Origin of the sequence: Microbacterium sp. NPDC089190 (assembly GCF_040701795.1) — a bacterium.
GTDB classification, from domain to species: domain Bacteria; phylum Actinomycetota; class Actinomycetes; order Actinomycetales; family Microbacteriaceae; genus Microbacterium; species Microbacterium galbum.
In genome coordinates, this window is the sequence record NZ_JBFBHF010000002.1 from 450502 (window position 1) to 562390 (window position 111889).

At 71.0% G+C, this 111889-nt stretch carries 106 protein-coding genes, 1 tRNA gene and 1 pseudogene (1 of these 108 cut by a window edge); 43 read left to right on the plus strand and 65 right to left on the minus strand.

Annotation, left to right across the window (positions count from 1 at the left end; genetic code table 11):
• Positions 1-43 precede the first annotated feature (43 nt).
• From AB0230_RS08075 to AB0230_RS08090, 4 genes and pseudogenes are all read right to left on the minus strand, one after another.
• Positions 44-820, minus strand: a pseudogene (locus tag AB0230_RS08075) (class C sortase); the annotation flags it as partial.
• Between the two features lie 11 nt (positions 821-831).
• Positions 832-2247: a SpaH/EbpB family LPXTG-anchored major pilin gene (locus AB0230_RS08080; RefSeq protein WP_366375051.1), complete on the minus strand. Its 1416-nt coding sequence runs from the start codon at positions 2245-2247 to the stop codon at positions 832-834.
• A complete protein-coding gene (locus AB0230_RS08085; protein WP_366375053.1) occupies positions 2244-4688 on the minus strand; it encodes a SpaA isopeptide-forming pilin-related protein in 2445 nt (814 codons plus the stop codon). The genes AB0230_RS08080 and AB0230_RS08085 overlap by 4 nt, the downstream gene beginning before the upstream one ends.
• A gap of 280 nt (positions 4689-4968) precedes the next feature.
• Positions 4969-5331, minus strand: a complete 363-nt coding sequence (locus AB0230_RS08090) for a hypothetical protein (protein ID WP_315994974.1) — start codon at positions 5329-5331, stop codon at positions 4969-4971.
• A 230-nt stretch (positions 5332-5561) separates the two neighbouring features.
• Between AB0230_RS08090 and AB0230_RS08095 the strand changes: the two genes are divergently transcribed.
• Complete coding sequence (locus AB0230_RS08095; RefSeq protein WP_055956168.1) at positions 5562-5843, plus strand: metal-sensitive transcriptional regulator; 282 nt, start codon at positions 5562-5564, stop codon at positions 5841-5843.
• 10 nt (positions 5844-5853) lie between these two features.
• The gene (locus AB0230_RS08100) at positions 5854-6183 is read left to right on the plus strand and encodes a heavy-metal-associated domain-containing protein (protein WP_366375055.1); all 330 of its coding nucleotides are present in this window, start codon (positions 5854-5856) and stop codon (positions 6181-6183) included.
• Positions 6184-6211: 28 nt separating this feature from the next.
• On the opposite strand, the gene AB0230_RS08105 is transcribed toward AB0230_RS08100, so the two are convergent.
• Positions 6212-6502 (minus strand): hypothetical protein, encoded by a 291-nt coding sequence (locus tag AB0230_RS08105; protein ID WP_363578384.1) that lies wholly within the window; start codon positions 6500-6502, stop codon positions 6212-6214.
• A 100-nt stretch (positions 6503-6602) separates the two neighbouring features.
• Positions 6603-7154, minus strand: coding sequence for a helix-turn-helix transcriptional regulator (locus AB0230_RS08110; protein ID WP_366375057.1), 552 nt, complete (start codon positions 7152-7154; stop codon positions 6603-6605).
• Positions 7155-7311: 157 nt separating this feature from the next.
• Between AB0230_RS08110 and AB0230_RS08115 the strand changes: the two genes are divergently transcribed.
• Genes AB0230_RS08115 through cydC form a run of 4 tightly spaced genes read left to right on the plus strand, consistent with a single transcriptional unit; the run spans position 7312 to position 13201 of the window.
• The gene (locus AB0230_RS08115; RefSeq protein ID WP_366375059.1) at positions 7312-8751 is read left to right on the plus strand and encodes a cytochrome ubiquinol oxidase subunit I; all 1440 of its coding nucleotides are present in this window, start codon (positions 7312-7314) and stop codon (positions 8749-8751) included.
• Between the two features lie 17 nt (positions 8752-8768).
• Positions 8769-9794 carry a cytochrome d ubiquinol oxidase subunit II gene (gene cydB / locus AB0230_RS08120; RefSeq protein ID WP_366375061.1) on the plus strand — a complete coding sequence of 342 codons (1026 nt, stop codon included), beginning with the start codon at positions 8769-8771 and terminating at the stop codon, positions 9792-9794.
• Positions 9795-9809: 15 nt separating this feature from the next.
• Positions 9810-11519 carry a thiol reductant ABC exporter subunit CydD gene (gene cydD, locus AB0230_RS08125; RefSeq protein WP_315994980.1) on the plus strand — a complete coding sequence of 570 codons (1710 nt, stop codon included), beginning with the start codon at positions 9810-9812 and terminating at the stop codon, positions 11517-11519.
• Positions 11516-13201, plus strand: a complete 1686-nt coding sequence (gene cydC / locus AB0230_RS08130) for a thiol reductant ABC exporter subunit CydC (protein WP_366375063.1) — start codon at positions 11516-11518, stop codon at positions 13199-13201. The genes cydD and cydC overlap by 4 nt, the downstream gene beginning before the upstream one ends.
• A gap of 113 nt (positions 13202-13314) precedes the next feature.
• Here cydC and AB0230_RS08135 read toward each other — a convergent pair whose 3' ends face one another.
• From AB0230_RS08135 to modA, 3 genes are read right to left on the minus strand one after another with little or no spacing between them, the layout of a single operon-like run.
• Positions 13315-14478, minus strand: a complete 1164-nt coding sequence (locus AB0230_RS08135; RefSeq protein ID WP_363390233.1) for an ATP-binding cassette domain-containing protein — start codon at positions 14476-14478, stop codon at positions 13315-13317.
• Positions 14475-15251, minus strand: coding sequence for a molybdate ABC transporter permease subunit (gene modB / locus AB0230_RS08140; protein WP_315994983.1), 777 nt, complete (start codon positions 15249-15251; stop codon positions 14475-14477). Before modB ends, AB0230_RS08135 begins: the two co-directional genes overlap by 4 nt.
• Entirely contained in the window at positions 15248-16006 is a 759-nt protein-coding gene (gene modA, locus AB0230_RS08145; protein WP_315994984.1) for a molybdate ABC transporter substrate-binding protein, read from the minus strand. Before modA ends, modB begins: the two co-directional genes overlap by 4 nt.
• Positions 16007-16168: 162 nt before the next feature.
• Here modA and AB0230_RS08150 point away from each other — a divergent pair, with 162 nt between their 5' ends.
• Both AB0230_RS08150 and AB0230_RS08155 read left to right on the plus strand, forming a co-directional pair.
• Positions 16169-17008, plus strand: a complete 840-nt coding sequence (locus tag AB0230_RS08150) for a helix-turn-helix transcriptional regulator (RefSeq protein ID WP_363390240.1) — start codon at positions 16169-16171, stop codon at positions 17006-17008.
• A gap of 173 nt (positions 17009-17181) precedes the next feature.
• Positions 17182-18096, plus strand: a complete 915-nt coding sequence (locus tag AB0230_RS08155; RefSeq protein ID WP_366375067.1) for an SDR family oxidoreductase — start codon at positions 17182-17184, stop codon at positions 18094-18096.
• 18 nt (positions 18097-18114) lie between these two features.
• Here AB0230_RS08155 and AB0230_RS08160 read toward each other — a convergent pair whose 3' ends face one another.
• Positions 18115-18510: a TOBE domain-containing protein gene (locus AB0230_RS08160; RefSeq protein WP_315994987.1), complete on the minus strand. Its 396-nt coding sequence runs from the start codon at positions 18508-18510 to the stop codon at positions 18115-18117.
• Positions 18511-18785: 275 nt separating this feature from the next.
• On the opposite strand from AB0230_RS08160, the gene moaA reads away from it, so the two are divergent.
• The 5 genes from moaA to AB0230_RS08185 are packed head-to-tail and all read left to right on the plus strand — an operon-like array spanning position 18786 to position 22747.
• On the plus strand, positions 18786-20006 hold the full coding sequence (moaA, locus tag AB0230_RS08165; RefSeq protein ID WP_315994988.1) for a GTP 3',8-cyclase MoaA: 1221 nt from the start codon (positions 18786-18788) through the stop codon (positions 20004-20006).
• The gene (locus AB0230_RS08170) at positions 20003-20785 is read left to right on the plus strand and encodes a HesA/MoeB/ThiF family protein (RefSeq protein ID WP_366375069.1); all 783 of its coding nucleotides are present in this window, start codon (positions 20003-20005) and stop codon (positions 20783-20785) included. The genes moaA and AB0230_RS08170 overlap by 4 nt, the downstream gene beginning before the upstream one ends.
• A 14-nt stretch (positions 20786-20799) precedes the next feature.
• Complete coding sequence (glp, locus tag AB0230_RS08175; protein ID WP_366375071.1) at positions 20800-22023, plus strand: gephyrin-like molybdotransferase Glp; 1224 nt, start codon at positions 20800-20802, stop codon at positions 22021-22023.
• A complete protein-coding gene (gene moaC / locus AB0230_RS08180; RefSeq protein WP_366375073.1) occupies positions 22020-22514 on the plus strand; it encodes a cyclic pyranopterin monophosphate synthase MoaC in 495 nt (164 codons plus the stop codon). Before glp ends, moaC begins: the two co-directional genes overlap by 4 nt.
• The gene (locus AB0230_RS08185; RefSeq protein ID WP_315994992.1) at positions 22511-22747 is read left to right on the plus strand and encodes a MoaD/ThiS family protein; all 237 of its coding nucleotides are present in this window, start codon (positions 22511-22513) and stop codon (positions 22745-22747) included. The genes moaC and AB0230_RS08185 overlap by 4 nt, the downstream gene beginning before the upstream one ends.
• 58 nt (positions 22748-22805) lie before the next feature.
• Here the strand turns inward: AB0230_RS08185 and AB0230_RS08190 are convergent, their stop codons facing one another.
• The 3 genes from AB0230_RS08190 to AB0230_RS08200 all read right to left on the minus strand — a co-directional run bounded on the left by AB0230_RS08190 (position 22806) and on the right by AB0230_RS08200 (position 25440).
• Positions 22806-23234, minus strand: coding sequence for a molybdenum cofactor biosynthesis protein MoaE (locus AB0230_RS08190; RefSeq protein WP_315994993.1), 429 nt, complete (start codon positions 23232-23234; stop codon positions 22806-22808).
• Positions 23231-23713, minus strand: coding sequence for a MogA/MoaB family molybdenum cofactor biosynthesis protein (locus tag AB0230_RS08195; protein WP_366375076.1), 483 nt, complete (start codon positions 23711-23713; stop codon positions 23231-23233). The genes AB0230_RS08190 and AB0230_RS08195 overlap by 4 nt, the downstream gene beginning before the upstream one ends.
• A gap of 113 nt (positions 23714-23826) precedes the next feature.
• Positions 23827-25440, minus strand: coding sequence for an SDR family oxidoreductase (locus AB0230_RS08200; protein WP_315994995.1), 1614 nt, complete (start codon positions 25438-25440; stop codon positions 23827-23829).
• 143 nt (positions 25441-25583) lie between these two features.
• Between AB0230_RS08200 and AB0230_RS08205 the strand changes: the two genes are divergently transcribed.
• Positions 25584-27053 (plus strand): MFS transporter, encoded by a 1470-nt coding sequence (locus AB0230_RS08205; RefSeq protein ID WP_315994996.1) that lies wholly within the window; start codon positions 25584-25586, stop codon positions 27051-27053.
• A 221-nt stretch (positions 27054-27274) separates the two neighbouring features.
• Here the strand turns inward: AB0230_RS08205 and AB0230_RS08210 are convergent, their stop codons facing one another.
• From AB0230_RS08210 to AB0230_RS08220, 3 genes are all read right to left on the minus strand, one after another.
• Positions 27275-29185 (minus strand): helicase HerA-like domain-containing protein, encoded by a 1911-nt coding sequence (locus AB0230_RS08210; protein ID WP_366375078.1) that lies wholly within the window; start codon positions 29183-29185, stop codon positions 27275-27277.
• Between the two features lie 10 nt (positions 29186-29195).
• Complete coding sequence (locus tag AB0230_RS08215) at positions 29196-29894, minus strand: phosphatase PAP2 family protein (RefSeq protein WP_315994998.1); 699 nt, start codon at positions 29892-29894, stop codon at positions 29196-29198.
• An 88-nt stretch (positions 29895-29982) separates the two neighbouring features.
• The gene (locus AB0230_RS08220) at positions 29983-31320 is read right to left on the minus strand and encodes a multidrug effflux MFS transporter (protein WP_366375081.1); all 1338 of its coding nucleotides are present in this window, start codon (positions 31318-31320) and stop codon (positions 29983-29985) included.
• Positions 31321-31552: 232 nt separating this feature from the next.
• Between AB0230_RS08220 and AB0230_RS08225 the strand changes: the two genes are divergently transcribed.
• Both AB0230_RS08225 and AB0230_RS08230 read left to right on the plus strand, forming a co-directional pair.
• On the plus strand, positions 31553-32260 hold the full coding sequence (locus AB0230_RS08225; RefSeq protein ID WP_363390267.1) for a DUF3105 domain-containing protein: 708 nt from the start codon (positions 31553-31555) through the stop codon (positions 32258-32260).
• A gap of 2 nt (positions 32261-32262) precedes the next feature.
• Positions 32263-32934 (plus strand): DUF305 domain-containing protein, encoded by a 672-nt coding sequence (locus AB0230_RS08230; RefSeq protein WP_363578374.1) that lies wholly within the window; start codon positions 32263-32265, stop codon positions 32932-32934.
• A gap of 419 nt (positions 32935-33353) precedes the next feature.
• Here AB0230_RS08230 and AB0230_RS08235 read toward each other — a convergent pair whose 3' ends face one another.
• The 3 genes from AB0230_RS08235 to AB0230_RS08245 all read right to left on the minus strand — a co-directional run bounded on the left by AB0230_RS08235 (position 33354) and on the right by AB0230_RS08245 (position 37139).
• Positions 33354-34331 carry a carbohydrate ABC transporter permease gene (locus AB0230_RS08235; protein ID WP_298873750.1) on the minus strand — a complete coding sequence of 326 codons (978 nt, stop codon included), beginning with the start codon at positions 34329-34331 and terminating at the stop codon, positions 33354-33356.
• Positions 34328-35524, minus strand: a complete 1197-nt coding sequence (locus AB0230_RS08240) for a sugar ABC transporter permease (RefSeq protein WP_366375485.1) — start codon at positions 35522-35524, stop codon at positions 34328-34330. The genes AB0230_RS08235 and AB0230_RS08240 overlap by 4 nt, the downstream gene beginning before the upstream one ends.
• Before the next feature lie 283 nt (positions 35525-35807).
• Positions 35808-37139, minus strand: coding sequence for an extracellular solute-binding protein (locus AB0230_RS08245; protein ID WP_315995002.1), 1332 nt, complete (start codon positions 37137-37139; stop codon positions 35808-35810).
• A 240-nt stretch (positions 37140-37379) separates the two neighbouring features.
• Between AB0230_RS08245 and AB0230_RS08250 the strand changes: the two genes are divergently transcribed.
• Positions 37380-38390 (plus strand): LacI family DNA-binding transcriptional regulator, encoded by a 1011-nt coding sequence (locus AB0230_RS08250; protein WP_315995003.1) that lies wholly within the window; start codon positions 37380-37382, stop codon positions 38388-38390.
• 58 nt (positions 38391-38448) lie between these two features.
• Here the strand turns inward: AB0230_RS08250 and AB0230_RS08255 are convergent, their stop codons facing one another.
• The 5 genes from AB0230_RS08255 to AB0230_RS08275 all read right to left on the minus strand — a co-directional run bounded on the left by AB0230_RS08255 (position 38449) and on the right by AB0230_RS08275 (position 46405).
• Positions 38449-43071, minus strand: coding sequence for an ExeM/NucH family extracellular endonuclease (locus AB0230_RS08255; protein ID WP_366375085.1), 4623 nt, complete (start codon positions 43069-43071; stop codon positions 38449-38451).
• A gap of 310 nt (positions 43072-43381) precedes the next feature.
• Entirely contained in the window at positions 43382-43768 is a 387-nt protein-coding gene (gene rplL / locus AB0230_RS08260; RefSeq protein WP_055956082.1) for a 50S ribosomal protein L7/L12, read from the minus strand.
• A 38-nt stretch (positions 43769-43806) separates the two neighbouring features.
• Positions 43807-44322 carry a 50S ribosomal protein L10 gene (gene rplJ / locus AB0230_RS08265; protein WP_058232707.1) on the minus strand — a complete coding sequence of 172 codons (516 nt, stop codon included), beginning with the start codon at positions 44320-44322 and terminating at the stop codon, positions 43807-43809.
• Positions 44323-44768: 446 nt separating this feature from the next.
• The gene (locus AB0230_RS08270; protein ID WP_366375087.1) at positions 44769-45548 is read right to left on the minus strand and encodes a hypothetical protein; all 780 of its coding nucleotides are present in this window, start codon (positions 45546-45548) and stop codon (positions 44769-44771) included.
• Between the two features lie 455 nt (positions 45549-46003).
• Entirely contained in the window at positions 46004-46405 is a 402-nt protein-coding gene (locus AB0230_RS08275) for a hypothetical protein (RefSeq protein WP_366375089.1), read from the minus strand.
• Between the two features lie 101 nt (positions 46406-46506).
• Here AB0230_RS08275 and AB0230_RS08280 point away from each other — a divergent pair, with 101 nt between their 5' ends.
• The 4 genes from AB0230_RS08280 (at position 46507) to AB0230_RS08295 (ending at position 50622) form a co-directional block, all read left to right on the plus strand.
• Complete coding sequence (locus AB0230_RS08280; RefSeq protein ID WP_315995007.1) at positions 46507-47187, plus strand: YqaJ viral recombinase family protein; 681 nt, start codon at positions 46507-46509, stop codon at positions 47185-47187.
• A gap of 99 nt (positions 47188-47286) precedes the next feature.
• Entirely contained in the window at positions 47287-48981 is a 1695-nt protein-coding gene (locus AB0230_RS08285) for an MDR family MFS transporter (RefSeq protein ID WP_363390284.1), read from the plus strand.
• Between the two features lie 4 nt (positions 48982-48985).
• Positions 48986-49447: a MarR family transcriptional regulator gene (locus AB0230_RS08290; protein WP_315995009.1), complete on the plus strand. Its 462-nt coding sequence runs from the start codon at positions 48986-48988 to the stop codon at positions 49445-49447.
• Positions 49448-49602: 155 nt separating this feature from the next.
• On the plus strand, positions 49603-50622 hold the full coding sequence (locus tag AB0230_RS08295; protein ID WP_363390289.1) for an NADP-dependent oxidoreductase: 1020 nt from the start codon (positions 49603-49605) through the stop codon (positions 50620-50622).
• 1 nt (position 50623) lies between these two features.
• Here the strand turns inward: AB0230_RS08295 and AB0230_RS08300 are convergent, their stop codons facing one another.
• Positions 50624-51511, minus strand: a complete 888-nt coding sequence (locus tag AB0230_RS08300; protein WP_315995010.1) for a LysR family transcriptional regulator ArgP — start codon at positions 51509-51511, stop codon at positions 50624-50626.
• A gap of 69 nt (positions 51512-51580) precedes the next feature.
• Between AB0230_RS08300 and AB0230_RS08305 the strand changes: the two genes are divergently transcribed.
• Both AB0230_RS08305 and AB0230_RS08310 read left to right on the plus strand, forming a co-directional pair.
• Positions 51581-52231, plus strand: a complete 651-nt coding sequence (locus tag AB0230_RS08305; protein WP_366375093.1) for a LysE/ArgO family amino acid transporter — start codon at positions 51581-51583, stop codon at positions 52229-52231.
• A gap of 170 nt (positions 52232-52401) precedes the next feature.
• Positions 52402-52683 (plus strand): acylphosphatase, encoded by a 282-nt coding sequence (locus AB0230_RS08310; protein WP_366375095.1) that lies wholly within the window; start codon positions 52402-52404, stop codon positions 52681-52683.
• Between the two features lie 52 nt (positions 52684-52735).
• On the opposite strand, the gene AB0230_RS08315 is transcribed toward AB0230_RS08310, so the two are convergent.
• From AB0230_RS08315 to rplK, 6 genes are all read right to left on the minus strand, one after another.
• On the minus strand, positions 52736-53779 hold the full coding sequence (locus AB0230_RS08315) for a nitronate monooxygenase (RefSeq protein ID WP_366375097.1): 1044 nt from the start codon (positions 53777-53779) through the stop codon (positions 52736-52738).
• 53 nt (positions 53780-53832) lie between these two features.
• Positions 53833-54618 (minus strand): amino acid ABC transporter ATP-binding protein, encoded by a 786-nt coding sequence (locus tag AB0230_RS08320; RefSeq protein ID WP_315995014.1) that lies wholly within the window; start codon positions 54616-54618, stop codon positions 53833-53835.
• On the minus strand, positions 54605-55270 hold the full coding sequence (locus tag AB0230_RS08325; protein ID WP_363578366.1) for an amino acid ABC transporter permease: 666 nt from the start codon (positions 55268-55270) through the stop codon (positions 54605-54607). The genes AB0230_RS08320 and AB0230_RS08325 overlap by 14 nt, the downstream gene beginning before the upstream one ends.
• Positions 55271-55388: 118 nt before the next feature.
• Entirely contained in the window at positions 55389-56195 is an 807-nt protein-coding gene (locus AB0230_RS08330; RefSeq protein WP_315995016.1) for an amino acid ABC transporter substrate-binding protein, read from the minus strand.
• A 190-nt stretch (positions 56196-56385) separates the two neighbouring features.
• Positions 56386-57078, minus strand: a complete 693-nt coding sequence (gene rplA, locus AB0230_RS08335) for a 50S ribosomal protein L1 (RefSeq protein WP_315995017.1) — start codon at positions 57076-57078, stop codon at positions 56386-56388.
• An 11-nt stretch (positions 57079-57089) separates the two neighbouring features.
• A complete protein-coding gene (gene rplK / locus AB0230_RS08340) occupies positions 57090-57521 on the minus strand; it encodes a 50S ribosomal protein L11 (RefSeq protein ID WP_013585556.1) in 432 nt (143 codons plus the stop codon).
• Between the two features lie 295 nt (positions 57522-57816).
• Between rplK and AB0230_RS08345 the strand changes: the two genes are divergently transcribed.
• The gene (locus tag AB0230_RS08345) at positions 57817-58776 is read left to right on the plus strand and encodes a hypothetical protein (RefSeq protein WP_366375101.1); all 960 of its coding nucleotides are present in this window, start codon (positions 57817-57819) and stop codon (positions 58774-58776) included.
• 326 nt (positions 58777-59102) lie between these two features.
• Here AB0230_RS08345 and nusG read toward each other — a convergent pair whose 3' ends face one another.
• From nusG to gabT, 8 genes are all read right to left on the minus strand, one after another.
• On the minus strand, positions 59103-60233 hold the full coding sequence (gene nusG / locus AB0230_RS08350; RefSeq protein ID WP_315995019.1) for a transcription termination/antitermination protein NusG: 1131 nt from the start codon (positions 60231-60233) through the stop codon (positions 59103-59105).
• Positions 60234-60293: 60 nt separating this feature from the next.
• Positions 60294-60569 carry a preprotein translocase subunit SecE gene (secE, locus tag AB0230_RS08355; protein WP_076677209.1) on the minus strand — a complete coding sequence of 92 codons (276 nt, stop codon included), beginning with the start codon at positions 60567-60569 and terminating at the stop codon, positions 60294-60296.
• Positions 60570-60611: 42 nt separating this feature from the next.
• Positions 60612-60684, minus strand: a tRNA-Trp gene (locus AB0230_RS08360).
• Between the two features lie 307 nt (positions 60685-60991).
• Complete coding sequence (locus AB0230_RS08365; RefSeq protein ID WP_366375103.1) at positions 60992-62353, minus strand: NAD-dependent succinate-semialdehyde dehydrogenase; 1362 nt, start codon at positions 62351-62353, stop codon at positions 60992-60994.
• 51 nt (positions 62354-62404) lie between these two features.
• Positions 62405-63964, minus strand: coding sequence for an APC family permease (locus AB0230_RS08370; protein WP_315995021.1), 1560 nt, complete (start codon positions 63962-63964; stop codon positions 62405-62407).
• Positions 63964-64842, minus strand: a complete 879-nt coding sequence (locus AB0230_RS08375; RefSeq protein ID WP_315995022.1) for a universal stress protein — start codon at positions 64840-64842, stop codon at positions 63964-63966. Before AB0230_RS08375 ends, AB0230_RS08370 begins: the two co-directional genes overlap by 1 nt.
• Positions 64839-66299, minus strand: coding sequence for an NAD(P)/FAD-dependent oxidoreductase (locus AB0230_RS08380; RefSeq protein WP_366375105.1), 1461 nt, complete (start codon positions 66297-66299; stop codon positions 64839-64841). The genes AB0230_RS08375 and AB0230_RS08380 overlap by 4 nt, the downstream gene beginning before the upstream one ends.
• A 90-nt stretch (positions 66300-66389) precedes the next feature.
• A complete protein-coding gene (gene gabT / locus AB0230_RS08385; protein WP_366375107.1) occupies positions 66390-67739 on the minus strand; it encodes a 4-aminobutyrate--2-oxoglutarate transaminase in 1350 nt (449 codons plus the stop codon).
• Between the two features lie 92 nt (positions 67740-67831).
• On the opposite strand from gabT, the gene AB0230_RS08390 reads away from it, so the two are divergent.
• On the plus strand, positions 67832-69364 hold the full coding sequence (locus AB0230_RS08390; protein ID WP_366375109.1) for a PucR family transcriptional regulator: 1533 nt from the start codon (positions 67832-67834) through the stop codon (positions 69362-69364).
• Between the two features lie 88 nt (positions 69365-69452).
• Here AB0230_RS08390 and AB0230_RS08395 read toward each other — a convergent pair whose 3' ends face one another.
• Positions 69453-70931 (minus strand): helix-turn-helix domain-containing protein, encoded by a 1479-nt coding sequence (locus tag AB0230_RS08395; protein WP_366375111.1) that lies wholly within the window; start codon positions 70929-70931, stop codon positions 69453-69455.
• 129 nt (positions 70932-71060) lie between these two features.
• Between AB0230_RS08395 and aceA the strand changes: the two genes are divergently transcribed.
• Positions 71061-72377 carry an isocitrate lyase gene (gene aceA / locus AB0230_RS08400; RefSeq protein WP_366375113.1) on the plus strand — a complete coding sequence of 439 codons (1317 nt, stop codon included), beginning with the start codon at positions 71061-71063 and terminating at the stop codon, positions 72375-72377.
• Positions 72378-72600: 223 nt separating this feature from the next.
• Complete coding sequence (gene aceB, locus AB0230_RS08405; RefSeq protein WP_366375115.1) at positions 72601-74304, plus strand: malate synthase A; 1704 nt, start codon at positions 72601-72603, stop codon at positions 74302-74304.
• Between the two features lie 79 nt (positions 74305-74383).
• Here aceB and AB0230_RS08410 read toward each other — a convergent pair whose 3' ends face one another.
• Positions 74384-75679, minus strand: a complete 1296-nt coding sequence (locus AB0230_RS08410; RefSeq protein WP_366375117.1) for a chloride channel protein — start codon at positions 75677-75679, stop codon at positions 74384-74386.
• A gap of 55 nt (positions 75680-75734) precedes the next feature.
• On the opposite strand from AB0230_RS08410, the gene AB0230_RS08415 reads away from it, so the two are divergent.
• Positions 75735-76058: a hypothetical protein gene (locus tag AB0230_RS08415; protein WP_363390365.1), complete on the plus strand. Its 324-nt coding sequence runs from the start codon at positions 75735-75737 to the stop codon at positions 76056-76058.
• A 39-nt stretch (positions 76059-76097) separates the two neighbouring features.
• Positions 76098-77297, plus strand: a complete 1200-nt coding sequence (locus AB0230_RS08420; protein WP_315995031.1) for a pyridoxal phosphate-dependent aminotransferase — start codon at positions 76098-76100, stop codon at positions 77295-77297.
• A gap of 94 nt (positions 77298-77391) precedes the next feature.
• Here the strand turns inward: AB0230_RS08420 and AB0230_RS08425 are convergent, their stop codons facing one another.
• The 4 genes from AB0230_RS08425 to AB0230_RS08440 all read right to left on the minus strand — a co-directional run bounded on the left by AB0230_RS08425 (position 77392) and on the right by AB0230_RS08440 (position 80279).
• Positions 77392-78528 (minus strand): UDP-N-acetylmuramate dehydrogenase, encoded by a 1137-nt coding sequence (locus AB0230_RS08425; protein WP_315995032.1) that lies wholly within the window; start codon positions 78526-78528, stop codon positions 77392-77394.
• On the minus strand, positions 78528-78932 hold the full coding sequence (locus tag AB0230_RS08430; RefSeq protein WP_366375120.1) for a MaoC/PaaZ C-terminal domain-containing protein: 405 nt from the start codon (positions 78930-78932) through the stop codon (positions 78528-78530). The genes AB0230_RS08425 and AB0230_RS08430 overlap by 1 nt, the downstream gene beginning before the upstream one ends.
• Positions 78929-79378, minus strand: a complete 450-nt coding sequence (locus AB0230_RS08435) for a MaoC family dehydratase N-terminal domain-containing protein (protein ID WP_363390377.1) — start codon at positions 79376-79378, stop codon at positions 78929-78931. Before AB0230_RS08435 ends, AB0230_RS08430 begins: the two co-directional genes overlap by 4 nt.
• Positions 79379-79481: 103 nt before the next feature.
• Positions 79482-80279, minus strand: a complete 798-nt coding sequence (locus AB0230_RS08440; RefSeq protein WP_366375122.1) for a sulfite exporter TauE/SafE family protein — start codon at positions 80277-80279, stop codon at positions 79482-79484.
• Positions 80280-80646: 367 nt separating this feature from the next.
• Between AB0230_RS08440 and AB0230_RS08445 the strand changes: the two genes are divergently transcribed.
• Positions 80647-81282, plus strand: coding sequence for an NAD(P)-binding domain-containing protein (locus AB0230_RS08445; protein WP_366375124.1), 636 nt, complete (start codon positions 80647-80649; stop codon positions 81280-81282).
• A 137-nt stretch (positions 81283-81419) separates the two neighbouring features.
• Here the strand turns inward: AB0230_RS08445 and AB0230_RS08450 are convergent, their stop codons facing one another.
• The 6 genes from AB0230_RS08450 to AB0230_RS08475 all read right to left on the minus strand — a co-directional run bounded on the left by AB0230_RS08450 (position 81420) and on the right by AB0230_RS08475 (position 86150).
• A complete protein-coding gene (locus AB0230_RS08450; protein ID WP_366375126.1) occupies positions 81420-82580 on the minus strand; it encodes a cystathionine gamma-synthase in 1161 nt (386 codons plus the stop codon).
• Positions 82577-83581 carry a pyridoxal-phosphate dependent enzyme gene (locus tag AB0230_RS08455; protein WP_315995038.1) on the minus strand — a complete coding sequence of 335 codons (1005 nt, stop codon included), beginning with the start codon at positions 83579-83581 and terminating at the stop codon, positions 82577-82579. The genes AB0230_RS08450 and AB0230_RS08455 overlap by 4 nt, the downstream gene beginning before the upstream one ends.
• A gap of 180 nt (positions 83582-83761) precedes the next feature.
• Positions 83762-84610, minus strand: a complete 849-nt coding sequence (locus tag AB0230_RS08460) for an SDR family oxidoreductase (RefSeq protein WP_363390389.1) — start codon at positions 84608-84610, stop codon at positions 83762-83764.
• 102 nt (positions 84611-84712) lie between these two features.
• Positions 84713-85033, minus strand: a complete 321-nt coding sequence (locus AB0230_RS08465; RefSeq protein WP_315995040.1) for a hypothetical protein — start codon at positions 85031-85033, stop codon at positions 84713-84715.
• Positions 85030-85602, minus strand: a complete 573-nt coding sequence (locus AB0230_RS08470; protein WP_315995041.1) for a hypothetical protein — start codon at positions 85600-85602, stop codon at positions 85030-85032. Before AB0230_RS08470 ends, AB0230_RS08465 begins: the two co-directional genes overlap by 4 nt.
• 5 nt (positions 85603-85607) lie before the next feature.
• Entirely contained in the window at positions 85608-86150 is a 543-nt protein-coding gene (locus tag AB0230_RS08475) for a sigma-70 family RNA polymerase sigma factor (RefSeq protein ID WP_136586844.1), read from the minus strand.
• A 121-nt stretch (positions 86151-86271) separates the two neighbouring features.
• On the opposite strand from AB0230_RS08475, the gene AB0230_RS08480 reads away from it, so the two are divergent.
• The 5 genes from AB0230_RS08480 to AB0230_RS08500 all read left to right on the plus strand — a co-directional run bounded on the left by AB0230_RS08480 (position 86272) and on the right by AB0230_RS08500 (position 90171).
• Positions 86272-86685, plus strand: coding sequence for an Asp23/Gls24 family envelope stress response protein (locus tag AB0230_RS08480; RefSeq protein WP_315995042.1), 414 nt, complete (start codon positions 86272-86274; stop codon positions 86683-86685).
• A gap of 150 nt (positions 86686-86835) precedes the next feature.
• Positions 86836-87675 (plus strand): NAD(P)-dependent oxidoreductase, encoded by an 840-nt coding sequence (locus AB0230_RS08485; protein ID WP_366375129.1) that lies wholly within the window; start codon positions 86836-86838, stop codon positions 87673-87675.
• A 34-nt stretch (positions 87676-87709) separates the two neighbouring features.
• Entirely contained in the window at positions 87710-88012 is a 303-nt protein-coding gene (locus AB0230_RS08490; protein ID WP_315995044.1) for a hypothetical protein, read from the plus strand.
• A gap of 74 nt (positions 88013-88086) precedes the next feature.
• On the plus strand, positions 88087-89535 hold the full coding sequence (locus AB0230_RS08495; RefSeq protein WP_363390400.1) for an NAD(P)/FAD-dependent oxidoreductase: 1449 nt from the start codon (positions 88087-88089) through the stop codon (positions 89533-89535).
• 12 nt (positions 89536-89547) lie between these two features.
• On the plus strand, positions 89548-90171 hold the full coding sequence (locus AB0230_RS08500; protein ID WP_366375131.1) for a TetR/AcrR family transcriptional regulator: 624 nt from the start codon (positions 89548-89550) through the stop codon (positions 90169-90171).
• Between the two features lie 87 nt (positions 90172-90258).
• Here the strand turns inward: AB0230_RS08500 and AB0230_RS08505 are convergent, their stop codons facing one another.
• Entirely contained in the window at positions 90259-91581 is a 1323-nt protein-coding gene (locus AB0230_RS08505) for an MFS transporter (protein WP_315995047.1), read from the minus strand.
• Between the two features lie 115 nt (positions 91582-91696).
• Here AB0230_RS08505 and AB0230_RS08510 point away from each other — a divergent pair, with 115 nt between their 5' ends.
• The 4 genes from AB0230_RS08510 to AB0230_RS08525 all read left to right on the plus strand — a co-directional run bounded on the left by AB0230_RS08510 (position 91697) and on the right by AB0230_RS08525 (position 94388).
• The gene (locus AB0230_RS08510) at positions 91697-92089 is read left to right on the plus strand and encodes a PaaI family thioesterase (protein WP_366375133.1); all 393 of its coding nucleotides are present in this window, start codon (positions 91697-91699) and stop codon (positions 92087-92089) included.
• A gap of 406 nt (positions 92090-92495) precedes the next feature.
• Entirely contained in the window at positions 92496-93011 is a 516-nt protein-coding gene (locus AB0230_RS08515) for a sigma-70 family RNA polymerase sigma factor (RefSeq protein WP_363390407.1), read from the plus strand.
• Positions 92998-93996 carry a hypothetical protein gene (locus AB0230_RS08520; RefSeq protein ID WP_366375136.1) on the plus strand — a complete coding sequence of 333 codons (999 nt, stop codon included), beginning with the start codon at positions 92998-93000 and terminating at the stop codon, positions 93994-93996. The genes AB0230_RS08515 and AB0230_RS08520 overlap by 14 nt, the downstream gene beginning before the upstream one ends.
• Positions 93993-94388: a peptidase inhibitor family I36 protein gene (locus tag AB0230_RS08525; protein ID WP_315995051.1), complete on the plus strand. Its 396-nt coding sequence runs from the start codon at positions 93993-93995 to the stop codon at positions 94386-94388. Before AB0230_RS08520 ends, AB0230_RS08525 begins: the two co-directional genes overlap by 4 nt.
• 10 nt (positions 94389-94398) lie before the next feature.
• Here the strand turns inward: AB0230_RS08525 and AB0230_RS08530 are convergent, their stop codons facing one another.
• Entirely contained in the window at positions 94399-95328 is a 930-nt protein-coding gene (locus tag AB0230_RS08530) for an aldo/keto reductase (protein WP_366375138.1), read from the minus strand.
• Between the two features lie 110 nt (positions 95329-95438).
• Between AB0230_RS08530 and AB0230_RS08535 the strand changes: the two genes are divergently transcribed.
• Complete coding sequence (locus AB0230_RS08535) at positions 95439-95642, plus strand: hypothetical protein (protein WP_366375140.1); 204 nt, start codon at positions 95439-95441, stop codon at positions 95640-95642.
• Between the two features lie 3 nt (positions 95643-95645).
• Here the strand turns inward: AB0230_RS08535 and AB0230_RS08540 are convergent, their stop codons facing one another.
• The 6 genes from AB0230_RS08540 to AB0230_RS08565 form a co-directional block, all read right to left on the minus strand.
• Positions 95646-97106 (minus strand): MFS transporter, encoded by a 1461-nt coding sequence (locus AB0230_RS08540; protein WP_363578342.1) that lies wholly within the window; start codon positions 97104-97106, stop codon positions 95646-95648.
• Positions 97107-97327: 221 nt separating this feature from the next.
• The gene (locus tag AB0230_RS08545) at positions 97328-98464 is read right to left on the minus strand and encodes a hypothetical protein (protein ID WP_366375142.1); all 1137 of its coding nucleotides are present in this window, start codon (positions 98462-98464) and stop codon (positions 97328-97330) included.
• A 109-nt stretch (positions 98465-98573) separates the two neighbouring features.
• Complete coding sequence (locus tag AB0230_RS08550; protein WP_363390423.1) at positions 98574-99644, minus strand: extracellular solute-binding protein; 1071 nt, start codon at positions 99642-99644, stop codon at positions 98574-98576.
• Between the two features lie 93 nt (positions 99645-99737).
• Entirely contained in the window at positions 99738-100730 is a 993-nt protein-coding gene (locus tag AB0230_RS08555) for an ABC transporter ATP-binding protein (RefSeq protein ID WP_315995057.1), read from the minus strand.
• On the minus strand, positions 100727-101524 hold the full coding sequence (locus AB0230_RS08560; protein WP_315995058.1) for an ABC transporter permease: 798 nt from the start codon (positions 101522-101524) through the stop codon (positions 100727-100729). Before AB0230_RS08560 ends, AB0230_RS08555 begins: the two co-directional genes overlap by 4 nt.
• Positions 101521-102342 (minus strand): ABC transporter permease, encoded by an 822-nt coding sequence (locus AB0230_RS08565; RefSeq protein WP_315995059.1) that lies wholly within the window; start codon positions 102340-102342, stop codon positions 101521-101523. The genes AB0230_RS08560 and AB0230_RS08565 overlap by 4 nt, the downstream gene beginning before the upstream one ends.
• A gap of 187 nt (positions 102343-102529) precedes the next feature.
• On the opposite strand from AB0230_RS08565, the gene AB0230_RS08570 reads away from it, so the two are divergent.
• Complete coding sequence (locus AB0230_RS08570; RefSeq protein ID WP_366375145.1) at positions 102530-103483, plus strand: LacI family DNA-binding transcriptional regulator; 954 nt, start codon at positions 102530-102532, stop codon at positions 103481-103483.
• Positions 103484-103550: 67 nt separating this feature from the next.
• Here the strand turns inward: AB0230_RS08570 and AB0230_RS08575 are convergent, their stop codons facing one another.
• Positions 103551-104657 (minus strand): acyl-CoA desaturase, encoded by a 1107-nt coding sequence (locus tag AB0230_RS08575; RefSeq protein WP_363390431.1) that lies wholly within the window; start codon positions 104655-104657, stop codon positions 103551-103553.
• 195 nt (positions 104658-104852) lie between these two features.
• A complete protein-coding gene (locus AB0230_RS08580; RefSeq protein ID WP_366375148.1) occupies positions 104853-106013 on the minus strand; it encodes a serine/threonine-protein kinase in 1161 nt (386 codons plus the stop codon).
• Positions 106014-106208: 195 nt separating this feature from the next.
• Here AB0230_RS08580 and AB0230_RS08585 point away from each other — a divergent pair, with 195 nt between their 5' ends.
• Positions 106209-106871: an ArsR family transcriptional regulator gene (locus AB0230_RS08585; RefSeq protein ID WP_315995063.1), complete on the plus strand. Its 663-nt coding sequence runs from the start codon at positions 106209-106211 to the stop codon at positions 106869-106871.
• Between the two features lie 234 nt (positions 106872-107105).
• Positions 107106-108488: an aminotransferase class V-fold PLP-dependent enzyme gene (locus AB0230_RS08590; RefSeq protein WP_363390440.1), complete on the plus strand. Its 1383-nt coding sequence runs from the start codon at positions 107106-107108 to the stop codon at positions 108486-108488.
• Between the two features lie 624 nt (positions 108489-109112).
• On the opposite strand, the gene AB0230_RS08595 is transcribed toward AB0230_RS08590, so the two are convergent.
• The 4 genes in view from AB0230_RS08595 to AB0230_RS08610 are tightly spaced (at most 56 nt apart) and all read right to left on the minus strand, a layout consistent with a single transcriptional unit that may run on beyond the window.
• Positions 109113-109871, minus strand: coding sequence for an ABC transporter permease (locus AB0230_RS08595; RefSeq protein WP_366375151.1), 759 nt, complete (start codon positions 109869-109871; stop codon positions 109113-109115).
• A 56-nt stretch (positions 109872-109927) separates the two neighbouring features.
• Positions 109928-110752 carry a ZIP family metal transporter gene (locus AB0230_RS08600; protein ID WP_366375153.1) on the minus strand — a complete coding sequence of 275 codons (825 nt, stop codon included), beginning with the start codon at positions 110750-110752 and terminating at the stop codon, positions 109928-109930.
• Positions 110753-110773: 21 nt separating this feature from the next.
• Positions 110774-111622 (minus strand): undecaprenyl-diphosphate phosphatase, encoded by an 849-nt coding sequence (locus AB0230_RS08605; RefSeq protein WP_366375155.1) that lies wholly within the window; start codon positions 111620-111622, stop codon positions 110774-110776.
• A 45-nt stretch (positions 111623-111667) separates the two neighbouring features.
• Positions 111668-111889: the 3' end of a DedA family protein gene (locus tag AB0230_RS08610; protein WP_366375157.1), read on the minus strand. The gene runs 456 nt beyond the window's last position; only the last 222 of its 678 coding nucleotides appear in the window; its start codon lies beyond the right edge, outside the window — the gene reads right to left on this strand; its stop codon occupies positions 111668-111670.

The following is a 111889-nucleotide window of genomic DNA, read 5'->3' on the forward strand; positions in this document are numbered from 1 at the left end:
CCGGAGCCCCCGTCTCCGGAGCGTCCTCGTCGGCGACGCGCTCCGCGTGCACGACGAGGCGATGGGTGTTGATGCCGATGGGCGTGCAGGTCACGAGGGAGACGAGGTCGCGACCGTCCTGCACCGCGAGGCGCGAGATGTCGGTCGGCAGCACCACGTCGGAATCTGTCACCCGATACCGCAGGGTGCGCCCGAGGACGTCGACATCGACCTCGTCACCCGGGTGGAGCTTGTCGAGGTCGGAGAGGAGCGTGGCGTCGGGGAGGCCCGAGTGGCCGGTCAGGACCGCGTGCGTCCCCGGCCCGCCGACCGGCAACGACGAGCCGTAGAGGTGACCGAGCCCGCGGTCGAGGACGTCGGGAGTCGATCCATGGAAGACGGGCAGATCCACGGCGATGGCGGGGATGCGCACGCGGGCGATCACGCCGTTCGGGTCGAGGGAGAGCTGCGAGAGGTAGCGCGCGGCGGCGGCATCGACGCCCGGCTTCCCGGCGTCGTCGCCGAAGGGGTCGATGAGCAGGCCCGTGGCCTCGCGGAGGTTGTACTCCCGCGCCGCGGAGAGCGACTGGTCCACGACCTGTCGATCGGCGGCATCGACCACCTGGGCGTATCCCTCGACGACCGTATTGGTGCGGATGAGGTCGAACCAGCTCGCGGTGGGGGGATACATCATCACCGCCACCCCGATGAGGGCGGCTGTGGCGAGCAGCAGATCGTGGCGGGCGCGTCGCGCGCGGGTGCGCAGGGTGCGCGCCGTCCGAGACGGCACCGAGGAGGGCCCCGGCCGCCGACCGGCGTCCGAGACCCTCCCGGTCTTCATGCGAGGGCCGCTCAGGCCCGGCGACGCGCCCGGCGCACCAGCACGACACCGAGGGCGAGCACCACCAGTGCACCTCCGGCCGCGGTGAACGCCGCGCCCGTCGATCCACCGGTGAGCGGGAGGGTGAACGGCGGGATGGGCGAGTCCGCGATGTCGGCGACGTTCGGCGACGTGGTCGATCCGACGGCCACGGTGATCTTCACCGGCTGAGCGAGCTTCTGATACCCGGTGGGGGCCGTGGTCTCGACGAGCCAGTAGTCTCCCGTGCGCAGCCCGGCGACCTGAACGGAACCGTTCGCGCCGGTGGTCGCGCCCGTCACGACGGCCGTCGCGCCCGCGGTGCTCGGGTCGACGGCGTAGACGTCGAAGACGGCGCCGGCCAGCGTCTTGGTGCTGTCGCCGGTCACGTGCTTGACGACGCGCAGGGCACCCCACGTGGAGGGAGTCGGCGTGGAGCTGGTCCCGTGCGTGTGCTGAGGATCGTTGATGTACGCGGTGGCCGTGTTGCTGATGGTGCCGTCACCGATCGAGAGCACGGTGGTGTCGATCTCGACGATCACTTTCGCCGTGCTCGCCACGCCGTTGAGCTTGGCGAGCCCCGAGGCGGTGAGCGAGACGACGACATCGCCGGAGGTTCCGACGGTGGGCGCCGTCAGCGTGTAGTCGCGCGGCGTCGCGAGCGTCGAGGTCGTCGACCCGTCGACGAGCGAGACGGTGGTGCTCGAATAGCCGAGACGACTCTCGAGCGTGTCGCTGATCTCGTAGGACGAGATCGAGGTGCCCGCCGGCGCCTTGGAGACGTCGTTGGTGATGGTCCACGGGAGCGTGTCGCCGATCACGTGCGCTTTGCTCTCGTCGACGGTCTTCGTGAGGCGCGAGACCGCGTTCTTCGGGTAGACGTGCACGTCGTAGTTCCACGCTCCGTTGGCCGGCTGCGGGAGCGCGACCAGGAAGGGGACGGCGGGCGAGACCACCGACGACGTTCCGGGGGCGGTCTCGCGCACGAGGTACAGGCCGATCCCCACGGCGGGGGACGTCAGCGTGATCTCACCCGCGCTGTCGGTGGTGCGGACGATACCCGTGCCGAGCGTGTGCGTGGCCGTCGAGCCGTACACGTCGGCGACGGTCAGCGCGCTCGCGGTCGCCCAGCCCGTGTCGGTCGTGAGGTCGACGTCGGTGACCTTCTGCACCGTGAACTCGACATCCGCAAGCGGGGTACCACCGGGGTTGGCGATCTTCGTTCCGTCGTTCGTGCCGAGGGTGCCGGTCGCGGGCTGCTCGAACTTGTGGATCGTCAGCGAGACCGAGGCGGAGGTGTCGATATCGGCCGACGAGGCGTGAGCCGGTGCGGCCGCGGCCAGGAGTGCGGCCGCCACCCCCGCCGAGGCGAGGAGTCGGAGCCGGCGCGAGAACCGGGTGGTGGTCATAGTCCTTCTGCTTTCTGAGTATCGATGGATGTCGGTGTCGGAGGAGAGGATTCGGAAGCGGATGCCGCCCCGCGGCGACGCCGCGCGCGCACCCACAAGAGGGCGGCCGACGCCATCAGGGCGACCCCGGCGCTCGTGAAGGCGATCGTGCCCGGGCCTCCCGCCGACGGCAGGGCCACGACGCGGGCGTCCCAGATGCGCAGCGTGCGCGAGGCGGTGTCGTAGGAGACGAGCGGGTCGGTGGTGGAGCCGAGGTCGATCGCGCCGTCGGGGTGGGCGGCGTCGTGGCGCACGGCGAAGGCGATGGGGGCGACCAGGGGCGCGTACCCGCTCGGTGCCGCCGTCTCGACGAGCCAGTAGGACCCCGGCGCGATGTCGACGAGGGCGAACCGGCCGGGCTGGGCTCCCGTCTGCAGCACTCCGGAGACGGCGGCTCCGGGATGCCCGTGATCGTCCGCGCGGAGGTCGAACGCCGCGCCGTCGAGGAGTGCGGGCGCTGTCTGTCCGCGGTCGCTGTAGGAGTGCTTCTCGATGTCGAACGTCAGGATGCGCTCGTCGGTCACGTCGGCCGTCGTGACGTCGAGGCGGGAGGCACCGATCGTGAACGAGGTCGACGCGGTGGCGAGGTGGTAGCCGTCGGGCGGCGACTTCTCAGTGAGCGTGTACGTGCCCCAGGACAGACCCGTGACGCGGAACACGCCGGGACGCGCGTCGGTGTCGGCACCGGAGTACCCGGTCTGACCGGTGTTGTCACCGACGTCGACGGAGGTCCCGCTCGGAGCCGTCAGGGTGAAGGTCGCACCCCCGACCACCTTCCCGCTCACCTCATCGGTCTTCCTCCACGTCACCGATCCGGGCTGGTCGGCGTTGGTGAGGGTGCACGTGACGCGCTGACCGTCGGCGATCGCGACTGTCGAGCTGCTCCCCACGGCGACGGTCGTCCCCGACGCATCGGCGCACGACACCGCCTCGAGCACGTACCCCGGCTGCGCCGTCTCGGCCAGCGTGTACGTCGTCGGCTCCACAACGCGCGTCTGCCCGGATGTGAAGGCGAGCGACGTGGTGCCCGCCGTCGCGGAGAGCTGCCAGGTCGACGCGTCGGCGGGCGCGTCATGACGGATGTCGAACGCCTTGACCAGAGTGAGCTTCGGCTTCAGCACGTTCACGAAGGCGCAGCTGACGCGCACTCCCCGATCCGGCGTCGCGGGATTGGTCGGGATAGTGGCCGTTGCCGTCGATCCGCTCCCCGACGAGATGACCCCGGATGCCGACCGGCACGACCACGTCGTTCGGTAGTCGTTCGAATCGGTCGTTCCGGCTGGGTCTTGCACGACGTCGTACGTGGCCTCCGCGAGCACGGGCAGAGGACCGACGACCGCTGGTTGCACTCCCGTCGCGCTGCCCGTGGTCGTGTTCGTCATGGACGTGACCGTGCCGCTGCGGATGGAGAGCGTGAACTGGTCGCTCGGAGCATTGCGGGCGTCGACGCTCACGGTCCCCGTCATCGTCGGCGGGGCCAGACAACTCCCGAGGTCCGTGTTGGAGGAGAGGGAGGTCGTCACCGTGTCCAACTTCGTCCAGGTGGTGGGGTCGAAGCGTGCGACGGTCGTCCCGTTGCTGAGGTAGGCGTTTCCGAGATTGTCGAAGTCCAGACCGTTGGTGCCCGGCAGGCCACCGGCGATGGTCTTCGACGTCGACGCCGGGACTTCGCCTCCCGTGCTGGCCGCCAAACTGGCCGCGGAGACGATGATGAGGTTGGTCGCGTCCCACGAACCGCGGACGATGTAGAGATTCCCGTCGGCGTCGAAGGCGATGTCGCCGTTCGGCTGACCCGAATCGGTGATACCCGTCCAGGCGAACCCGCGGTCGGAGAAGGAGCGCGCATTCGGCGCATACTCGAAGATGCGGAAGCGATATTCCTGGACGCCGGCATGGTCCGCCTTCTCAAACCCACCGAAGTAGAAGTCGCCGGTGTCGAGGTCGAGCGCTCCACCGACGAGGTCGCCCGCGAATGCGGCGATGTAAGAGTCCGACGTGGTGGTGAACGTCTGACCTCGGGCGTCGTACGTCAGGATGCGGGCCTTGTTGTTGCCCCCGTTCCCCCAGCTTCTGTCGTAGGAGTACGCACGGTCGCCACTGGCGGTGATTCCCAAGCCGTTGGCGAAGGGCACCTTCCACGAGCCCATCGACGACGTCGACCCGTCGGGCGCGATCTGGGTGATCTCCCCGGATGACGACACGGCGTACTCGTAGCGGGGAAGGCACTGAAACGGCTTCCACGTCGCCGCGGCCGCGGGGGGCGCGTCGACGACGGTCGCCGCGACCAGTCCGATCACGGCGAACGCGACGACGACGACGGATGCGACGAACCGGCGGATCGCACGGGTGTACGTGGCGGGCATGGTCTCCTCGATGGCGCGGAGGAGCAGACCGAGGATCACGCAGAGGTGCCGCGGAGCGCGTCAGCGCAGCCCCTCGAGGGCAATGATGAAGCCACGCGCGGCCCCCATCCGCTCGGATGGGGGGCTATCTCACGAGGGAGCACGCCCGGTCGTATCGACCCTTCACCCGAACGTCGCCGAGCGTCCCCGCGCGCACTTTCGGGCCGAGGTAAAGCGGGGTTCTGCCGTCACCCGAGCGTGACGGACCCACGTCGCCGCGACCGGGCCTCGACGTGAGTGCCGCCTCCCCATCGGCCGCCGTGGGCCGAAGGAGCGGGAGTCACCAGCCGAAGGCGTTGAACCATTCGCGACGACGACCGGCCTCCGCGCGCGACTCGTCACCGCGCCACGAATCGTGCTGTTCGAGTGTCCGGTCGTCGGTCAGAGCCACGAAAGCCCAGCAGACCGGGCAGACCGCGCGTCCGTCAGGGAACCCGTCGTCGAGCATCGCTGCCGGTTCGGCCGGTGAGCCCGCACCGGGGCACTCGGGCGGATCGGCCTGCAGGTCGCTCCAGAGCAGACGCCCACCGGTGCGGTGGTGAAGGCCCCGGTGCCCGTCCTCACGAGTGCAGATCTCGCCGTTTCGTCGGCTGAGGCACAGCCTCCGGGCGGCGCCCGGGAGCGCTGCCAGTGTTCGCGTCATCCTCCGATTCTCGCCGCTGCGAGCGCAGCGGGGGCAGGTGCGGGATGCGCACGGGGCGGTGGGGTCCGGTGGGGAAAGGTTCGGTGGTCATCGCCGACCACCACCGGTCTGACGAAAAAGCATGTCGACCTCCTGATGCTTCGACTGTCCGCCAATGGGAGCCGTGCGCCGAGGGGGTTGACACCGCACGAGACGGTGCTAGGCATACCCCACGGGGGTATCATCGAGGCATGCACGGATACGAGGGCAACAAGGACGACCTCCTCAAGCGCCTGCGTCGGGCGGAGGGGCAGGTGCGCGGCATCGCCCGCATGGTCGACGATGACCAGTACTGCATCGACATCCTCACGCAGGTGTCGGCGGTCACGAAGGCCCTCGAGAACGTCGCCCTCTCACTCCTGGACGATCATCTCTCGCACTGCGTCGCCGAGGCGGCCGCGCAGGGCGGGCCGGTCGCCGAAGAGAAGTTGAAAGAAGCAAACCAGGCCATCGCGCGCCTGGTCCGTTCCTGAGGAGGACACCATGTCGGAACAGCGCATCGAGCTCGGCCTCACGGCCGCCGCCCCCGCCGGTGGGGGCTGCGGCGACGCCTGCGGGTGCGGCCACGCGGCAGTGGCATCCGCTCCCGCCGCCGCGGCGGCGACGGACGAGTTGCGCGTCGAGGGCATGACCTGCGAGCACTGCGTGCGCGCCGTCACCGAGGAGCTCTCCTCGCTCGTGGGCGTCGGCGTCGTCGACATCGCCCTGCAAGCGGGCGGTACGTCGGTGGTGCGCATCACGCGCACGGAAGACGTCACCGACGACGACCTCGCCGCCGCGATCGACGAAGCGGGTTACTCGCTGGCCCCCTGACGCCGCGAGCGCGAGAGACCGCCGAGGCTCAGAGCACGCGACGCACGAGGGCGTCGACGGCGGAGTGGAACGTGAGGTGCTGTGACACCTCGACCGCGCGGTCGTACCGTGCGCCGCCGAGGGCCACGAACACCGCACCGACGACCTCGACGTATCCGACGATGTAGCCGCCACGGGCGACCTCGTAGAGGTCGAGGTCGATTCGCGTCCAGGGGATCTCGGTGGGCGCCGGTGGGGCGACGACGGTGTCGATGGGGGCCGCCGCGGGCGCCGCGCCGATGAGCGGACCCCGGCGGCTGAGCGGTGCTTCCATGACCATGTGAGAACTCCTTGGCTCGTCCGGGGTGCTCTCAGCGTGCACGCTCTCCCGATGCCTCGTGCCTCCCTTGACGAAACCCTCCGCCGGGGCTACGCGAGCCTTACACCGTAGAGCGGGCGGGCCGACCGCGACGCGGGCGCTCCTCGGACAGACCGAAGGGCACGGCTGCGGCGGTGAGGCGGGCGACCTCGTCGAGCCATCGCAGGTCGGCCTCGAGCCGCGCCTTCCGGGCCGCTCGGACGATCGCCGCGGGAACGGCATCCGCGTCGGCGACCTCTGCGTCGCTCGCGTCCAACGCCGCTCGGACCGCGGCACGCTGCACCGAGAGGATGGCATCGACGTCGGCACCCGGGAGGGTCACGGCGAGCGCGATCTTGAGGGCGACGTCGTCGCGGCCCTCTGCGAGGGAGGCGGTGGTCAGCCAGGCGCGCGCCTCGGCGCGGCCCGCGGCGGTGGGCCGCCACAGCACCCGCGCCTCGTCGTCGACGCCCGCCCCCGCGACGAGCCCGTCGCGCTCGAGTCGCTCGAGGGTCGTGTACACCTGGCCGACGTTCACGCTCGCCCCGGTGCGCCTCTCGTACTCGGCGCGCAGCTGGGAGCCGTAGCAGACGCCGCGATCGAGGATCGCGAGCAGGCTCTGACGCACCGACATGCGGCCTCCGGACCGGTTCGCAGGGAAAAGACTTTCCCGGTAAGTCTCAGCGTAGACCGACGAGGTGGTTCGACGCCGAATCATCGCCGGGCGGCGCGGGAGGGCCCGGCGTAGCATGTGGTCTGACCACATAATCCGGTTCGATCGGAGGCTCCCGATGGAGTGGCTCGACCCCCTGGCTCTCGCCCGCTGGCAGTTCGGGTTGACGACCCTGTACCACTTCCTCTTCGTTCCGCTGACGCTGGGGATGTCGCTGATCGTGGCGGTCTTCCAGACCGTTTGGTACCGCACCGGCGACGTGCGATGGCTGCACCTCACCCGCTTTTTCGGGAAGATCTTCCTCATCAACTTCGCCATGGGCGTGGTGACCGGCATCGTGCAGGAATTCCAGTTCGGCATGAACTGGTCGGCCTACTCCCGCTTCGTCGGCGACGTCTTCGGCGCCCCGCTCGCGTTCGAGGGCCTTCTCGCCTTCTTCCTCGAGGCGACGTTCATCGGCCTGTGGATCTTCGGGTGGGACAAGCTCCCCCGTCTCGCCCACCTCGCGAGCATCTGGATGGCCTCCATCGGCGCGACACTGTCGGCGTACTTCATCATCGCGGCGAACGCGTTCATGCAGAATCCCGTCGGGTATCAGATGTCGGCCGAGGGTCACCGCGCCGAGCTCGTCGACTTCTGGGCGCTGCTGACCAACCCCGTCGCCCTCGCCGCCTTCCCGCACACGATCTTCGCCGGCTGGATGTTCGCCGCCATGGTCGTGGTCGCGGTGTCGGCCTGGCACATGGCCCGCGGACGCAACACCGACATGATGCGCAAGACCTTGCGGTTCGGCCTGTGGGCGACCGTGGTGTCGTTCGTGCTCGTCGCGATCGTCGGCGACCAGCTGAGCCTGGTCATGGTCGCGACCCAGCCGATGAAGATGGCCGCCGCCGAGGCGACGTTCAACACGGTCTGCGGACAGGACGCGTCGTTCTCGATCTTCACCCTCGGCACCCCCGACGGGACGAGCGAACTGTTCTCGATCCGCGTTCCGTTCCTGCTCAGCATCCTGTCGACGCACTCGCTCGACGGCTGCGTCGAGGGGATCAACGACCTGAACACGCTGTACAGCCAGGAGATGTTCCCGCAGTTCGCCGACCAGGTCGACGGCAACTTCGCCCCCGTGCTGTGGGTCACGTACTGGGCCTTCCGCTGGATGATCGCGCTCGGCGGCATCGCGGCGCTCGTCAGCGTCGTCGGCCTGTGGGTCACGCGCAAGAACGCGAAGCGCCCCGTCGCCGGCTGGATGTGGCGGATCGCGATCTGGGCGGCTCCGCTGCCCATGCTCGCGAGCCTGGTGGGCTGGGTGTTCACCGAGATGGGCCGCCAGCCGTGGATCGTCTTCGGTCTCATGCTCACGCAGGACGGCGTCTCGCCCAGCGTCCCGGGGTGGAGCGTGCTCGTCTCGCTCGTCGCCTTCACGCTCGTCTACCTGAGCCTTGCGATCGTCGAGTTCGGTCTCATCGTGAAGTTCGCGCAGAAGGGTCCCGACCCCCTGCCCGACCCGGATGCCGAGCGCGACGACTCCGTCGAGAACACGCCGACCACGGTCTACTGAGAACGCAGGAGAACATCATGGATCTCGCACACCTCTGGTTCTGGATCGTCGCCTTCCTCTTCGTCGGCTACTTCGTGCTCGACGGGTTCGATTTCGGCGTCGGCATGTCGATCCCCTTCCTCGGCAAGGACGACATCGCCCGCCGCCAGATCATCAACACCATCGGGCCCGTGTGGGACCTCAACGAGACGTGGGTGATCGTCGCCGGCGCGGCGCTGTTCGCCTCGTTCCCCGAGTGGTACGCCACGCTCTTCAGCGGGTTCTACCTCCCGCTGCTGGTGATCCTGCTCGCGCTCATCGCTCGCGGGGTGTCGTTCGAGTACCGCCATCAGCGCGACTCGCTGCGGTGGAAGCGCTCGTTCGACCGCATGATCGTGGCAGGGTCCGCCCTCCCCGCGTTCCTGTGGGGCGTCGCCTTCGCGAACATCGTGCAGGGCGTGCCACTGGATGCCGACCACGAATACGCCGGCACCGTGCTGACGCTGCTGAATCCCTACGGCATCCTGGGCGGGCTCACGACCCTGCTGCTGTTCTTCACGCACGGCGTGTACTTCGTCGCACTCAAGACCGACGGCCAGGTGCGCGCCGACGCCCGGCGCCTGGCGGGTCGGGCCGGTCTGATCACGATCGCCCTCGCGGCCGTCTTCCTGGGGTGGACCGTCGCCCGGTCCACGCAGGCGCCCCTGTTCCTCGGCGTCGTGGCGCTGTCGGGTGTCGCCGCACTCGCCCTCATCGGCTCGTGGGTCGCCAACTCCCGCGACCGCGAGGGAACCGCGTTCGCCCTCGGGGCCGTGACGATCGTGTCGGCCGTGGCCGCGCTGTTCTTCGCGCTGTTCCCCAACGTGATGCCCTCGACCCTCGACGGGGGCGCGAGCCTCACGATCGACAACGCCTCGAGCACCGACTACACGCTCACCATCATGAGCTGGGCGGCGCTCATCTTCCTGCCGCTGATCCTGGCCTACCAGGGCTGGACGTACTGGGTGTTCCGCAAGCGCGTCACCCGCGCCCGGATCGAGAAGGCCGCGCTCGTCGCGCACTGATCCCCGGACCCACCCATGAAACCCGTCGACCCCCGCCTCCTGCGGTACGCGAGCGCCTCGCGCGGCTACTTCGTCGTCACCGCGGCGATCGTGCTCGCGCAGGCGGGCGTGATCGTCGGCTTCGCCGGGGCGCTCACGCACGCACTGGTGGGGGCGATCGAGGGGCGGCCGCTCGCCGAGCTGTGGGGATACGTGGGCATCGCGGCATCCCTCGCCGCGCTCCGGGGGCTGCTGATCGCCGCCTCCGAGCGCACCTCGGCCCGCGGGGCGGCGGCGGCGTCGGCGCAGCTGCGCGAGGCGCTCATCGCCGCGGTGACGCGGCTCGGACCGCGCTGGCTCGGTGCGCGCAACACCGCCGCCCTCGCGGTGACGGCCGGACACGGTCTCGAGGCGCTCGACGCGTACTTCGGCCGCTACCTGCCTCAGCTGGTCGCCACCGCGATCACGATGCCGATCCTGATCGGTGCGATGACCCTCGCCGACCCGCTCTCCGGTCTGACCGTGGTGCTGACGATCCCGCTCATCCCGCTGTTCATGGTGCTGATCGGCCTGGCCACACGCGGGGTGCAGCAGAAGCAGTACCGCACGCTGGGCCGGCTCGCGGCGCGCTTCGCCGACACCGTCGACGGACTCGGGACCCTGAAGGCCTTCGGTCGCCAGCACCGTGCCGCCGACTCCATCGAAGCGGTGACGCGCGACTACAAGCGCGAGACGATGACCGTCCTGCGTGTGTCGTTCCTCTCGGGCTTCGCGCTGGAGTTCCTGGCATCCATCTCGGTCGCCATCATCGCCGTGACGATCGGGTTCCGCCTGCTCGCCGGCGACCTCTCGCTGCTGGTGGGGCTGTTCGTTCTCCTGCTCGCGCCGGAGGCGTACCTGCCGCTGCGGCAGGTGGGGGTGCAGTTCCACGCCGCGAGCGAGGGAGTCGCCGCGACGGAGGAGATCTTCGACGCCCTGGACGCTGCCCGCACGACCCCCGACGCGGATGCCGAGACCCCGGCGCGCGGATCCGTCCTCACGCTCGACCGCGTGCGCGTGCGGCGGGAGGGGCACGTGCTGCCGGAGGTGTCGCTGTCGGTCGAGCCGGGCGAGATCGTGCTGGTGACCGGCCCGAGCGGTGTCGGCAAGTCGTCGCTGATCGCGGCGGTGCTGGGTTTCGCGGAGTACGACGGCTCGGTGCGCATCGACGGCGCCCCAGTTTCGCACGCGCGCGGCGCGGTCGCCTGGGCGGGCCAGCGACCGGGGCTCGTGACCGGCTCGGTCGCCGACAACGTCGCTCTCGGCTGCGCGCCCGATCCCCGGCGCGTCACCGCGGCGCTGGCCGACGCGGGGGCGGCGGATCTCGACCCCGGAACGGTGCTCGGGGCCGCCGGCGCCGGGCTCTCGGGCGGCGAGGCCCAGCGCGTCGCCGTCGCCCGCGCCCTGTACCGGGTCCGCGTCACGGGGGCGCCGCTCCTCCTGCTCGACGAGCCGTCGAGCGCCCTGGATGCCACGACCGAGGCGCACCTGTGGACGACCCTCCGCCGCGAGGCCGACGCCGGCCGCGGCGTGCTGCTGGTGTCGCACCGTCTTTCCGCGCGGGCGATCGCGGACCGCGTGGTCGAGCTGCGGCGCGGGTCCGGAGGCTTCGACAGGCTCAGCCTCCTCCGTCCCGACCCCGCAACCGAGGTCCCTGAGCCTGTCGAAGGGACCGGGAGCTTCGTTCCCGAGAGGAGTCACCCGTGAACGGGCGCGTGCGCGGCATCCTGCGCTCGGCGATGCCGTCGCGGCGGCGGTTCGCCCCGGCGCTGCTCGCCGGCTTCGGTACGGCGGCCAGTGCCGTGGCTCTGCTCGCGGCGAGCGCGTGGCTCATCGCCCGCGCGGCGGAGCAGCCGCTGGTGATGTACCTGTCGGTCGCCGTGGTCGGGGTGCGCGCGTTCGCGCTGTCGCGCGGGGTGTTCCGTTACCTCGAACGTCTCAGCGGCCACGATGCGGCGCTGCATCAGCTCGCGGGGGTCCGCGCCGACCTGGTGCGCGACCTCGTGCCGCTGGCCCCCGACGGCCTCGCGCGCTCTCGCCGCGGCGGGCTGCTCTCAAGCGTCGTCGACGACGTCGAGGAGCTTCAGAACCTCCCGCTGCGCGTGGTGCTCCCGCTCGTGACGGCGGCGACCACCGCGCTGGCCGCCGTCGTGTTCACGGCGTTCGTCTCGTGGCCCGCCGCGCTCGCGATGCTGGTCTGCCTGCTCGCGGCGTTCGCCGTATCGGTGGCGGTCGGCTGGGCCGCGGGCGCTCGCGCGGAGCGTTCGATCGCGCCGCTGCGCACCGCCGTCGCCGACGCCGTGCACGACCTGCTCACGAATCTCGACGTGCTGACCGCGTACGCAGCGGTGGATGCCGCCCGCGCTCGCGTCCGCTCCGCCGATGCCGCCCTGCGCCGGGCGCTGGTGCGCCGCGGAGGCGCCCAGGGACTGACCTCGGGCGCCGTCTCGGTGCTCGCCGGCGTCGCCTCTCTCGCGGCGCTGCTGGTCGCCGCCCCGGCCGTGACCGGGAACGACCTGACGGGTCCGGGGCTCGCCGTCGTCGTGCTGCTGCCGATGGCCGTGTTCGAGGTGTTCGGACCTGTCCCCCTCGCGCTCGCGTCCTGGCGGCAGGTGCGCGCCGCCGCAGAGCGGATCGCGGATGCCGTGCCCGAGCGCATTCCCGACGGCCTCCCCCGCGACGAGCCCGCACCGACGGGCCGGGCGCCCGCGCTCGGCGAGGGGATCGAGCTCCACGGTGTCGGGGCGCGGTGGCCGGCACGATCGGACTCCGACGCAGACGCCGGACGGCTGGAAGACGTCGACCTGCGGGTCGGCCCCGGCGAGCGCGTGCTCGTCACCGGCCCGAGCGGAGCGGGCAAGACGACGCTGGCGCACGTGCTGGTGCGCTTCCTCGACTACGAGGGATCGTTCCGCATCGGCGGCGTCGACGCGCGCGGACTCTCGGGAGACGACCTGCGCCGCACGATCGGTCTGATCGAGCAGTCGCCGTACCTGTTCGACGAATCGATCCGGCAGAACCTCCTCTTCGCCCGCGACACCGCCACCGACGCCGACCTGTGGGTGGTGCTGTCGCGCGTGGGCCTGGCCGATTGGGCCCGGGAGCGCGGTGGTCTCGACGCCCGCGTGGGCGATCGCGGCGGGCTCGTCTCCGGCGGGCAGGCCCAGCGCCTCGCCCTCGCCCGGGCGTTGCTGCGCGGCTTCCCCGTGCTCGTGCTCGACGAGCCCACGGCGGGCGTCGACCCCGCGGCATCCGATGCCCTGCTAGCCGATCTGCTGGGGGCCGTCCATCGCGATCAGGCGGTGGTGCTCGTGTCGCACGTCGACGTCCCCGCGGGGCTGGTCGATCGCGAGGTGCGGCTGGAGGGCGGGCGCGTCGTCGCGGACTGAGCCACCGCAGGCCCCCGCCTCGCGCCGCGATCGACCCGGCCGAGTGTCCCGGACACGCCGGGAAACGCGAAGTCCAGCGGCGCGTCCTGGACACTCGACGGAGAGGAACCCGCTCAGGATGCCGCGACGAAGCGCACGCGGTCCGGAGGAACGCTCCATCGCACCGTGTCACCGGGGCGGAGCGCCGCGGCCTCGGCCGCCGGCACCTCGGCGACGCCGGAGTCCATCACGACGCGCACCCCCGTCGGCGTGGGCTCGAGGTGCGACACCGTCGCCGTGGCCCCCTCGCCGAGCCGCGCGTCGGCTGCGCGGAAGACCGCGGCCAGCGCACGCCCCTCGGTCGACGCGAGGGCGAGGGAGGCGGCATCCGTCGAGGTCAGCCGCAGCCCCTCCCGCACGAAGTCCCCGCGCTGCGCCGCGCCCACGAGCCGCTCCACACCCGCGATCTTCGCCGCGACCTCGGTCGCCGGGGCCGCGAGCACCTCGGGCACCGGCCCGTCCTGCGTCACCCGGCCCCGCTCGACGATGAGCAGCCGGTCGGCGAGGGCCGCGGCATCCACCGCGTCGTGCGTCACGGCGATCGTGGTCACCCCGGCCAGCCGATCGCGCAGCATCGAGCGGATCTCGGACGCCGTCACGGCGTCGAGCGCGACGAGCGGCTCGTCGAGCAGCACCACCCGCGGTTGCGCGGCGAGAGCCCGCGCCACGGCGACGCGCTGCTGCTCCCCGCCCGACAGCTGGGCGGGCCGACGCTCCCCCGTGTCGGGCAGCCCCACGCGGCGGAGCCAGTCGTCGGCATCCGCACGGGCCATGGATGCCGGCACCCCGGCGGAGCGCGGACCGAAGGCGACGTTCTCGCGCGCCGTGAGGTGCGGGAACAGTCGCGCGTCCTGACTCAGGAGCACGATGCCGCGGTGCATGGGGGCGGTGCGCAGACGCGGCGCACGATCGAGCACGCGCGCGTCGACGGCGATCTCACCCTCGTCCAGAGGAGTGAGTCCCGCGAGGGCGGTGAGCAGCGTCGACTTGCCCGCGCCGCTGCGGCCCATCACGGCGATGGTCTCCCCCGGGGTCGCATCGAGGGCGACGTCGACGGTGAAGTCGCGACGGCGCACGACGACGCGGGCGCGCAGGGCGGCGGCATCCGGCAGCGGCATGCGCCCGTCGCGCGACGCGGTGGTGCCGGCATCGCGCGGTCCGGGGCTCCCTCGGCGCCCACCCGCTTCGTCGGCGTCGCGCCGATCACGTCCGGGCTTGCCGGCATCCGGAGTCGTCATCGCCCCACCCCCGGGCGCCAGCCCCGCACCAGCAGCAGCACCGCGACGGCGGTCACCAGCAGCAGCAGCGACAGCGCGACAGCGGCGCCCTGCGAGACGCCCGCCCCGTTGAAGGCGGTGTAGATCGCGAGCGGCATGGTCTGCGTGACGCCGGGGCGGTTGCCCGCGAAGAGCGCCGTCGCCCCGAACTCCCCGATCGCGCGCGCGAAGCACAGCACGACTCCCGCGACGATGCCCGGCGCCGCCAGCGGCAGCGTGATGCGCCGCAGGATCGTCGCGCGCGACGCGCCCAGCGAGGCGGCCGTGCGCTCGAACTCCACGCCGGTGCTGCGCAGGGCGCCCTCGACCGCGAGCACGAGGAACGGCAGCGCCACGAACACCTGCGCCAGCACGACCGCCGCGGTGGTGAACGGCAGACCGAGGACGCCGAGCGCCCCGTTGCGCCCGAACAGGTAGAGCAGGGCCACGCCCCCCACCATCGGCGGGAGCACGAGGGGAACGGTCACGAGCGCGCGCAGCACCGCCGCGAGCCGCGCGGGGCTGCGGGCGATCACGAGGGCGAGGGGGATGCCGACGACCGCGCACACCACGGTCGCCAGAGCGCCGGTGCTCAGCGACAGGCCGAGAGCCGACAGGGCCGCGGGAGACGTGACATCGCTCCAGAGCGTCCCCCACTCCACCCGGGCGACGAGCGCCGTCAGCGGAACGAGGAGGAAGAGGAGCCCCGCGACGGCCGGCACGACGAGCCAACGCGGGACGAAACCGCCCGTCACGGCGCTCGGAAACCCGCGTCGCCGAGGATCCTCTGCCCCTCGTCCGAGAGCACGAACGCGACGAAAGCGGCGGCGGCGTCAGGGTTCGGGGCCTCGGACAGTGCGGCGATCGGGTAGCGGTTGACCACGGCATCCGCCCCCGCGGGCACGATCGCCTCGACGTCGTCGCGACCGACCACGTCGGTGGCGTAGACCAGGCCCGCGTCGGCCTCGCCGGCGGCGACCTTCGTGAGCACCGCTGTGACGTTCTGCTCGGCGCTCGCGGGGGTCACGGCGACCCCGGCGTTCGACAGCAGCGTCTGCGAGGCAGCTCCGCACGGCACCTCGGGGGCGCAGAGCACCGTCGTGACCCGCGCGAGGTCGGCGAGGCCCTGCACGCTCCCGGGGTTGCCCGTCGGCACGGCGATGACGAGGGTGTTGCCCGCGAAGATCCGCGGATCGGGCGCCTGCGCGGCGACCTTCGCCATGTTCTTCTCGTCCGCCGAGGCGAAGACGTCGGCGGGCGCCCCCTCGCCGATCTGCGTGGCGAGCGTGCTCGAGCCGTCGTAGACCGGGGTGACCGTGATGCCGGGGTTCTGCTCCTCGAACGCCCGCGCGATCTCGTCGAACGACCGCTGCAGCGAGGCCGCGGCGTAGACCTCCACGGTTCCGGACGGGCCGTCGGCGGATGCCGCGGGGGCGGGCGACGTGCCCGCGCACCCGGCCAGGAGGGCGGCGACGGCGACGACGGTGAGCAGACGGAGGGGGCGGGACATGGCATCCTTTCGGCGACGCCGGCGGGCCGCCGCTCCAGTATTCCGTATAAGCGGACTCATGGCCGCGTTAATACCGAATGTGCGGATAAAGCGAGGGGTGGATCAGCGGGTCCTGGCATGGCGACCGCCCACCGGGTAGGAACGGGGGGTGCGAGGAACGACGTGAGCGACCTGACCAGCCTGGGCGATTTCCTGCAGCGCCGACGCGAAGCCCTTCAGCCGGAGGACGTGGGGCTCGCACGAGGCGTGCGCCGTCGTACGGCGGGGCTGCGCCGCGAGGAAGTCGCGCTGCTGAGCCACATGTCGACCGACTACTACGCGCGCCTCGAACGGGGCACCGGCCCCACCCCGTCGGAGCAGATGCTGACCGCTCTCGCCCAGGGGCTGCACCTGAGCCTCGCCGAACGCGATCACCTGTTCCACCTCGCGGGCCACCGGCCTCCCCTGCGCCACGCGGGCACCGAGCACATCAGCCCCGGCATGCTGCGCGTCCTCGACCGCCTCGACGACACCCCCGCCGAGATCGTCACGGAGCTGGGCGAGACCCTTCGCCAGAGCCGCCTGGGTGTCGCGCTGCTGGGGGATGCCACGCTGCGATCGGGGCCCGCCCGCAGCATCGGATACCGCTGGTTCACCGATTCGTCGGCGCGTGCCGCCTACCCGCCCGAGGAACAGGCGACGCTGTCGCGCGTCTACGCGGCGGGTCTCCGCGAGCTCGTCGCCGCTCGCGGACCCGACTCGCAGGTCGCCGCCCTGGCCGACGACCTGCGCGTGCGCAGCGACGAGTTCGCCGCTCTCTGGCTCGCTCACGAAGTCGGCGCGCGACCGCCCGCGATCAAGCGCTTCCTCCACCCCGAGGTCGGCCGCCTCGAGCTGTCATGCCAGACCCTGGTCGACCCCGACCATGCGCACCGCCTGCTCGTGTACACGGCGCAGCCGGGGAGCGAGAGCGCCGAGAAACTGCGGCTGCTCGCGGTGATCGGAGCCCCCGGCGGCCGCTGAGGGGTGGATCCCCGGCGGGCGAGCACCGCGGGCGGGCCGCGCAGACGGTGAGCCCGCTGCGCCCGGGCACCGCCGGTCGCCGAGGGGTGGATCGTCGATCAGCGGCTGAGCGGGCACTGGCCGCCCGGCACCCGGGGGCGCGAGCATCGAGGCACTCCACGAAAGGACCGCCCATGTCTCCCGATTCCCCCCGCCCCCTCCGCGGTCGGCTGGCCGTCGTCACCGGGGCCAGCGACGGCATCGGCACCGTCATCGCGACGCGGCTCGCCTCGCTCGGCGCCGAGGTGGTGCTGCCCGTCCGCTCCCCCGACAAGGGCCGCCGTGCGCTCGACGCCCTGCGCAGGGAGGTCCCGGATGCCGTCGCCTCGACGCGCGCGCTGGACCTCGCCAGCCTCGACTCGGTGGACGCTCTGGCCGCAGGCCTCCGCGAGGAAGGTCGCCCGATCCACCTGCTCGTCAACAATGCCGGCGTCATGACCCCTCCCCGCAGGCAGGAGACCGCCGAGGGGTTCGAGCTGCAGTGGGGCACGAACCACCTGGGTCACGCGGCGCTCACCCTCGCCCTGCTCCCGGTGCTGCGCGCGGGCACAGCGCGCGTGGTGCACCAGACGAGCATCGCCGCACGGCGCGGACGCTTCGACCCCGACGTCATCTCCGCCACCCCCTACGACGCCATGGCGTCGTACGTGCAGTCGAAGATCGCGATCGGACTCTTCGCCCGCGAGCTCCACGCGCGCAGCCGGGCCGAGGGCTGGGGGCTCACCAGCACGCTCGCTCACCCGGGCGTCTCGCCGACCAACCTCCTCGCGGCGCAGCCCGGCGTGGGCCGCGAGCGCGAACTCGGAGCGCGCCGTGTCATCCGGCTGTTGACCCACCTGCGCATCACCGGCACCGTGGCATCCGCCGCCGAACCCGCCGTGCTCGCGGCGACGGCGCCGCTTTCGGACGGCACGTTCTTCGGCCCGTCGCGCCTCATCGGCGGCCCCGCGCGGGCGAGCGAACCGTGGGAGCCCTTCCGCTCCGCCGACGACGCCCGGCGGGTGTGGGCACTGACGCACGAGGCCATCGGGCCGCGCTTCACACCGTGATGACCGGGGCGCCCGGTCTCAGCCCCGGGGCGCCTCCACCGTCACGACCGTCGCCTTGACCGAGGCGACCGCGAGCGAGCCGGGCTCCACCGCGAGGTCCCGCGCGGCCTCGGCCGACATGAGCGAGACCACCCGGTGCGGGCCGCACTGCAGATCGACCTGCGCCATGAGGCCGTCGATCTGCACGCGCGTGACGATGCCGGTGAAACGGTTCCGTGCGCTCGAGGAGACCCCCGTGGGGTCGTCCGGCTCGTCGGCGAGCGCGACCGCGCGTTCGGCGAGGGCGGCGCCGGGGATCTCGACCGGCGACGCCCCCGTCGTGGGCAGCGTCCCCTGATCGATCCAGCGCCGCACCGTGTCGTCGCTGACCCCGAGCAGACGGGCGGCGGTGGCGATACGGAAGGTGTTCGGCATGCGACGACCGTACCCGTCGGCGCCGTGCGCCGAGACAGCATCCTGCTGACAAGTCGGCGACACCCTGCAACCGAGTCGTCAGCAGCATGCCGTCTCACGGCGGCAGGCGTCACCGGCTCCGCACCGCCGGTGACGCCGGAACAGCGCTGCGCGCCACCCGCGCCCGCGGCGGCACCCCGATGCAGGTCGCGGTCCCGGCGGCGTCCGCCCGCGGTGAGATCCGCACCCACGCGCCGGACCGCCCTCACCCCTCCGCGCTCGCCTAGGCTCGACCTATGGATGCCGAGGACGCGAGCACGACGCGACGACCGGTCGCCGTGCCCCTCGGCGCGACCGTGACCGCCTCGGGCGCGACGGCGCTGCCCGCCACCGGCGCCCCCGCAGGCCCGAGCGCGGGGCGCACGTCCCACGCGACCGCGCTCCCCGCCACCGGCACCCCGCGCGGAAAAGCCTCGCACGAAGGCGCCCCGCGCGAGGGCGGCCTGCTCGACCGCTTCGGCCGCGTCGCGACCGACCTGCGCGTCTCGGTCATCGACAAGTGCAACCTGCGCTGCACGTACTGCATGCCGGCCGACGGGATGCCGTGGCTCCCGCAGACGCAGCTCATGAGCGCCGACGAGATCCGCCGCATCGTGCGGGTCGCCGTCCGCTCGCTCGGCGCCGAGGAGCTGCGCATCACCGGCGGCGAGCCCCTCGTGCGCAAGGATCTCGAGCACATCATCGCCGGCATCCGCGCCGACGCCCCCGATCTGCCCATCTCGATGACCACGAACGCCGTCGGCCTCGACCGGCGCGCCCAGGCGCTCAAGGATGCGGGCCTGACCCGCCTGAACGTCTCGCTCGACACCCTCCACCCCGAGACGTTCGCCGAGCTCACCCGGCGCCCGCACCTCGACAAGGTGCTCGCGGGTCTGCAGGCCGCTCGCGCAGCAGGCCTCGGGCCGATCAAGATCAACGCGGTCCTGCTCGCGGGCGTCAACGACACCGAGATCGTGCCCCTCGTCGACTGGGCCGTGTCGAACGGCTTCGAGATGCGCTTCATCGAAGACATGCCCCTCGACGGCGACCGCTCGTGGAGCGCCACGAACGTCATCCCCGCTCGCGACATCCGCGCCGCCATCGAAGAGGCCTTCACGCTCACCGCCGACCCGCGCGGCCGCGGAGCCGCTCCCGCCGAGCGCTGGGAGGTCCGCCGCCCCGGCGAGACCGCCGTGGCCGGGCACGTCGGCATCATCTCCTCGGTCACCGAACCCTTCTGCGCCGCCTGCACGCGCACGCGCGTGACAGCCGACGGCAAGGTGCGCTCGTGCCTGTTCTCGCACGAGGAGACAGATCTGCTCACGGCCGTCCGCGACGGCGCCGACGACGAGGGCATCGCCCAGATCTGGCGGGATGCCATGTGGGCCAAGCCCCGTGCGCACGGCTCCGACCGCGTCGGTCTCGCGCGTGCCGACTTCGTCCAGCCCGAGCGCACCATGAGCGCGATCGGCGGATGAGGCCGCTCGTCGAGCCGGTGGCATCCCTCGCCCCGGAAGAGCTGATCCGCACCGCTCGCCATGCCGTCCTCGCGGCCATCGGCGAAGAGGGACAGCGGAGGATCGCGGCCGCCCGCATCGCCGTGATCGGCGCCGGCGGGCTCGGGTCCCCCGTGCTGCTCGCCCTCGCCGCCGCCGGGGTGGGCGAACTCGTGATCATCGACGACGACACGGTCGAGCGCACCAACCTGCAGCGGCAGCTCGCGCACCGCGTCGACGACATCGGCACCGCGAAGACCGCCTCCGCCGCGCGCGCCGTGCGTGATCTCTCGCCGCTGACCGTCGTCCATGAGCGAACGGTACGGCTGACCTCCGACAACGCCGTCGCGCTGCTCGACGGCGCTCACCTCGTGATCGACGGCAGCGACACCTTCGACACGCGCGAGGCCGTCGCCGCCGCCGCCGAGCATCTCGGCATCCCCCTCGTCTGGGGTGCGGTGCAGGAGTGGGCCGCGCAGGTGACGGTGTTCTGGTCGGCCCCGCCCGAGGGGCACTCCCCCGTCGTGCTCGGCGATCTGTTCCCGACGGGGTCCGCCGGCGAACCGCCGACGTGCGCCCAGGTGGGCGTGCTGGGATCGCTGTGCGTGCAGGTCGGCGGCCTGCTCGCCACCGAGGCGATCAAGCTCGTGACCGGCGCCGGAGAACCGCTGCTGGGCCGCCTCGTCGTGATCGACGCGCTGCGCGCCCGCCACGACGTGATCCCGCTCACCCCGGCCGCCCGCCCCGCGGCCGGATCCTGACCACGGAGGCCCCGATGACCGAGCTGCGCACCGTCGAACAGCACCGCGACCGCGTGCTCGCCGCCGTGTCGCTCCTGCCCGCCGAGAGGGTCGCCCTCGCCGACGCGGCCGGACGCACGCTCGCCGAACCCGTTCTCGCGGCGCACGATCTGCCCGGCTTCGACAACTCGTCGATGGACGGTTTCGCCGTGCGTTTCTCCGACGTCGCGGGAGCGGATGCCGAGAACCCGGCGACCCTTCGAGTGGTCGCCGATCTGCCCGCCGGCACGACCGACGACCCCGCGCTCGCGCCCGGTGAGGCCGCCCGCATCATGACGGGAGCGCCGGTCCCCGCCACGGCCGACGCGATCGTGCCGTTCGAAGACACCGCGGGCGGCCTCGCCGACTCGCTGGGCACCGTGACCGTGCGTCGCTCCCCCGCCGGAGAGGGGGCGTTCATCCGCCGCCGGGGCGGCGACACGCGCGCCGGTGACACGGTGCTCTCAGCCGGGGAGCGTCTCGGCCCCCTCGCCCTCGCCGCCGCGGCCGCCGCCGGGGTGGATGCCGTGAGCGTCACCCGCCGCCCGCGCGTCGCCGTGGTGTCGACCGGCAGCGAGCTCGTGGCGCCGGGCACCGCGCCCGGCAGAGGGCAGACCCCCGACTCCAACGCCACTCTGCTCGCGGCGCTCGTCGACGGCGCCGATGCCGACCTCGAACTCGTCGACCGCGTCGGCGACGATCCCGCCGGCATCGAGACCGTGCTCGACCGAGCGTCGCGCGCCGACGTCGTCGTGTTCACCGGCGGCGTCAGCGCCGGCGCCTACGAACCGGTACGCCTCGCCCTCAGCGACCGCATCGCGTTCGAGAAGGTGTCGATGCAGCCCGGCAAGCCGCAGGCGTTCGGGGCACTCCCCGACGGACGGCTGGTGTTCGGGCTGCCCGGCAACCCCGTGAGCGTCGCCGTCTCGTTCGAGGTCTTCGTCCGCCCGGCGCTGCTGGCGCTGCAGGGCCGCGCGGTCATCGATCGACGCCTCGCCCGGCTCACGGCATCCGAGACCTGGACGACACCGCCCGGCCGACGGCAGTACCTCCCCGCGGCGGTCGACCTCGTCGCGGGCACCGTCCGCCCGGCCACCGCCGGCGGCTCCGGCTCGCACCTCGCGGCCTCTCTCGCCCGTGCCGAGGCGTTCGCGATCGTCCCGGCCGAGGTGTCCACCGTGTCGGTGGGCGACGTCGTCGATGTCATGCTGATCCCATGACCTTCACCCACCTGGATGCCGCGGGCCACGCCCGCATGGTCGATGTCACGCAGAAGCAGCCCACCGTCCGCACCGCCACCGCACGCGGGTTCGTGCGCTGCGCGCCCGAGGTCGTCGCGGCGCTCCGCGACGGCACCGCCCCCAAGGGCGACGTGCTCGCCGTGGCGCGGATCTCCGGCATCCAGGCCGCCAAATCCACCCCCGCACTGCTCCCCCTCGCTCACGTCATCGGGGTGCACCGCGCCTCGGTCGACCTCCGGATCACCGACGCCGGCGTCGAGATCGAGGCCACCGTCGGCACGGCCGACCGCACCGGCGTCGAGATGGAGGCGCTCACGAGCGTCTCGGTGGCAGCCCTCGCGGTGGTCGACATGGTGAAGGGCCTGGACAAGGGCACCTCGATCGAGAACGTGCGCATCGTGTCGAAGACCGGCGGCAAATCGGGCGACTGGCATCGTCCCGGCGAGTCCGGCACGGCGGTGACCGCATGAGCGTGCGGGTGCGCTACTTCGCCGCGGCCGCCGACGCCGCGGGGACCGACGCCGAGGACCGCGCCGAGCCGACCCTCGCGGCACTGCGCTCCGGGGTCGTCGCGGACCACCCCGCTCTCGGCGGGATCCTCGACCGCTGCGCCGTGCTCGTCGACGGCACCCGTCATGACGACGACGCCGCGCTCGACGGCGTCACGCACGTCGACGTTCTGCCGCCCTTCGCCGGGGGCTGAGCCCGCCTCGCCTCACCTCGGCTCGAGGCGCGCAACCGGCCCCGGTGCCCGGCCGTCTCTAGCCGCCCAGGCCCTTCCACTCCGTCGTGCCGTCGGCCTCGACCTGCCGCTTCCACACGGGCAAGTCGGTCTTGATCGTCTCGATGACCGTGCGGCACACCTCGAACGCGGCAGCCCGGTGACCGGATGCCACGGCGATGACGACCGCGGCCTCGCCCACCTCGAGTCGCCCGACACGGTGACTGACGGCGACGATGGCGTCGGTGCCGGCGGCGGCGTCGGCGGCGATGCGGTGCAGGGTCTGCTCGGCGTCGGGGTGCGCGCTGTACTCCAGGGCGACGACGGCATCGGAGGCGTCGGGATCGGTGTCGCGCACGCGACCGACGAAGGTGGTCACGGCCCCCGACGAGGAGTCCTCGACGGCGTCGAGGTGCAGGTCGAGGTCGAGGGGCTGCTCCGACAGGCGGGCGATGCGGACGGCGCTCATGAGTGGTCTCCTCCGGCGAGCTGGTCGAGGACGTGCGGGGCGAGCTCCGCGACGACGGCGATCCCGGATGCCACGGCACGCGTCGATCCGGGGAGATTGACGACGAGGACACCGGGGTCGACGATCCCGGCCAGCCCGCGCGAGATCACCGACAGAGGGGTGTCGGCGAGTCCTCGACGGCGCAGCTCCTCGGCGATCCCGGGAAGCTCGCGGTCCAGGACGCGGCCGGTGCCCTCGGGCGTGCGGTCGGTCGGCGCGATCCCGGTGCCGCCGGTGGTGACGATGAGCCCCGGCCCCTGGGCGACGAGGTCGCGAAGAGCGGACTCGACGCTGTCGGCCCCGTCGGGCACGACGAGGGGCTCGTCGCAGGAGAAGCCGGCCTCCTGCAGCAACGACACCGCGAGCGGACCCCCGCGGTCTTCGCGCAGTCCCGCGGCGGAGCGATCGGAGACGGTCAGGACGCGGGCGTGATGAGGCACGTGGTTCAGCCTAGGCCGCCGTCGTTGGGATGGGCTCTCCGGCCGCGCCGCCCCGGCGGCTGCATCGCGCCCCCGTCGCGGCCTGACCGTCGTCCGCGCTCACGGGCCCCGCCTCACGCCGAGGGGGCCGCGGTGGTCTCGACCTCGGCGATCTCCGGGGCGATGCGTCCCGCTTTCGCCTTCGGCGCGAGGTCCTCCCGCTGCACGTGCTCGGCGGCCGCGGTGATGCGCCGCGCCATGCCGCTGAAGATCAGGCCGTGGAACGGCAGCACCGAGAGCCAGTAGAGGCGACCGGCGAGGCCCGTGGGGAAGAACAGTGCGCGCTGGTCGAAGCGAGCCCCCTCACCCTCCGGCGTGGCGCGCAGTTCGAGCCACGCTCCCCCGGGCACCTTCATCTCCGCCCGCAGACGCAGCAGGTGGCCCGGCTCGATGGCCTCGACCCGCCAGAAATCGAGCGCATCGCCGACGGTGACGACCGAGCGACTGCGCCGACCGCGGGCGAGGCCGACCCCGCCGACCAGCCGGTCCATCCAGCCGCGGATCGCCCACAGCAGTGGCGACGAGTACCACCCGTTCTCGCCGCCGATGCCCTCGATCACCGACCAGAGCTGCGCGGCGCTGGCCTTCGTGGTCATCGTGCGGACATCGGTGTAGACGAGCCGCCCCGCCCACTCGGGGTCGCTCGGCAGCGGGTCGCTCGGAGCGCCCGACACCTCGGCATCCTGCCAGCTGGTCTCGATGGCGTCGTCGTTCACCCGGCCGAGCGCCCGACGCACGGCCTCGCGATACGGCAGCAGGCCGCCCTCGGGGCGCGGGACGAGATCGTCGATCGCGCGGTCCTTCACGACGCAGTCGTTCTGCAGCGACTCCACCAGCGGGCGCGCGATCGACTTCGGAATCGGGGTGACGAGGTTGACCCAGTGCGAGGCCAGGCGCGGGGTGAGCACGGGAAGAGAGGCGATGGCCCGCTGCGGGAGACCGGCCTCCATGGCGTAGCCGTTCATCATCTGCCCGTACCGCAGAACGTCGGGCCCGCCGATGTCGACGGCGCGGTTGACGTTCGGCGCGACGCGGGCGGCTCCGAGCAGGTAGTGCAGCACGTCGCGCACCGCGATCGGCTGGATATGGTTGCGCACCCATTTGGGCGCCGGCATGTACGGCAGCACGTCGGTGAGGTGGCGCACCATCTCGAACGACGCCGAGCCCGACCCGATCACCACGCCGGCCTGCAGCACGAGGGTCGGCACCCCGCTGTGCAGCAGGATGTCGCCCACCTCCACCCGCGAACGCAGGTGCGCCGACAGGGTGGCGTCGTCGGGGTGCAGGCCGCCCAGGTAGATGATGCGCGACACGGATGCCGCGGCGGCGGCGTCGGCGACGGTCTGCGCGGCGACGCGGTCGGTCGCCTCGAAGTCGCGCGCGCTGCCCATCGAGTGGATGAGGTAGTAGAGCACGTCGACGCCCTCGACGGCGGCGCGCACGGCCTCGCGGTCGGTGGCGTCACCGGCCGCGATCTCGACCTCATCGCCCCACGGGAACGCTTCGACACGGCGCGGATCCCGCGCGAGGACGCGCACGCGGTAGCCCGCCGACAGCAGTCGGGGAACGAGCCGTCCGCCCAAGTAGCCGGTCGCCCCCAGGACGAGGGCGCGGGGGGCCGACCCGTCGGGTCGGGGCTGCGCGACGAGGGCGGGTTCGCGGCCGGTGGGGGCGGAGAGCTCGGTCATGCCCGACACGGTACGCCGGGCCTCCGACATCTCCGGGGGCTTGACGAGAGGCACCGTGCGGTCGGCGGCCACGGCCGGTAGCACCACCCCTCGCGCAGCGCGCGGACTGGAAACGCGGACGCGATGGGGGTAACGGTAGAGGGATGAACGAGAAATCCCCCTCGGCATCCGGAGCACCCCGGCTCGAGGTCGACGACGTCATCGTCGTCGACAAGAAGCGCGTGCGCACCGCGATCGGCGGCACCGTCGTCGGCAACTTCATGGAGTGGTTCGACTTCGGCATCTACGGCTACCTGGCCGTGACGCTCACCGCTGTCTTCGCCTCCGACGTCCCCGCCCCGTGGGGTCTGCTGGTCACGCTCCTCGGCTTCGCGATCTCCTTCCTCGTCCGCCCCTTCGGCGGCTTCGTGCTCGGGCCCCTGGGCGACCGCATCGGCCGGCAGAAGGTGCTGTTCCTCACGATGGCGATGATGGCCACGGCCACCGCGCTCATCGGCATCCTGCCCACCTCCGCGCAGATCGGGCTGTGGGCGATCATCCCGCTGTACCTGTTGAAGATGGTGCAGGGCTTCTCCACCGGCGGCGAGTACGCCGGCGCCACGACGTACGTGTCGGAGTTCTCCCCCGACAAGCGCCGCGGCTTCTGGTCGTCGTGGCTCGACGTCGGCTCGTACGTCGGCTTCGCCGCGGGCGCGTCGGCGGTGGCTATCACGACCGCGATCACCACCTCCGTCTCGGGCGAGAACGCCATGACCGAGTACGGATGGCGCATCCCGTTCCTCCTCGCCGTCCCGCTCGGCATCGTCGCCATCTACTTCCGCCTCCGCATCCCCGAGACGCCCGCTTTCGAGCAGGCCGGGGCGGTCGAGGCCGACGCCGACGACCCGATGGCCCGGCAGGGGCTCGTGGGCATCGTGCGCCACCATTGGAAGGCGCTGCTCATCGGCATCGCCCTGGTGGCCGCGACGAACACCGCCGGCTACGCCCTCACGAGCTACATGCCGACCTACCTCGAGAAGGAGGTGGGCGTCTCCAACCTCTCCGCCGCGATCGCGACCGTGCCGGTCCTGCTGATCATGTCGGCCACACTCCCGCTCATCGGTCGCCTCAGCGACCGCATCGGCCGCAAGCCCGTGTACGCGATCGCCGCGGGGTCGGCCCTGGTCCTGCTCGTCCCGGCCTTCCTCATCATGCAGATCGGCGAGCTGTGGGCGGTCATCATCGCGCTGTTCATGGCGGCGGTCCCGGTGGCGTTCTACGTCGCCATCTCGGCATCCGCCCTGCCCGCCCTGTTCCCCACGGCGTCGCGCTTCGGCGCCATGGCCGTCGCCTACAACGTCGCCGTGTCGCTCTTCGGCGGGACCACCCCGCTGTTCAGCCAGGCGCTCATCGATCTCACCGGCAACACGCTCATGCCCGCGTTCTACATCATGTTCTTCGCCGCTCTCGGACTCGTCGCGCTGCTGTCGATGCGCGAGACGGCGAAGCGCCCGCTCCTGGGTTCCGTGCCCACGGTCGAGACCCCCGCCGAGGCCGAGGCCCTGGTGGAGCGCCAGGACGACGACCCGCTCATCGACACCTCGACGATGCCGCTGGCGATCCGCCGCTCGTGACGTGACGCGGAGGGGGCGAATGACGGGACCACCGGCCTCCGCCCCCTCCGCGCTCCGCGTATCCCCTTCGCCGTACTCCTCTCGCGCTTCTGCGCTCAGCGATCCGCCCACCCTCGGCCCGCGCGCCGCGAACCCCCTGACCCTGCGCAGATCACCGCCCTGCGCACCTCACCAGCTGAGCGCGCGCCGCAGCCACCGGGCCGACAGCCGACCCCGCCCGCTCAGCGCCGACGGCTGTTGCCGAACAATCCGCGGATGACACCGTTCACGATGCTCTTCGTGGCTCCGCGCCCGAGCAGCCCGTCGAGGCCCGGGGTCGGCGCGCTCGAGCGGCTGCGAGGGGCGGCGGTGCTCTTGAGGATCCGCTCGTACTCGCGCTGCGCCTTCTTCTGCGCCTCGGCGTTGGCCTTGTCGATCGCCGCCTTCTGCTTCGCGTACTCGGCCTGGTCGGCCGCGGCCTTCTTCGCCCGCTCCTCGGCCTCGCGGGCGTCGGCGGCCGCCTGCATGCGGGCACCGAGGATCTCGCGCGCCGACTCCCGGTCGATCGGCGTCGCGTACATCGGGAACAGGGCGGATGCCGACACGGCCGAGGCCATGGCGTCCGCGGTGATCGGCGACATCGACGCCCGCGGCGCGAACAGGCGCGTCCACGCGACCGGGGTGGGGGCGCCGCGCTCGCTCATCACGGTGATGATCGCCTCACCCGTGCCGAGCTCCTGCAGCACGCGCTCGAGGTCGTAGCCCGAGTCGGGGTAGGTGCGCACCGACGCGCGCAACGCCGTGGCGTCGTCGGGGGTGAAGGCCCGCAGGGCGTGCTGCACGCGCGAGCCGAGCTGGGCGAGCACGTCGCCGGGCACGTCCTTCGGCGTCTGGGTCACGAAGAACACCCCGACGCCCTTCGACCGGATGAGGCGCACGGTCTGCGTGATCGCCTCGAGGAAGGCCTTCGAGGCATCGCGGAAGAGCAGGTGCGCCTCGTCGAAGAAGAACACGAGCTTGGGCTTGTCGAGGTCACCCACCTCCGGGAGCACCTCGTACAGCTCGGCGAGCAGGTACATGAGGAACGTGGAGTACAGCTCCGGGCGCGCGGCGACGTTCGGCACCTCGAGCAGGCTCACGATGCCGGCGCCCTCCGCGCCCGTTCGCAGGAAGACCGACACGTCGAGCTCGGGCTCGCCGAAGAAGGTGTCGGCACCCGCGGCCGAGAACGCCACGAGTTCGCGCAGGATCACCCCCGCCGTCGCCGCAGACAGCCCGCCGATGCCCTTCAGCTCGGCCTTGCCCTCGTCCCCCGTGAGGTACGTCAGCACCGCTCGCAGGTCGGCAAGGTCGACCAGCGCCAGGCCCTTCTCGTCGGCGTAGTGGAACACCAGTCCCAGGCTCGACTCCTGCGTGGCGTTCAAGCCCAGCACGCGGCTGAGCAGGAGCGGCCCGAAGCCCGACACGGTGGCCCGCACCGGGATGCCGGAACCCACGTCGTCGCCGAGCGCGTAGAACTCGGTCGGGAAGGCCCGCGCCGACCACTGCTGTCCGAGCGCGGCGGTGCGGGCAGAGAGCTTGTCGCTCGGCGTGCCCGCGGCCGCCAGCCCGGAGAGGTCGCCCTTGATGTCGGCGGCGAACACCGGGACGCCGTTCTGCGAGAGCTGCTCGGCCAGCAGTTGCAGCGTGCGCGTCTTGCCCGTACCCGTCGCGCCCGCCACGAGCCCGTGCCGGTTCATCATCGCGAGGGGGATGCGCACCGGAACGGATGCCACCGGCCCGCCGTTCATGAGCACGCCCAGGTCCAGCGCCGCGCCGTCGGCCGCGTAGCCGGCGGCGATCTTCGCGACCTGCGCGTCGGTCAGCGGCGCGTCGGGTGTCGACGGTGCGGGCCCCGCCGGTGCGGGGACGGATGCCGACGCCCCGGGCGTCTCCGCAGCCGGTTCCGACGGCGCACCTCCCGCGGCCGTCGTCTCACCGCCTCCCGCGGCGCGGACCCGTGCCGCCGCGGCAGCGGCCTCCGCCGCGGCGAGGTCGGCGCGGGCACGGGCGAGTCGGAGCTCCGCTTCGGCCGCCTCGGCCTCCGCTCTGAGCCGCGCGACCTCGGCCTCGGCCGCGGCGGGGACGGAGGGCGCGTCGTCGGGCTCGCTCATGCGCGTCAGCCTACGACGACACCGCCGGTCCGGCATCCGTCTTGCGCAGGCGTCGGATCGTCAAGCGGTCCTCGTCGCGGGCACGCAGACGCGAGAACGCGGCGGCGAGGACGAAGGCGGCCCCCGCGCCCACGAGGGCCCCGCCGGCGGTGTCGGAGAGCCAATGGGCGTGGAGGTAGGTGCGGCTGAACGCCATCAGCACGACCCACGCCACACCGACGATGCGCACCCAGGCGCGCGGGAACAGCACGGCGGCCACGACGGCGATCGTCGCGGCGTTGGCGGTGTGACCGGAGGGGAAGGAGCCGTAGTCGCTCAGGATGAGGATGTCCTCGGGGCGCGCCCGCCCGAACGTGTGCTTGAGCACCTGCACGAGCAGCGCGCTGCCGACGGAGGCGCTCAGGAAGTACAGCGCCGACCACCGCCGTCGCGACAGGAACAAGGCGAGAGCGCCCAGCACCGGCACGATCAGCACCGCCGTCAGGTGTCCCCCGACGGTGTCCATGACCAGGGCGAAGACGTATACCGGCTGCGAGGGCGCGGCGGCGAACAGCTGGTTCCACCACACGTCGATCGCGAAGGGACTCGGCCCCCGGAAGAACACCCACGCCCCCAGCCCGCAGGCCAGGGCGATCAGCACCACCCCGACGACGGCGCGGAAACGCTGCGGACGCGTGTCGAGCACGTCCTCGATCGCGGTGGCATCCATCGACTCATGATGCCGCGTCGCGGGCGCGGGCGGAACGGTCGATGCGCAGACCGTCCGCCCTGCTACTGTTCGCGACTGCGCGCGGGTGTCACGGCGCGAGGCGCTCCACCGTCTTCGGGCGCACCAGCAGCCACAGAGCCAGCACCCCGATCACCGCGCACCCGACCATGACCGCGGCCATCGTCGTGGCGGTGATGCCCGAGCCCGTCGCGAGCAGGCCCACGACGGGGGAGATGATCCCCGCGACACCGAAGTTCGCCGCGCCGATGATCGACTGCGCGGTCCCGGCGGCCTTGCCGTGCCGGTCGAGCGCGAGCACCTGCGCGCAGGGGAAGGTGAACCCGCACGCGGTCATGAAGAAGAACAGCGGGATGACGGTCCCCCACAGCCCCAGGCCCGACTGATCGGTGAGCACGATGGCGCCGCCCGCGATCACCAGCACCGCCGTCGACACCGCCAGGACCCACTGCGGGCCGAAGCGCGCGGCGAGACGCGAGGCGATCTGCACGCCCACGACGACGCCCACGGAGTTGACCGCGAAGAGGACGCCGTACTGCTGCGGGTTGAAGCCGTAGGTCACCTGGAAGAGGAAGGAGGATGCCGACAGGTAGGAGAACAGTCCGCTGAACGCCATCGCGCCGATGATGAGCACGCCGATGAAGACGCGGTCGCGGAAGACGCTGCCGTAGCGCTGCCACACCGTGCTCGAGCCCGGTCCACCGCGACGTGCCGGGGGCAGCGTCTCGGGGACGAAGAGGATCGCCGAGACGAGCATGACCGCGCCGTAGACGGCCAGCACGACGAAGATGCCGCGCCAGTTCATCACCAGCAGCAGGGCGGATCCGGCGAGAGGGGCGAGCACGGGCGCGACCCCCGAGACCATCGCCATGCGCGAGAGCATCACGACGAGCCGCTTGCCGCCGAACAGGTCGCGGATGATCGCGGCCGCCACCACGCCGCCCGCGGCCGCGCCGGCCCCCATGAGCACGCGCGCGATCGAGAGGGTGCCGAGGGTCGGGGCCAGGGCGGCGAAGATGCTCGCCGCCACGTGCAGCGCCGTCACCGACAGCAGCGGGATACGACGACCGACCTTGTCGCTGAGCGGTCCGACGATCAACTGCCCCAGGGCGAATCCGATCATCGTGCCGGTGAGGGTGAGCTGGATCGCAGCGGCGGTGGTCTGGAAGTCGGCCTCGAGCACCGGGAAGGCGGGCAGGTAGAGGTCGATCGTGAACGGGCCGAGAGCGGTCAGCGCGCCGAGGACGATGATGTACAGCACCCGGCGCGAGGCGGGGATCGAATCGCCGGGGTGCAGCACGATGGGCGCGGTCGCGGGGTTCTTGCCCAGCGAGCGGATCGCGCCGGTGGTCGTCGGCACCGGGTGGGACGACGTCGGGATGACGGGGTGGGAGGCAGTATCGAGCACGCGTCTGGTTTCGTTTCGCAACACGGACAGCCCGGCGCGAGCCGGGCTGAGAAAAAGGGGGGATCGTCGAACCTCGAATCGATTCGACATCGTCATACTACCGTGACTCCCCCGTCGGCCACCATCCCGGCTCGGGGTTTCCTCCCAGGCCAACGGCCCATTCATCCGAATAGTCTGGACAGGTCGGCGGATGCCGATGTGTCCCGCCCCGAAGAGAGACTGAACACAGCGCATGACCTCCCCCTCCGACAAGCGAGCGAGCGGCAACCCCGCGAAACAGGCCCAGATCGACCTCACCGTCAAGCAGCAGCGCGAGCAGAAGCGCCAGGAGAAGCTCGCCGAATACCAGAAGCAGGTCGCGAAGCGTAAGCGCGGCAAGCTCGTGTGGTGGGTCGTGGGCTCCACGGCGGCTCTCGCGGTGATCGGTCTGGTCGTGGCATCCTTCGCCTTCGCCCCGGCACCCCCCACCAGCTACCAGGCGGGCAACAGCACCGGGCGCGAGATCGACGGCGTGCAGACGTTCGAGAACCGCTCCGACCACGTGCAGGGCGCGGTCACCTACGAGCAGACGCCCCCCGCGGGCGGGCCGCACAACCCGTACTGGCTGAACTGCGGCGTCTACACCGAGCCTCAGCAGAACGAGAACGCCGTGCACTCCCTCGAGCACGGCGCCATCTGGATCACCTACAACCCGGACGAGATCGACGAGGCCGGCATCGACGCGCTGAAGGCCGTCATGCCCTCCAGCTACGCGCTCCTCTCGCCCTACCCCGGCCTCGACACGCCCGTCGCCGTGAGCGCGTGGAACCACCAGCTCAAGGTCGACGACCCGAGCGACCCGCGCATCTCCGAGTTCTTCACCGAGTACTGGCGCAGCCAGAACGCCCCCGAGCCGAACGCGTCGTGCTCCGGCGCGATCGACGGACCGGGCAAGGCCTGAACGTGAGCGACGACACCCCGGTCGCGCGTCCCGCGGTCCGGTGGGCCGTCGTCGCGCTGGTCGCCGTCGCCGTCATGGCCGTCGCCTTCGCGATCGGACGCTTCACGGCGTTCGGCGCGACGGCGGCGCCGGCCCACCCCTCCGACACCTCGGCCGAGGCCGGCTTCGCGCGCGACATGCAGGTGCATCACACGCAGGCGGTCCTCATGGCGATGGAGATCTACCGCAAGACCGCGGATGACGAGCTGCGCACCCTCTCGTACGACATCGCCACGACGCAGTCGGGCCAGCGCGGCGAGATGTTCGGATGGCTGGTCGAGTGGGGCCTGCCGCAGGCCTCGAGTCAGCCGCTCATGACGTGGATGGAGAAGTCCGGCGCGCACAGCCACGGCGACACCGCCGCCAAGACGCAGGAGGAGCTGCTTTCCGAGATGGGAATGGCCACCGATGCCCAGCTCGACGAGCTGCGCAGCGCCCAGGGCCAGCCTGCGGACTGCCTCTTCCTCGAGCTGATGACCCGCCATCACGAGGGCGCGATCCCGATGGCCCAGGCCGTCATCGAGCTCGGCGACGATGCGCGCGTGAAAGAGGTCGCGGGCGCGATCGTCACCGGGCAGTCGGCCGAGCTCGACGCCATGCGCGACATCCAGTCCCGTCTGTCCTGCGCCGGCTGACCCGCGCTCGGCCCGCTCCGCGCCTGTCCTGCCCGCGCCCGCCCGGTCCGCGCCCGCCCGGTCCGCGCCCGCCCGCCTGTCCGGCCCGCGCCCGCCGCCTCCCCGCGTCGCGCCTTGCCGGTCCCTCACCACGCATAAACGCCGTTCGTGCGTGAAAACAGGCCCTCGCACCGTTTCTCCGCAGGAATGCCGTTTACGCGCGTCCCGCCCCGCGCGCCCCGCCCCGCGCGCCCCGCCCCGCGCCCCCGCGCACCCCGCCCCGCGCCGCCGCGCGTCCCGCCCCGCGCCGCCGCGCGTCCCGCCCCGCGCCGCCGCGCGTCCCCGCCCGCGCCGCCCGCGCCGAGCGGCCGACGGCGTGCCGCGGACATGCAGAAGGGCACGGCATCCCGGATGCCGTGCCCTTCGCGTCGTGGCGGATCTCAGCCCTTCGTGGCACCTGCCAGCAGGCCGCGCACGAAGAAGCGCTGCAGCAGGAAGAACACGATCAGCGGCACGAGGATCGAGATGAACGTTCCCGCGGACTGCAGGAACCACTGGTCGCCCCACGTGCCCGACAGGGAGTTCAACGATTGCGTCAACGGCAACGATGACGAGGGCGCGAAGATCGTCGCCACCAGCAGGTCGTTCCACACCCAGATGAACTCCAGCACCGCGAAGGATGCCAGGGCGGGAGCGGCGAGCGGAAGGATCAGGCGGAAGAAGATCTGCCCGTGTCCCGCGCCGTCGACGCGCGCCGCCTCGATGACCTCGGCGGGGATCTCGGCGATGAAGTTGTGCAGCAGGAAGATCGCCAGCGGCATCGCGAAGATCACGTGCGCGATCCACACGGTGGCGAAGCTGTGCTCCACCCCGCGCAGGTCGAAGCCCGGGAAGATCGTCACCTCGTTGATCGTCAGTCCGCGCGAGAACAGGCTCAGCAGGGGCACCAGGGCCATCTGCAGCGGCACGATCTGCAGCGCGAAGATGAAGATGAAGAAGAAGTTGCGACCCTTGAAGTCGATCCACGCGAACGCGTAGGCGATGAGCGAGGCGATCGCCAGCGCGAACAGCACCACCGGGATGGTGATGGCGAGCGAGTTGAGGAACGACTGCGCGAGCGTCAGGGCGGTGCCGCCCGACGTCAGGGCCAGACGGTAGTTCTCCAGCGTGAACGACGGGTCGGTGAAGACGGTCCACCACCCGGTCGACTGGGTGTCCGACCCCGGTCGGAACGAGGTGATGAACAGACCGAAGGTCGGGATCGTCCAGAAGAACGCGATGACGATCGCCGCGATCGTCGCCCCCTTCGAGGTCAGGCGCTTGCGCGCCATCGCCTCGTGCTTGCGGGTGTCGCGGGCGACCTGACGGGCCGAGCGGGTGTCGGTGGTGGGCTCGAGCACCACGGTGGAGGTGGTCATCGCACTTCCCTCTGCTTCCGGATCTGGCGCACGTTGAAGATGATCAGCGGCAGCACGAAGAGGAACAGCACCACGGCCAGCGCGGCGGAGTGGCCGTAGCTCTGGAAGCGCTGCTGCTGGTTGACCATCTCGAAGGCGAGGACGGTCGAGTCGTTCCGGCCACCGGTCATGACGGCGACGATGTCGTAGATCTTCAGGGCGCCGATCGCGATCGTGGTCAGCACCACGATGAGCGAGGAGCGGATGCCGGGCAGGGTCACGTTGATGAACCGCTCCCACGCGCTCGCCCCGTCGAGCTCCGCCGCCTCGTTCTGCTCCGGCGGGACCGCCTTGATCGCGGCCGAGAGGATGACCATGGCCAGACCGGTCTGGCTCCAGATGAACACGACGACGAGCAGGAGGGTGTTGATGAGCGGAGAGGCCGACAGCCAGGAGATCGGCTGACCGCCGAAAGCGGTCACGATCGCGTTCAGGATGCCGAGCTGGTCGCCCTGGCGGAAGTCGTAGACGAACTTCCAGATGATGCCCGCACCCACGAACGAGATGGCGAACGGCATGAAGATGAGCACCTTGAGGTACTTCTCCCCCGCCGCGCGGTCGATGAAGACGGCGTAGGCGAGACCGATCGCGGTCGCGATCGTCGGGGCGAGCAGCACCCAGATGAGGGTGTTGATGACCGACCAGAAGCCCTCGGGGTTCGTGAAGGTCCAGATGTAGTTCTCGAACCCGACGAAGTTGTCGCCGGTCTTGTCGAAGAACGACTGGAAGAAGGTCGTGATGGCCGGGTAGACGAGGCCGATCAGCAGCAGGATCGCGGCGGGCGCGGCGAAGAGGATGAGCTGGAACAGGTACCCCGCGCCCTGGCGGGAGCGGTAGTCGGCGTAGAAGAGGATCGCGCCGAGGAGCACCGCGATGCCGAGCACGTAGATGACAGCGTTCTGGTACGGACGCAGCAGCATGAAGGCGAGGATCGGCACGGCGAAGCACGCCGCGAGCCGCAGCCAGAAGTAGCCCTTGCCCGAGCGGGGCGCGTATTCGATGAGGAGCAGGAGCAGGCCCACGACCGCTCCGAAGACCACGAGGACGAGCGGGATCTGCACGATCGGGCTGAGCCCGCCGAGCCAGATGAAGAAGCTGTTGAGGGAGAAGCCGAGTGTGGTCGGCTTGGTGTCGGCGGGAGCGCGCGTCACCATGAAAAGGAACAGCGCCACCACGAGGATGAGCCCCACGACGACCACGAGCAGCGTGGTGCGATTCGCGGCCGCGGAGCCGCGTGACGCGGCCTTGCCCCGGCCGGTCGGCGGGGGCGACGCCGCCGGCGTCGTCTCCGCGTTCTTGATATCGGTCATGACGTCCCTCCCGAACACGCCTTCGTGCTCATCGATGAGTGCCCGTGTGGTGCTTGGGGCGGAATATGAGTATGGACCGGATGGGCCGCCCGCGTCGCGGGCGGCCCATCCTTTTCGATCGGTTCGATCAGTTGTCGTAACCGGCCTGGATGTTGCTGAGCACCTCGTCGGTCGGGGTGCCGTCGATCCAGCTGACCATGCCCTTCCAGAACGACCCGGCGCCGACGGTGGCCGGCATGAGGTCGGAGGCGTCGAAGCGCAGGGTGGTGTTCGGGTCCTGCAGCGTCTTCATCGCCTCGGTGAGGAACTCGCTGGACGCGAGCGAGGGGTCGGCGCCCTTGTTGGCGGAGATCACACCGCCGAGCTTGACGCGGGCGTCGGCGAACTCGGGCGTCGACATGAACTCGACGACCTTCTGCACGCTCTCGTCCTCGGAGAAGGCCGCGACGAACTCGCCGCCACCCTCGACCGCCAGCTCGCCTTCCTTGACGCCCGGGAGCAGGAACGCGTACACGTCGCCGTCGGGGGCGATCGTGGGCGTCTGACCCGCTGCGTTCGTCACGGTGAGGAAGTTCGCCGAGAGGAACGACGCCTGGTGCGTCATCGGGCAGCTGCCGTCGGCGACCTTGGCCGCGACATCGGCGAAGGCGGTGGAGTTGATGCTCTTGACGTCACCGAAGCCGGCGTTGACGTACGAGGGGTTGAGGAGGATCTCCCCCACGGAGTCGAAGGCCTGCTTGATCTGCGGGTCGGTGAACTTGACCTCGTTGGCGACCCACTGGTCGTACACGTCGGGGCCCGACTGGCGGAGGACCATGTCCTCGATCCAGTCCGTTCCCGGCCACCCGGATGCCGCGTCGGAGGCGAAGCCGGCGCACCACGGGGCCGCGCCGGTCTTCTGCTGGATGGTCTGGGTGAGCGTCATCAGCTCGTCGAAGGTCTTGGGGACCTCGACGCCCCACTCCTTGAACTTCGCCGGCGAGTACCAGACGTAGCCCTTGAGGTTGGCCAGCATCGGGGCGGCGTAGAAGGTGCCGTCGTCGGTGCCGTAGGACTTCCAGTCCTCGCCCCAGTACTCATCGACGTTCGACGAGACGGCGTCGGACGCCTTCTGCACCTCGCCGGTGCCGATGAGCGTCTTGAGCAGACCCGGCTGCGGCACGATCGCGATGTCGGGGGCGTCGCCACCGGACACCTTCGTCACGATGTTGCCCTCGAAGCTCTTGTCGCCGGTGTACACGACCTTGATGCCGGTGTCCTGAGTGAACTGCTCGAAGCTCTGGTTCAGCGCGTCGGCCTCGGTACCGGTGATGCCGCCGGCGATGCGCACGGTGGTCTCTCCGCTGCCCGATCCGCCCGATCCGCTGCTGTCACCCTCGGCGCAGCCCGCGAGAGCGATCGCTCCGACCGCCAGCAGCCCGACGGGAGCCAGCAGGCGATACCGCTGTGACATACCCATGTGGTCTCTCCTCTTTGAGTTCGGTGGTGCATCGGACCCTGTCGGGAACCGATTCCAGGCAACCGTAGAGGCAATCCACAAGAGTTGCAACACGAGTCAGGTCACGAACCGATAACACGCGAAATGACGCGGAAGGATGGCATTTCACCCTGCCGGAACCGGTTCCAGATTCGTCGAATATCGGATACTCTTCTTCGACGTCGACACAGACGTCGACACGTCACGAGGAAGACCCTGCGCATGAGCGGAATCGCCGATGTGGCACGCCTGGCCGGCGTGTCGAAGTCGACGGCGAGCCGCGCTCTCACGGGCGGCGGCTACGTCTCCGACGGCACACGGCGGCGCGTCGCCGACGCCGCGGCATCCCTGGGGTACGTCCCCTCCACGAGCGCCGTGAGCCTGGCCACCGGGCGCACGCGGACCATCGCGCTCATCGTCCCGAAGGTCAACCGCTGGTACTTCGGCTCGATCGTCGAGGGCGTCGAGCGCACGCTGATCCCGCTCGGCTACGACGTCACGCTCTACGTCGCCGAGCCCGGCTCGCGCGACCGCGAGAGCCTGTACTCCACGTACCTCGCGCGGAAGCGCTTCGACGGCATCATCGCGGTCGCGCTCGAGCCCGACGACGCCGATCTCGAACGCCTCGCCAACATCGGCAAGCCCGTCGTCAGCATCGGCAACGCCCTCTCCGGCGTCCCGACCCTGGGCCTCGACAACATCGCCATCACCCGCATCATCACGCAGCACCTGATCGCCCTCGGGCACACCGACATCGCCTTCGTCGGCAGTACTCCCCCCACCGACGCCCCGGCCAAAGACGTCGACGAGCGCTCGATCGGCTACCGCAACGCGATGAACGACAACGGTCTCGCCGTGCGCATCCGCAACGTGCCGTCGACCCTCACCATCACCGATGCCTACGCTGCCGCCGCGTCGTTCCTCGCCGACGCCGCCTCGCGCCCCACCGGCGTCGTGGCCGCCTGCGACGAGGTCGCCATCGGCGTCATCATCGCCGCGCGGCGCATGGGCATCTCGGTACCGACCGAGCTCAGCGTCGTCGGCATCGACGGTCACGATTACGCCGAGATGTTCTCGCTCACCACGATCGAGCAGTTCCCCCAGGCCCAGGGCATCGAGGCCACCCGCATGCTCGTGCGCATGATCGAGGGCGCCGGCGAGGTGCCGCGGCGCACCGAGGCCGACACCCGTCTGGTCGTGCGCTCCACGACCGCTCCCCCGCGCTCCGCGTGAATGACGCGGACCCCGGATGCCAGGCGGTGGCATCCGGGGTCCGCGTCGTCGGTGCGGGTCAGTCGCTCTGGCGGGCTGCCCGTCGACGCGCGACGACACCGAGTCCGAGCAGCGCGAGAGCCGCGAGCACTCCGGCACCCATCCACCCCGTGTCGGATCCCGTGACGGGGAGCGCCCCGCCCCGGCCGTCGCCCTCGCCCTGGTCGGTGCCACCGCCCGAACCAGAACCCGAACCGTCGTCGCCCGCGGCGGCTCCGACCTGGAACGGAACCGTGACGTCGGTCCCGCTCGGCTCCGCGACCAGCTGCAGAGCGATCGCGCCCGTCGCGTCGGCCGGGACCGCGAGGCTTACCGCGGCTGAACCGTCCGCGACCGGGAACGCGGTCGGCTGAGCTCCGGCCTGCGCGCTCCACGACGCCGACACCGAGGTGTTCGCCGGAGCGCCGAGCGAGGTGAGGTCGAGGTCCGAGACGATCACGGTGATGTCGTCTCCGGCGGCGACGTCCGCGGGTGCCCCGACGAGCTGGACCGCACGGGCGGTGAAGTCCGGTACGAGACCCGGGTGCGCCTGCAGGTAGGCGATCCACCCGTCTCGGTCGATCAGGCCCGAGTCGCGCGTGTCCGCCCCCTCGCCCAGAGCGTCGAAGGCGTCGCCGCCCTGGAGGAGGAAGCTGAACGAGCCGACACGGTACGACGCCGCGGGGTCGACGGCGGCACCGTCGATCCAGATGCCGGTGATGCGCTGCCCCGGTCCCCGAGACGCGTCATAGGTGACGCGCACGTTGTCCGAGAGACCCAGCGCCAGATCCCGGTCGCGGCCGGCCGTGTCGCCCCACTGCTGCTCGAGAGCGACCCGCAGCTGCTCACCGGTCAGCGTGGTGGTCCAGAGATTGTTGACGAACGGCAGCACCGCGTTGGCCTCGGCCAGCGTGATGACGCCGTCGTCGCCGAAGAGCAGGTCGGCGCGCAGACCACCGGCGTTCACCACCGCGATCTCGGCTCCCCCGCGAGCGGGGTCGGCGAGGGTCTCGCGCAGCGCGTCGGCGACGAGGCCACCCAGGGCGGACTGCTTCGACCGGTCGTCGCGCTGACCCCCGGTGTAGACGCCGTCGACGTACGACCCGCCGCGGAAGGCGGTGGTGATGTCGGCCGTCACCGATCCGACCGGCTGGGCGCCGACGCGATCGGCTTCGGCGCGCGCGAGCGTCACGATCCGGTCGACCTCGGCGACGCGCGGGTAGGTCGCGATCAGCTCGGCATCCAACGCGGCACTGTTCTCCGCGGTCTCGTCCGGCTTGTCCGGAACCGTCTCCGCCGCGAGGCGGGCGACGTTGCGCGCGGAGGAGGCGAGCACATCCCCGCTCTCACGATCGACCGTCAGCACGATCTCGCCGATGTTCTCGCCGTAGCTCCCGGTCTGGACGATCGGGCGCGTGCCCTCCTCGCCGGGGATCGGTGCATTCCACGCGTACTTCTGGTGGGTGTGACCGGTGAAGATCGCGTCCACCGCGGCATCCGTCTCGTTCACGATCTTCGCGAACGCACCGCCCGCCGCGACGGCCTCCTCGAGGGTCTCGCCCGTCGCATCCCCCTCCGCCGCGCCCTCGTGGTACTGGGCGACGATCACGTCGACCTGGTCCTCGATCTCGCCGACGACCCGGTTCACCTCGGCGACGGGCTCGCGGAACTCGATGCCCTCGATTCCGCCGGGCGAGACGAGCTGCGCCGTCTCCCGCGTCACGGCGCCGATGACACCCACGCGCAGCCCGTCGACCTCGAAGACCGCGTATTCGTCGAGCAGCGGCTGCCCGTCCTTGTACACGTTGGCCGCCAGGTACGGGAAGTCGGCCGCATCCGACACGCGGCCGGTCAGGTCGTCCGCGCCCTTGTCGAACTCGTGGTTGCCCGTGGCGGATGCCGCGAGCTCGAGCGCGTTCAGGACCTCGATGGTTGGCTCGTCGTCGAAGTACGCCGACGCGAACAACGAGGCGCCGATGTTGTCGCCGTTGGAGAGGAAGAGCGTGCCGTCCTCGCCGGCTCCCGCCCGCAGCTGCTCGATGGTGCCCGCGAACTTCACCGTGTTCGCGTCGATACGACCGTGGAAGTCGTTGATGCCGAGCAGGGTGAGATCGGTCGTCTGCGCGCCGAGGGCGAGCCCGACGACCACCGGGTCGTGATCACTCGAACGGTAGGGAGACTCGTCGTAGAAGTTCAGCGCGTTGTAGTTGTAGCGGCTGTACTCGAGGGCGAGGGCCTCGACGGCGTTGATGTTCCAGATGTCGACGCCCGTCACCAGCTCTCGCGCCGAGGCCGAGGCGAGCACGTGGTCGAGTGAACCCGACTGCCCGCTGAACGAGTACGAGTATTTGCCCGTGCCCCCCTCGAGCGGCTCGAAGCCGAAGGAGCGCAGCGTCTGGATCGGGTCCTCCTGCGTGTAGGCGTTGAAGTCGCCGAGCAGGAAGACGTCATCCGTTCCCACCGCGGCCGACCGCTCCTCCGCGAAGGCACCGAGGGCCTGCGCCTGACGCACGCGGTCGCCGTTGAAGGCGCCCTGGATGCCGTTGGCGTTGTCGCCCGTCGCCGCGGGGCGGCTGTCGCCCTTGGACTTGAAGTGGTTCACGATCGCGAGGATCTTGGCATCCGCGTCGTCGACGGGGGCGAACGCCTGAGCGAGAGGCTGCCGGGCGTTCGCGAACGCCGGGTCGTCCAGGATGACGCTGTCGCCGACCGGGGCCACGACGGCCTTCTTGTAGATGAACGCGGTGCGGATGACGTCTTCCGACGCCGGAAGGTCCGCCGGCGAGGGCACGAAGGTCCAGGCGTCCGACCCGAGCGCGTCGTTCAGGGCGTCGACGAGGGTCGAGAGGGCGTCGTCGCGGTCCTTGCCGAAGACGGCCGAGTTCTCGATCTCCTCGAGCGAGACGACGTCGGCGCCGAGGCCGTTCACGGCGGCGACGATCTTGGCCTGCTGACGTTCGAGGTTCGCCGCGTCGGCCGCGCCGCGGGGGCCGGGGGCGGGGCAGGTGTCCGCCGTGATCGGGTTGCCGTCGCGGTCGTCGTAGGTCGAGGTGCACCCGACGCTCTCCGCCGTGGTGGTGAAGTAGTTGAGCACGTTGAAGCTCGAGATCTTCACCGAGCCGCCGACCGCCTCCGGGGCGGTCGTGCGGGTGTTCGCGAAGGTCGCGGGCTGCACGGTGTCGGCGTTGTCGACGGTCAGCTGCTGCGTCGGCTGGAATTTCCAGGCGTTGTTGCGGTAGTCCAGGATCACCGGTCGCGTGAAGGTGACGGGGGCGCCGACGCGGACCGGGTCGGTGAGCGAGACGTACGGAAGCGGCACGTCCTGCGCCGTCCGGAGGAAGTCCAGCGATGCCCCGTCGTCGAGCACGACCGCCCGGGCCTTGTTGTCGGCGACGGCCGCGACGTACTCCGGGGTGTCGGGACGCGCGACGTCGGTGGGCGTGCGCAGCGGCGTCGTACCGGCGGCGAGCCCGACCTCGGCGTACTGGTTGGTGGAGTAGGTGTTCGTGACGGTGAAGTCGCCCTGCGGTGCGAGGAGCATGCCCTCGAAACGCTCGCGCTCCTCGTCGGTCTTGGGCCACGCGATCTCCGCGGGCGCGACGTCGTCGGCGGGCTCGGTGAGGATGCGCACGCTCGCCGCGTCCGTGGTGAGCTGCGTCTGTCCGTAGTACTCGTCCGCGGTCCCGGTCACCTCGACGTGGTCGCCGAGGGAGACGGATGCCGCGGCGGCGGTGCCGTAGACGAAGATCGCGTCCGAGGCGCTGTGGGAGGCCTGGTCGATGGCGCCCCCGGTTCCCTCCGTCTGCAGGAAGAAGCCGTTGTATCCGCCGGTGGGGTAGGCGGCGGTCACGACGCCGCGGGTGGTGACGACGGTGCCGGCGAGGGGCGTGGTCGCTCCGGTCCCCTGGATGTCGCGGATGGGCGTGACCTCACCGGGGACGGGCGTGCTCGGCTCGGGCGACGGCTCCTCGGTCGGCTGCGGCTCGGGGGCTGCTCCCCCGGATCCCTGCGGCGTCACCGTGGCGGTGTTGGCGAAGTCGGCGGAGTTGTCGTCGGTGTCGACGAAGTCGGTGCGCACGAGCGCATTCGGCGTGCCGTTCGGGCCGTCGACGACGGCGGGGGCCGTTTCGAAGCTGACGCCGGCGCCGTACCCGAGGAAGTCGACCACGCGGTCGTCGTCGACCGACCCGGCGGGCAGGGCGAGCGGCTCCGCGACGTTCGCGAGGAAGAGCTGGCCGGTCGTCCCCGACGGGTTCAGCCCCGTACTGGTGGCGTCGGCGGCCGGCAGCGGTGCTCCGACGTCGCCGTTGCCGTTGCCGGGGAGCGCGATGAGGTAGTAGCCGCCCGCGGAGATGGATCCGCTCAGGGCCTGCGTGTTCGCACCGGTGGGGGCGTCGATGCTGGCGGCGGAACGGTACTGCAGTGACCAGCCGCTCAGGTCCTGCGCGGTGTCGCCGGCGTTGTACAGCTCGACGAACTTCTGCGCATAAGGGGCGCCGGCGCTCCCGCCCTTGAGATAGGCCTCGTTGATCACCACCCTCGCACCGTCGGCCGCGAAGGCGGGCAGGGGGACGAGGGCGGAACCGAGCAGAGCGGCACCGAGGGCGGCGCTGAGAGCGGTCGTGAAGCGGCGTGCGGGCACGCCGGATGCAGCGATGGGCATGGGTCTCCAGGTACCGACGCACGAACGAACGTGTGAACGAGAACGACGTCGGATGGGGGGATCGACGGGGGGTGTTCTCAACGACCGTAAACGATGCCCATACGGTTTTCCCAGACTCTTTTCGTTTCGATCCGGTGAACTCCGGTTCCCCGACCACCGGAACCCCGTCTCATCCCGTGCACGGTGGAGCCTGTCACGCCGCTCGTGCACGGAAGGTGCGCACCCGATCAGGACGCGGAAACGACAGGACCCCGGATGCCGATCGGCATCCGGGGTCCTGTCTGTCGCGAAAGCGACGGTGTGTCTGAAATTACTTCAGGGTCACCGTGGCGCCGGCGCCCTCGAGGGCCTCCTTGGCCTTCTCGGCGGTCTCCTTGTTCGCGCCCTCGAGCACGGCCTTGGGAGCACCGTCGACGACGGCCTTGGCCTCGCCGAGGCCGAGCGAGGTGAGCTCGCGGACGACCTTGATGACCTGGATCTTCTTGTCGCCGGCGGCCTCGAGGACGACGTCGAACGAGTCCTTCTCCTCGACCTCTTCGGCGGGGGCGGCGCCACCGGCGGCGGGGCCGGCCACGGCCACGGGGGCGGCGGCGGTGACGTCGAAGGTCTCCTCGAACGCCTTGACGAACTCGGACAGCTCGATGAGCGTGAGCTCCTTGAACGCGTCGAGCAGCTCTTCGGTGCTGAGCTTAGCCATGTTGTATCTCCTTGATCGGGTTAATCAGCCGGGCCGGGTCAGGCCGCGGTGTCCTGCTTCTCGCGCAGCGCGTCGACCGTGCGAACGGCCTTCGACGGAAGCGCCTGGAAGACGTATGCCGCCTTGGTCATCGTCGCCTTCATCGCGCCGGCGAGCTTCGCCAGCAGGACTTCACGGCTTTCGAGATCGGCGAGCTTGTTGACCTCAGCAGCGGTCAGGGGGGCGCCATCGAAGTAGCCGCCCTTCACCACGAGCTGAGGGTTAGCCTTGGCGAAGGCACGCAGGCTCTTCGCGACGGCGACGGGGTCGCCGTGCACGAACGCGATGGCAGACGGGCCCTTGAGCTCGTCGTCCAGTCCCGTGACCCCCGCGTTGGACGCGGCGATCTTGGTCAGCGTGTTCTTCACCACGGCGTAATCCGCGTCCTGACGGATGTCGTTGCGCAGCTGCTTGAGCTGGGCAACCGTCAGACCGCGGTACTCGGTCAGCAGAACGGCGGTCGAGTTCTCGAAGTTCTTCGTGAGCTCGGCGACCGATGCATCCTTCTGCGCCATGGCCACTCCTTGTGTGTACGAGGCGCTCCGCGGAGGCGGGGCGCCGGCCGAAGACACCGGGGTCCAGACAAAAAAGAAGAGCTCCGGCGCAGGCGCACGGAGCTCGAGAGGAGTTTCGTTACCTGCGTAGGTCCCCTGCTTCTCAGCAGACGCTTCGATCGGAATGCGAGCACTCCGATGACCGACGGTCTTTGGCTTGACCCCTACTGTACCCGATCCCTCCCCGCCCCGCGAATCCGCCCGCCCCAGCCCCCCACGCGCCCCGCGCCTCACCCCCACGCCCCGGGCTTCGTCCCCGCGCCCCTCTGCCCGGCCGCCTGCCGACCCACCGAAACACTCCGCTTTTCCCGAGATGACCCGCGATTCGCGCGAAGGTCGCGTCATCTCGGCGTTGTCGCGTCATTTCGCGGCTTCGCTCACGCCCGCCCAGCGAGCCGGGGTGGAACTCAGCGGGGAGGGTGCACACCGAACGCGGCGAGGCGCGCGGCGAGCACCTCGGGGGTGCGGATGTCGCCGAATCCGCTCCGGCACAGTCGCCACTGCGTCGTCCCGCGGATCCAGTCCTCGCGGCGCTTCTCGTCGAGCACCACCGACTCGGCGGAGCGACCGCCGCGCAGAGCGGCATCTCGGTACTTCACCTCGCCGTCGAACTCGAAGAAGGTCTTCACCTCGGCCAGCGCGATGTCGACGAAGAAGTCCGTACCGCGCGGTCCGGCGACGGGGACCTGAAGACTGATGTCGCGGAACCCGATGCGGTGCAACTGCAGCCGACTCACGCTCTCGCCGGGGAGTTCCGCGCGACCGTCGGCGAATTCGACGACCCACCGCGCCCGGCGGATGCCGCGCCGACCGGCAGCGCGATCGATGCGCTCTCGCAGGCGCTGACGCCACCGCTCCTGCGCTCCGGCGTCGAAGCGTCGAGAAGACATCACCTCCCGTCGCAAAGCCGCATCGGCGCACGCAACAGCCATCTCCAGGGGCGCGGTTCGCGCGACGTCGACGACGGTGCGATCGAGACTCGTGCACGAGATGCCGTCGACCACCACGACGTCCGTCGCCGGCAGCGCGTCGAGGTGACGGCGAAGGCCGGGGCGGCTGGATCCTCCGCTCTCGCCTGCCAGCGTCACCTCGACCTCGCGGTCGCGGAAGCGGTACTGCGGGAGTCCGTGGACCACCGCCGCCGACAGGTGCGAGACGACCGCAGACCCTCCGCGTGCGGACCACATGGCCGCATCGACGGCGACCCGATGCCGCTCAGCGGGACGCCGCCCGAGATACGCCACGCGATCGACGTAGACACCCGACTGAAGACGCAGCCAGCGACCTTCTCGTGATGCCGACGCAAGCTCGCGGGCGGTGACCCCGCGTAAGAGAAGATGCTCGCGGGTGTACATCGCGACTCCGTTGCTCCACCTCAGTTGCCCCGACCGCACGCAGCGATCCTCGGCCACTCGTTTGCGGCCCCGCTCCCCCGCCGCTCCCGTCCGTGGACAGCTCCCCTCGCATGCCGCCTGTGGAGGACACGTCACCTCCCCCGCTTCTCACCGATCGACATGACCCCCGTCCGCCGAGATGACCCTGGATGGCGGCGAAATCCGCGTCATCTCGCGCGATGCCGGTCGTCTCGCCGCCCGCTGCGCCGCGTCGCCGCCCGGCCGCCCGGCCACCGCGACCGCCCGCCCTACGACACCCGCGGCTCGGGCAGCAGTGCCTGCGTCATCCGCACGATGCGCGACGGGGTGCGCGCGCCGAGCCAGACCGTGCACACCGCATCGTCGCCGCACGCCCACTCGGCGCACCAGGCGTGGATGGCCTGCGCCAGACGCTCGCCGCGCGGGCGCAGCTCCCCCTCGAGCGAGCGGTCGAGCCAACTCACGCGCCCCTCCCCCGCGTCGATGACGCCGACCTGCTCCGAGCCGCACACCTCGACCACCACGGTGACGTGAGCGGCGGGCGAGAGGGCGGCGGCGATCCGGCGCATCTCGGGGATGTTCTGCGCGTCTCCGCCGAGCAGCACCGCACCCCCGAGGTCACTCCAGAGGCCGCCGTCGGGACGTCGCAGCGCCTCGGGCTTCGCGTTCATGCGATCAACTTAGGTCACCCTTACCTTGCAGGCAAGACCCGGATGCCGACGCGCCGGGGCTCGCATGCACTCCACGGCCGCGCGGGGTTAGGGTCGAACGCATGTCCCCCGAGCTCGTCGCCTCCCGGAGCGCCGACCTCGACGCCCGGATCGTCGCCGACTCGCGCGATCGGGTCTCGTGGATCCGAGCCCGCTCCCGCGGCATCACCGCCACCGACGTCGCGGCCCTCACGAGCGCCAACGCGATCTCGCGAGCGGCGGATGCCAAGCTCATGGGCTCGAGCTTCTCGGGCAACGCCTTCACGGCGCACGGCCGCCGCCGCGAACCCGAGATCGCCGCCTGGGTGGCCGCGACGCACGGCATCCGCCCCTCCTCGGCGCTCTATCACGCGGTCGTCGAGAAGCGGCATCTCGCGACCCCCGACGGCGTGGTCGTCGACGGCGAAGGACGCGTGATCCTCGCCGAGATCAAGACCACGAACAAGGCGTGGCGCTCGATCCCCAAGACCTATATGCGCCAGATCTGGTGGCAGCAGCACGTGCTCGGCGCCGAGCGCACGCTCGTGGCCTGGGAGCAGCACGACGGCTTCGTACCCCTGCACGATGAGCCGCGCTGCCAGTGGATCGAGCGCGACGAGCGCGAGATCGCCAAGCTCGTGGGCCTGGCCACCTCGCTCATCGACGAGCTGTACCGCCGCACCATGCAGGCGCGCCAACCGCGCCCCGAACCCGTGCGACCGGAACCCACGGACAGGTACCGCGCCCTCGCGCTCCTCGATTAATAGTTGACGCAAGTCAAGCAATAGGCGTATCGTTGACATCAGTCAACTAATCGCGCCATCGTCGTCGCGGCATCCGTCCCCCTTTCCGTGGAGCTCCGCATGACAGCCACTTCCTCGGACGCGCCCGCACAGCGGCGCGTCCTGCCGGCACTGATCGGCCTGCTGCTCGGCACCTTCGTGTCGATGCTCGCCTCGACCGTCGTCTCGACGTCGCTGCCCGTCATCGTGCACGACCTGTCGGGCGACCAGAACGCCTACACCTGGGTCATCACCGCGACCCTGCTCACCACCGCGATCTCGACCCCCGTCTGGGGCAAGCTCGCCGACCTGTTCAACCGCAAGGTGCTGATCCAGGTCGCCATCGCGATCTTCGTGCTCGCCACCGCGGCCGCCGGCTTCTCGCAGAACACCGAGATGCTCATCGCCTTCCGCGCGGTCCAGGGCCTCGGCGCCGGCGGTCTCGCCGCCCTCAGCCAGGTGATCATGGCCGACATCATCAGCCCGCGCGAACGCGGCCGGTACATGGGCCTCTTCGGCGCCGTGATGGCCGTCGCCACCGTCGGCGGTCCGCTTCTCGGCGGCGTCATCACCGACGCCTTCGGATGGCGCTGGAACTTCTTCGTCGCCCTCCCCTTCGCCGTCGCCGCTCTGCTCATCCAGCAGCGCACGCTGCACCTCCCGGCGCGCGCCAAGCGGAAGGTGAAGATCGACTACGTCGGCATCGTGCTGCTGTCCACCGCCGTCTCCCTGCTGCTGATCTGGGTCACCAATGCGGGGAACTCCTTCGAGTGGGCCAGCACCGAGACGATGCTCATGGTCGGCGGCGCCGTCGTCGCCGCGATCCTCTTCGTGGTCGTCGAGCTGCGCTCCTCCGAGCCCCTCGTGCCGCTCACCCTCTTCCGTGACGCCACCTTCACCCTGGCCACCATCGCCTCCATCGCGACGGGCCTGGCGATGTTCGGCACCTCGGTCTTCCTCAGCCAGTACATGCAGATGGCCCGCGGCGCCACCCCGACCGAGGCCGGCGTCATGACGATCCCCATGATCGGCGGGTTGCTGGTGTCCTCCATCGTGGTCGGTGCGCTCATCTCCCGCTTCGGGCACTGGAAGCCGTTCCTCATCGCCGGTGGCGTGCTGCTGATCGCGGGTTCGTTCCTGCTGTCGACCATCCACTACGACACCAACTTCGCCCTCGTCTCGCTGTACATGGCGCTGCTCGGGGCCGGCGTCGGCATGACGATGCAGAACCTCGTGCTGGTCGTGCAGAACACCGCCAACCCCACCCAGATGGGCGCTGCGAGTTCGGGCGTGACGTTCTTCCGCAGCCTCGGCGGCACGATCGGCGTCTCGGTGATGGGTGCGGCGCTGGCGAGCATGGCCACGAGCCTGTTCACCGACCGCGCCGACGACCTGAAGGCCGCGATCATGGGACTGGGCGCGAACGGCGCGTCGGTCGCCCAGTCGCTGCAGTCGGGGACGATCCCCCAGGTGTCCACCCTGCCCGAGAGCGTGCGCGTGATCGTCGAGGACATCTACGCCCAGTCGATCGCCCACTCGTTCCTCATCGCGGTGCCCGTCGCCGTGGTCAGCCTCATCGCCATCCTGTTCCTGCCGAACCGTCCGCTCACCCGCATGACGACCACGGAGCGGGTCGCCGCAAGCGAAGCCGACTTCGCCACCGTGTCGGTCCCCGAGGGCATGGCGACCCTCGCCGCGACCGGAACCGTGCCGACCCAGGATGCCGCGTCCTCGCGCCGCGCGCGGCGAGACGCCGGGATGGGAGAGGATGTCTGACGTGATGAGCGACGTGGACGATGACCGCCGAGAGGCCGTGCAGGCCCTGGAATCGTCGTTCTCGGAGCTCATGACCGTGTTCCGCCGCTTCGTCTCCGAGGCGGCGGAACGGGTCAGCCCCGGGATGCTGCCGGCCACGTTCAAGGCGCTGTCGGTGGTGAGCCGCTTCGGCCCACTGACGCTGTCCGCCCTGGCGGAGCGCCTCGCGGCCGACAAGGGCTTCCTCAGCCGCTCGATCACCGAGCTCGAGGAGCTCGGGCTCGTCACCCGCACGCCCGACCCGAACGACCGTCGCTCGCGCCTCATCGCGGTGACCGAGCTCGGGCACAGCCGTCTCGCCGACGCGCGGGCTCCCCATGAGAGCCGTCTGTTCGAGGCCATCGCGGACTGGTCGATCGGCGACATCCGCCACCTCTCGACGCTGCTGCACGCCCTCGCCGTCGGCGAGGTCCCCGCGCGGGACTGATCGCCCCGCGACCGGCCAGGTGCGCGACCGCGGGAGACCCGCGGCTTCGCGACACGGTGACCGAGGTGTAACACCGTCGAGACAATGGCGCGCTTGACTGTGGTGACCGCGGCGGAGCCGCTGCGGACACCGCCGCACGCGAGAGAGAGCGCCCGATGAGATTCAGATCGACGCGTCCCGAGGCCGCCCTCCAGCCCGTTCCCGCGGTGCCCGAGACGATGGATGCCGTCGTCCTCGACGAACCGGGATCGGCGCAGACCCTGCGCGTCGATCAGGTCGCCGTGCCCACGCCCGTGTTGAGCGAGGTGCTGATCCGTGTGGTCGCGGCCGGGGTGAACCCGATCGATGCGAAGACCCGAGCCGGGCGAGGGATGTCGTCGGCGATCTCGTCGTGGCCGGCCGTGCTCGGTTTCGACGTGAGCGGGGTCGTCGTGCGCACGCCCTTCGATGCCCACCCGTTCCCCGTCGGGACCGAGGTCTACGGGATGGCGGCGGTGCCGCGCACCCCGGGCACCTACGCGGAGTACGTCGTCGTCCCCACGCTCTCGCTCGCCCGCAAGCCCGTGTCCCTCTCCCACGTCGAGGCCGCGGGCGTGCCGCTCGCCGCCCTCACTGCCTGGGGGCTGGTCGTCGAGACCGCGCTCGCGCACCAGGGCCAGCGCATCCTCATCCATGCCGGCAGCGGGGGCGTGGGGCACTTCGCCGTGCAGTTCGCCGCCTATTTCGGCGCCCATGTCATCGCCACCGGGTCGCCGCGCAACCTCCCCTGGCTGCGGGAGCTGGGGGCGGCGGAGGTGGTCGACTACACCTCGACCCGTTTCGAAGACGTCGTCGACACCGTCGACGTGGTCATCGACCTGATCGGGAACGTGTCGGACGACACCGGAACCCGATCGCTCGAGGTGCTGCGTCCCGGCGGGCTGCTGATCGAGGTGCCGACCGGCGCGTGGCCCGAGTTCCGTGAAGCGGCGGCGGCGCGCGGCATCCGTTCCACCGACTTCAAGACCATCCCCGACGGGGGTGCTCTCGCCACGATCGGCCGACTGCTCGATTCCGGAGCCGTCCGCGTCTACATCGAGCGCGTGTTCGACCTCGCCGAGGCGGGCGAAGCGCACGAGACGGTCGAGCGCGGCCACACGCGGGGCAAGGTCGTGCTGCGCGTCAGCGACGACTGAGTCAGGGGCTCGCGAGACGGCGGCGGCCCTCCGCCACGATCTCGTCGGCGACGAGGTCGAGCAGCGACGAGGTCAGGTTCCACTGCTGCCAGAACAGCGGCACGTCGATCGCGTCGGCGGCGAGGCGCACGAGGGAGCCGTCCTCCAGCCCTGCGGCGGACTGGAACCCCGGCAGCAGTCCCCACCCCAGCCCGAGCTCGATGGCGGTCGCGAAGTCCTGCGACGCCGGAACGCGGTGCCGCGGCGGGTCTGCGGCGGCCACGCCCCGCCGCGCGAGCCACTGCGTCTGCAGATCGTCGCGGCGGTCGAAGTCGACCAGCGGTGCCTGCGCCAGGGCGTCGGCGTCCGCACCTCGCGGGAACCAGCGCGCGGCGAACGCGGTCGTCGCCACGGGTTCGTAGCGCAGGATGCCGAGGGGGCGCACGCGGCAGCCCGCCACCGGCGCCTCGCGCGACGTCACGGCCGCCATGACCGTGCCCGATTCGAGCAGCCCCGCGGTGAAGTCCTGATCGTCGCGATGCAGGTCGAACACGACCGCGTGCTGCGCCGCGACGCGGGCCAGGGGCGGGAGGAACCACGTCGCGAGCGAGTCCGCGTTGACCGCGAGCGGCAGGGAGGCGGTGGCTCCGTCGTCGGCCCCGATCGCGGCGAGGGCGTCGTGTTCGAGCAGCGCCAGCTGGCGCGCCAGCCGCACGATCGCGTCGCCCGCTTCCGTCGTGCGGACGGGCTTGGATCGCACGAGCACGACCCGTCCCACGCGGTCTTCGAGCGCCCGCACGCGCTGACTCACGGCGGACGGGGTGATGTGCAGACGACGGGCGGCGGCATCCAAGGTGCCCTCCTCGACGACGACGGCCAGCGTCCGGGCGAGATCCAGCGGAATCGACATGAAGGAATGCTAATGCTCCTCCAGAATCCTGAGCTGGTCTTGTCAGTACGCCGGGCCTAGCGTCGGAACGTGCTCACCTCCCTCCTCGCCGGCCTCGGTCTCGGCTTCTCGCTCATCGTCGCCATCGGAGCGCAGAACCTCTTCGTGCTGCGCCAGGGCGTGCGGCGGGAGCACCTGCCGGCGGTGGTCGCCGTGTGCGCCGCTTCCGACGCCGTGCTGATCGTGCTGGGCGTGTCGGGCATCGGCCTCGTGCTGCAGGCGGTGCCCTGGCTGCTCGCCGTCGTGCGATGGGCGGGCGCGGCCTTCCTGCTCGGATACGCCGTGCTCGCCGCGCGCCGAGCGCTGCGCCCGAGCGGGGAGACGCTGCGCGTCGACACCGCGGCATCCCCGGCGATCCCGGATGCCGGCGGCACAGCGCTGCGGACGCGGACGACCCTCACAGCGACGCTGCTGACGTGCCTCGCGCTCACATGGCTCAACCCCCACGTCTACCTGGACACCGTGTTCCTGCTCGGCTCGGTCGCTTCCACGCACGGGGACGGCCGCTGGGCGTTCGCCGCCGGCGCGTGCCTGGCGAGCCTCGCGTGGTTCACCGCGCTGGGATTCGGTGCGCGCTACCTCGGCCGCTGGCTCGACACACCGCGGGCCTGGCGGATCCTCGACGCGCTGATCGCGGTGGTCATGATCGCCATCGCGATCTCGCTCGTGCTGACGCACTGACCGGTGGCGGCGCCGCCGCGGGGTCGATGCGCGGCATCCCGGGCTTCACGGCCGGGCGATCCTCGGTCTCGGAGCACGTACGCGCGTTCGGGGCGGGTCACCCGCCCTGAAGCCGGAGCGGCGCCCCGGACCTCCCGCATCCCCACCTCCGACGCGAGGACAATGGGTGGATGCGAACAGTGACCATCACCGTGACCGGCCGCGTCCAGGGTGTCGGCTTCCGCTACGCCCTGCGCGCCGAGGCGGAGCGGCTCGGGACGCGCGGATGGGTGCGCAATCGCCGTGACGGCACGGTCGAGGCGCTCGTCGCGGGCGACCCCGACGCGGTCGAGGGTGTCATCGCGTGGGCGCACGACGGCCCGCCCTCCGCCCGGGTCGCCGATGTCGACGTGCTCGAGACCGGCGGCGCGGATGAGATCCCCGCCGCGTTCGAGATCCGCGACACCGTCTAGGCGGGGAGCCCTGCCCGCAGCTCAGCGAGCACGTCACGGGCGTCCCCGCCGCTCAGTCGGGGAGCCCTGCCCGCAGCTCAGCGAGCACGTCACGGGCGTCGTCGAAGCGGCTGAGGGCCGCGGCCTGACCGGCCCACAACGACACCAGGTCCGCATCGCCGGACGCGGTCGCCGCCGCCCGGAAGACCCCCGTGAGCCAGTTCTGCGCCGGGAAGGGGGCGATCATGCCCGCCGTCTCGATCTCGCGCATCGCGCGGTTCGGGATCCCCCGCGCCAGGCGTCCGCTCATCGCCCGGGTCAGTCGCGTGTCGGTGTCGGCAGCCGTGGAGATCGCGGCGCGGTGACCGGCGGTCGCGGCGGATTGACGCGTGCGCAGGAAGCTCGTCCCGACCTGCACGCCCTCGGCGCCGAGGGCGAACGCGGCCGCGACGCCGCGGCGATCGGCGATCCCGCCGGCCGAGATGACCGGGACCGACACGGCATCGACGACCTGGGGCACGAGGGCGAAGGTCCCCACGAGGGACTCCGACGGGTCTGCGAGGAACGAGACCCGGTGCCCTCCCGCCTCGGCGCCCGTCGCCACGATCGCCGCGACCCCCGCCTCCTCGAGCGCGCGGGCCTCCGCGACGGAGGTGGCCGTGCCGATCACGACGATGCCCCGCTCGCGGGCACGGTCGAGGGTGTTCGCATCCGGCACCCCGAAGACGACGCTCACCACATCCGGCCGCGCGTCGAGGACCGCGTCGATCTGCGCGTCGATCGGCGGGAGGAAGGAGTCGGGCGGGGTGGGCACGGCCACTCCCGCCGCATCGAACAGGGGCCGGGCGGCATCCAGGAAGGGCTGCACGTCCACGTCGAGCGGAGTCACCTCGTCGCCCCGTGGCATCCACAGGTTCACCGCGACGGGGCGCGCGGTCGCTGCGCGCAGTGCCGAGACCGTCTCCCGGATGCGGGCGGGCGGGTAGCCGTAGAGCCCGAACGAACCGAGGCCTCCCCCGTCGCTCACCGCCGCCGTCAGCTCGACCGACGAGAGTCCTCCGAAGGGACCGAGGACGATCGGCACGTCGATGCCGAGGAGGCGCTGCAGGCGGTTCATCCTCTCAGCGTGCCACGCCTCATGATCACGCGCAGCGGACGGATGCCGCCGGCTCAGGCGGGGTCGGGCCCGTCGAGCGGCCGGAGCAGACGGTCGAGGAACCGCCGCGTGCGCTCCTTCTCCGGCCGCGTGAAGAGCGTCGCGGGCGCCCCGCGCTCCACGATGACGCCGTCGTCGAAGAACAGCACCTCGTCGGCCACCTCGCGGGCGAAGCCCAGCTCGTGCGTGACGATCACCATCGTCCACCCCTCGTTCGCGAGCTCCCGCAGCACCGTGAGCACCTCGCCGACCAGCTCGGGGTCGAGGGCGCTGGTGGGCTCGTCGAACAGCAGCAGGTCGGGCTGCAGCGCGAGCGCGCGGACGATCCCGACGCGCTGCTGCTGGCCGCCCGACAGCTCCGCGGGGTACGCGTCGCGCTTCTCGGCGAGGCCGACGCGCGCGAGCAGGCGCTCGGCGTTCGCGACGGCCTCCGCCTTCGGCACCCCGTGCGCCTGCACGGGGCCCTCGATGACGTTCTGGATGACGGTCAGGTGAGGGAAGAGGTTGTGGTGCTGGAAGACCATCGCCGAGCGGTCGCGAAGCGCGGCCCGGTCGCTTTTCGCCACCTTCCGGGCGAAGTCGACCGACGGCCCGCCGTCGAACGCCACGACACCGGCATCGGGGGTCTCGAGGCCGTTGAGGCAGCGCAGCACGGTCGTCTTGCCGGAGCCGGACGGGCCGATCAGCACGAGGACGTCGCCGCGGCGCACCTCGAGGTCGACGCCGTCGAGCACGCGGTTCGCGCCGAAGCTCTTCTGCAGTCCCGTCGCACTCAACAGCGGGGTGTCAGTGGGCGACATGGCGGTCCAACCTCTTCTCGAGGGCGTTCTGCCCGAACGACAGCACAAGGCAGAACAGCCAGTAGATGAGCGCCGCCTCGAGGTAGACGGCCATGAATTCGTACGAGAACGCCGCGATGTTCTGCGCCTGACGGAACAGCTCCGTGACGAGGATCAGGGATGCCAGCGAGCTGTCCTTCACGAGCGAGATGAAGGTGTTGGACAGCGGCGGCACCGACACGCGGGCGGCCTGCGGCAGGATGATGCGCGTCAGCGTCTTGCGCGGCGACAGCCCGACGGTGTGAGCAGCCTCCCACTGCCCGCGCGGCACGGAGAGGATCGCGGCGCGGATCACCTCGGCCGCGTAGCCGCCGACGTTCAGCGAGAACGCGATCACGGCGGCCGGGAACGGATCGATCACCACGCCGACCGCGGGCAGACCGTAGAAGATCACGAACAGCTGCACCAGCAACGGCGTGCCGCGGATGATCGAGATGTAGAAGCGGGCCACACCCGACAACACGACGTTCGGCGACAGGCGCAGCAGGGCCATCAGGAGCGCGATCACGAGACCGATCGCGAAGGAGGCCAACGACAGCGGGATCGTGCCCGTGATCCCGGCCAGCAGCATCGGCCAGAACGAGTCGAGCAGCAACGTCCACAGGTCGTTCATGAGCCTCCTTCTTCTCTCGGACCCGCGTCACACGCGGGAACGGATCATCCGCTTCTCACGCTAGAGGGTGAGAAGCGGATGATCCGCGGGGTTTACAGCGCGCGCACGCGCCGTGCGCTCACTGGGTGACGTCGGCGCCGAAGTACTTCTCGCTGATCTGCGTCAGCGTGCCGTCGGCGCGCAGCTCCTCGAGCGCCGTGTCGACGGCCTCCGCGAGCGCGTCCTGACCCTTCTTGAAGGCGAACGCGCTCTCCGAGGTGTCCTCGGTCTCGGCCGCGATCTTCAGGCCCGTCGGGCTGTTCGTCTTCTCGTAGTCGAGGTAGGTGAGCTGGTCGTTGACCGTGGCATCCACGCGGCCCTGCTTGAGGAGGGCGACCGCCTGGGCCCAGCCTTCGACGGCCTCGACCTGGGCGCCGCTGGAGGTGGCGAGCTCGTACCAGTTGCTGGTGAGCGACTGCGCGGTGGTCTTCCCCGACAGGTCGGCGAAGCTCGAGATGGCGTTGTCGTCCTCAGTGGTCACCACGACGCCGCGCGAGACGGTGTAGGGCGCGCTGAAGGTGTACTTCTCCTGACGCTCCGGGTTGATCGTCACCTGATTCGCGATGACGTCGAAACGTCCGGCATCCAAGCCCGCGAAGATGGCATCCCACTGGGTCTCCTGGAACTTCACCTGGAGGCCGAGCTTGTCGGCGACGGCCGTGGCGATCTCGACGTCGAAGCCGGTGAGCTCCCCCGCCCCCTCGTGGTACGAGAAGGGACGGTAGGTGCCCTCGGTGGCGACGGTCAGCGTGCCGCCCGAGACGAGGTCGTACTCGGAGCCCGCGTCGGACGACGCGCTCGAGGTGGCTCCCCCGCTGCAGGCGGTCAGCGCGAGGGCGCTCAGGCCCAGGGTGGCGGCGAGGACGGTCAGACGACGACGGGGCATAGCTGTTCCAGACATGTGTGGTGTGGGAATGACGTTCGTGTGGCGCGGTGCAGGACGGCCGCGACCCTCCAGCACAACACGTCGAGGCGCGAACCTCTTCCCGGATGACGCCGTGTTGCACGTCCGTGCACGGCTCGCACGCAGAAGCCCCGCCGGCACGGGGCGCGGCGGGGCTTCTGTGAGACGAACGTCAGACGATGGCGTTGACGTCCAGCGGGATGCCGGGACCGAAGGTGGTCGAGACGGCGCCCTTCTGGATGTAACGGCCCTTCGAGCTGGACGGCTTGAGGCGGACGATCTCCTCGAGCGCCGCCTTCAGGTTCTCGTCGAGCTGCTCGGCCGAGAACGACGCCTTGCCCACCACGAAGTGGATGTTGGCGTGCTTGTCGACGCGGAACTCGATCTTTCCGCCCTTGATCTCCTCGACGGCCTTGGCCGGGTTGGGGGTCACGGTGCCGGTCTTGGGGTTCGGCATGAGGCCGCGGGGTCCGAGGACCTTACCGAGGCGACCGACCTGGCCCATGAGCTCGGGCGTGGCGACGGCCGCGTCGAACGCGGTGTAACCGCCGGCGACCTTCTCGATGAGCTCGGTGCCACCGACCTCGTCGGCGCCGGCGGCGAGGGCCGCCTCGGCCGCGGGGCCGTTGGCGAAGACGATGACGCGCGCGGTCTTACCCGTGCCGTGGGGCAGGATGACCGTGCCGCGGACCATCTGGTCGGCCTTACGGGGGTCGACCGAGAGCTTCAGCGCGACCTCGACGGTCGAGTCGAACTTCTTCGAGCCGGTCTCCTTCGCGAGGGCGACGGCCTCGGTCGGGGTGTAGAACGTGTCGGCCGCGATCTTCTCAGCAGCGGCGCGGAATGCCTTGGACTTGGTAGCCATTGTTATCTCCCTCAGTCCTCGACCGTGATGCCCATGGAACGGGCGGTGCCGGCGATGATCTTCGACGCGGCCTCGATGTCGTTCGCGTTCAGGTCGGGCTGCTTCGTGGTGGCGATCTCGCGGACCTGGTCCTTGGTGAGCTTGCCCACCTTGACCGTGTGGGGCGTCGACGAGCCCTTCGCGAGGCCGGCGGCCTTCTTGATGAGCTCTGCTGCCGGGGGCGTCTTCAGGATGAACGTGAAGCTGCGGTCCTCGTAGACGGTGATCTCGACGGGGATGACGTTGCCGCGCTGGGCCTCGGTCGCCGCGTTGTACGCCTTGCAGAACTCCATGATGTTGACGCCGTGCTGACCGAGCGCCGGACCGATCGGCGGCGCGGGGTTGGCCGCGCCCGCCTTGATCTGGAGCTTGATCAGGCCGGTCACCTTTTTCTTGGGTGCCATATCCTTTTCCTCTCTCGAGCGGGACCCTCGCGGTTCCCTCTCTCCCGCCCGCCCGGCGGTTCCGGGCAGCGGTCGTCGCACGCGCAGACGCACGCAACCTCCTCATCATACGCGATGCCGCCGCCTGCGGCATCCCGCGCCCTGCTCCCCGCCGCCCCTCCTCGATAAACGCCGTTCGTGTCGAGACACGGTGTGGCGACGCGTGTCTCGACATGGACGGCGTTTATCGGCGAAGGGCGCCCGGGTTATGCACACCCGGTCACCGCGGGCGGCCCGTTTGCGCCACCCTCGGCGAATGGATGCCGATCCTCCCGCCTTCCGTGGCGCGCCCCTCCCTCTGTTCGCCGCGGCCGCGACGCCCTCCCCCGGGTCGCACCCGTCGCGCGACCCCCACATGCACCGCATCCGGCCGGGGGTGTACACGGAACGGGCCGGATGGGGGGAGCTGCCGCCGTGGAACAGATATCTCCTGCGCGTGCACGCTTTCCGCATCGTCAACCCCGAGGCGGTGTTCTCGCACGAGTCGGCGGCCGCTCTGCACGGCCTGCCCACCTTCGGTCACCCCCGGCACATCCACCTCTTCGACGGGCGGCGCGAACGCTCGCTGGCCTACGGCGACGTGCGCGTGCACACGAGCGCCGACCGTCGCCGCACCGTCGAGCAAGACGGCCTCCGATGCTCTCTCCTCGCCGACGTCGTGGTGGACCTCGCGCGCGTCCTGCCGCCCGCGTTCGCACTGGCGGTCGCGGATGCCGCCCTCCGGACCGGGACGGTCACCTCGAGCGAACTGCTCGACCTCGCCGCAGCCCAGCGCAACCCGCGCGGTCGGAGGAGGGTCGATTGGGTCCTGGCCCGCGGCGATCAACGGTCGGAGTCCGTGGGTGAGTCGCTGAGCCGAGCGGTCATCGAGTGGTGCGGGTTCCCCGCCGCCGACCTGCAAACCGAGCATCGTGTCGGGGGCCGCGCCTACCGGTCGGATTTCTGCTGGCCGGAGCACCGCGTCATCGGCGAGTTCGACGGCTGGATGAAGTACGACCGTCACGACCCGGATGCCGCCGCCACAGCCGTCCGGGCTGAGAAGACCCGCGAGGACGCACTGCGGCGGGCGGGGTGGCGGATCGCGCGCTGGGACTACGGCGGTGCGCTGAGGGTCGACGGCCTTCGCGAGGCGTTGAAGGCGGCGGGCTTGCCCGTGGTCGCGCGGGTCGACGGGCGCAACGTGCGCGGCGTCGGACTGAACCCGCGTTCCGAGTGACCATGCTCGGGCGATAAACGCCGAGCGTGCCGATACACGGTGGGGCGCCGCGTGTCTGAGCACGGACGGCGTTTATCGAGCCGTCTCGTCCCGGATGCGGCGACCGGGCACGCCGTGCGACGGTGCGGAGATGCGGGCGTGCGGAGGCGCGGGCGTGCGACGGCGCGCGGTGATAAACGCCGTTCATGCTGAGACACGGTGCGACGCAGCGTGTCTCGGCACCGACGGCGTTTATTGGGAAGGAAGCGGCGGCGCGGGCGCCGGAACGGCGAACGCCCCGCCGGACGGAACCGGGCGGGGCGTTCGCGAGACGCGCAGGGCGCGCGTCAGACCATCTTGGTGACCTGGTCGAACGACAGCTCGACGGGGGTCTCGCGCTCGAAGAGGGAGACGAGCACGGTGAGCTTGCCGCTCTCGGGCTTGATCTCGCTGATCGTTCCGGGCAGACCCGCGAACGAGCCCTCCTTGATCGTGATCGTCTCTCCGGCCTCGAAGTCGACCTCGGCGGGGATGACGCGCTGGGCGGTCGGGGCGCCCTTGGCGGCACCGGCCTTGGCCGGAGCGGACTCCTTGACCTCGACAAGGCTCTTCAGCATGTTGAAGGCCTCCTCGAAGCGCAGCGGCGTCGGGTTGTGGGCGTTGCCCACGAAGCCGGTGACACCGGGGGTGTGACGCACGACCGACCAGGTGTCTTCGTTGAGGTCCATGCGCACCAGCACGTAGCCGGGGATGCGCACGCGGTTGACCATCTTGCGCTGGCCGTTCTTGATCTCGACGACGTCCTCCATCGGGACCTCGACCTGGTAGATGTCGTCCTCGACCTCGAGCGTCGACTTGCGCTGCTCGATGTTGGCCTTCACCTTGCGCTCGAAGCCCGCGTACGAGTGGATGACGTACCACTTGCCCGGGAGCATGCGCAGCTCGGTGCGGAACGCCTCGTACGGGTCGACGTCCTCGTCATCGGCGGCGTCCAGGTCTTCCGGCGCCTCGGCGGCGTCGGCCGGCGACTCCTCCGCCTCGACCTCGTCGACGACGGATGCCGCGGCGGAGACCTCGTCGACGAAGTCCTCGTCGAGGACGGGAGCGTCGGGCTCGCCATTGACGTCGGGGCCGTCGTACGGCGCGACCTCGTCTGCGGCTTCGGCGGCCTCTTCGGCCTGCTCTTCCGCGAGGGAGTCGGTCAGCACCTCGGCGGCGGCCTCGGCCTCGCTGGTCTCGTCGATCTCGAGAGCGTCGTTCACGATCGCGTCCGCCTCCGGGTCGGTGATGTCGATGTCGCCCAGGTCGGCATCGTCGGTGTCGGTCTCGTCGTCGACGATGTGGACGGCGGTGTGCTCGGCGGAGTCGGAGGCGCGCTCCTGGGACGCGAGCACGTTGCCCTCCTGGGCTTCGTCATCCTCGCTCGACTGCTCGGCGGCCGTCGCCCAATCGGCGTCGTCGACATATCTTTCAGACACTGTGATCTCTTCCGTTCAGTGGCGGCCGCTCTCGGCGCCGCGCGTCCGCCCAGACGCCGGTCAGGCGCCGGCGGTACCGGGGACGCCGAAGACGGCGGTGGTGATCCACACGAACAACACGTCGAGGCCGTAGACGATCGCCATCATGACGACGACGAACCCGAGGACGACGGCGGTGAACTTGAACAGTTCCTGCCGCGTCGGAGTGACGACCTTGCGGAGTTCCGCGAAGACCTGACGAATGAAGAGAGCGATCCGCGCGAAGAAGTTGAGCTTCTTCTCGCGGGGCGCGCCGCGGTCTGCGACGACCTCGCCCTTCGCCTCGTCTTGCGTCATCGAACCACCCAGGTCTCTGTCTGTGCCAGCGTGCGCTGTGCGCAGGGCGGACAGGAATCGAACCTGCAACCTGCGGTTTTGGAGACCGCTGCTCTGCCAATTGAGCTACCGCCCTAAGATCCCGAAGGATCCAGGATGCGAAACCGGCGCGCTTCCGCCTGGTATCTCTCGGGGAGGGATGCCGCGTACCCGAGGGCACGGCGAAAGATTGCAGATTTCGACTGCACTCCCCAGTCTATGTCATGTCCCCCGGTGAGGCGAACCGGGCCGGTGCCGGCGGGGCGGAGTCGTCCTGCGGTCCGCCCTGGCCCGCGACGCCCGTCGCCCCGGTTCCCCGACTCCGCCCCCGCTGTCGAACGCCCGGAAACGCGGAATCCCCCGGACCCCGTCGAGCGGGTCCGGGGGATTCGCGAGCGGCCGGATCAGACCGTGCGGATCAGCTTCTTGTTCACGAACTCGTCGGCCGCGAGCAGGCCCATCTCGCGCGAGGTGCCGCTGCGCTTGACACCGCCGAACGGCAGCTCGGGAGAGTCGGCCAGCACGACGTTGATGTAGACCATCCCGGCCTCGATCTTGTCGGCGATGCGCTCGGCCTGCGCGGCATCCGTCGTGAAGACGTAGGAGCCGAGACCGTACCCGGTGTCGTTGGCCAGGGTGACCGCCTCGTCCTCGCTCGAGACGCGGTAGACGACACCGACGGGGCCGAAGAACTCCTCGCCGTAGGCGTCCATGTCCTTCGTGACGCCCGTGAGGACGGTGCCGGGGTAGAAGGCGCCGTCGCGCGTGCCGCCCACCTCGACGGTGGCACCCTGCGCCACGGCGCGCTGCACCTGCTCGTCGAGGCGTTCGGCCGCGGTGAGCGATGACAGCGGACCCAGCACCGTGTCGTCGGCGAACGGGTCGCCGACCTTGGCCTCACCCAGGGCGGCGGTGAACTTCGACACGAACCCGTCGTAGAGGTCGTCGGCGACGATGAAGCGCTTCGCGGCGTTGCACGACTGCCCGTTGTTGTCGAGGCGGGCGTCGACGGCGGCCTGGACGGCGGCATCGAGGTCATCGGTGGAGAGCAGGATGAAGGGGTCGGACCCGCCCAGCTCGAGTGCGACCTTCTTGAGGTTGCGGCCGGCGATCTCGGCGACGGCGGCGCCGGCGCGCTCCGATCCGGTCACCGAGACGCCCTGCACGCGGCGGTCGGCGATGATGGTCGCCGCCTGGTCGTTGGTCGCGCGGATGTTGACGTAGGCGCCCTCGGGCAGACCCGCGTCGCGGTAGATCGCCTGCAGCGCCTCGGCGGACTCGGGGCACTGGGGAGCGTGCTTGAGCAGGATGGTGTTGCCCACCGCGAGGTTGGGCGCCGCGAACCGGGCCACCTGGTAGTACGGGAAGTTCCAGGGCATGATGCCCAGCAGCACGCCCAGCGGCGAGCGGCGGATGACCGCGGTGCCCTCGCCCAGGATGTCGAGCGGGGTGTCGCCGGTGATCTTGTCGATGTTGTCGGCGTAGTACTCGGTGATGTCGGCGGCGAAGTCGACCTCACCCTCGGCGGCGGCCAGGGGCTTGCCCATCTCGCGCACGATGATCGCGGCGAGCTCGTCGCGGCGCTCGCGGTGGAGCTCCGCCACGCGGCGGATCGCAGCGGCGCGTTCGGCCGGAGCGGTGCGCGACCACATGCCGTACCCGTCGTGGGCGGAGGCGATGGCGGCCTCCACCGCGTCGTCGGTCAGGGTGTCGTACTCGGCGAGGGTCTCGCCGGTGGCGGGATTGACGACGGCGTAGTCGCTCATCGGGCTGCTCCTTTTCGTTTCGTTGTCAGATGGTGCGGTCGGATGCCGGGGTCAGATCGCGCGCCGGCGGCGGGCGCTGGCGGGCGCTTCCCGTCCCAGGGTCTCACCGCGGAAGAAGGCGGGGCTCGCGATGCGCTGGGCGATCATCAGCACCACCCCCACGACGATGATCACGACGGTGATGACGAACACGAGGCCGACGCCGCCGATCTGCGAGCCCGAGCCGTAATCGGGGCTCGCGCTGTCGATGAGGGTCGTGACGAACAGCACGGCCAGGATGACGCCGCCCACCAGCGGCGCGAGGAGGGTGAGGAAGACGTTGCGCACCGAGTCGAACCACTGCTTGCGGAAGTACCAGACGCACGCGAACGCGGTCAGGCCGTAATAGAAGCAGATCATCGCGCCGAGGGCGGTGATGGTGTCGGTCAACACGTTCTCGCTCAGCACACGCATGATCGCGTAGAACGCCGAGGCGACGATCGCCGACACGATCGTGGCGTAGCCCGGGGTGAAGAACCGCGGGCTGACCTTGGCGAACTTGCGCGGCAGCGCGTCATAGTGCGCCATCGCGAGGAGCGTACGGGCGGGGCCGACGAAGGTCGCCTGGAGGGAGGATGCCGAGCTGGTCAGCACCGCGAGCGACACGAGGAAGGCGAGGGGGCCGAGGATGGGCCCCGAGAGGTGGAAGAAGACGTTCTCCTGGATGTCCTCGTTGCCCAGGCCCAGCTCGCCCGTGCCGTTGCCGGCGAACATCAGCAGAGCGACCGCGATGAGCAGGTACAGCGCCACGATGAGGAACACCGTCACGGTGGCCGCGCGGCCCGGCGTCTTGTCGGGGTCCTTGGTCTCCTCGTTCATGGTGAGGATGACGTCCCACCCCCAGAAGATGAAGATCGACAGCGAGAGCCCGGCGGCGAACGCGCTGAACGAGTCGACCTCGAACGGATTGAACCACGACGCCTGAACGGGGCTGGCGTCGAAGGCGTTGCCGTTCATCATCTCGACCACGGCCGCTCCGGCGAAGACGAGCAGCACGAGGATCTGGAACCCCACCAGGCCGTACTGCAGGCGCTGGGTGGTCTGCAGATCGCGGTACGACACGATCGTGGCGAGCAGCATGAACAGCAGGCACACGGCCACGTTGACGGGCACGATGCGCGTGATCTCGGCGATCTCCGGATTGCCGCTGATCTGCGCGATGAGCAGGAAGAGGAAGTCGACCGCGATACCGGCCAGGTTCGACAGCACGATGACCGTGGCCGCGACCAGCCCCCACCCGGCCATCCAGCCGACCCAGGGTCCGAAGGCGCGGGCCGCCCAGGTGAACGAGGTGCCGGCATCCGGCATCCGGGAATTCAGCTCCCGATAGCCGAGCGCCACCAGGAGCATCGGGATGAAGCCGACGAGGATGATCGCGGGAACCTGGAAGCCCACGGCCGAGACCGTCGGGCCGAGGGCGCCGGTGAGGGTGTAGGCGGGGGCGATGGTCGAGATGCCGATGACGACGGCGCCGATCATGCCGATGGATCCGACGCGCAGGCCCTTGTTCGAGATGCCGGTGGTGACGGCGCTGTCGGGTGCGGGGCTCGCTCCGTTGCGAGAGGTGGTCATCAGGAGGCCTCCGAGGTGCGGGGCACCACGATCATGGGGACGGGCAGGGCGCGGAGGATGCGTCCTGCGGTGGAGCCGAGGAACAGGCGTCGCGGCTGAGCGAGGCGGCTCGAGCCGACGAGCGCGATCTCGCCCGGCTGCCACTCGATGCGCGACACCGCGTCTTCGATGTCGCTGCCGGTGCCGACGACCGCCTCGGCGGCGATCCCGGCGGGCAGATCCGCGCGGACGGACTCGAGCACGCTCTCGGCGTGGGCGTGTCCCGTCAGACGAGTCAGCGACGCGTCGACGCGATCGGGGAGATCGACACCGGCGAGCGAGAGGAGCCGCACGGGTGCTTTCGCCCGGCGGGAGACGCCCACCGCGGTGTCGAGCAGCAGGTCAGCGCCGGGGCGGGTGCCGATGGCGGCGGTGACGCGCGGCAGACCCACCGACGGGTCGACGTCGCGCGCGCCCTCGGGAGCGAGCGCCACCGGGACGGGCGCCGAGTGCACCAGCTCCTCGGCGGTCGTACCGAGTCGGTGCCGTCCGCGCGGACCGCCCCCGCCGGTGCCGACGACGATCAGGCCCGCACCGAACTCCTCCGCGGCCGCGACCAGACCGTCGGAGACGTCGTGCGCGTAGCGCACGTGTCCCCGGATGCCGGCCGGGTCGCCGATGCGCGCGAGGGCGTCGCGCAGCCACCCGCGCGCCGTGTCCTCGACCAGACGGTCGTAGGACGCGGCCGTCGGGATGGAGACGTTGCCCTGCGGGGACGGCAGCACGACGACGACGTGGACGGAGGTGCCGAGGGCTGCGCCGAGGCGGGCGCCCAGCGCGAGGGCGTCGGCACCCGCGTCGGTCGCCGTGTAGCCGACGACGACGCGGTCGCCGCTCATCCGCGCGTCCGCTCGAGGATCTCGTCGGCGGCGCGGTGACCCTGGCGGATCGCCCCGTCGACGTGCTGGTAGCCGGCGCCCGCCATGTCGCTGCACGCGAGGTGGATCGCCCCGACGGGCCGGCGCAGGTCGGCGCCGTAGCGCTGCAGGCCGCCGAGGTCGAAGCTCGCCGCGTACGCGCCGCGGGTCCACTCCTCGGTACCCCAGTCGCTCTCGTAGTAGACCTCGGGGTTCTTGGCCTCGGGGCCGTAATAGCGCGCGAGCGAGTCGAGGATGCGCTCCTTGCGTTCCTCGGGGCTCAGACGGAAGAGGTCGTCGGCGTTCTGGTCCGACACGAACCCGACCAGGGTGCCGCGCTCGTCGCCGTGGTTGGTGTTGTCGTACGCCTCGTGGCACAGCTCGTACGGGCTGAACGCGGTGCCCGACAGGCCCTGCTCGCGCCAGAACGGGCGGTCGTAGACGGCGTGCACCTTGATGACGAAGCCCATCGAGATGTGCTGGTGCATCTGGTGCTGCAGACGCGGCAGGGGCGGCTCGAACGAGATGCGCGAGTACAGCACCGGCGCGAGGGCGAGCACGGCGAGGCGGGCTCGGACGGTGACGCCGTCGGCGATCACCGTGACCCCCGAGGAGGACGAGGCCGCGGCCTCGACGCGCGCGGTGAGGGCGCGCAGGTCGTCCACCCGTCGACCCGTGTCCGCGGCGGCGGGGCGGTCGGACGGCGCCGACTCGTCGCCCCAGATGATGCGGCGGACCGGCTGGTTGAGGAGCACGTCGTCGCCCAGGCGCTCGGCGAGCAGCTCGGGAACCTGCTGGAGACCGCCGGTCACGCGCTTGTCAAGGATGAAGTCGGCGTCGACGAGGTGCGAGTACGAGCCGGCGGATGCCGCCATGAGCAGCGACTGCAGCAGGGAGAACGTGTGCGTCGGCTTGGTGAGCATCGCCGAGCCCGTCGCGAAGGCGAGGTTGCGCACGGCTTCGTCGTCGTCGGTCTGCTCGCGCAGCCACGCGTCCCACGAGATCTTGTCCCACTCGGCGGCCTGCGGGTGCTCCCACGGCTTGTCGGGATCGATCTCGGCGACCATGGCATCCAGGCGCGCGGTGATCTCGTCGATGACCTTCTCGGTCTCGGGTGCCACGGGGAACATCTCGCCCGTGAAGCGCTTCGCCTCGCCGTCGGCACCGACGTAGACGCTGTCGCCCTCGCGGTAGCGGCTGTAGGTCGACAGGCCGAGGTCGGCCACGGTGTCGATCAGCGCGGTCTGGTCGGGCGAGACCCACTGGCCGCCGAGCTCGAGCATCGCGCCGTCGATGACGTCGGTCCACAGGCGTCCGCCCACACGATCGCGCGCCTCGAGCACGACGACCGACAGGCCGGCCTTGCGCAGGTCGTTGGCCGCGGTGAGACCGGCGGCGCCGGCCCCGATCACGACCACGTCGCGGGTGATGTCATCCATGGGAGCTTCCTTCGTTGTGTCGTTCACGTCTTCGTGGATGGCCCCGACGGCGGCGGGCTCTCGGGTCGACCGCCGCCGCCGGGACGGGTGTCAGCTACGGGCGAGGGCGGCCGCGACCACGTCGAGGCCCTCGTTCAGCAGGTCGTCGTCGATCGACAGCGGCGGGAGGAACCGGATGACGTTGCCGTACGTTCCGCACGTGAGCACGATCACACCCTCGGCGATCGCCGCTTTCGCCACCGCGGACGTCAGCGCGGCGTCGGGTGCGCCGGTGGGGGGATCGACGAACTCGACGGCGATCATCGCGCCGTGTCCGCGGACGTCGCCGATGCGCGGGTCGTTCTGCTGCAGCGCGTGCAGGCGGTCTTTCAGCAGGACGCCGATCTCGCGGGCGCGCTCGACGAAGCCCTCGTTCTCGAAGGCGTCGATGGATGCGAGAGCCGCGGCGCACGCGATCGGGTTGCCGCCGTAGGTTCCGCCGAGCCCGCCCGTGTGGGTGGCATCCATGATCTCGGCACGGCCCGTGACGGCCGCGAGCGGCAGTCCGCCCGCGATGCCCTTGGCGGTGGTGACGAGGTCGGGGACGATGCCGAAGTGCTCGCTCGCGAACATCGCGCCGGTGCGCGCGAAGCCCGACTGCACCTCGTCGGCGATGAAGACGACGCCGTTGTCTCGGCACCAGTCGACGATCGCGTTGAGGAAGCCGTCGGCGGGGACGATGAAGCCGCCCTCGCCCTGGATGGGCTCGATGATGACGGCGGCGAGGTTCTCTGCACCGACCTGCTTCTCGATGACCGAGATCGCCTTCGCCGCGGCCTCGGGGCCGGTCAGTCCGTCGCGGAAGGGGTACGACAGCGGGGCGCGGTAGACCTCCGCGGCGAAGGGTCCGAACCCGCTCTTGTAGGGCATGTTCTTCGCCGTGAGCGCCATGGTCAGGTTGGTGCGACCGTGGTAGCCGTGGTCGAACGCGACGACCGCCTGACGCTTGGTGTACTTGCGGGCGATCTTGACGGCGTTCTCGACGGCCTCGGCCCCCGAGTTGAACAGCGCGCTCTTCTTGGCGTGGTCGCCGGGGGTGAGACGGTTGAGCGCCTCGGCCACCGACACGTACGAGTCGTACGGCGAGATCATGAAGCACGTGTGGGTGAAGGCGGCGACCTGCTCCTGCACGGCCTTCACGACCGCCGGGTGGGCGTTGCCGACGCTCGTGACGGCGATGCCCGAGCCGAGGTCGATGAGCGAGTTGCCGTCGGCGTCGACGACGACTCCGCCGCCGGCGGCGACCGCCTGGATCGGGACGGTGTGGCCGACACCGGATGCCACGGCGGCGGCCTTTCGCTCCAGCAGTTCCTGCGAACGCGGGCCGGGGATGGCGGTGACGATGCGGCGCTCCTGGGCGAGGGACGGACCGCCGACGAGAGGAAGGGTGTCGAGGCTCATGGCGGCGATGCTACGGACGCCGTGCGGCGCCCCGCACTCTCCTGCCTGTACAGTCACAGGCGCCGTCGTATACGAGTCGTACAGGAGTTGTCATGGCCGACACCGCCCCCGCCCCACCCAGCCTGCGAGCGCTCCTGTCCCGCCGCGACCTGCACCTTCGGCTCGTCGCCGACGACGAGCTGTCCCCCGGCATCCTGGATCGCCCCGTGCGATGGGTGCACTCGAGCGACCTCGCCGACCCGACGCCCTTCCTCAGCGAGGGCCTCGTGCTGCTGACCACCGGCACCCAATTCGCCGACGCGACCGCCGCCGACTACGAGGCGTACATCGGCCGCCTGCTCGCGCGCGGCGTGCAGGGGCTCGGTTTCGGCACGGAGGTCGTGCGCGACGGCATCCCCGCTCCCCTCGTCGACGCGTGCCGGCGGGCGGGGATGCCGCTGTTCGAGGTGCCGTACCGCACCCCCTTCATCGCCGTCGCGCGCGCGGGCGCCGAGGCGATCGCGGCCGACGCCTATGCGCGTCGCAGTTGGTCGCTCGCGGCGCAGCGCGCGGTGTCGCTCGCCGCGCTGCGGCCCGACGGTCTGTCGGCGACGCTCGCCGAACTCTCGCGGCAGCTCGACTGCTGGGTGGGGTTGTACGACGCGGCCGGTGCGCTGCGCACCGCCTTCCCGTCCGGCGCCCTGCCCGCTGCGACCGCCGACGCCCTCACCCTCGAGGTCACGACGATGCTGCGCCGTGGCACACGCGCGGCGGGAACGCTGACCGCCGGCGACCGCGCGGTGAGCGTGCAGACGCTCGGACGCGGAGGGCACCTGCGTGGAGCCCTCGCGATCGCCGCGGACGACCTGGACCACGAGGCCCGCAGCGTCGTGACCGCCGTCGTCGCCATGGCGGCCCTCGCCCTCGAGCAGCAGGACGGACTGGGCCGGGCGATCGGCACCTTCCGCGCGGGCCTGGTGCAGACGCTGGCGACCGACGATCCGACCCTCGCACGGCGCGCCGGCCGCGATCTGTTCGGTCCCCTGCCCGCGGCGCCGGTCATCGTCGCACTCACCCCCGCCGCCGCAGCGAAGTCGACGGCACTGGCGGAGTGGCTCGAGGTGCGTGCGCAGGAGGGCCGGGGCGAGCTGTTCTTCGGTCGTGGCGACGACGGCCTCGTGCTCGTGGTCCCCGTGTCCGCCCGCGAGAGCCTGGCCGAGATCGCCGACCGCTTCGAGCTGACGGTGGGGTGCTCGGCCCCCTCGGGCTACGACGCGTTCTCGCGCGCCCTGACCCAGGCCCGCACCGCACGCGACCGTTCGGACGACGCCGGCCTCGCCGACTTCACCGACACGGCACGGGCCGGACTGCTCTCGGCGCTGGAGTCGGAGGCCGCGCGCACGGTCGCGGCGGGCGCGCTGGCTCCCCTGCGCCGGCACGACGAGACCGAGGGCTCGGCGCTGGTCGACACCCTCGACGCGTGGCTGGCCAACGACTGCTCGCACGAGGCGACCGCGGCGGCGCTCGGCATCCATCGCCACACCGTGCGGGCGCGCATCGCCCTCGCGCAGCGCGTGCTGGGGCGCGACCTGTCGTCGTTCGCCGCGCGTGCGGAGCTGTGGACGGCGCTGCGGCTGGCAGGGTAGGCGCGGTGACGGGGGCGCGGCGACGGCGACGGGGAGTCGGTGGCCCGCATCACGCGCCGGCCCACCGCCCGGCGGCCCGGGGCGCGCCTCACGCCCCCGGCGCGTGCGCCTCCAGGAACTCGTACATCTCGGTGGTGTCTACCCCGGGGAACGACCCCGTCGGCAGGGTCGCGAGCAAGGTCCGCGGTGTGCGCACGTTCGGCCACGCCTGCCCGCGCCAGGCGTTCTCGAGCGAGGCCGGCGGCCGGCGGCAGCACGTCTCGACCGCGTGCCGCGAGACGCCGCGGTGGGGGGTGTCGCGCCCGCGGAACCACTTCGTGTCATCGAACCGCACCCCCACGCTCACCGAGTGCGCCCCCTCGCTCGACTGCTCCACGCGCGCGGTGCACCAGTACGTCCCATTGCCGGTGTCGGTGTACTGGTAATACGGATTGAAGAGGTCGTCCTCCTCGAACACGACGCGGCTCGTCCAGCGACGGCAGCACAACTGCCCCTCGATCGAACCCAGCCGATCGGTGGGGAAGTTCACGTCGTCGTTCTCGTACGCCTTCGTGATCGTCCCCGACTCGTGCACCTTGAGGAAGTGCACCGGGATGCCGAGGTGCACGGTCGCGAGGTTCGTGAAACGGTGCGCGGCCGTCTCGTACGACACCGAGTAGGCGTCGCGGAGGTCTTCGATGCTGATCGTGCGCCGCTGCTTCGCCTCGCGCAGCGCCGGGACGACATGCGCCTCGGGCATGAGCAGCGCGCCCGTCAGGTAGTTGGTCTCGACGCGCTGGCGGAGGAACTCGTCGTAGCTCGTCGGCTCGCCGTGGCTCAGGATCCGGCTCGACAGCGCCTGCAGCACCGCCGCGCGCGGGTCGCCCTTCGCGACCTTCGTCGACAGGTACAGCCGCCCGTTCTTCACGTCGGCGATGCTCCTCGTCGACGAGGGCAGGTCGGGCACGTAGTGCAGCGAGAAGCCCAGGTGGGCGGCGATGTCGCTCGCCCCGCGCTGGGTGAGAGGTCCGCCGGGGTGCGCGATCGCGTCGAGCATCTCGGATGCCACACGCTCGAGCTCCGGAAAGTGGTTGTCCTGCGTGCGCATGAGTCGGCGGAGGGCGACATTGGCGCGGCGCGCCTCCTCCGGGGTCGCGGAGCGCTCTTCGCGCAACCGTTCGATCTCGGCCTGGAGAGCGAGCATCGCGGCGAGCGCCTCGTCGGGCACCGCACGCCCCACACGGAAAGGGGCGATCCCGAGCGCCTGGAAGGTCTGCCCGCGCATCGCCCGTTCCACGGACAGCTCGAGGGTGGCGCGGGGATCGAGGGGCTCGGCATCCAGCAGCTGATCGAGCGTGCACTGCAGCGCTCGGGCGATCGCCTGCAGCAACGTCAGCTTCGCCTCGCGGCGGCCGTTCTCGATCATCGACATCTGGCTGGGCGCACGACCGACCGCTCCGGCGAGGTCGTCGAGGGTCATACCGCGCGCGGTGCGCAGCTGTCGGATGCGCCGACCGATGGTGAGGGTGTCCACCTCTTCATGGTCGAGCGGGAGGGATGCCGCGGGAATCGAGACGCCGGTGTCCATACCGGCAGGTTCTCACAGCAGCGGAAGATCGCGCGATCTTCACACATCGATTCTTCTTGCGGAGGGTTGTTCTTCGCGGACAGTGGTCTCCACGGGGCACCGACGCCCCGACACCCGAAGGAGGACGACATGACGATCCAGGCCACCCCCGCCCCGCAGCCCCTGCGCCCCGGCGACCAGACCGAGACCGCCGATGAGATCCGCACCTCGTGGGAGGACGACCCCCGCTGGGACGGCATCGAGCGCACGTACACCGCCGAAGACGTCGTCCGCCTCCGTGGCAGCGTCCGGGAGGAGTCGACGCTCGCCCGCCGCGGGGCCGAGAACCTCTGGAACCTCCTCCACACCGAGGACTACGTCCGGGCCCTCGGCGCCTACACCGGCGGCCAGGCCGTGCAGCAGGTGCGCGCGGGGCTGAAGGCCATCTATCTCAGCGGGTGGCAGGTCGCTGCCGACGGCAACCTCGCGGGCCAGACCTACCCCGACCAGAGCCTCTACCCCGCCAACAGCGTGCCCGCGGTCGTCCGCCGCATCAACAACGCGCTGCTGCGTCAGGACCAGATCGAGCGGGCCGAGGGCGAGATCACGCAGGACTGGCTCGCCCCGATCGTCGCCGACGCCGAAGCGGGCTTCGGCGGTCCCCTCAACGCCTACGAGCTCGCGCAGTCGCTCATCGCGGCGGGGGCGGCCGGCATCCACTGGGAAGACCAGCTCGCGAGCGAGAAGAAGTGCGGCCACCTCGGCGGCAAGGTGCTCGTGCCGATCCAGCAGCACATCCGCACCCTCAACGCCGCGCGTCTCGCGGCCGACGTCGCGGGCGTGCCGACGGTGATCATCGCCCGCACCGATGCCCTCGCCGCCGACCTGCTCACCAGCGACGTCGATCCGCGGGATGCCGAGTTCCTCACCGGCGAGCGAACGACCGAGGGCTTCTACCGCGTGCGGCCGGGACTGGACTCGGTCATCGCGCGCGGCCTCGCCTTCGCCCCCTACGCCGATCTGCTGTGGGTGGAGACCGGCGAGCCCGACATCGAGCTCGCCCGCGCCTTCGCCGAGGCGATCCACGCCCGCTACCCGGGCAAGAAGCTCGCCTACAACTGCTCGCCGAGCTTCAACTGGAAGCGCCACCTCGACGACGAGCAGATCGCCACGTTCCAAGCCGACCTGGCCGCTCTCGGCTACGCCTTCCAGTTCATCACGCTGGCCGGATTCCACGCCGTGAACCACTCGATGTTCGACCTCGCCCGCGGCTACGCCGAGCGCGCCATGAGCGCGTACGTCGAGCTGCAGGAGGCCGAGTTCGCCGCCGAAGCCAACGGGTACACCGCCACGCGCCACCAGCGCGAAGCGGGCACCGGCTACTTCGACGTCGTCTCGACCGCGCTCAACCCCGACAGCGCGACCCTCGCCCTGGCCGGCTCCACCGAGACGGCCCAGTTCCACTGACCCTCCCCCTCCCCGTCCCCGCTCGCCCTCTCTGCTCCTCCCCCTGTCCCGCCCCCTGCCCCCAACCCCCACTTGAGTGTCCGAAACACCCGGACCCGGCGAAAATCCGTCCGGGTGTCTTGGACACTCAGCAGGACACACACGTCCCGCATCCTGCGGCGGGTGGCGGACGGCGGGAGGGAGCGAGCGGGCGAGCGAGCGACATAGACAGAAAGCCACGACCATGACCCTCATCGACACCTCACCCCCGCCCACCACCGCGACCTCGCCGACCACGACGACCGGTGCCCGCACGGCCACCGAAGGATCCCGGATGCCGAGCCCGCCGGCATCCATCCCGCACCTGCGCCTCGAGCGCTCCCTCGAAGGACGGGACGCCGAGATCCTCACCCCCGCCGCCCTCGCCTTCGTCACCGAGCTGCACGACCGCTTCGCCCGTCGCCGGCACGACCGGCTGGCCGCGCGCCTGCGTCGGCGTTTCGAGATCGGCACGGGTGACGACCCGCACTTCCGCGCCGACACCGCGCACATCCGCGACGACCCGTCGTGGCGCGTGGCGGGCGCGGGACCGGGCCTCGAAGACCGCCGCGTCGAGATCACCGGGCCCACCGACCCGAAGATGACCATCAACGCGCTCAACTCCGGGGCACGCGTATGGCTGGCCGACCAGGAGGATGCCACGAGCCCCACCTGGCGCAACGTCATCGGCGGTCAGCTCTCGCTGTTCGACGCGATCCGCGGGCAGCTCTCGTTCACGAGCCCCGAGGGCAAGCGCTACGAGGTCACCGCCGAGCGCACCCCGACGATCGTGATGCGCCCCCGCGGCTGGCACCTGCCCGAGAAGCACGTGACGTTCATCGATCGTGCCGGCCGCGAGCTGCCGGCATCCGGTTCGCTCGTGGACTACGGACTGTACGTGTTCCACAACGCGCACGCGCTGATCGCCGCGGGCCGCGGACCCTACTTCTACCTGCCGAAGATCGAGTCGGCCGAAGAGGCGCGGCTGTGGGACGACGTGTTCTCGTTCACCGAGGAGCGTCTGGGCCTCGCGCACGGCACGATCCGGGCGACGGTGCTCATCGAGACGCTGCCCGCGGCGTTCGAGATGGAGGAGATCCTCTTCGCTCTGCGCGACCACTGCGCGGGCCTGAATGCGGGTCGCTGGGACTACATCTTCTCGATCATCAAGACCTACCGGGGCCGCGGAGCGCGTTTCGTGCTCCCCGACCGCAGCGAGGTCACGATGACGGTGCCGTTCATGCGGGCCTACACCGAGCTGCTCGTGCAGACCTGCCACAAGCGGGGCGCGTACGCGATCGGCGGCATGAGCGCCTTCATCCCCAACCGCCGCAAGCCCGAGGTGACCCAGGCGGCGTTCGACAAGGTCGCCGCCGACAAGCGCCGCGAGGCCGGAGACGGCTTCGACGGCACGTGGGTGGCCCACCCCGACCTCATCCCGGTGGCGCGGGCCGAGTTCGACGCCGTGCTGGGTGACGCGCCGAACCAGCTCGGGCGCACCCGCGACGAGGTGTCGGTCGCACCGGCCGATCTGCTCGACGTGCGCATCGGACGACCCGTGACCGCCGCGGGCGTGCGGGGCAATGTGTCGGTGACGATCCGGTACATCGAGGCCTGGCTGCGGGGCCTGGGCGCGGTCGCGATCGACGACCTCATGGAGGACGCCGCCACCGCCGAGATCTCGCGCTCGCAGATCTGGCAGTGGATCCACCAGGACCACGCCACCGCCGAGGGCACGCCGATCAGCCGCGACTACGTCGAGTCGCTCGTGCGGGACGTGCTCGCCGAGGCGCCGCGCTCGACCGCCGACCGGTTCGACGACGCCGCCGCGGTGTTCCAGGAGGTCGCCCTGCGCGAGGAGTTCCCGGCCTTCCTGACCCTGCCCGCGTACGCGAGATACCTGGACTGACCGAATGCCGAGGGGCCGGGGCCGGAGGCCTCGGCCCCTCGGTCACGCCTCCGGCAGCGTTCGTGCGGTGCGGGGGGCGTCAGGAACGCGCCGGGTCGATCGGAGCGAAGGGCCTCAAACTCTCGCGCGAGGTGAGCTTCGACGCCGCGAGCGACCCGGCGACGGCGAGGAAGATCGGCAGCAGCAGGTCGAAGCCGGTGTTGGTGAACTCGATGATGAGGGCGATCGCGGTGAACGGAGCCCGCATGTTGGATGCCAGGAACGCCGACGCCGCGACGATCGCGAGAGCCGTTCCGTCGGCACCGGGCCAGACGAACGCCCACCCGGCCGCCGCCGCGGCTCCGAGAGCGGCACCGATGGCGACCGAGGGCTGCAGCGTTCCCCCGATCGCGCCCGACCCCAGCGACATCGCGGTCGCGACGTACTTCAGCACGGCGAGCGCGATGAGCAGCAGGGCGGGCTGCGAGAGGTCGAAACCCGCGGTCGCCAGCGCGCGGCCATTGCCGAGGATGAGCGGGAAGGCCGCTCCGACGGCGCCGACGGCCGTGAACGTCAGCGGCAGAGCCACCAGCAGCTTCCACCCCTCGGGACGGAAACGAGCGAGCTTCTTCGTCACCATGGCGAAGCTCGTCGCTCCCCACCCCATGAGCGGGCCGATGAGGACCGCGGCGACGATGAGCGACGCGTTCACCTCGACCGAGCCGATCGAATAGAGCGAACCGTCCCCCACGAGCGGACGCGCGACGAGGGTGGCGATGGTGCTGACGGTCAGCGCCACCACCGCTGCACCCACGCTGAATTGCGCGAGCAGGATCTCCACGGCGAAGAGGGCGCCGGCGAGGGGCACGTTGTAGACGGCGGCGAGACCCGCCCCCGCGGCCGAGGCGATGAGGATGCGACACCACCGCGCGTCGAGGCCGAACCACTTCACGACCTTCGAGCCCGCCATCGCCGACAGCTCGCGCGGAGCGACCTCCTTGCCGATGGACGCGCCCATCGCCACCGACCCCACCTGGATGACGGTGTCGGCGAGCGTCTCCCACCACGGCATCCGGGCTCCGTCGACGCCCTGCTCGACGGTGGCGATCCGGCGACCGAAGCGGCGCAGCAGGTACCAGCCGAGGGCGGCCACGACTCCCGCCCCGCCCACTGTGACGATCGGAAGCCACCAGGTCTCGGGATACGCGAGGCCGTCGAGGAACGGCCCCTCCTCGTGACCCCACACGAGATGCTCGAGGCTGTGCACGATCCACACGAGCAGCAGCACGGCGAGACCGGTGGTCACGCCCACGATGAGAGTCGCGATCCCCAGCCGCATGAGGGAGGCGAATCCCCGTCGACGGGAGCGCAGGGGCGTGGCGGTCTGAGCTGTCACCCCGCCACGCTAATCGACCCATGTTTCGTGTTCCGACCGACGGTAGCCTGACCGCATGACGCCCCCGCCCGTCACGACCCGCCGACCCTTCGACGTGCTCGGACTCGTCGCGGTGATCCTCTCCGCCGTCCTCCTCGTCCCGACGCTCTTCGTCTTCGTCGTGGGCCTCATCCCCGAGATGAACGCGATCTGGTGGATGGGAATCATCCTGCTGCCGCTGCTCTTCGTCGGTGGGATCGTCGTCGTCCTCCTGGCGGTCGTCGGTCTCGTCGTCGCCGCGCGTCGATCCGGTCGCCGGGCGTGGTCCGTCGTGGCGCTGGGGCTCGGCATCCTGATGCTCGTTCCGGCGCTGCTGATCCTCGCGCCCTGGCCGTCATGACCCTCGGCGCGAAAGCGCGGGAACACTAGGCTCGGAACCGTGACTTCCCGCGCCCCGCTCTCCCGCAAGCTGTCCGCCATCGCCGAGTCCGCGACCCTCAAGGTCGACGCCAAGGCCAAGGCCCTCCAGGCCGCCGGTCGCCCCGTCATCTCGTACGCGGCCGGCGAGCCCGACTTCGCCACGCCGTCGTTCATCGTGGATGCCGCGGCGAAGGCGCTGCAGGACCCGAAGAACTACCGCTACACCCCCGCCGCCGGCCTCCCCGTGCTGCGCGAGGCCATCGCCGCGAAGACGCTGCGCGACTCGGGCCTCGAGGTCTCACCGTCGCAGGTCATCGTCACCAACGGCGGCAAGCAGTCGGTGTACCAGGCGTTCCAGACCGTGGTGAATCCGGGCGACGAGGTGCTGCTGCCCGCGCCGTACTGGACGACGTACCCGGAGGCCATCGCGCTCGCCGACGGCACGCCCGTCGAGGTGTTCGCCGGTGCCGACCAGGACTACAAGGTCACCGTCGCCCAGCTCGAGGCCGCGCGCACCGACAAGACCACCGTGCTGGTGTTCGTCTCGCCCTCGAACCCGACCGGCTCGGTCTACACCGCCGAGGAGACGGCCGAGATCGGCCGCTGGGCCCTCGAGCACGGCATCTGGGTCATCACCGACGAGATCTACCAGAACCTCACCTACGAGGGCGTGCGTGCCGTCTCGATCGTCGAGGCCGTGCCCGAGCTCGCCGAGCAGACGATCCTCGTCAACGGTGTCGCGAAGACCTACGCCATGACCGGGTGGCGCGTGGGCTGGATGGTGGGACCCGCGGATGCCATGAAGCTCGCCGGCAACCTGCAGTCGCACCTGTCGAGCAACGTCAACAACATCGCCCAGATCGCCGCCGCCGAGGCCCTCAACGGCCCGCAGGACGAGGCCGAGCAGTTCCGTCTCGCCTTCGACCGTCGCCGTCAGCTGATCGTGTCGGAACTGTCGAAGATCGACGGCGTGCAGGTGCCCAACCCGCTCGGCGCGTTCTACGTGTACCCCGACGTCCAGGGCCTGCTGAACCGCTCGTGGGGCGGCGTGACCCCGACGACCTCGCTCGAGCTCGCCGACCTCATCCTCGAGCAGGCCGAGGTCGCCGTGGTGCCGGGCGAGGCGTTCGGTCCGAGCGGCTACCTGCGCCTGTCGTACGCCCTCGGCGACGACCAGCTTCTCGAGGGCGTCCAGCGCCTCCAGCGCCTGTTCGCCTGAGCTCCTCGCGCTCTCGCGCTCCCACCCTCGCGGTGAGGGGTCTGACCCCTCACCCGGAGGGTGGGACGGCGCGGAACGAGAGCCGGACCGGGGGCTACAGCTCGACGTTCACCAGGACGGGCTCGGGCTGCAAGACGAGACCGAACTCGGCGGCGACGCGGCTCTGCACGAAGCGCGCGAGCTGGGCGATCTCGGCCGCGGTCGCCTCGCCGCGGTTGGTGAGGGCCAGCGTGTGCTTCGTCGAGAGGCCGGCGCGCGAGCGCGGGAACCGGAACCCGCGCGAAAGCCCCGCGTTCTCGATCAACCACGCGGCGCTCACCTTCACCTGGCGGTTCTCGACCGGCGGCGGAGGCAGGATGCCGTCGAACGCGGCGAGCGGGATCACCGTCACCGGGTCGAGGGCGGGGCCCATCGGCCACTTCGGGCACGCGTCCGGAAGGGTGCGCGCGAACGCCTCCGAGACGATCGCGTTCTGGAAGAACGAGCCGGCGCTCCAGGTGTCGGGGTCTTCGGCGTCGAGGACCATTCCCTTGCGCGCACGCGTGGCGAGGACGTGGTCGCGGATCCACCGCAACGATACGGCCTGGTCGGCCTCGAGTCCGAGGGCGCCGCGCAGCTGATCGCCCGCGATCGGCCGCTCGTCGGTGCCGACGCGCTCGAGCTCGAGCGTGACCGACAGGATGACGGCGGGCCGCTCAGGCACCGAGCCGTAGTGGTGCTTGAGCACCGAGGTACGGAAGCCCAGACCGAGCTCGGATGCCGGGACCGTCGACACGTCACCCGTGGACTCGTCGATCAGCTCGACCTCGACGAGCGTCTGCACGATCTCCTGCCCGTAGGCGCCGACGTTCTGCACGGGAGCGGCGCCGACGGTGCCCGGGATGCCGGACATCGCCTCGACACCGGCGTACCCGCGCTCGACCGTCTCGGCGACGAGGGCGTCCCAATCGTGTCCGGCCTGCACCCGCAAGCGGACGGTGTCGGGCCGGGAGCCGGGGAGTTCGTCGATACCGGAGGTGCGCACGCGGATCACGGTGCCCTCGAACGGTTCGTCGCCGACGAAGAGGTTGGATCCTCCGCCGAGCACGAACCACGGCTCGCCGGCGGCCCACGCCTCGCGGAGGGCGGCGACGAGTTCGTCGACCGTCGTCGCCTCGATGAGACGAGCGGGTTCACCGCCGGTGCGCAGCGTGGTGAGCTGCGCCAACGGGACCGGAGCGACCTGGGGCATCAGCGCAGCCGCACCCGCACCTGGGCCTTGCCGAGCACGGTCGTCTCGGCGAACGTCACGGTCAGGTCGATGCGGGCGATGTCGTCGTCGACCGCGCCCACCTTCGCGCTCACGTGCAGGTCGGCCCCGGTCTCGGGGTCGACGACGACGGGGCGCGTGAAGCGCACGCCGTACTCCGCGATGCGTCCGCTGTCGCCCAGGGCCTCGGCCAGCGTGCCGACGGCGATGCCCATCGTGAGCATCCCGTGCGCGAGGACGCCCGGGAGCCCCACGGCCGCCGCGACGTCGTCGCGGTAGTGGATCGGGTTGAAGTCTCCCGACGCCCCCGCGTAACGCACGAGCGACTCACGGGTCAGGTGCACGGAGCGTTCGGCGACGACCTCGCCCACGGTGAATTCGCTCATGCGCCGGCCTCCCCCGCGAGCAGGACGCTCGTCGTCGTGACGACGTGGGCGCCGGTGGCATCCACGATCTCCGCTTCGCTCGTGATCATCGCGTTGCCGCCCATCGACCGGATGCCGGTGACCGACAGCGTCGCGACGAGCTCGTCGCCGGCGACGATCGGGCGCGTGTAGCGGAAGCGCTGCTCCGCGTGGACGAGGCGCGAGAGCTCGATGCCCGAATCGGGGTCGCCCAGCAGCTGCTGCAGCGTGAGGTCCTGCACCACCATCGCGAAGGTCGGCGGGGCCACGACGTCGTCGTAGCCGAGGGCGCGCGCGGCGTCCGGGTCGGAATGCTGCGGGGCGTCGGCGAAGACGGCGCGGGCGAACTCGCGCACCTTCTCGCGACCGACGAGGTACGGCACGGTCGGCGGGAAGACTCGGCCGACCAATTCGGGGTTCACGGGCACCGGGTCAGTCTACCGAGAGGCCCCGACAGAGCCGTGCCGCCGGCATCCGCCGGTCCGGCCCGGCCTCGAGGAGTTCGGCGCCGACCGCGACGCCGTGGGCGCTTCAGCGCTGGTGGCGACCGCGCACGGCCTTGACGGCGATCTGCGAGGCGATGAAGACGAGGAAGATCGAGAACAGCACGTTCGCCACGAAGGGATCGACGGCCTTCGCGATCTGCGCACCGACAGCGGTCGTGGCGCACGCGGCGACGCCGACGCAGAGCGCGGCGGGCAGATCCACGTTGGAACGGCGGAGGTTGCCGACCGTGCCCGACACCGCCGTCGGGATCATCATCAGCAGCGAGGTGCCCTTGGCGACGAGGTCGCTCGTCCCGAACAGCAGCAGGAGTGCGGGGACGACGATGATGCCGCCGCCGACGCCGAGCAGTCCCGCCAGGATGCCCGTGATCACGCCGAGCACGGCCAGGCCGGGTCCGGTGACCCACGTGAGCACGAGATCGGCGTCGCGGGAGGGGATGACGAAGTACAGGCTGACGATCACCGCGACGAGGAAGGCGACGAACGCCCACCGCAGCGCCGTCTGCGAGAGCTTGGGCAACAGCCACGTGCCGATCTGCGCCCCGCCGACGGCCCCCGCCGCGAGGATGAGCGCCGGCAGCCACGCGACGTGCCCGTCGACGGCATAGGTGATGACCCCGACGGATGCCGTGGGGACGATCGCCGCGAGCGAGGTACCTGCGGCGAGGCGCTGGTCGAATCCGAGAAGCAGGACGAGCAGCGGGACGATGACGGTGCCGCCGCCGACGCCGAACAGACCCGACATCAACCCGGCGAGCAGACCGACCGCAACGCAGACGACGTAGAGGCGGGCGGTACGGGGCGGGCGGATGGCGCTGGTCACGGAGATCCTCGGAATCAGGGGGGGCGAGCGCGTCTCGCCGACGCCCCAGTCTTCCACTCCTGCGCACGGACGCCGGTGGGACGGATATCGGTCGGCACCATCGAGGACGCAGAAACGAAAGCGGCCCCCGGTGATCCGAAGCCGCGTCCACCGGGGGCCGTCGCCCTCACAGGTCAAGCAGGACGGTGACCCGAACACCGGACTGCGACCACTCGCGTGAGGGTGCGACAAAGATGACGATAGACACCCCGTTCGTCCGGATCGCACCGGTTGACACTGATATCTAGAGGTGCTAATTATTCAGACCACTGAATTCTTGGTAGCGCTCCCGGGAATGCCCTCGCCGCTGGTGCCGTTGGAGACGTGCATGACAACCGTAGGAATCATCGGCGCAGGAAACATCGGTTCGGCTCTCGCTCAGGGGTTCGCGGATCGCGGCTACGACGTGGTCATCGCCAACTCGCGCGATCCGGAGACCCTGGGCGACCTCGTCTCCTCCGTCGGAGAGCGCGCTCGCGCCGCCACCGCGCAGGAAGCCGCCGAGGCCGGCGACATCGTCGTGGTGACCGTGCCGCTGAAGGCGATCGACGACATCCCCGTCGCCCCTCTCGCCGGTAAGACCGTGCTCGACACGAACAACTACTACTTCGAGCGCGACGGGCACATCGCCGCCCTCGACGACAAGAAGACCACCACCTCGCAGATGCTGCAGGAGCACCTTCCCGAGTCGGTCGTCGTGAAGGCGTTCAATCACATCCCCGCGGCCGACATCCTCACCGGCGGCGCGCCGGCGGGCACCGACGACCGTCGCGCTCTGGCCACCTCGAGCGACTCCGACGAGGCCGTCGCCCTCGTCACCCGCATCTACGACGAGTTCGGCTTCGACACCGTGAACGTCGGTCCCCTGAGCGAGAGCTGGCGCGTCGAGCGCGACCAGCCCGCCTACGTCGTGCGTCAGAACCGCGGCGAGCTCGAGCAGAACCTGGCCCGCGCCGAGCGCTGAGCCGCTCCCCCGCGTGAGTCGCCAATTCTCGTCGCTTCGGGAGACACGCAAGCGACGGAGATCGGCCACTCACGCGAAAAGACGAACCCGGCGCCCGCACGTGCGGGCGCCGGGTTCGTCGTATCGGCGGCGCAGCCTCAGAGCGACGCGAGCGCCTGGTCGACGTCGGCGATGAGGTCGTCGACCGACTCGATGCCCACCGACAGGCGCACGATCGTCTCGGGCACCGCGAGTTCGGTGCCGCGGACGGAGGCGTGGGTCATGGCATCCGGGTAGTTGACCAGCGACTCGACGCCGCCGAGGGACTCGGCGAGGGTGAACAGACGGGTCGACTCCGCGAAGCGGCGCGCGGCTGCCCCGTCGGCGAGCTCGAGCGAGACGATGCCGCCGAAGCCGCTCATCTGCCGGGCCGCCAACTCGTGGCCGGGGTGGGAGGGGAGGCCGGGGTAGTAGACCTTCGCGACGCGGTCGTGCGCGAGCAGATGCTCGGCGACGGCCTGGGCGTTGGAGCTGTGGCGCTGCATGCGCACGGCCAGGGTCTTGATGCCGCGCGTCGTCAGGTAGGCGTCGAAGGGGCCCGACACGGCCCCCGCGGCGAACTGCAGGAACTGCACCTTCTCGGCCAACGCGGCGTCGGCGAACGCAAGGGCGCCGCCCACCACGTCGCTGTGTCCGCCGAGGTACTTCGTCGCGGAGTGCACGACGACGTCGGCGCCGAGCGAGAGCGGGCGCTGCAGGGCGGGCGAGGCGAAGGTGTTGTCGACGACGACCAGTGCGCCGGCGTCGTGCCCGAGACGCGAGAGACCCGCGATGTCGGTGATGCGGAGCATGGGGTTGCTGGGCGTCTCGACCCAGACCATCTTCGGCGCGCGCTCCGCGATGGCGGCGGCCACGGCATCCAGGTCGCTCATGTCGACGACGCGGAGCTTCACGCCCCAGGGGCCGAGCACGCGCGCCAGCAGGCGGTACGTGCCGCCGTAGACGTCGTTGCCGAGCAGCACCTCGTCGCCGGGTGCCAGGGCGGCCCGCAGAAGAGCGTCTTCGCCGGCGAGACCGGAGGCGAACGACAGCGCGCGGGCGCCGCCCTCGAGCGCGGCGATCTGCGTCTCGAGCGCGGTGCGGGTGGGGTTGCCGCTGCGGCCGTACTCGTAGCCTCCGCGCAGGCCGCCGATGCCGTCCTGCGCGTAGGTCGTCGAGACGTGGATGGGCGGGATGACCGCGCCGGTGGTCTCATCGGGCGCCTGACCGGCGTGGACGGCGAGGCTGTCGAAACCGCGGGCGGCGTCGTGGGTGCTCATGCGGAGTGCTCCTGGGTGCTCGGGGGGATGACGGATGCCACGGGTGCAACGTCGTAGCCCCGCTGCGTCATCCAGTCGTCGTCGAAGATCTTGCTCAAGTAGCCGCGACCGTGGTCGGGCAGCACCACGACGACGACCGCGTCGGCGGGGAGCTCCCGGGCCACGCGCAACGCGCCCACGACGGCCATGCCGCTGGAGCCGCCGACGAGGAGGCCCTCCTCGCGGGCGAGGCGACGGGTCATCGCGAACGACTCGGCGTCGGAGACGCGCTCATAGGCGTCGACGAGGGTGGGGTCGAACGCCGGCGGCCAGAAGTCCTCGCCGACACCCTCGACGTCGTAGCCGTGGATGTCGTCTCCCGAGTAGATCGAGCCCTCGGGATCGACGCCGACGATGCGCACCGCAGAGCCTGCGACCTCGCGGAGGTACCGGCCGGTGCCGGTGATCGTGCCGCCCGTGCCGACACCCGCGACGAGGTGCGTCAGCTGCCCGTCGGTGTCGCGCCAGATCTCGGGGCCGGTGGTCTCGTAGTGGCTGCGCGGACCGTTCGGGTTGGCGTACTGGTTGGGCTTGAAGGCACCCGGGATCTCGCGGACGAGCCGGTCGGACACGCTGTAGTAGGAGTTCGGGTCGTCGGGTTCGACGTTCGTGGGGGTGACCACGACCTCGGCCCCGTAGGCGCGCAGCACCGCGCGCTTGTCCTCCGCGACCTTGTCGGGCACGACGAAGACGCAGCGGTATCCGCGCTGCTGCGCCACCAGGGCGAGACCGACGCCGGTGTTGCCGCTGGTGGGCTCGACGATGACTCCACCGGGTCGCAGCAGGCCGTCGCGCTCGGCGGCATCCACGATGTTCGCGGCGATGCGGTCCTTGGCCGATCCGCCGGGGTTGAAGTACTCGATCTTCGCGAGCACCGTGGCGGCGATGCCGTCGGTGACGCGGGTGAGACGGACGAGGGGGGTGTTGCCGACGAGGTCGGCGACGCTCTGGGCGTAACGCACGATGGCATCCTGGAAGGTTGGGTGCACCCGGCTGGGCGCGGCTGACGGGGTCGTCGAAAGGAACGCGGGGGCGTTCAGCGACAACAGCGACAGGTCAGCACGCGGTCAGCATACCCGAGTCGGCAGGGCGACGTCACGCGAGACCGATCCGTCTCCGGCTCGGCGTCTGTGGCTCCGGCCTCAGGACACCGCGCCCAGGAACTCCTCGAAGCTCTGCGCGGGACGACCCGTGACGCGCTCGACATCGGCGGACACCGCGGCGAGGTCACCGCTGGCGATGGAGGTGTACGTGCTCACCCACGCATCGACCTGCCAGCGCGGGGCGCCGAATGCGGCCCGCGACGCGTACGCCTCGTCCACCGTCTCATCGAGGAAGCGCACGGGGTGACCCCGCACCGCCGAGATCTTCTCGGCGACCTCGGTCATCGTCAACGCCTCGGGACCGGTGAGGTCGTAGGAGACGTCGGCGTGGGCGGACGGATCACGCAGCACCGCGACAGCCGTGGCGGCGACATCGGAGCGCGACACGAGCGAGCAACGCCCCTCGCCCGCGGGGCCGCGGATCACCCCGTCGTCGCCGGCGAAGAGCTCCATCATGTCCATGTAGAAGTTGTCGCGCAGGAAGGTGTAGCTCATCCCCGAGGCCCGGATGATGTCCTCGGTCGCCGCGTGGTCGCGACCGAGGGTGAACACCGCGTCGGGCGCGGCGGCGAGGAACGACGTGTAGACGATCGAGCGCACCCCGGCCCGGGCAGCGGCCTCGACGAACGTGCGGTGGTGCTCCACGCGGTCGGCGGTCTCCGACGCGGAGACCATCAGCAGCGTCTCGACTCCCTGCAGCGCCGCGTGAGCGGCATCCGCGTCGGAGTACCGGGCCACGTGGACCTCGGCACCGTCGAGACGCGGAGCGCGTGACGCATCGCGCACGAGAAGACGCTGCGGGATGCCGCGGGCGGCGAGGTCGCGCGCGACGCGGCCTCCCACGGCACCGGTGGATCCGGTGACGGCGATGACGGGCGGCGTGGACATACGGCCTCCGGGGGTGAGCGGTGCATCCAGCGTATTGCGCCGGGCACGGCACCGGCCGGGAATTGCCTCAGCGATGGAGCTTCGGCGCGCGAGAGCTCGGCCTCAGGTCGCGGGGGCGACCAGGCGGGCCACGCGCACGCGGACCGTCGCCGGCTCGTCGTCCCCGCCCGCACCCCGAGCCGCCGTCGCGACCGCCGCGGCGACGGCGGCGCTGTCGTCCTGCGTCGAGACCCCGATGCACACCGTGATGGCCCGGGCGCCCGGAACGTCGTCGACGGCGGACAGCGAGCCCTCGACGTCGGCGACGTGCTCGAACGCCCGTGCGACGACGGGCCGAGCGGAATAGCACTCCCGCACGCCCTCGACCGCGGTGACGGCCAGGTCGATGCGCGGAGCCAGTTCGGCTGCGGTGATGCGGGTCATGCGTCTTCCCCCTCGTCCAGATGCACGTCGCCGACGGTCACGTCGACGCGGCCCACCTTCAGATCGCCGTGCCTTTCGATCGCCAGACGGATCCCGTCGCGCATCTCGTCGACGGCGGCGGTGATCGCGCGCCCGAAGCGCACGCTGACCGTCACGCGCACGTCGAGCGGCGCATCGGGCTCGAGCTGGTTCAGCCGCACCCGGCCGACGAGCAGACCCTCGATCCCGTCGCCCACCGTACGGATCAGCTCGTACAGCGCGCCCTCGGTGACGACGATCTCGGTCCCGTCCTCGGTGCGCGCCAGGGGGATGTCACGGCCGGAGCGGAACTCCCGCATCACCTCCCGCATGATGCTGTCGTACCAGGAGTCGGCGAGGGGTTCGGCCGCCTGCTCCTCCACGATCTCGCGCGACAGCCGGCCCATGCGCTCCATCGAGGCGAGGATCGCCTGGCACTCGGCGTTGCGTTCGATCGCGGAGATGCGGGGGGTGCGCCCACGATCGAGGTAGGCGGAGAGGTCCTCCAGCGAATAGCCGGAGCCGCCGACGTCGTCGTTGAATTCGCTCATTCCGGTCACCTCCACTCCTGCATGCGTTCCAACACGGTCTTGCGAGCCCGGGCGAGGCGGCCTCGCACGGTGGCGGCCGACTCCCCCACCTCGACGGCGATCTCGTCGTAGCTGTGGCCGCCGACCTCGCGCAGCACCCACACCACGCGCAGTTCCTCGGGCAGCTCCGCCAACACCTTCTTCAGGGCGTCCATCTGCGACGACGCCACGGCTGAGCGCTCCGGGTCATCGGCCGCCGAGACCATCTCCTCGTCGATCTGATCGGAGATCTTGCGGGAACGGAGGCGATCCGTCGCCTTCCGCGACACGATGGTCGTGAGCCAGCTTCGCACCTTCTCGGGATCGGTGAGATCAGGCAGGCGACGCCACGCCGTGATGAGCGCCTCCTGGACGCAGTCGTCGGCGTCCGCCCGCGAACCGGTGAGGCGCGTGGCGAACGCCACGAGGAACGGCGCGTGTCGACGCACCAAGACCCCGAACGCCAGCTGGTCGCCGTCGGCCGCGCGCGACGCGAGGAAGGCGTCGGTGGCGGTGGACAAAGAGGGCATCGTGGTTCCTGTCAGCGAATTTCCAGCCTCGAGTCGTGACGTTTCACGAACCGGGTCCGTCCACATAGCGAAACACCCCGCACCCTTCGGGGACGGGGATCTTGACGAAAGGACGCTCCTCATGGCACAGAACTCCTCCCTCTCCGCCGACGCCCGCACCAGCGGCGGCAAGACCGTCATCGTCGACCCCGTGGTCGCCAAGGTCGCCGGCATCGCCGCGGCCGAGGTTCCCGGGGTTCACGCCCTCGGCGGCGGCGCCGCCCGCGTGATCGGCAACATCCGCCAGGCCGTCGGCGCCAAGGACTACGCGCAGGGCGTGAGTGTCGAGGTCGGCGAGACCGAGGTCGCCGCCGACATCGCGATCCAGGTCGACTACCCCGAGCGCATCCAGCGCGTGGCGGACGACGTCCGGTCGTCCGTGCGCCAGGCGATCACCGAGATCGTCGGCATGAAGGCGGTCGAGATCAACGTCACCGTGGTCGACGTCTTCATCCCCGGCGACGACGACGAGCAGGAGGAGGCGCGCGTCCACTGACGTGTCGTCCGGGCCCGCGAGCACGCCGCTCGCGGGCCTTTCCTCTGCCCGGCGCGGCGAACCGATCGGCGGGTCGCGTCAATGGACGCACCGGGGTCGGAGCCGACCGCTATCGTCGGCGACACCCCTCCCCCACACCCCAGGAGTCCTATGCGCATCGCCCTCACCGGCTCGTCCGGCAAACTCGGCACCGTCGTCGCCCGCGAACTGCGCGCCGCCGGCCACGACGTGATCGGCCTCGACGTCCGCGGCGAGCGCGGCCCAGGGTTCGTCCAGGTCGACCTCACCGACTACGGCCAGGTCATCGACGCCCTCGCCGGCGTGAACGACCAGCACAGCGGCGTCGACGCCCTGGTGCACCTCGGCGCGATCCCGGCCCCCGGCATCCGTTCCGACGTCGCGACCTTCCACAACAACATGACCAGCACGTTCAACGTGTTCTGGGCCGCGGTGCGGCTCGGCATCGAGAAGATCGTCTACGCCTCCAGCGAGACCGTGCTGGGGCTCCCCTTCGATGTTCCGCCGCCCTACATCCCCGTCGACGAGGAGTACGCGCCGCGGCCGGAGTCGGTCTACTCGCTCGTCAAGACGCTCGAAGAACGCATGGCGACCGAGCTGGTGCGGTGGAACCCCGACCTGTCGGTCACGGCGCTGCGCTTCTCGAACGTGATGGTCCCGGAGGACTACGCGGACTTCCCCTTCGACGCCGACGCCCGCACCCGCAAGTGGAACCTCTGGGGCTACATCGACGCACGCGACGGCGCCCAGGCGATCGAGCGTGCCCTCGAGGTGGCCCCGGCGGGCTTCGAGACGTTCATCATCGCCGCGGCCGACACGGTCATGACCCGGCCGAACGACGAGCTCGTGGCCGAGGTGTTCCCGGGCGTCGAGACGCGCGAACTGGGCGAGAACACGACCCTGCTGTCCATCGACAAGGCGCGGCGCCTGCTGGGCTACGACCCGCAGCACTCCTGGCGCGACGGGCGCTGACCCGCGGCCCGTGGGGGCGTGACAGACTCGCCGGATGGATGCCGATGAGTCGCCGAACACGCCCCCACCGGCGCCGCCCACGCCCGCGTCGGACGAGCCGGTGATCCCGCTGCCCACGGCGCACGAGAAGGAGACGAAGTTCCTCGCGCGCAGCGGAGCGGTGGTGACCCTGCGTCTCATCGACACCGGGCGGTTCGAGGTCAAGCTCGACACCCGCGGCGACTACACCGCAACCCTCCTGCACGAGGGAGACACGTTCGCCCTGCACCCGGCTCCGGGCGTGCACGCGATCGGAGGAACGGACCTGACCGCGACCGACCTGTACGAGCGGTTCTGACCGCGAGCACAAGCCCCGGCGCCGAGGTGCGGGCGGCGGATTGACTGGTCTCCTCGACCTCCGGGAGGACCACCGTGAACGCCACCGCTCAGCCCGCCACCACGCCCGGCGACGCCGGTGACGCGACCGACCGCTACGACGTCGCCGTCATCGGCGCAGGGCCCGCCGGCACCGCCGCAGCCCTCCGCGCCGCGGAGCTGGGTGCGCGCGTCGTCGTGCTCGAGGCCGGTCGCGTCGGGGGGACATGCGTGAACACGGGGTGCGTCCCCACCCGTGTCCTCGCGAAGGCCGCGCGCCTCATGCGCGAGACCCGCTCGGCCGACGACTACGGCATCGTCGTCGATGAGCCGCGCGTGGACTGGTCGGCGGTCGTCTCGCGCGTGCACGAGCGGGTGGATGCCGTGCGGTCGATCAAGCGGGAGGCCGAACGGTTCGCGGAGGCCGGCGTCGACCTCGTGCACGAGGGCCGCGCCCGCTTCGCCGACGAGCACACCCTCGTGCTCGACAGCGGCCGACGCATCCGGGCGGAGTCGATCCTCGTGTGCGTGGGCGGGCACTCGCGCCGTCTTCCCATCCCCGGCGCGGAACTCGCCACCGTCCCCGAGGACGTCCTGTCGCTGCCCGATCTGCCGGGTCGGGTCGCCGTGATCGGCGCGGGCAACACCGGCGCGCAACTGGTGACGGTGTTCCGCTCCTTCGGATCGGAGGTGACGCTGCTCGACGTCGCGCCGCGCGTGCTCATGGCGTCGGACGCCGCGATCTCGCGGGTGATCGCCGACTCGCTCACCCGGAACGGCGTCGACGTGCGCACCGGAATCGACACCGTCGAACGACTCGATCGTCGCGACGATGGGGCGATCAACCTGACCTGGCGGGAGGACGACGACAGCCGGAGCATCGACGTCGACGTCGTCGTGATGGCCACCGGGTGGCCCGCCGACGTCGAGGACCTCGGTCTGTCGAAGGCGGGGGTGGAGGTGGAGCGTTCGGCGATCCCCGTCGACCGCTACTTCCGCACGATCGTTCCGCACATCCTCGCGGTCGGCGACGCGAACGGTCGCGACATGCTCGTACAGGCGGCGCAGTTCGAGGGTGAGGCCGCGGCCGAGAACGCCGTCCTGGGGGCGAACCGCCGCACGCCGCACCACCTGCTGCCCGCGGGCGGATTCACCGACCCCGACTACGCCGGCGTCGGCCTGACCGAGGAGCAGGCGCGCGATCGCGACCCGTCGTGCGTCGTGGCCACCGTGCGTTTCGCCGACCTCGATCGGGCCGTCATCGACGACCGGGAGAACGGGTTCCTGATGCTCATCGCGGACCGTCGCCGCGAACTCGTGCTGGGCGCTCACGCGGTCGGCGAGAACGCGGTCGAGGTCATCCAATCGGTCACCACCGCCATGGCGGCCGGCATCGACGTCGCGACGCTGGCGGGGGTGCGCTTCGCCTACCCCACCTACAGCGCGGTGATCGGTAATGCGGCGCGCGCTCTTCTGCACGCCGACGCCCCGGCGCTGCTGGAGTGACACACTGACAACGTGACCGCCGCGAACTCCGCCCCGACCGCTGCCGACGTGCCCGCCCGGCGGGGCCGGCCCGGGTACGACCGCGACGGCATCCTGGCCGTCGCGGTGCAGCTGTTCAACGAGCAGGGCTACGACGCCACGAGCGTGTCCGACCTCGCGCGCCGCCTGGGGCTGGCCAAATCCGCGCTGTACCACCACTTCTCCTCGAAGGAGGAGCTGCTCTCGGTCGCCCTCGAGGCGGCCCTCGGCGGGCTAGAAGCGGTGCTCGACGACCCCCGCGCGGCCGAGGGTGCGGCATCCGATCGCCTGCGGCACGTGCTGACCGGAGCCACCGACGTGCTCGTCGCGCAGCTGCCGGCGGTGACCCTGCTGCTGCGCGTACGCGGCAACAGCCCCGTCGAGCAGGCGGCCCTCGAACGCCGGCGCGTCTTCGACCACCGCGTGACCGCGCTCGTCGCCGACGCCCAGGCCGAGGGCGACGTGCGCGACGACGTCGACGCCGCCGTGGCGGCGCGCCTGCTGTTCGGCATGATCAACTCCGTCGTGGAGTGGTACCGCCCCGGGGGCGGCGTCGACGGCGATCGCCTCGGGGCCGACATCGTGCGCATCGCACTGGAGGGCCTGCGCACGTCCTGACCGGCGCGGGCGTTCCGGCCCGGGGGCGCGCGATGACCGAAACGGGGCCCCGCGCCGTCGCGCAGGGCCCCGTCGTGGCATCCGGGATCAGGCCCTCAGGTCGATGCCCTTGGGCTCCTTGATGAACGAGACCGCGACCAGCGACACCAGGGCGGCGACGGCGATGTACGCGCCGATCGTCCAGGACGCACCGGTCGAGCGCAGCAGCGCCTCGGCGATCATGGGGGCGAAGGCGCCGCCCAGGATCGCGCCGAGGGCGTAGCCGATCGAGACGCCGGAGTAGCGCACGTTCGCCGGGAACATCTCCGCGTACAGCGCCGCCTGGGGACCGTATGACAGGCCGAGGCCGAGGGTCATGACGAACAGGGCGACGAAGTACCAGACGATGTTCCCCGTGTCGATGAGGAACCACATCGGCACGGCCCAGATCGCCAGCAGGAGATACCCGAGCTGAAAGGTGCGCACGCGACCCAGCGTGTCGGAGAGTCGACCGCCCCAGAGGGTGAATCCGAGCCACCCGAAGGATGCCAGGGTCGTGGCCAGCAGCACGGTGGGGCGCTCGAGCCCGAGGACGGTGACCGTGTAGGTGGCGAAGAAGGCGATGAGCAGATAGCCCGCGGCGTTGTTGCCGATGAACACCAGCGCGGTCAGCACGACCTGCCGCCAGTTCTTGCGGAACAGCTGACCGAGCGGCGCGGAGGACTCCTTGCGCCGACGCAGGAGGTCCTCGAAGACGGGGCTCTCCTCCACCGCGCGGCGGATGACGTAGCCGACGACGATGAGCACGATCGAGAAGAGGAAGGGCACGCGCCAGCCCCACGCGAGGAAGGCCTCGGCCGACATCGACGAGGTGAGGATCCACAGCGTCGCGGTGGCGAGGATCATGCCGACCGGCACGCCGATCTGCGGGTACGCCCCGAAGTACCCGCGACGGTTCGCGGGAGCGTGCTCGACCGAGAGCAGTGCCGCCCCTCCCCACTCGCCGCCGGCCGAGAAGCCCTGGAGCACGCGCAGCAGGATGAGCAGGACGGGGGCCGCCACACCGATCGCCGCGTAGGTCGGCAGCACGCCGATGAGGGCCGTCGAGACCCCCATCATGATGAGCGTGAGGACGAGCATCTTCTTGCGGCCGAGGCGGTCGCCGAGGTAGCCGGCCACGATCGCGCCGAGCGGGCGGAAGAGGAACGAGATGCCGATCGTCGCGAACGACAGCACCTGGGCGATGGCCGGGTCGGTCTGGGCGAGCGGGGCGAGGAACAGCGGCGCGAGCACGAGGCCGGCCGCCTGGGCGTAGATGAAGAAGTCGTACCACTCGATCGAGGTGCCCACGAGCGTGCCCGCGAGGACGCGCCGCTCCTCTCGGGTCACGCCGGTGGTGGCGGGGGCGGATGCCGCTGTCTGCGAGGCCATGAGAACTCCGTCGTTCTGTGGGCGGGGAATCTCGGGGGCACTGTTACCGACCGAGCGTTCAGTAATAGTGTCAGAGGCGCGACCGTCCGACAAGAGGACGGCGGAAGGAGCCGCCATGACACCGTGGACCATCGTTCCCGGCGCCCTCGACGAGCGTCTCGGCATCGTCGTCACGGCGCAGTCGACCGACGGCGTCAGCGCGTCGATGCCCGTCGACGGCAACACGCAGTCGCTCGGTCGGCTGCACGGCGGCGCCACCGCAGCCCTCGCCGAAGCGGTGGGGTCGTGGGCGGCGATGATCCACGCCTCGACCCTCGGGAAGGTCTGCGTCGGCGTCGACCTCAACATCACGCACCACCGCGGCGCCCGCGACGGGCGCATCCACGCCGTCGCGACCCCGGCCCACCGCGGGCGCCGTGTCGCGACCTACGACGTGCGCGTGACCGACGACGACGACCGGCTGGTCGCGACGGCGCGCATCACGAACCTGCTCGTCGAGCCGGACTGAGAGCGTCCGTCTCACCGCGCGCAGACCAGGTTCGATGACGCACGCCCCGGGGAAGCACAGCGATGGCATCCGGAGGCGGTCACCGCCGTGTTCGACGGCCGCCCCGGCGAGCGCGCAAGGGATGCCGCGCGCCGTGCTCTGGCATCCTGGGTGACATGACGAGGATCCGAGGGAGTGCACCGCCCCCATGCAGTGCACTCCCTCGCCCGTCGACCTCAGTCCCGAACATCTGTCGACGGGCGTATGGGCGTCGTCTCGAAGCCGGAGACGACACCCACCCCCATCTGTGTGGTGTCAGTGGGGGCGCATTCCTTACAAGGGGACGAAATCTTTTTCCTGCGCGTCGCCGCGTAAGGATTCCCGGCATTCCGACACAGCCCTCTCGAACGCACGGAGACGCGCGCCGGTGATCGACGAGACGGAATTCGTGGCGCTCTTCCGCGAGCACCACAACGCCGTTCGGCGGTTCATCGAACGGCGCGTGTCGGATCGCGAGGCCGCCGCCGACCTCACGATGGATTGCTTCGAGATCGCGTGGCGCAAACGCGATCCGCGTGATCCGTTCGGATTGCCGTGGTTGTACCGCACCGCGCGCAACCTCATCGCGAATGAATATCGGCGACGCGACAGGGAGGGGGCATTGTGGACGCACATCGAAGACCACGTGCGCGCTCTGGCGAGCGAGGCCGAACCCGCGATGGCGCAACGCCTCGTCGATGCCATCCGCGGTCTTCCCGAGCGCGAACGCGAGATCCTCTGGCTCACGTATTGGGAGGAGCTCTCGGCCGCCGAGGTGGCCCTTGTCATGGAGATGAACGCCGGCGCGGTGTGGACGCGACTGAATCGAGCGAGGGCACGGTTGCGACCTCTCCTCGACGGCGCCGTCGTCCCCGCGAAGGGGGTGGGCGATGACCGACGATGACCTCGCGCGCGCGCTGCGCCGCCTCGACCCCGCCGAGACCCCGCTCGACGCCCCCCTCCCCCTCGACGCCGAGCGGCGTCTGCGGCAGATCCTCGACCGCCCGCCCGTGCGTCGCCGTCGCCCCGCACTGGCGTGGACGTCGGCGGCCGCCGCCGTCGTGCTGATCCTGACCATCGTGACGGGGGTGCTGTGGATGCCGGGGTCCTCGGCATCCGCTCTCACCCCCAAGCCCCTCGTCTACACGGCCGTGCCCAGCGGAACCGGCGCCGCGGAGGTGGTCGCGGACGCGCAGGCCCGGCTGGCCGCCGGGGACGACGGCGCCGCCGCGGAGCGCCGCTCCCTGTCGCTCGGCTGGTACTTCAGCGCCTCCCCCGACGGGGCCGAGGCGACGGTGTTCCGACGCGAGTGGGTGGATCTGCGGTGGAACGAGGACTTCTCCGGGTCGGTGGTGACCACGGCGGCCGAGGCCACGAACGCCGACGGCGACACCGTGCCGAACGTCGACCCCGCTCCCGGGACCGTCGTCGGTGACGTGCGTTACGTGCGCAACCAGTTCCGCCCCCTGTCGCCGACGCCGCCGGAGGCGTCGCCCGAGGCGATGCGCACGCTGCTGACGACGGCGACGGGGGCCACCGACACCTTGGACGCCGGCGATGCCATCGTGGGGGTGCGGAGCATCCAGGGCGAGTGGACCCTGGACGACGCCCAGCAGTCCGCGCTGCTGGACGTCGTCGCCGCGTCGCCCGGTCTTCGGGCGCTCGGGACGGCCCAGGACCGCCTCGGGCGCGAGGTCGTGGGCCTGGCCGGCATCCCCTCATCGACCGCGAACACCGAGGTGACGCTGCTGCTGTCGACCGAGACCGGACGCATCGTCGGATTCGAGTCGGCGCTGATCGCCGCGAACACCGACCTCGACCTGCCCGCCGGGTCGCTCACCGAATACGCCCTGTGGGACGCGCAGGACAGAGAGGGCGCTCCCCGATGAGCCGCACCGACGATCAGCCCGCCGACCTCCACCCCGACATCGCCGCGGCCCTCGCCGCGATCCCCGGCGGGGTCGTCGTCGATGCCCGCCACGCGGTGTGGCCGGAGCTCGACATGAGCGTCGACGTGCCCGCCGACGACGACAAGGCGGTCGGCAGCTGCGCCACCGGCAATGTGTGCGCCTTCAGCGGCACCGGCCTGTCGGGCACGCGCGTGTCATGGTCGACGTGCGGCACGTACGCGCCGGGCATCACCGTGCGCTCGATCGCCAACGCCCGGTCGGCGGGCTACGCTCAGGCGCGCACCTCGGCGGGAGCGGTGCTGGCCACGGCGATCGCGGGCTCCTCGGCGAACGTCTCGGGTTCGGTCGCCGACGTGCGCTGCGTGTCCTGAATCCGCGGCGTCAGCGCCACGGACGTTCCGAGCGTTCCCGCCAGTAGACCACCGGGTCCACAGCGAGGGCGTCGAGCTCGGACCGCTCGATCGATCGTGCCGGAGCGACCGCGCCACGGCGCAGGTGCGCGCGCGTGGTCGCGCCGAGAAGCACGACGTCGGCGAAGGACTGCGCCCGCGCGACGCCGATCGCGAAGACGTCGGGATCGGACCCGGATGCCGTCCGGGCGAGGGTGTCGCCCGGTTCGGCCTCGGCCAGCGCGCCGTTGGCGAGCACCTCCTTGAGCACCACCGTCCAGCCGGCGTCGTGCGCCGCGGCGAGCGCCTCACCGGCCGACGCCTCCCGCAGGTTCCACGTCGACTGCACCGCGCGGAACGGCGTGTCGGCGAGGGCCAGGGCCGCGCGCAGCACCTCGCCCTGGCGCGGCCCGCTCGTCGACAGCCCCACGCGCACCCCCTCGTCCCGCAACCGACGCATCCGCTCGAGCACCGCGGCATCCATGAGGACCGGACTCTCGGGGGTGACGGAATGGATCAGGTAGAGATCGGGGGCCGTCCCGAGCGCCTCGAGCGTCTCGGGCCACTGCCGGTCGAACATCGCGGCCGAGTGCTCCTTGCGCTCGTGGACCGCGGCATCCATCTTCCAGTCGCCGACGTACGCATAGCCCCACTTCGAACCGATCGTGAGCGAGGCGCGGCGCTCGGGATGGACTGCCAGCCACGACCCGAGGAACTCCTCGGCGAACCCGTACGACCGTGCCGCATCCACATACCGGATGCCGAGTGCCCACGCTTCGTCGAGCAGCTCGTGCGCCCGCGCGCGCAGGGCGTCGATCGACCGTTCGGCGGGGTCGCCCAGGTCGGCGTCGCGTGCCGTGGTGATGTAGGCCGGGCGCCCGACGGCGGCGAGACCGAGGCCGAGGGGGACGGGGACGCTCATGCTCCGACGCTATCGGGCGCGCGCGGCATCGGACGGGCGGGAACACGACGGGTGCCGGCGCCGTTCTTCCTGCTGTCCGCCGTCGGCGGTGCCTCCAGGAGCCCTCTGCCATGACCTACCCCGACATGCCCGTCGATGACTGGCAGCCCATCTGCCCGGCGTGCGGCATCACGATGCACCCTCTCGTGGACGAGGGGGAGGATGCCGACGAGTGCCGCGAGTGCGGATTCCAGTTGGAGTGGCCGGCCGCACGCGGCGCCGCGCGCGCCGACGACGACGACCGCCCGCACTCGCGCTGGGACGACGAAGGTTGAGCGCTACCGCGCCCGCGACCGCCGCACCTCGACGCCGCTGAGGACGGCGGCGGCCGCCGAGAAGACGACCGACACGGCGAGGGCGACCGTGAGGGCGTCGGCGAAGACGCTCGGATCGGGCGCCGGGGAGCCCGGCCCCGACGCGCGCGTCGCCCCTGCCAGCACGAGGACGAAGCTCGTACCGAGCACCGTCTGGCCGATCGAGGCGCCCACGCGCTGAGCGGTCTGCACCACCCCTCCGGCGACGCCGCCGCGCGCGGGGTCGACCTCGGCCAGGGTGAGCGTCTGGTTCGGCGTCACGATCGCCCCGCCGGCGACGCCGAGGACGAAGAGCGGCACGCACAGGCGCAGGATGACGCCGGTCGCATCGGTGGCCTCGGGCGCGGCTCGGACGACGAGGCCGAGCACGACCGTCACGAGCGTGAAGAGCGACACGGCCCCGAGCAGGAGGGGTCTGCCGACGCGAGACACGAAGCGGCCGGCGACGGGCGCCCCGAAGACCGTGCCGACGGCGTAGGCCGTGACACCCAGGGCCGACTGCAGGGCGGTGAAACCCAGACCGTCCTGGTAGTACAACGCGAGCACGAGCGGGATCCCGGTGTTGCTGCAGAAGAACACCACCGCGAACACGACCCCGATCACGAACGACCGCGTGCGGAACAGGCGGAGATCCACCAGAGGGGCGGCGTCCGTCCGCGTCAGACGAGCCTCGTGGCGGACGAAGGCAACGAGCAGTCCGGCCGCCGGGACGAGCAGAAGGAGCGAGATGGTCCCCCCTGCCTGGCCCGTCTCGACGATCGGGAAGAGCAGGCAGAGAAGTCCCGCCCCCAGCAGCACGACGCCGAGCAGGTCGAGCCGTCGTCCCGCGTCCGGCGCCACCGGCGCGTCCGCGGCCACCCAGCGCCGCGCGAGCAGCACCGCCGCGACGCCGATCGGCACGTTGATGAAGAACACGAGACGCCAGCCGTCGGCTTCGCCGCCCACGGCGATCAGCAGGCCCGCCACCACCGGCCCCAGCGCGGTACCCGCGCCGACGGTGAGGCCGAGCCGCCCGAAGGCCCTCCCCCTCTCGAGCGGGGGGAACGCGTTCTGGATGTAGCCCGACACCTGCGGCCCGATCATGCCGCCGAAGATCCCCTGCACCACACGCGCGGCGATGAGCACCTCGGGCGTCGGGGCGAGCCCCACCAGGGCGCTCGCGACCACGAAGCCCAGCATGGACACCACGAACATGCGCCGGCGCCCGCGACCGTCGCCGAGCCGTCCGCCGATCACCGGGACGAGACCGAAGGCCAGGACGTAGCCCGTGATGACCCACTGCAGCTCACTCGCCCCGGCGCCCGTCGACCGCCCGATCGAGGGGAGCGCGACGTTGGTGACGCTGAGGTCGAGGAGCGACGCGAACTGCCCCATCAGCAGGACGGCCAGCGCGCGCCACCGCCGCGGGTCTGCGGATGCCGTCATCACGCGAGGACGCGACGGATCGACGTCGTCGACCCGCTGGTCGCACCCTGCGTCATCCGCGCCTCCCCGGTTCCCGGGTCCAGGCTACGTCCGACCAGGGTGGCCGAGCCTCTGCGACGTCGGGAAAGCGACCGGAGTGAGCACGATGAGCGCGACACGGGCGGGGACTGATGTGCCGCCGCCCGGCGACGGCTCAGCAACGCGCCGACCACGGCGACGGCTCAACGCTGGGCCGCACCGGGGACGAGCCCGAACTCCTCGTCGAGGGAGGCGATCTCGGCGGTGAACGACTCCACGAGCCGCGCGTGCTCCTCGCCCGGCAACCACGACGCCTCTGCAGAGGCGAGCGCCATGCGCCGCACCTCGGCATGCGAGGCGCCGATCTGCTCGGACACGATCGCGTACTCCTGGGCGAGGGTGGTCGGGAACATCCCGGGGTCGTCGGAGCACGGGATGACGTTGAGCCCCGCGTCGATCATCGCCGCGATGGACGCGCGGCGCCACGGCCGCCACGATCGTCGCGACGTCGTGGAGGCGACGGTGAACGCCACCTGCTGCTCGCGCAGGCGGGCGACGACCGCGTCGTCCTCGAGCACGTAGTACCCGTGGTCGATGCGGTCGCAGCCCAGCACGTCGAGGCACGTGAGGGTGTTGACGGCGGTGGGCGCGTGCTCCGAGGAGTGCGCCGTCCGGCGCAGCCCCGCCTCGCCGGCCAGCCGGTAGGCATCGACGAAACGCTCGGGGGGACCGGCCGTCTCGAGGTTGTCGAGCCCGATGCCCGCGACGTACTCGTGCGGGTTGTCGACGACGCGGCGGACGACCTCGAGGGCCTCCGCACCGCTGCGACTGCGGTCGATGCCCTGGATCATCCGTCCCGACATTCCGAAGTCGCGCTCGGCGCGGCGGATCCCCTCGGCGTAGGCCTCGACCGCTCCGGTGTACCCGAGTGACGACAGGTGCGGCGGGAGGGCGTCGAAGAACAACTCGAGGTGGCGCGTACCGCTTCGCCGGTGGGCGTCTTCGAACGCCTCGTAGACGATGCGCGTGAGGTCGTCGGCGTCGCGCAGCACCTCCACCACCCAGTTGGACACCTGGAAGAGCGAGTACGACACCTCGGGCTCGTCGGCCCCGCGTCCCTGCGGCACCGGGATGCGGGTGTTCTCGTACAGCGCCGGGTCGGGCGGGAGGGAGTTGATGTCGGCGAAGATGCGCTCCGGGTCGTCCGGCAGCGCCAGCCGCTCCCGCCGCGCGAGTTCCGCGAAGGTCGCGGGACGCACGGTGCCGATGAGGTGGCAGTGCAGATCGGCCTTGGGCAGGCGGCGGAGGTAGTCGGCGGGGAGGGGTGATGCGGAGGTCATGGAGCCGTTCGAGCGTCGAGGAGCAAAGGGGTCCCGCCCATCGCGGTGGGGCCGCGATGGGCGGGCGGCCGCCGGGGTGGGGGGAACTCCGGCGGCCGGTCGGGGGGGGTCAGCGCGAGGAGACCTCGCGGGCGAAGCGCTCCACCCACTGGGCGCGGTTGGGCAGCACCTCGGCGGGGTCCAGGGTGGCGTAGCCGGCGGCCACCGGGTCGGCTGCGATGTCGCCCACGACCGCGGTGATCTCCTCGGGGATCTCCGCGTCGAGGGCGACCGGCAGGTCGCCGACGATCTTCGCCGAGGCGCTCTGCGCCTCGACCGAGAGCAGGTAGTCGATGAAAGCGTGGGCGCCGTCGAGGTTGGGGGCGCCGGAGGGGATCATGGCGCGGTTGGTCGCCATGTAGCGCCCCTCGGTCGGCGCCGTCCAGGCGACCGGCTCACCCGAGGCGATCAGGGTGGTCGCGAACCCGCTCAGCGAGTCGGCGGCGACGATCTCGCCCTGGGTCAGCAGGTTCGTCACCTCGGTCGACGAGGTGTAGAACTGCAGGATGCCGGGGGCCCAGCCGCCGAGCGTGGTGTACGCCGAGTCGACGTCGTACGGTCCGGAGCCGTACACCGAGGCGACGCCCGAGACCGCGAGCTGTCCTGCGGTGACCGAGATGTCGGGGAAGGCCAGACGACCGGCGAGAGCGGGGTCGGCGTAGAGGGACCAGTCCGCGGCCTGCGCGGCGGTGACCTGATCGGTGTTGTAGATCGTTCCGTTCAGCTGGTAGCTGTAGGCCGGGCCGTCGAAGCCCTCCTCGGTGGCGAAGTCGGCGATGTTCGCCAGGTTCGGCACATCGGACTCGTCGAAGCTCTGGAAGAGGTCCTGTTCCTGGCCCTGCGCGGCGAAGGTGTCGGAGATCAGCATCACGTCGATGCCGGGATCACCGGCGGCGAGCTGCAGCTGCGAGAGACGGTCGGCGTTGCTGCCGGTCTCGACCTCGACGGCGATGCCGGTCTTCTCCGTGAAGGGGTCGATGATCGCCTGCTGGAACTGCTCGACACCGAAGGGGAACGTGCTGACGACGATGGTGTCGCTCGAGGCGGCGTCGTCGCTCGAGCCGGAGCAACCGGTGGCGACGAGAGCGGTGGCGACGAAGACGGACGAGGCCGCGAGCAGGCGGCGGGTGGGGCGGGTCATGCGGGTTCCTCTCGTGCGGCGGCGGAGCCGCGGCTGCGGTGCAGGTGTGTACGGGTGGGGCAGGACGGGGTGGTGCTGTTGCGGGTGGTGCTGTCAGGCGGCGAGGCGGATCAGGCGCGATGCGGCCGCCGAGACGGTCACACGGTCGCCCGGGCGGGCTGTGACCGCTTCGTCGCGGACGTCGGCCATCAGACGGACGGCTTCACCCTGCGCGTCGACGGTGTCGACCGTTACGAGCCGGTCCACGCCGCGGTAGGCGACATCGACGACGGTGCCGTCGAGGGTGAGAGCCCCGGCGGTCGCGAGACCGTCGATCTCGAGGTGCTCGGGACGGATCGTCGCGGTCGCGCCGTCGGACAGGACGAGGAAGTTCTCGTACCCGAGGAACTCGGCCACGAAGCGGTTCGCCGGGGCGGTGAACACCTCGGTCGGTGCCCCTTCCTGCATGATGCGTCCCTCGCGCATGAGGACCATGCGGTCCGACATCTCCAGCGCCTCGTCCTGGTCATGCGTGACGAGCACGACCGTGAGGCCGGTCTCCGCTTGGATGCGACGGATCTCGGCGCGCATCTGCACACGAAGCCGCGCGTCGAGGTTCGACAGCGGCTCGTCGAGGAGGAGGAGCGTCGGGCGGATGGCGATCGCGCGGGCGAGGGCGACGCGCTGCTGCTGCCCGCCCGAGAGCTTCTTGGGCCGGCTGGCGGCGAGATGCCCCAGCCCGACCAGATCGAGGGCTTCGGCGACGCGGCGCGTCCGCTCCGGCCCGGCGACCTTGCGCAACTTCAGGCCGTAGCCGACGTTCTCCGCGACGCTCATGTGGGGGAAGAGCGCGTACGACTGGAACACCATGCCCAGGCCCCGTCGCTCGGGCGGGGTGCGCGTGGCATCCGTCCCCGCGATCATGATGCGCCCCGAGGTGGGCTGCGTGTACCCCGCGAGCATGCGCAGCGATGTGGTCTTGCCGCAGCCGCTCGGCCCGAGCAGCGTCGTGAGCTGACCGGTCGGGATGGAGAGGTCGATCGCATCGACGGCTGTGAAGTCGCCGAAGCGCTGGGTGACCCCGACGAATTCTGCTGCAGTGGTCATCGGTTGATCCCTCCGAAGATGCGGGCGAAGCCGACGGTGCGTTCGGCGATGACGGCCACGACGACGGTGCCCGCCAGGATGATGGTGCTGGTCGCCGCGACCATGGGGTCGTAGCTCTGCTGCACGTAGTCGAGCATCGTGACGGGCAGGGTGCGGAAGTCCCGGCTCTGCAGCAGCAGCGACAGCGGAACGTTGTTGAACGACGTGACGAAACTCAGCAGCCCCGCCGAGAAGATGCCGGGCCGAAGGAGGGGCAGTGTCACCGTGAAGAACGCCCGCAGGGGCGACGCCCCGAGACCGCGAGCGGCCTCTTCGACGCTGGGATCGGCCAGCGCGAGAGAGGCTCCGGTCACCCGCACGGCGTACGGGAGCATCAGCACGGTGTGGCCGATCAGGAGCACCGGGAAGTTGTCGAGGCGCAGCCCGATGATGAGCTGCTGGTAGAGCGCCAGCCCGACGACGAGCTCGGGGACGATGAGCGGCGAGAGGAAGAGACCCTCGACGATGCCCTTGCCGGGCAGGCGCCCGCGGTGGATCGCCAGGGTGACCGGCACGCCGATCGCGAGGGCGAGGATCGTCGCCAGCAGTGCGAGCTCGAGGCTGGACACCAGTGCCGAGGTGAACGGCTTGTAGGCGAAGGCCGCGCCGAACCAGCGCAACGAGAAGCCCTCGGGAGGGAAGCGCAGCGTTCGCCCGCCGGTGAAGGCGGTCGCCACGACGAACAGGATCGGCACGATCATGACGATGTAGCCGGCGACGGCGAGGGATGCCGCGACGGGACGCGAGGTCTTCACGAGGTCGCCCCCCGTCGTCCGGCGATGGCCGACAGGCCCGACACGGCGAAGACGAGGACCGTCATGATGATGGCCGTGGCGCTGGCCGCGGCCCAGTCGATCGTGACGCTGGAGTACGAGTAGAGCTGTGTCGACAGCATCCGCTGGCTGGATCCTCCGAGCAGGTACGGCGTCGTGTACGCGGTGACGCTGCCGGCGAAGACGAGCGTGGCCGCGACCACCATGCCGGGGGCCGACAGGGGCACCACGATCCCCCAGAAGGTGCGGGTACGCCCGGCGCCCAGACCGCGCGCCGCGTCATCGAGACCGGGGTCGACCTGCGCGACGGCCGAGTAGCAGGAGATGATCGCCAGAGGCAGGAACAGCTGAGTGAGACCGAGCACGATCGCGAGTTCCGTGTACAGCAGCTGCGGCGCCCTCTCGACGAGGCCGAGGCCGACGAGGAGCTGCCCGATGGCCCCGTTCGAGCCGAGCAGGACCAGCCAACCGAAGGTGCGGACGACGTTGCTGAGCAGCAGGGGGAAGATCGCGAGGGCGAGCAGGACGCCGGCCCACCGCGAGGTGGACCGCGCCAACAGGTAGGCGATCGGGAAGCCGAGCACGATGCAGACCACGGTGACGATGAGGCCGAGACCGACCGTGCGACCGATGATCGCGAGGTCGTAGGGGTCAGTCAGCATGCGGCTGAGCCGGTCGAGGATGTCGAGCGGGCTGACCCCCGGCGGGGCGAAGAGCATCGCCACCGAGGGGATCAGGAAGCCCACCAGCAGCAGCGCCAGCCCGGGGAGGGCGAGCAGTCCGGTGCGGCGTGAGAGCACGGGCCGACTCCGATCATGAGGGGTTGCAACCGGTTGCGCAACCGGTTGTTACCACCGTAGGGGGCGGCGAGTCGCTCACGCGACCTCCCGTGTAAACAGCGTGTAAAACGCGGACGCAACCGGTTGTGGCCGCTCAGTAGGATGAACGGACTGCGCGCGGTGCTCGCGTCTGTCGGAAGGGGGCGCAGTGACCACGCTGGCCGATGTCGCCGCTCTTGCCGGGGTGGCCAAGTCGACCGCTTCGCGTGCGCTCGGCCGCCCCGACCTCGTCGCCCCCGACACCGTGGCACGGGTGCGTGCCGCCGCCCTACAGCTGGGCTTCGTCCCCAATCGCACCGCGAGCCACCTCGCCCGCGGCAGCAGCGGGATCGTCGCCCTCGTCGTCCCGACGCTCGACAACGCGTTCTTCACCCCCATCGTCGCGGGGGCGCAGTCTCGCGCGCGTGAATCCGACCTTCAGCTCACCGTGGCGGTGCACCGCCTCGACGACGCCGACGACCTCGTCGAGTTCGAGCGCCTCGCGCGACAGGTCGACGGCTGCGTCCTCGTCGCGCCGCGCGGGCCTGACGAGATCGTGCAGGCGGCCGCCGTCTTCGGCCCCACCGTGCTCGTGGACCGCGAGATCCAGGGCATGACCTCCATCGTCGCCGACACGGCGAGCGCCTTCGCCGACCTCGCCGCCCGCTTCGCCGACACCGGTCATCGCGCCATCGCCTACCTCGGCGGCCCGGAGGGCTCGTGGCAGGACGCGCAGCGCAGCGCCGCGATCGCTCGCGCCGTCGCGGACCGCGCGCAACTGACGACGCTCGGTCCCTTCCCCGCGACCTTCGCCGCGGGGGTCGCCGCCACCGATGCGGTCGTGGCCTCCGGTGCGACCGCGGTGGTCCCCTACGCGACCTCGATCGGGCTCGGCCTCGTCTTCGCCCTGCGCGCCCGGGGTGTGTCCTCACCCGGGGAGATCGTGGTGAGCGCGGAACGACTGGTGGCCGAGGCGATCGGCGCCGACGAGGTGCCCGCGATCGACGTCGACGGCGAGCAGCTCGGCCGCGAGGCCATGACCGCCCTCGTCGATCTCCTCACCTCGGGAGTGGATGCCGGCGAAACGCGCCGACTGCCCGTGTCGGTGCACTGGCCGGAGTAGTCCCCGGTCTGAGCCGACGGCCGCAGCCCACCCCCGACGGCCACCTCGATGGTCCGCGCGGGGCGCGTCAGGCGCGCGCGGCCGCCGAGGTCATCGGGCACTCGAAGGGATCGCGCGCGGCCAGGCCCACGCGGTTGAGGTACCGGATGACGATTCCGTACGACTGCAGCAGCGTGGTCTCCACGTAGGGCACGTCGAGCGTCTTGCTGTGCTCCTTGACGATCGCCCGGGCGCGGCTGAGGTGCGGGCGCGGCATGTTCGGGAACAGGTGGTGCTCGATCTGGTAGTTGAGTCCGCCCATCAGCCACGTCGCCCACCAGCCGCCGGTGATGTTGCGCGAGGTGCGCACCTGCTTGCTGAAGAAGTCGAGTTTGGCGTTCGGCGCGATCACGGCCATGCCCTTGTGGTTCGGAGCGAAAGACGCCCCCATGTAGACCCCGAAGACGGCGAGCTGCACGCCGAGGAACGCGAACGCCATGCCGATCGGGAGGAAGACGAAGACGGGCGCGACGAACACGGCGAAGCGCAGCGCGATGATGCCCAGCTCGCTCCACCGCCCCTTCACCTCTCCGCGCGAGAAGAGGTGGCGGAAGGCGTGCGCGTGCAGGTTCGCGCCCTCGAGCGTGAGCAGCGGGAAGAACAGCCACCCCTGGCGACGCGTGATCCAGCGGCGCAGGCCGCGCGCGGTCGCGGCATCCTCGTCGACGAAGGAGATCGTGTCGACCTCGATGTCGGGGTCCTTGCCCACGCGGTTCGGGTTGGCGTGGTGGCGGGTGTGCTTCGACGTCCACCACGACAGGCTGATGCCCACGACGCCGGCAGCGAGCCACAGGGCCAGGCGGTCGTTGGCGCGTCCCGACGCGAAGATCTGCTTGTGCGCCGCCTCGTGGGCGAGGAAGGCGACCTGGGTGAAGAGGATGCCGAGAGCGGCGGCGATCAGCAGCTGGAACCAGCTGTCCCCGAGAAGGACGAAACCGGTGATCGCCCCGCCGAAGCCGAGGGCGAGCACCGTGCCGACCAGCGCATAGAAGCGGCGGGCACGCGTGAGCAGTCCCGTCTCGCGGACGACCTGCGACAGTTCCGTGTACGCCTTGGCCATCGGGGGGAAGTCGGCCGTTCCCTTGTAGGTCTGGCGGATCGGTCCCATCCGGGATTCGATGACGGGTGCAGCCATGGCATGCTCCTCGGTTCTGGGTGACCGCTAAGGCCGGAAGCCATGGGCGGATGCCGAGGACTGAGGTCGACGCTACGTCGTGCATATGCGCATGGCTGCATACACGCTCCTCCCGAGTCCCGGAAAGACGCGGTTCGGCGACCGGGCGCACCGGAGAAGGTCAGACGATTGCCAGCTACGGCCGGTGAGGCGTGGTCAGCGCGCGTGCGTGACCCAGGCCCAGATGGGCGGGCGCCGCCGCCGCGTGGTCGCCTCGCGCGATTGCGTCACGGCGCGCAAGGCCGGCACCGGCACCGGCACCGACTCCGACTCCGGCACCGACTCCGACTCCGGCACCGGCTTCGACTCCGACTCCGAGTCCGACTCCGACTCCGACTCCGGCTCCGACTCCGGGCCGACTCCGGAAGAGGAGACATCGGGGACGGGGATCGCTCCGCCGCCGTCGGCGCCCTGCCGGAGCTCGACCGCGACGGCGACGACGTCTGCCGCCGACGGACGTCGAGCCGGATCGGGGTCCGTCATCGCGGTGAGGAGCACCTCCCACCCGTACCCGAACCGCGAGGGGATGACGGGATCGAAATCGAGAGGCGCGAGAAGGACGTGCTGCGCCGCTCCCCCGAGCACCGGGCTCTCACCGGTCAACGCCTCCACGGCCAGGAGGCCGAGGGCGTAGATGTCGGCGGCGGCGCCGGGCGCCTCCCCGCGCAGTTGCTCCGGCGGCAGGTAGTCCTCGTCGTCGGTGGAAGCGTCGTCGACCGCGGCGCCGCCACCACCGGACAGGAGGTGGGCGACGCCGAAGTCGGCGAGCACCGCGACGAACGGCCGGTGGGCGTTTCGGACGGGACGCAGCAGGATGTGCGAGGACGTGAGGTGGTGGTGGACGATGCCCACCTCGTGAACGGCGTCGAGTCCGCGTGCGAGATCCTCGATCAGCCCGGCGACCAGGAGCGGCGCGAGCGGTCCGCCGTCGTCGAGGCGTTCGCGCAGGGATGGACCGTTGATGAACTCGGTCACGAGATAGCCGCGGCCGTCGCGTCCGAGGTGGGCGTCGTAGAGCGTGATGAGCGCCGGGTGATCGAGGGCGGCGAGGACGCGGGCCCCCTCCAGCCGAGGCGGGGGCTCGGTCGCGGTAGCGGGGTCGAGGGGGAACACCTTCACGACGACGTCGCGCGCGAGGATGTCGTCGCGCGCGCGGAAGACGTGGCCGTCGACCCCCCGGCGGCCGAGGGGCCCCGCGGCCCGATAGCGCCCCGCGAAGACCGTGGCGAGGCCCGCAGGCAGTGACGCCGCGGCATCCTGTTCGCGTTGCGCCCGGAGCGCTCGTCGCCCGCCGTCGCCCTGCGCAGCCATGGTCATCGGCTTCTTTCGACACGCGGCGTGATCCGCCGCCCGACGCGCCGCTGCCGCATGAGAAACTCCTCTTGCCCCGAGGGTGTGAGAGACCGCAACGGGCGCACTATTGGGGGGCGCCCGCCCGTTGCGGTCGCTCAAAGGCTACTGAGTAAAAGCGATTTCCGCTGACGGATGACAGACCGGGCGGACGGGGGCATAATGGACGATCTTCGACGGCGCGCTGAGGCCTTCGCCGCTCTCGGAGACCCGGGACGTCTGCGCATCGTCGATCTGCTCGCGATGGGCGACATGTCGTCGAGCGAGATCGCGTCCGTGCTGGGGATGAAGTCGAACCTCGTCGCCTTCCACGCCAACGTGCTCGAAGACCGCGGGATCGCGCGGCGCGTGCCATCCGAGTCAGACGGGCGTCGCAGCTACCTGCAGCTCGTTCCCGAAGCGTTCTCCGACCTCACCCTCGCCCCACGGAAGGTCCAGGGCCGGGTGCTCTTCGTCTGCACGGCGAATTCCGCCCGTTCTCAACTTGCCCGCGCCATCTGGGAGGCCCACAGCGCGATTCCGGCGGAGTCGGCGGGGACGAACCCCGGCGAACGCGTGCACGCCGGCGCCGTCGCCGCGGCGGTCCGGCACGATCTGCGCCTCGACGACCGCGTCCGCCCCCGGTCCCTCAGCGACGTCGCCCGGCCCGGAGACTTCGTCATCAGCGTCTGCGACCATGCGCACGAGGCCCTCGGCGGTCGCGACGACGTGCACTGGTCGATCCGCGACCCCGCTCGGACCGGCAGCGACGAGGAGTTCGACCGGACGGTCGGCGAGTTGCGCTCGCGCATCGCGCGGGTCGCCCCGCAGCTCACCGCGGCGTGAGGCCTCTTCGAGAGGCCCCGTCCCGCACGCGCCGTCGGGAAGCCCGCCTCACCGGCGTCCGGCATCCCGATCCCCGCCCACCACTCGTGCGGCTGCTCGTTCCTGCGATGACGACGGCGAATTAAGCTGACTCCCACGAGCCGATCGCCACCCGCCCCGCGCTTTCACACCCCTGTCGACGCCGACGCCGCCTCCCGTCGCGGTCGCGATCGGCATCCTGATCCGGAGGTTTCGATGACCCACTCCCCCGCCGCGCGCATGCACGAGGTCAGCGACGAGACTCGCGCCATCGTCGACATGGTGCTCGAGTACTCCCGGGGTCGGCTCACGTCCGAGGACACGCCGCTCGACAAGCCGCTGCCTGCCGCCGAACTGCGGCGCCTCGCGGGCCGCACCATCGACGAGAAGGGCATCGGTGCGCGCAAGGCGCTCGGGATCTTCGAGCACGTCCTCGCCCCCGCGTGCATCACGACCGACGACCCGCGCTACCTCTCGTTCATCCCGAGCGCGCCCACCAAGGCCGCGGCCGCATTCGACCTCGTCGTCTCGGCCAGCGCGCTCTACGGCGGCTCGTGGCTCGAAGGAGCCGGCGCCGTGCACGCCGAGAACGAGGTGCTGCGCTGGCTCGCCGCCGAGTTCGGACTCCCCGAGGGCGCGGGAGGCGTCTTCGTCCAGGGCGGGACGCTGGGCAACCTGTCCGCCCTCGTCGCCGCTCGCGAGGCGGCGCGTGATCGGCTCGCGGATGCCGGCAGCCCCCGCCCCGACGCCTGGCGCGTGGTCTGCAGCGTCGAGGCGCACTCCTCGATCGCCTCCGCGGCGCGCGTGATGGACGTCGAGGTCGTCGGCGTGCCCGTGGGTGCCGACGGCGTGCTGCGCGGAGACGCCGTGCGCGCCGCCCTCGACGAGCACGGTGACAGCGTCTTCGCCGTGGTCGCGACCGCCGGCTCCACCAACTTCGGCATCGTCGATGACATCGCCGACATCGCCCGCGCGGTCGAGGGCACCGACGTGTGGCTGCACGTCGACGGTGCGTACGGACTCACCGGCATGCTCTCCCCGCGGGCTCGGCACCGGTTCGCCGGCGTCGAGCACGCCGACTCCCTCGTGGTCGACCCGCACAAGTGGCTGTTCGCCCCCTTCGACGCGTGCGCGCTCATCTACCGCGACCCCGAGCTCGGCCGCCGTGCCCACACGCAGCACGCCGAGTACCTCGACACCCTCACCGAGACGAGCGACTGGAGCCCGTCGGACTTCGCCGCCCACCTCACGCGCCGCGCCCGCGGGCTGCCCCTGTGGTTCTCGCTCGCCACTTACGGCGCGGCGGTCTACCGCGAGGCCATCACCACCGCGATCGACCTCGCCGAGCGCATCGCCGACGAGATCGACGGACGCGCCGAGCTCACGCTGGTCCGCCGCCCCCAGCTCGGGGTCGTGGTCTTCGAGCGCGTCGGGTGGGCGAAGGCCGACTACGACCGCTGGTCGGCGCAGCTGCTCGATGGGCAGCACGCCTTCGTGACCCCCTCGAGCCACGCCGGACGCGTCAACGCCCGCTTCGCGATCCTGAATCCGCGGACGACGTTCGACGATCTGGTGGGGATCCTCGACACGATGATGTGACGATGCCGCGGCTCGACCCGTGCACGACGGCGGGGATCACGCTCGACACGCCGATGCGCCCGGCCGCCCCTGCGGCGTGTCCGGGGCGGATCCCGCCGCTGTGCTTGCCGTGCATGCGCGGCTCCGCGTCGGCGTCGACGCCCAGCGACGGTCGCGCGGACCGGGAATGCGAAAAGCCCCGGCGAACCGGGGCTTTCTCGACATCTGTAGAGCCAGTACCCCACTACTCGAATAAATCGGCGCTCCTGCCACCACCCCTGGTGGAGTTGCGGAAATTGGCTGGTCTAGCGACGAATCCGCCTGTCTCAAACTCACCCTCAGAGCCGTCGCCTCGACTCTTGCGCCGTCGGCTTAAGCCAGCTCTCATCGCTGAGATCGTCGCGAAGTATCAGTCCGGCGCGACGACCCCATCCCTCTGTGTGGAGTACGCCCTCTCGAAGGGCGGCCTGCTAAAGCTGCTGCGCGATGAGGGAGTTCAGCTTCGATGCCAGCCCCTCAGTGACGAGCAGGTCAACGAAGCGGCTGTTCTCTACGACGGCGGCATGTCCCTCGCAGCTATCGCCATGCACTTCGACGTCAGCTACAACGGTGTTCGACAGTCCCTCATTCGAGCGGGCGTCCAGCTCAGGCCCCGCGGCGGGGATCGACGCTCCTCAGCATTCGACGCGTCGGCAGCGAGACCGTCATGGTCGCCGTGAGCGCGCCCGCTGCCAGGATGGCGGCGAGAACGACCAGCTGGAATCTTCCTGCCTCCAGCGGAGAGAGCCCACCGAAGAGCGCCCCGACGAAGGCACCGGGAAGAACGACGAGCCCGGTCGCCTTGGTTTGGTCGATTCCCGGGACGAGCGCGTCGTAGACGGCGATTCGTCCGAGATCACGGGTGGCTCGCCGTGGGGTCGCGCCGAGTGCCAACCACCCCTCGACTTCGGCCCATCGGTCCGCACGCAGTTGCGCGAAGCGCCGACCGGCGAGCGATGCGACGGTCATCGCGTTGCCGATCACCATTGCTTCGACGGCCAGGACGTAGCGGGGTGTGAACGCGACCGCGCCCGTGACGAACACGATCCCGCCAGCGACGCCGACACCGACGCCGAGAGCGACCGCTGCCCTCCATGAAGCGGCGAGGGGCTCACCCGCTCGCCGTGTCGACACGGCGACGGCGACGGCGAACATGATGCACAGTCCGACGCCCACCCAGATGGGATCGCCGATGATGCCACCGAGCACCAGGCTGAGCGCCGCGAGTTGGACGCCCGCGCGCGCGACAGCGACCGTAGGGCTCCACCATCCCCGGATGCCACCGGCCACCAGCACGAGAACACTCACGCCCGCGAGGAGCAGCGTGGCCAGCCCCGTTCGCACGAGCATCTCGACGGTAGGCACCCTTGCAGGCTACTGATCGATCATCGACGACGAGCCCCGCGCGGGGAGGTTCGCTCTCACACCCCGGCCGCGGTCACGACGAAATCGGTTCCGAAACCGGCGATCAGGCCGGCGAGAAGACCGATGTACGTCAGGTACCCGCCTCTCATGTCGCGCGCGACGGCGATGAGCTGGACGAGGACGTAGATGATCGATCCGGCGGCGAGGGCGAGGAACGTGAGGGCGAGGGGGTCATTCACGACGACGCTCCCGCGGACGGTGCCCGCCAGGGTGGGGCCGCCACCGATCAGCCCGAGCAACGCGAGCTGCGGCCACGAGGGGCGGCCGCCGGATCCCGCCAGCGGCGCTGTGATCCCGAATCCCTCGGTCGAGTTGTGCAGGGCGAACCCCACGACCAAGATGGTCGCCAGCTGGAGTTCTCCGCCGGCGGCGGACTGCCCGATGGCAAGACCCTCCGCGAAGTTGTGGAGCCCGATACCGACCGCGATCAAGAACGCCAACCGGCTGGCCGGCTCGCCGAGCCGCAGCACGCCCAACTTCTCCGTGGCCACGCGGAGATGCGTCCGCCGGGCGGTCCAGCCGTCGTACGCGACGAGCCCGAGCATGCCGACCGAGATTCCGGCGAAGAGCAGGGCTGTCAGGATCACGAAATCCCCCCAGGAAGAGCTCTTCTCGATCGCCGCGGCAGTCAGGGCGGCATCCACCGGCTCGACGGCGTGCATGAGAACGTCCCACAGGAGAAAGAGCAGCACGCCGATGGTGATGGCGTTGAACAGGGCACGAAGACCTCCTGCGCTCGCGGAGAGGCGGCCGGCCGGAAGGCCGAGGAAGATCGTGCCTCCCGCGATCACACCCATGACGATGACGGTTCCTGCGTTCATGATTTTCCTCTTCGTCCGGTCTCAGCTGGTAATGACGGTCGACACCGCGGGGATCACGCCGAGCGACAACAGGATGATGAGGAGGATGCCGAGGGCGACGCGGTAGATGACGAAGGACAAGAAACTGCCCTTCTTCAGGTACTGCATGAGGAAGGCGATCACGAGGTAGCCGACCACGAACGCGATCACGGTCGCGATGGCGGTCTCGCCGAGGTTGTAGGGACCGGTGCCCTCGTCGAAGCTCTTGTAGAGCTCGTAGAGACCGCTTGCGAACACCGCGGGAACGGCGAGCAGGAACGAGTACTCGGCGGCAGCGGTGCGCTTGTAGCCGAGTGCACGGCCGAGCGTCGTGGTCGCGCCCGAGCGCGAGACGCCCGGGACGAGGGCCAGAGCCTGCGCGAAACCGAAGGCGAAGCCGTGACCGACGGTGAGGTCGTCGAGGTCGCGACGACGCTTGCCGTAGTGATCGGCGAGGCCCAGCAGGATGCCGAAGACGATCAGGACGATCGCGGTGATCCAGAGGCTGCGGAAGTTGTCGCGGATGAGGCTCTGCAGGAGGAAGCCGAGCACACCGATCGGGATGGTGCCGATGATGATGTACCAGCCCGTGCGCGCGTCGGGGTCGTTGCGCGGAACACGGCCCGTGAGGGACAGGAACCAGCGCGAGAGCACGCGGGCGATCTTCTTGCGGAAGTACAGGAGCACCGCGAGTTCGGTGCCGATCTGGGTGATGGCGGTGAACGTCACGCCGGGGTCGGTCTGCGACGGGAGGAACTCGCCCACGATGCGCAGGTGGGCGCTGGAGGAGATGGGGAGGAACTCGGTGAGGCCCTGAACGAGCCCCAGGATGATGACCTCGAGAATATGCATGCTGTCCTTCGGGATGGAGGTGACGGGATCGCCCGTGGGCGCTCGTCAGACTTCTGGTGAAGCTGCGCCGCCGGACGCGTCCTTCTTCTCGCGACGCGATGCGACCCACTTCCGGGTCAGAGCGAAGACGACGGGCAGGACGGAGATCAGCACGATGACGATCATCAGCACGTCGATGTTGTCGACGATGAACGGGATGCCGCCGAGCACGAGGCCGATGACGGTCATGCCCACCACCCACAGCGTCGCTCCCGCGGTGTTCCAGAC

Coding starts and splice junctions, on each gene's coding strand:
- moaA (WP_315994988.1), top strand. CDS start 18,786: ATGGATGCCGAGGACGCGAGCACGACGCGACGACCGGTCGCCGTGCCC.
- AB0230_RS08205 (WP_315994996.1), top strand. CDS start 25,584: ATGAACGAGAAATCCCCCTCGGCATCCGGAGCACCCCGGCTCGAGGTC.
- AB0230_RS08295 (WP_363390289.1), top strand. CDS start 49,603: ATGAGATTCAGATCGACGCGTCCCGAGGCCGCCCTCCAGCCCGTTCCC.
- AB0230_RS08200 (WP_315994995.1), bottom strand. CDS start 25,440: ATGACCGAGCTCTCCGCCCCCACCGGCCGCGAACCCGCCCTCGTCGCG.
- AB0230_RS08225 (WP_363390267.1), top strand. CDS start 31,553: ATGACCTCCCCCTCCGACAAGCGAGCGAGCGGCAACCCCGCGAAACAG.
- AB0230_RS08415 (WP_363390365.1), top strand. CDS start 75,735: ATGACGCCCCCGCCCGTCACGACCCGCCGACCCTTCGACGTGCTCGGA.
- AB0230_RS08580 (WP_366375148.1), bottom strand. CDS start 106,013: ATGACCATGGCTGCGCAGGGCGACGGCGGGCGACGAGCGCTCCGGGCG.
- AB0230_RS08395 (WP_366375111.1), bottom strand. CDS start 70,931: ATGGACACCGGCGTCTCGATTCCCGCGGCATCCCTCCCGCTCGACCAT.
- AB0230_RS08275 (WP_366375089.1), bottom strand. CDS start 46,405: ATGAACGCGAAGCCCGAGGCGCTGCGACGTCCCGACGGCGGCCTCTGG.
- rplL (WP_055956082.1), bottom strand. CDS start 43,768: ATGGCTAAGCTCAGCACCGAAGAGCTGCTCGACGCGTTCAAGGAGCTC.
- rplA (WP_315995017.1), bottom strand. CDS start 57,078: ATGGCTACCAAGTCCAAGGCATTCCGCGCCGCTGCTGAGAAGATCGCG.
- AB0230_RS08100 (WP_366375055.1), top strand. CDS start 5,854: ATGTCGGAACAGCGCATCGAGCTCGGCCTCACGGCCGCCGCCCCCGCC.
- AB0230_RS08285 (WP_363390284.1), top strand. CDS start 47,287: ATGACAGCCACTTCCTCGGACGCGCCCGCACAGCGGCGCGTCCTGCCG.
- gabT (WP_366375107.1), bottom strand. CDS start 67,739: ATGAGCCTCGACACCCTTCCTCTCGTCGGCGGTCCGTCCCTCGCCCAG.
- AB0230_RS08090 (WP_315994974.1), bottom strand. CDS start 5,331: ATGACGCGAACACTGGCAGCGCTCCCGGGCGCCGCCCGGAGGCTGTGC.
- AB0230_RS08240 (WP_366375485.1), bottom strand. CDS start 35,524: ATGGTGACGCGCGCTCCCGCCGACACCAAGCCGACCACACTCGGCTTC.
- AB0230_RS08370 (WP_315995021.1), bottom strand. CDS start 63,964: ATGACCACCTCTCGCAACGGAGCGAGCCCCGCACCCGACAGCGCCGTC.
- rplJ (WP_058232707.1), bottom strand. CDS start 44,322: ATGGCGCAGAAGGATGCATCGGTCGCCGAGCTCACGAAGAACTTCGAG.
- AB0230_RS08585 (WP_315995063.1), top strand. CDS start 106,209: ATGGACGATCTTCGACGGCGCGCTGAGGCCTTCGCCGCTCTCGGAGAC.
- AB0230_RS08550 (WP_363390423.1), bottom strand. CDS start 99,644: ATGACCCGCCCCACCCGCCGCCTGCTCGCGGCCTCGTCCGTCTTCGTC.
- AB0230_RS08380 (WP_366375105.1), bottom strand. CDS start 66,299: ATGGATGACATCACCCGCGACGTGGTCGTGATCGGGGCCGGCGCCGCC.
- AB0230_RS08530 (WP_366375138.1), bottom strand. CDS start 95,328: ATGAGCGTCCCCGTCCCCCTCGGCCTCGGTCTCGCCGCCGTCGGGCGC.
- secE (WP_076677209.1), bottom strand. CDS start 60,569: ATGACGCAAGACGAGGCGAAGGGCGAGGTCGTCGCAGACCGCGGCGCG.
- AB0230_RS08475 (WP_136586844.1), bottom strand. CDS start 86,150: ATGCCCTCTTTGTCCACCGCCACCGACGCCTTCCTCGCGTCGCGCGCG.
- AB0230_RS08365 (WP_366375103.1), bottom strand. CDS start 62,353: ATGAGCGACTACGCCGTCGTCAATCCCGCCACCGGCGAGACCCTCGCC.
- moaC (WP_366375073.1), top strand. CDS start 22,020: ATGACCTTCACCCACCTGGATGCCGCGGGCCACGCCCGCATGGTCGAT.
- AB0230_RS08245 (WP_315995002.1), bottom strand. CDS start 37,139: ATGGGTATGTCACAGCGGTATCGCCTGCTGGCTCCCGTCGGGCTGCTG.
- AB0230_RS08310 (WP_366375095.1), top strand. CDS start 52,402: ATGCGAACAGTGACCATCACCGTGACCGGCCGCGTCCAGGGTGTCGGC.
- AB0230_RS08390 (WP_366375109.1), top strand. CDS start 67,832: ATGGCCGACACCGCCCCCGCCCCACCCAGCCTGCGAGCGCTCCTGTCC.
- AB0230_RS08135 (WP_363390233.1), bottom strand. CDS start 14,478: ATGACGACTCCGGATGCCGGCAAGCCCGGACGTGATCGGCGCGACGCC.
- AB0230_RS08525 (WP_315995051.1), top strand. CDS start 93,993: ATGAGCCGCACCGACGATCAGCCCGCCGACCTCCACCCCGACATCGCC.
- AB0230_RS08325 (WP_363578366.1), bottom strand. CDS start 55,270: ATGAACGACCTGTGGACGTTGCTGCTCGACTCGTTCTGGCCGATGCTG.
- AB0230_RS08345 (WP_366375101.1), top strand. CDS start 57,817: ATGGATGCCGATCCTCCCGCCTTCCGTGGCGCGCCCCTCCCTCTGTTC.
- AB0230_RS08590 (WP_363390440.1), top strand. CDS start 107,106: ATGACCCACTCCCCCGCCGCGCGCATGCACGAGGTCAGCGACGAGACT.
- AB0230_RS08255 (WP_366375085.1), bottom strand. CDS start 43,071: ATGCCCATCGCTGCATCCGGCGTGCCCGCACGCCGCTTCACGACCGCT.
- AB0230_RS08170 (WP_366375069.1), top strand. CDS start 20,003: ATGAGGCCGCTCGTCGAGCCGGTGGCATCCCTCGCCCCGGAAGAGCTG.
- AB0230_RS08110 (WP_366375057.1), bottom strand. CDS start 7,154: ATGTCGGTGCGTCAGAGCCTGCTCGCGATCCTCGATCGCGGCGTCTGC.
- AB0230_RS08185 (WP_315994992.1), top strand. CDS start 22,511: ATGAGCGTGCGGGTGCGCTACTTCGCCGCGGCCGCCGACGCCGCGGGG.
- AB0230_RS08490 (WP_315995044.1), top strand. CDS start 87,710: ATGGATGCCGATGAGTCGCCGAACACGCCCCCACCGGCGCCGCCCACG.
- AB0230_RS08600 (WP_366375153.1), bottom strand. CDS start 110,752: ATGAACGCAGGAACCGTCATCGTCATGGGTGTGATCGCGGGAGGCACG.
- AB0230_RS08540 (WP_363578342.1), bottom strand. CDS start 97,106: ATGACGGCATCCGCAGACCCGCGGCGGTGGCGCGCGCTGGCCGTCCTG.
- AB0230_RS08250 (WP_315995003.1), top strand. CDS start 37,380: ATGAGCGGAATCGCCGATGTGGCACGCCTGGCCGGCGTGTCGAAGTCG.
- AB0230_RS08235 (WP_298873750.1), bottom strand. CDS start 34,331: ATGACCACCTCCACCGTGGTGCTCGAGCCCACCACCGACACCCGCTCG.
- aceA (WP_366375113.1), top strand. CDS start 71,061: ATGACGATCCAGGCCACCCCCGCCCCGCAGCCCCTGCGCCCCGGCGAC.
- AB0230_RS08375 (WP_315995022.1), bottom strand. CDS start 64,842: ATGAGCGGCGACCGCGTCGTCGTCGGCTACACGGCGACCGACGCGGGT.
- AB0230_RS08210 (WP_366375078.1), bottom strand. CDS start 29,185: ATGAGCGAGCCCGACGACGCGCCCTCCGTCCCCGCCGCGGCCGAGGCC.
- AB0230_RS08290 (WP_315995009.1), top strand. CDS start 48,986: ATGAGCGACGTGGACGATGACCGCCGAGAGGCCGTGCAGGCCCTGGAA.
- rplK (WP_013585556.1), bottom strand. CDS start 57,521: ATGGCACCCAAGAAAAAGGTGACCGGCCTGATCAAGCTCCAGATCAAG.
- AB0230_RS08425 (WP_315995032.1), bottom strand. CDS start 78,528: ATGCCCCAGGTCGCTCCGGTCCCGTTGGCGCAGCTCACCACGCTGCGC.
- AB0230_RS08280 (WP_315995007.1), top strand. CDS start 46,507: ATGTCCCCCGAGCTCGTCGCCTCCCGGAGCGCCGACCTCGACGCCCGG.
- AB0230_RS08465 (WP_315995040.1), bottom strand. CDS start 85,033: ATGACCCGCATCACCGCAGCCGAACTGGCTCCGCGCATCGACCTGGCC.
- aceB (WP_366375115.1), top strand. CDS start 72,601: ATGACCCTCATCGACACCTCACCCCCGCCCACCACCGCGACCTCGCCG.
- AB0230_RS08115 (WP_366375059.1), top strand. CDS start 7,312: ATGGAGTGGCTCGACCCCCTGGCTCTCGCCCGCTGGCAGTTCGGGTTG.
- AB0230_RS08155 (WP_366375067.1), top strand. CDS start 17,182: ATGTCTCCCGATTCCCCCCGCCCCCTCCGCGGTCGGCTGGCCGTCGTC.
- AB0230_RS08300 (WP_315995010.1), bottom strand. CDS start 51,511: ATGTCGATTCCGCTGGATCTCGCCCGGACGCTGGCCGTCGTCGTCGAG.
- AB0230_RS08460 (WP_363390389.1), bottom strand. CDS start 84,610: ATGTCCACGCCGCCCGTCATCGCCGTCACCGGATCCACCGGTGCCGTG.
- cydB (WP_366375061.1), top strand. CDS start 8,769: ATGGATCTCGCACACCTCTGGTTCTGGATCGTCGCCTTCCTCTTCGTC.
- AB0230_RS08450 (WP_366375126.1), bottom strand. CDS start 82,580: ATGAGCACCCACGACGCCGCCCGCGGTTTCGACAGCCTCGCCGTCCAC.
- AB0230_RS08575 (WP_363390431.1), bottom strand. CDS start 104,657: ATGGCTGCACCCGTCATCGAATCCCGGATGGGACCGATCCGCCAGACC.
- AB0230_RS08520 (WP_366375136.1), top strand. CDS start 92,998: ATGACCGACGATGACCTCGCGCGCGCGCTGCGCCGCCTCGACCCCGCC.
- AB0230_RS08545 (WP_366375142.1), bottom strand. CDS start 98,464: ATGACCTCCGCATCACCCCTCCCCGCCGACTACCTCCGCCGCCTGCCC.
- AB0230_RS08095 (WP_055956168.1), top strand. CDS start 5,562: ATGCACGGATACGAGGGCAACAAGGACGACCTCCTCAAGCGCCTGCGT.
- AB0230_RS08485 (WP_366375129.1), top strand. CDS start 86,836: ATGCGCATCGCCCTCACCGGCTCGTCCGGCAAACTCGGCACCGTCGTC.
- AB0230_RS08480 (WP_315995042.1), top strand. CDS start 86,272: ATGGCACAGAACTCCTCCCTCTCCGCCGACGCCCGCACCAGCGGCGGC.
- AB0230_RS08215 (WP_315994998.1), bottom strand. CDS start 29,894: ATGGATGCCACCGCGATCGAGGACGTGCTCGACACGCGTCCGCAGCGT.
- AB0230_RS08330 (WP_315995016.1), bottom strand. CDS start 56,195: ATGCCCCGTCGTCGTCTGACCGTCCTCGCCGCCACCCTGGGCCTGAGC.
- AB0230_RS08445 (WP_366375124.1), top strand. CDS start 80,647: ATGACAACCGTAGGAATCATCGGCGCAGGAAACATCGGTTCGGCTCTC.
- AB0230_RS08105 (WP_363578384.1), bottom strand. CDS start 6,502: ATGGTCATGGAAGCACCGCTCAGCCGCCGGGGTCCGCTCATCGGCGCG.
- AB0230_RS08535 (WP_366375140.1), top strand. CDS start 95,439: ATGACCTACCCCGACATGCCCGTCGATGACTGGCAGCCCATCTGCCCG.
- AB0230_RS08470 (WP_315995041.1), bottom strand. CDS start 85,602: ATGAGCGAATTCAACGACGACGTCGGCGGCTCCGGCTATTCGCTGGAG.
- AB0230_RS08190 (WP_315994993.1), bottom strand. CDS start 23,234: ATGAGCGCCGTCCGCATCGCCCGCCTGTCGGAGCAGCCCCTCGACCTC.
- AB0230_RS08510 (WP_366375133.1), top strand. CDS start 91,697: ATGACACCGTGGACCATCGTTCCCGGCGCCCTCGACGAGCGTCTCGGC.
- AB0230_RS08315 (WP_366375097.1), bottom strand. CDS start 53,779: ATGAACCGCCTGCAGCGCCTCCTCGGCATCGACGTGCCGATCGTCCTC.
- AB0230_RS08505 (WP_315995047.1), bottom strand. CDS start 91,581: ATGGCCTCGCAGACAGCGGCATCCGCCCCCGCCACCACCGGCGTGACC.
- AB0230_RS08605 (WP_366375155.1), bottom strand. CDS start 111,622: ATGCATATTCTCGAGGTCATCATCCTGGGGCTCGTTCAGGGCCTCACC.
- AB0230_RS08555 (WP_315995057.1), bottom strand. CDS start 100,730: ATGACCACTGCAGCAGAATTCGTCGGGGTCACCCAGCGCTTCGGCGAC.
- modA (WP_315994984.1), bottom strand. CDS start 16,006: ATGTCCCGCCCCCTCCGTCTGCTCACCGTCGTCGCCGTCGCCGCCCTC.
- AB0230_RS08430 (WP_366375120.1), bottom strand. CDS start 78,932: ATGAGCGAATTCACCGTGGGCGAGGTCGTCGCCGAACGCTCCGTGCAC.
- AB0230_RS08270 (WP_366375087.1), bottom strand. CDS start 45,548: ATGTGGTCCGCACGCGGAGGGTCTGCGGTCGTCTCGCACCTGTCGGCG.
- glp (WP_366375071.1), top strand. CDS start 20,800: ATGACCGAGCTGCGCACCGTCGAACAGCACCGCGACCGCGTGCTCGCC.
- AB0230_RS08160 (WP_315994987.1), bottom strand. CDS start 18,510: ATGCCGAACACCTTCCGTATCGCCACCGCCGCCCGTCTGCTCGGGGTC.
- AB0230_RS08320 (WP_315995014.1), bottom strand. CDS start 54,618: ATGTCGCCCACTGACACCCCGCTGTTGAGTGCGACGGGACTGCAGAAG.
- cydD (WP_315994980.1), top strand. CDS start 9,810: ATGAAACCCGTCGACCCCCGCCTCCTGCGGTACGCGAGCGCCTCGCGC.
- AB0230_RS08080 (WP_366375051.1), bottom strand. CDS start 2,247: ATGACCACCACCCGGTTCTCGCGCCGGCTCCGACTCCTCGCCTCGGCG.